General features: G+C 72.8%; 83 protein-coding genes and 5 pseudogenes (1 of these 88 only partly in view). 50 read left to right on the plus strand and 38 right to left on the minus strand.

Annotation, left to right across the window (positions count from 1 at the left end; translation table 11 throughout):
- The 5 genes and pseudogenes from IG62_RS41445 to kdpF form a co-directional block, all read right to left on the minus strand.
- Window positions 1-533: pseudogene (locus IG62_RS41445) on the minus strand (response regulator) (it extends 158 nt beyond the left edge of the window).
- 82 nt (window positions 534-615) lie between these two features.
- On the minus strand, window positions 616-1227 hold the full coding sequence (kdpC, locus tag IG62_RS0106625; protein ID WP_030798625.1) for a potassium-transporting ATPase subunit KdpC: 612 nt from the start codon (window positions 1225-1227) through the stop codon (window positions 616-618).
- Between the two features lie 5 nt (window positions 1228-1232).
- On the minus strand, window positions 1233-3335 hold the full coding sequence (kdpB, locus tag IG62_RS0106630; protein ID WP_420711051.1) for a potassium-transporting ATPase subunit KdpB: 2103 nt from the start codon (window positions 3333-3335) through the stop codon (window positions 1233-1235).
- 29 nt (window positions 3336-3364) lie between these two features.
- A complete protein-coding gene (gene kdpA / locus IG62_RS0106635) occupies window positions 3365-5029 on the minus strand; it encodes a potassium-transporting ATPase subunit KdpA (protein ID WP_030798631.1) in 1665 nt (554 codons plus the stop codon).
- Between the two features lie 9 nt (window positions 5030-5038).
- Window positions 5039-5128, minus strand: a complete 90-nt coding sequence (kdpF, locus tag IG62_RS43690; RefSeq protein WP_037837882.1) for a K(+)-transporting ATPase subunit F — start codon at window positions 5126-5128, stop codon at window positions 5039-5041.
- A 275-nt stretch (window positions 5129-5403) separates the two neighbouring features.
- On the opposite strand from kdpF, the pseudogene IG62_RS46135 reads away from it, so the two are divergent.
- Together IG62_RS46135 and IG62_RS44310 are read left to right on the plus strand one after the other, a co-directional pair.
- A pseudogene (locus IG62_RS46135) lies at window positions 5404-5688 on the plus strand (serine hydrolase domain-containing protein); the annotation flags it as partial.
- Window positions 5689-6239, plus strand: a pseudogene (locus IG62_RS44310) (sensor histidine kinase); the annotation flags it as partial.
- Here IG62_RS44310 and IG62_RS47050 read toward each other — a convergent pair.
- Window positions 6226-6477: a hypothetical protein gene (locus tag IG62_RS47050; protein WP_158794991.1), complete on the minus strand. Its 252-nt coding sequence runs from the start codon at window positions 6475-6477 to the stop codon at window positions 6226-6228. The pseudogene IG62_RS44310 and the gene IG62_RS47050 overlap by 14 nt on opposite strands.
- A 510-nt stretch (window positions 6478-6987) precedes the next feature.
- On the opposite strand from IG62_RS47050, the gene IG62_RS0106670 reads away from it, so the two are divergent.
- The 4 genes from IG62_RS0106670 to IG62_RS47055 all read left to right on the plus strand — a co-directional run bounded on the left by IG62_RS0106670 (window position 6988) and on the right by IG62_RS47055 (window position 11546).
- Window positions 6988-9270 carry an ATP-binding protein gene (locus IG62_RS0106670; protein WP_078871854.1) on the plus strand — a complete coding sequence of 761 codons (2283 nt, stop codon included), beginning with the start codon at window positions 6988-6990 and terminating at the stop codon, window positions 9268-9270.
- 169 nt (window positions 9271-9439) lie between these two features.
- Window positions 9440-9922 carry a hypothetical protein gene (locus IG62_RS0106675; RefSeq protein WP_030798640.1) on the plus strand — a complete coding sequence of 161 codons (483 nt, stop codon included), beginning with the start codon at window positions 9440-9442 and terminating at the stop codon, window positions 9920-9922.
- A gap of 60 nt (window positions 9923-9982) precedes the next feature.
- A complete protein-coding gene (locus tag IG62_RS0106680; RefSeq protein WP_030798642.1) occupies window positions 9983-11224 on the plus strand; it encodes a serine hydrolase domain-containing protein in 1242 nt (413 codons plus the stop codon).
- A 154-nt stretch (window positions 11225-11378) separates the two neighbouring features.
- The gene (locus IG62_RS47055) at window positions 11379-11546 is read left to right on the plus strand and encodes a hypothetical protein (protein WP_158794992.1); all 168 of its coding nucleotides are present in this window, start codon (window positions 11379-11381) and stop codon (window positions 11544-11546) included.
- Between the two features lie 46 nt (window positions 11547-11592).
- Here the strand turns inward: IG62_RS47055 and IG62_RS0106690 are convergent, their stop codons facing one another.
- Complete coding sequence (locus IG62_RS0106690) at window positions 11593-11835, minus strand: hypothetical protein (RefSeq protein WP_030798646.1); 243 nt, start codon at window positions 11833-11835, stop codon at window positions 11593-11595.
- 265 nt (window positions 11836-12100) lie between these two features.
- Here IG62_RS0106690 and IG62_RS48350 point away from each other — a divergent pair.
- Window positions 12101-12193, plus strand: a pseudogene (locus tag IG62_RS48350) (alpha/beta hydrolase); the annotation flags it as partial.
- A 93-nt stretch (window positions 12194-12286) separates the two neighbouring features.
- On the opposite strand, the gene IG62_RS0106700 reads toward IG62_RS48350, so the two are convergent.
- Window positions 12287-13039 carry an SDR family oxidoreductase gene (locus IG62_RS0106700; RefSeq protein WP_030798648.1) on the minus strand — a complete coding sequence of 251 codons (753 nt, stop codon included), beginning with the start codon at window positions 13037-13039 and terminating at the stop codon, window positions 12287-12289.
- A 70-nt stretch (window positions 13040-13109) separates the two neighbouring features.
- Between IG62_RS0106700 and IG62_RS0106705 the strand changes: the two genes are divergently transcribed.
- The 4 genes from IG62_RS0106705 to rpsN all read left to right on the plus strand — a co-directional run bounded on the left by IG62_RS0106705 (window position 13110) and on the right by rpsN (window position 16475).
- Window positions 13110-14012: a LysR family transcriptional regulator gene (locus IG62_RS0106705; RefSeq protein WP_051797696.1), complete on the plus strand. Its 903-nt coding sequence runs from the start codon at window positions 13110-13112 to the stop codon at window positions 14010-14012.
- A gap of 772 nt (window positions 14013-14784) precedes the next feature.
- A complete protein-coding gene (locus IG62_RS0106715) occupies window positions 14785-15807 on the plus strand; it encodes an alcohol dehydrogenase catalytic domain-containing protein (protein ID WP_030798652.1) in 1023 nt (340 codons plus the stop codon).
- A gap of 126 nt (window positions 15808-15933) precedes the next feature.
- Window positions 15934-16170 carry a 50S ribosomal protein L28 gene (gene rpmB / locus IG62_RS0106720; RefSeq protein ID WP_030798654.1) on the plus strand — a complete coding sequence of 79 codons (237 nt, stop codon included), beginning with the start codon at window positions 15934-15936 and terminating at the stop codon, window positions 16168-16170.
- Window positions 16170-16475 carry a 30S ribosomal protein S14 gene (gene rpsN, locus IG62_RS0106725; RefSeq protein WP_030798656.1) on the plus strand — a complete coding sequence of 102 codons (306 nt, stop codon included), beginning with the start codon at window positions 16170-16172 and terminating at the stop codon, window positions 16473-16475. Before rpmB ends, rpsN begins: the two co-directional genes overlap by 1 nt.
- Window positions 16476-16573: 98 nt before the next feature.
- Here the strand turns inward: rpsN and IG62_RS0106730 are convergent, their stop codons facing one another.
- Both IG62_RS0106730 and IG62_RS0106735 read right to left on the minus strand, forming a co-directional pair.
- The gene (locus tag IG62_RS0106730) at window positions 16574-17734 is read right to left on the minus strand and encodes an adenosine deaminase (protein ID WP_037837886.1); all 1161 of its coding nucleotides are present in this window, start codon (window positions 17732-17734) and stop codon (window positions 16574-16576) included.
- Window positions 17735-17860: 126 nt separating this feature from the next.
- Window positions 17861-18607 carry a GntR family transcriptional regulator gene (locus tag IG62_RS0106735; RefSeq protein WP_030798662.1) on the minus strand — a complete coding sequence of 249 codons (747 nt, stop codon included), beginning with the start codon at window positions 18605-18607 and terminating at the stop codon, window positions 17861-17863.
- Window positions 18608-18736: 129 nt separating this feature from the next.
- Here IG62_RS0106735 and IG62_RS0106740 point away from each other — a divergent pair, with 129 nt between their 5' ends.
- A complete protein-coding gene (locus IG62_RS0106740; protein ID WP_030798665.1) occupies window positions 18737-20701 on the plus strand; it encodes an aconitate hydratase in 1965 nt (654 codons plus the stop codon).
- A 9-nt stretch (window positions 20702-20710) separates the two neighbouring features.
- Here the strand turns inward: IG62_RS0106740 and IG62_RS0106745 are convergent, their stop codons facing one another.
- Complete coding sequence (locus tag IG62_RS0106745) at window positions 20711-21028, minus strand: DUF6343 family protein (RefSeq protein WP_030798667.1); 318 nt, start codon at window positions 21026-21028, stop codon at window positions 20711-20713.
- A 312-nt stretch (window positions 21029-21340) separates the two neighbouring features.
- Here IG62_RS0106745 and IG62_RS0106750 point away from each other — a divergent pair, with 312 nt between their 5' ends.
- The 3 genes from IG62_RS0106750 to IG62_RS0106760 all read left to right on the plus strand — a co-directional run bounded on the left by IG62_RS0106750 (window position 21341) and on the right by IG62_RS0106760 (window position 24368).
- Window positions 21341-22132 (plus strand): SigB/SigF/SigG family RNA polymerase sigma factor, encoded by a 792-nt coding sequence (locus IG62_RS0106750; RefSeq protein WP_030798669.1) that lies wholly within the window; start codon window positions 21341-21343, stop codon window positions 22130-22132.
- A gap of 104 nt (window positions 22133-22236) precedes the next feature.
- A complete protein-coding gene (locus IG62_RS0106755) occupies window positions 22237-22665 on the plus strand; it encodes an SRPBCC family protein (protein ID WP_030798672.1) in 429 nt (142 codons plus the stop codon).
- Between the two features lie 74 nt (window positions 22666-22739).
- Window positions 22740-24368 (plus strand): phytoene desaturase family protein, encoded by a 1629-nt coding sequence (locus IG62_RS0106760; protein WP_037837887.1) that lies wholly within the window; start codon window positions 22740-22742, stop codon window positions 24366-24368.
- A gap of 21 nt (window positions 24369-24389) precedes the next feature.
- Here IG62_RS0106760 and IG62_RS0106765 read toward each other — a convergent pair whose 3' ends face one another.
- Complete coding sequence (locus IG62_RS0106765) at window positions 24390-25298, minus strand: universal stress protein (RefSeq protein WP_030798679.1); 909 nt, start codon at window positions 25296-25298, stop codon at window positions 24390-24392.
- Window positions 25299-25377: 79 nt separating this feature from the next.
- Entirely contained in the window at window positions 25378-27522 is a 2145-nt protein-coding gene (locus IG62_RS0106770; protein ID WP_030798682.1) for a SpoIIE family protein phosphatase, read from the minus strand.
- Window positions 27523-27787: 265 nt separating this feature from the next.
- Here IG62_RS0106770 and IG62_RS44320 point away from each other — a divergent pair, with 265 nt between their 5' ends.
- From IG62_RS44320 to IG62_RS0106815, 9 genes and pseudogenes are all read left to right on the plus strand, one after another.
- Complete coding sequence (locus tag IG62_RS44320) at window positions 27788-28198, plus strand: gas vesicle protein (RefSeq protein WP_030798685.1); 411 nt, start codon at window positions 27788-27790, stop codon at window positions 28196-28198.
- Between the two features lie 90 nt (window positions 28199-28288).
- Window positions 28289-28723, plus strand: a complete 435-nt coding sequence (locus IG62_RS0106780) for a gas vesicle structural protein GvpA (RefSeq protein ID WP_030411251.1) — start codon at window positions 28289-28291, stop codon at window positions 28721-28723.
- Window positions 28724-28726: 3 nt separating this feature from the next.
- Window positions 28727-29440, plus strand: coding sequence for a GvpL/GvpF family gas vesicle protein (locus IG62_RS0106785; RefSeq protein ID WP_030798688.1), 714 nt, complete (start codon window positions 28727-28729; stop codon window positions 29438-29440).
- A 69-nt stretch (window positions 29441-29509) separates the two neighbouring features.
- Window positions 29510-29761 (plus strand): gas vesicle protein GvpG, encoded by a 252-nt coding sequence (locus IG62_RS0106790; protein WP_030798691.1) that lies wholly within the window; start codon window positions 29510-29512, stop codon window positions 29759-29761.
- A 72-nt stretch (window positions 29762-29833) separates the two neighbouring features.
- Window positions 29834-30176: pseudogene (locus IG62_RS0106795) on the plus strand (gas vesicle protein); the annotation flags it as partial.
- Window positions 30177-30513: 337 nt separating this feature from the next.
- Entirely contained in the window at window positions 30514-31320 is an 807-nt protein-coding gene (locus IG62_RS0106800) for a GvpL/GvpF family gas vesicle protein (protein ID WP_030798694.1), read from the plus strand.
- On the plus strand, window positions 31317-31601 hold the full coding sequence (locus IG62_RS41455) for a gas vesicle protein (protein WP_051797697.1): 285 nt from the start codon (window positions 31317-31319) through the stop codon (window positions 31599-31601). The genes IG62_RS0106800 and IG62_RS41455 overlap by 4 nt, the downstream gene beginning before the upstream one ends.
- Window positions 31598-32014: a gas vesicle protein K gene (locus IG62_RS0106810; RefSeq protein WP_030798698.1), complete on the plus strand. Its 417-nt coding sequence runs from the start codon at window positions 31598-31600 to the stop codon at window positions 32012-32014. Before IG62_RS41455 ends, IG62_RS0106810 begins: the two co-directional genes overlap by 4 nt.
- Window positions 32015-32155: 141 nt before the next feature.
- Window positions 32156-32350 carry a CsbD family protein gene (locus IG62_RS0106815; protein ID WP_030798701.1) on the plus strand — a complete coding sequence of 65 codons (195 nt, stop codon included), beginning with the start codon at window positions 32156-32158 and terminating at the stop codon, window positions 32348-32350.
- 122 nt (window positions 32351-32472) lie between these two features.
- Here the strand turns inward: IG62_RS0106815 and IG62_RS0106820 are convergent, their stop codons facing one another.
- From IG62_RS0106820 to IG62_RS47065, 3 genes are read right to left on the minus strand one after another with little or no spacing between them, the layout of a single operon-like run.
- On the minus strand, window positions 32473-33459 hold the full coding sequence (locus tag IG62_RS0106820) for a Rieske (2Fe-2S) protein (protein ID WP_078871856.1): 987 nt from the start codon (window positions 33457-33459) through the stop codon (window positions 32473-32475).
- Between the two features lie 5 nt (window positions 33460-33464).
- Window positions 33465-34445 carry an SRPBCC family protein gene (locus tag IG62_RS0106825; protein WP_030798705.1) on the minus strand — a complete coding sequence of 327 codons (981 nt, stop codon included), beginning with the start codon at window positions 34443-34445 and terminating at the stop codon, window positions 33465-33467.
- Window positions 34446-34451: 6 nt separating this feature from the next.
- Window positions 34452-35156, minus strand: coding sequence for a hypothetical protein (locus IG62_RS47065; protein WP_037837892.1), 705 nt, complete (start codon window positions 35154-35156; stop codon window positions 34452-34454).
- Between the two features lie 363 nt (window positions 35157-35519).
- On the opposite strand from IG62_RS47065, the gene IG62_RS0106835 reads away from it, so the two are divergent.
- A complete protein-coding gene (locus IG62_RS0106835; RefSeq protein ID WP_037837893.1) occupies window positions 35520-37163 on the plus strand; it encodes an alpha/beta hydrolase in 1644 nt (547 codons plus the stop codon).
- 28 nt (window positions 37164-37191) lie between these two features.
- Here the strand turns inward: IG62_RS0106835 and IG62_RS0106840 are convergent, their stop codons facing one another.
- From IG62_RS0106840 to IG62_RS0106850, 3 genes are all read right to left on the minus strand, one after another.
- Window positions 37192-37422, minus strand: a complete 231-nt coding sequence (locus tag IG62_RS0106840) for a DUF6458 family protein (protein ID WP_030798711.1) — start codon at window positions 37420-37422, stop codon at window positions 37192-37194.
- 144 nt (window positions 37423-37566) lie between these two features.
- Window positions 37567-38547, minus strand: a complete 981-nt coding sequence (locus IG62_RS0106845) for a Ku protein (RefSeq protein WP_030798713.1) — start codon at window positions 38545-38547, stop codon at window positions 37567-37569.
- Window positions 38548-38695: 148 nt separating this feature from the next.
- Window positions 38696-39094 carry a DUF7144 family membrane protein gene (locus tag IG62_RS0106850; protein WP_030798715.1) on the minus strand — a complete coding sequence of 133 codons (399 nt, stop codon included), beginning with the start codon at window positions 39092-39094 and terminating at the stop codon, window positions 38696-38698.
- 609 nt (window positions 39095-39703) lie between these two features.
- Between IG62_RS0106850 and ligD the strand changes: the two genes are divergently transcribed.
- The gene (ligD, locus tag IG62_RS0106855) at window positions 39704-40702 is read left to right on the plus strand and encodes a non-homologous end-joining DNA ligase (protein ID WP_078871858.1); all 999 of its coding nucleotides are present in this window, start codon (window positions 39704-39706) and stop codon (window positions 40700-40702) included.
- 16 nt (window positions 40703-40718) lie between these two features.
- Here ligD and IG62_RS0106860 read toward each other — a convergent pair whose 3' ends face one another.
- Window positions 40719-41882 (minus strand): cation diffusion facilitator family transporter, encoded by a 1164-nt coding sequence (locus IG62_RS0106860; protein WP_078871859.1) that lies wholly within the window; start codon window positions 41880-41882, stop codon window positions 40719-40721.
- Between the two features lie 150 nt (window positions 41883-42032).
- On the opposite strand from IG62_RS0106860, the gene IG62_RS0106865 reads away from it, so the two are divergent.
- Complete coding sequence (locus IG62_RS0106865; protein ID WP_030798721.1) at window positions 42033-42689, plus strand: endonuclease; 657 nt, start codon at window positions 42033-42035, stop codon at window positions 42687-42689.
- 42 nt (window positions 42690-42731) lie between these two features.
- On the opposite strand, the gene IG62_RS0106870 is transcribed toward IG62_RS0106865, so the two are convergent.
- The 10 genes from IG62_RS0106870 to IG62_RS0106915 form a co-directional block, all read right to left on the minus strand.
- On the minus strand, window positions 42732-44549 hold the full coding sequence (locus IG62_RS0106870; RefSeq protein ID WP_030798723.1) for a complex I subunit 5 family protein: 1818 nt from the start codon (window positions 44547-44549) through the stop codon (window positions 42732-42734).
- Window positions 44546-44893: a sodium:proton antiporter gene (locus tag IG62_RS0106875; RefSeq protein WP_030798725.1), complete on the minus strand. Its 348-nt coding sequence runs from the start codon at window positions 44891-44893 to the stop codon at window positions 44546-44548. Before IG62_RS0106875 ends, IG62_RS0106870 begins: the two co-directional genes overlap by 4 nt.
- Window positions 44890-45642 (minus strand): MnhB domain-containing protein, encoded by a 753-nt coding sequence (locus IG62_RS0106880; RefSeq protein ID WP_030798727.1) that lies wholly within the window; start codon window positions 45640-45642, stop codon window positions 44890-44892. The genes IG62_RS0106875 and IG62_RS0106880 overlap by 4 nt, the downstream gene beginning before the upstream one ends.
- Window positions 45639-45908 (minus strand): DUF4040 domain-containing protein, encoded by a 270-nt coding sequence (locus IG62_RS0106885; protein ID WP_030798729.1) that lies wholly within the window; start codon window positions 45906-45908, stop codon window positions 45639-45641. Before IG62_RS0106885 ends, IG62_RS0106880 begins: the two co-directional genes overlap by 4 nt.
- Entirely contained in the window at window positions 45898-46392 is a 495-nt protein-coding gene (locus IG62_RS0106890) for a monovalent cation/H+ antiporter complex subunit F (RefSeq protein ID WP_030798730.1), read from the minus strand. Before IG62_RS0106890 ends, IG62_RS0106885 begins: the two co-directional genes overlap by 11 nt.
- Window positions 46389-46565, minus strand: a complete 177-nt coding sequence (locus IG62_RS47705; protein ID WP_199812426.1) for a hypothetical protein — start codon at window positions 46563-46565, stop codon at window positions 46389-46391. Before IG62_RS47705 ends, IG62_RS0106890 begins: the two co-directional genes overlap by 4 nt.
- A 181-nt stretch (window positions 46566-46746) precedes the next feature.
- Window positions 46747-49158 (minus strand): phosphoketolase, encoded by a 2412-nt coding sequence (locus tag IG62_RS0106900; protein WP_030798732.1) that lies wholly within the window; start codon window positions 49156-49158, stop codon window positions 46747-46749.
- A 42-nt stretch (window positions 49159-49200) separates the two neighbouring features.
- Window positions 49201-50166 (minus strand): LLM class F420-dependent oxidoreductase, encoded by a 966-nt coding sequence (locus IG62_RS0106905; protein ID WP_030798734.1) that lies wholly within the window; start codon window positions 50164-50166, stop codon window positions 49201-49203.
- 61 nt (window positions 50167-50227) lie between these two features.
- Window positions 50228-50413, minus strand: coding sequence for a hypothetical protein (locus IG62_RS0106910; protein WP_030798736.1), 186 nt, complete (start codon window positions 50411-50413; stop codon window positions 50228-50230).
- Between the two features lie 144 nt (window positions 50414-50557).
- A complete protein-coding gene (locus IG62_RS0106915; RefSeq protein ID WP_030798737.1) occupies window positions 50558-54790 on the minus strand; it encodes a bifunctional nitrate reductase/sulfite reductase flavoprotein subunit alpha in 4233 nt (1410 codons plus the stop codon).
- A 211-nt stretch (window positions 54791-55001) separates the two neighbouring features.
- On the opposite strand from IG62_RS0106915, the gene IG62_RS0106920 reads away from it, so the two are divergent.
- From IG62_RS0106920 to IG62_RS0106945, 6 genes are all read left to right on the plus strand, one after another.
- Window positions 55002-56156, plus strand: a complete 1155-nt coding sequence (locus IG62_RS0106920; protein WP_030798739.1) for an FAD-dependent oxidoreductase — start codon at window positions 55002-55004, stop codon at window positions 56154-56156.
- 107 nt (window positions 56157-56263) lie between these two features.
- Window positions 56264-57028, plus strand: coding sequence for a VOC family protein (locus tag IG62_RS0106925; RefSeq protein ID WP_030798741.1), 765 nt, complete (start codon window positions 56264-56266; stop codon window positions 57026-57028).
- A gap of 114 nt (window positions 57029-57142) precedes the next feature.
- Window positions 57143-57568 carry a hypothetical protein gene (locus IG62_RS0106930; RefSeq protein WP_030798743.1) on the plus strand — a complete coding sequence of 142 codons (426 nt, stop codon included), beginning with the start codon at window positions 57143-57145 and terminating at the stop codon, window positions 57566-57568.
- A gap of 235 nt (window positions 57569-57803) precedes the next feature.
- Window positions 57804-58991 carry an acyl-CoA dehydrogenase family protein gene (locus IG62_RS0106935; RefSeq protein WP_030798745.1) on the plus strand — a complete coding sequence of 396 codons (1188 nt, stop codon included), beginning with the start codon at window positions 57804-57806 and terminating at the stop codon, window positions 58989-58991.
- Window positions 58992-59060: 69 nt separating this feature from the next.
- Window positions 59061-59903: an oxygenase MpaB family protein gene (locus IG62_RS0106940; RefSeq protein ID WP_078871868.1), complete on the plus strand. Its 843-nt coding sequence runs from the start codon at window positions 59061-59063 to the stop codon at window positions 59901-59903.
- Between the two features lie 27 nt (window positions 59904-59930).
- Window positions 59931-61874, plus strand: coding sequence for a serine/threonine-protein kinase (locus IG62_RS0106945; RefSeq protein ID WP_030798750.1), 1944 nt, complete (start codon window positions 59931-59933; stop codon window positions 61872-61874).
- 8 nt (window positions 61875-61882) lie between these two features.
- On the opposite strand, the gene IG62_RS0106950 is transcribed toward IG62_RS0106945, so the two are convergent.
- The gene (locus IG62_RS0106950; RefSeq protein ID WP_030798751.1) at window positions 61883-63193 is read right to left on the minus strand and encodes a glycoside hydrolase family 27 protein; all 1311 of its coding nucleotides are present in this window, start codon (window positions 63191-63193) and stop codon (window positions 61883-61885) included.
- A gap of 180 nt (window positions 63194-63373) precedes the next feature.
- Between IG62_RS0106950 and IG62_RS0106955 the strand changes: the two genes are divergently transcribed.
- The 5 genes from IG62_RS0106955 (at window position 63374) to IG62_RS0106975 (ending at window position 70249) form a co-directional block, all read left to right on the plus strand.
- Window positions 63374-64960: a phytoene desaturase family protein gene (locus IG62_RS0106955; protein ID WP_030798753.1), complete on the plus strand. Its 1587-nt coding sequence runs from the start codon at window positions 63374-63376 to the stop codon at window positions 64958-64960.
- A gap of 110 nt (window positions 64961-65070) precedes the next feature.
- Window positions 65071-66174, plus strand: coding sequence for an NAD(P)H-dependent flavin oxidoreductase (locus IG62_RS0106960; RefSeq protein WP_030798755.1), 1104 nt, complete (start codon window positions 65071-65073; stop codon window positions 66172-66174).
- Between the two features lie 19 nt (window positions 66175-66193).
- Window positions 66194-67750, plus strand: a complete 1557-nt coding sequence (locus tag IG62_RS0106965) for an acyl-CoA synthetase (RefSeq protein ID WP_030798757.1) — start codon at window positions 66194-66196, stop codon at window positions 67748-67750.
- 41 nt (window positions 67751-67791) lie between these two features.
- A complete protein-coding gene (locus tag IG62_RS0106970) occupies window positions 67792-69303 on the plus strand; it encodes an acyl-CoA synthetase (protein WP_030798759.1) in 1512 nt (503 codons plus the stop codon).
- A 145-nt stretch (window positions 69304-69448) separates the two neighbouring features.
- Entirely contained in the window at window positions 69449-70249 is an 801-nt protein-coding gene (locus IG62_RS0106975; RefSeq protein WP_030798761.1) for a VOC family protein, read from the plus strand.
- A 4-nt stretch (window positions 70250-70253) separates the two neighbouring features.
- On the opposite strand, the gene paaK is transcribed toward IG62_RS0106975, so the two are convergent.
- Window positions 70254-71582: a phenylacetate--CoA ligase PaaK gene (paaK, locus tag IG62_RS0106980; protein WP_030798763.1), complete on the minus strand. Its 1329-nt coding sequence runs from the start codon at window positions 71580-71582 to the stop codon at window positions 70254-70256.
- A gap of 122 nt (window positions 71583-71704) precedes the next feature.
- Between paaK and IG62_RS0106985 the strand changes: the two genes are divergently transcribed.
- Both IG62_RS0106985 and IG62_RS0106990 read left to right on the plus strand, forming a co-directional pair.
- Complete coding sequence (locus IG62_RS0106985; RefSeq protein WP_030798764.1) at window positions 71705-72403, plus strand: alpha/beta fold hydrolase; 699 nt, start codon at window positions 71705-71707, stop codon at window positions 72401-72403.
- Window positions 72404-72528: 125 nt separating this feature from the next.
- Window positions 72529-73173: a chorismate mutase gene (locus IG62_RS0106990; RefSeq protein ID WP_030798766.1), complete on the plus strand. Its 645-nt coding sequence runs from the start codon at window positions 72529-72531 to the stop codon at window positions 73171-73173.
- Window positions 73174-73229: 56 nt separating this feature from the next.
- Here the strand turns inward: IG62_RS0106990 and IG62_RS0106995 are convergent, their stop codons facing one another.
- Window positions 73230-74858, minus strand: coding sequence for an acyl-CoA synthetase (locus IG62_RS0106995; RefSeq protein WP_030798768.1), 1629 nt, complete (start codon window positions 74856-74858; stop codon window positions 73230-73232).
- A gap of 190 nt (window positions 74859-75048) precedes the next feature.
- Here IG62_RS0106995 and IG62_RS0107000 point away from each other — a divergent pair, with 190 nt between their 5' ends.
- The 5 genes from IG62_RS0107000 (at window position 75049) to IG62_RS0107020 (ending at window position 79367) form a co-directional block, all read left to right on the plus strand.
- Window positions 75049-75849, plus strand: a complete 801-nt coding sequence (locus IG62_RS0107000) for a crotonase/enoyl-CoA hydratase family protein (protein WP_030798770.1) — start codon at window positions 75049-75051, stop codon at window positions 75847-75849.
- Between the two features lie 16 nt (window positions 75850-75865).
- Window positions 75866-76825 (plus strand): Zn-ribbon domain-containing OB-fold protein, encoded by a 960-nt coding sequence (locus tag IG62_RS0107005; RefSeq protein WP_030798772.1) that lies wholly within the window; start codon window positions 75866-75868, stop codon window positions 76823-76825.
- Window positions 76822-77871 (plus strand): thiolase domain-containing protein, encoded by a 1050-nt coding sequence (locus tag IG62_RS0107010; protein WP_030798774.1) that lies wholly within the window; start codon window positions 76822-76824, stop codon window positions 77869-77871. The genes IG62_RS0107005 and IG62_RS0107010 overlap by 4 nt, the downstream gene beginning before the upstream one ends.
- On the plus strand, window positions 77868-79034 hold the full coding sequence (locus IG62_RS0107015; RefSeq protein WP_030798776.1) for a thiolase domain-containing protein: 1167 nt from the start codon (window positions 77868-77870) through the stop codon (window positions 79032-79034). Before IG62_RS0107010 ends, IG62_RS0107015 begins: the two co-directional genes overlap by 4 nt.
- 93 nt (window positions 79035-79127) lie before the next feature.
- Window positions 79128-79367 carry a DUF397 domain-containing protein gene (locus IG62_RS0107020; RefSeq protein WP_030798778.1) on the plus strand — a complete coding sequence of 80 codons (240 nt, stop codon included), beginning with the start codon at window positions 79128-79130 and terminating at the stop codon, window positions 79365-79367.
- Between the two features lie 22 nt (window positions 79368-79389).
- On the opposite strand, the gene IG62_RS0107025 is transcribed toward IG62_RS0107020, so the two are convergent.
- Together IG62_RS0107025 and IG62_RS0107030 are read right to left on the minus strand one after the other, a co-directional pair.
- On the minus strand, window positions 79390-80118 hold the full coding sequence (locus IG62_RS0107025) for a leucine-rich repeat domain-containing protein (RefSeq protein ID WP_030798780.1): 729 nt from the start codon (window positions 80116-80118) through the stop codon (window positions 79390-79392).
- A gap of 66 nt (window positions 80119-80184) precedes the next feature.
- Window positions 80185-80913 (minus strand): maleylpyruvate isomerase family mycothiol-dependent enzyme, encoded by a 729-nt coding sequence (locus IG62_RS0107030; protein ID WP_051797703.1) that lies wholly within the window; start codon window positions 80911-80913, stop codon window positions 80185-80187.
- A 222-nt stretch (window positions 80914-81135) separates the two neighbouring features.
- Between IG62_RS0107030 and IG62_RS0107035 the strand changes: the two genes are divergently transcribed.
- The 3 genes from IG62_RS0107035 (at window position 81136) to IG62_RS0107045 (ending at window position 82752) form a co-directional block, all read left to right on the plus strand.
- A complete protein-coding gene (locus IG62_RS0107035; RefSeq protein WP_030798784.1) occupies window positions 81136-81744 on the plus strand; it encodes a CGNR zinc finger domain-containing protein in 609 nt (202 codons plus the stop codon).
- 10 nt (window positions 81745-81754) lie between these two features.
- The gene (locus IG62_RS0107040) at window positions 81755-82150 is read left to right on the plus strand and encodes an ACT domain-containing protein (protein WP_030798786.1); all 396 of its coding nucleotides are present in this window, start codon (window positions 81755-81757) and stop codon (window positions 82148-82150) included.
- 101 nt (window positions 82151-82251) lie between these two features.
- The gene (locus tag IG62_RS0107045) at window positions 82252-82752 is read left to right on the plus strand and encodes a hypothetical protein (protein WP_030798788.1); all 501 of its coding nucleotides are present in this window, start codon (window positions 82252-82254) and stop codon (window positions 82750-82752) included.
- Window positions 82753-82839: 87 nt separating this feature from the next.
- Here IG62_RS0107045 and IG62_RS0107050 read toward each other — a convergent pair whose 3' ends face one another.
- Both IG62_RS0107050 and IG62_RS0107055 read right to left on the minus strand, forming a co-directional pair.
- Window positions 82840-84840 (minus strand): N-acetylmuramoyl-L-alanine amidase, encoded by a 2001-nt coding sequence (locus IG62_RS0107050; RefSeq protein ID WP_030798790.1) that lies wholly within the window; start codon window positions 84838-84840, stop codon window positions 82840-82842.
- 330 nt (window positions 84841-85170) lie between these two features.
- Entirely contained in the window at window positions 85171-86304 is a 1134-nt protein-coding gene (locus IG62_RS0107055) for an aminoglycoside phosphotransferase family protein (RefSeq protein WP_078871862.1), read from the minus strand.
- Window positions 86305-86589: 285 nt separating this feature from the next.
- Between IG62_RS0107055 and IG62_RS0107060 the strand changes: the two genes are divergently transcribed.
- A complete protein-coding gene (locus IG62_RS0107060; RefSeq protein WP_030798794.1) occupies window positions 86590-88119 on the plus strand; it encodes a hypothetical protein in 1530 nt (509 codons plus the stop codon).
- 191 nt (window positions 88120-88310) lie between these two features.
- On the opposite strand, the gene IG62_RS0107065 is transcribed toward IG62_RS0107060, so the two are convergent.
- Window positions 88311-89777, minus strand: coding sequence for a PP2C family protein-serine/threonine phosphatase (locus IG62_RS0107065; protein ID WP_030798796.1), 1467 nt, complete (start codon window positions 89775-89777; stop codon window positions 88311-88313).
- Window positions 89778-90087: 310 nt separating this feature from the next.
- Between IG62_RS0107065 and IG62_RS0107070 the strand changes: the two genes are divergently transcribed.
- Window positions 90088-91512 carry a hypothetical protein gene (locus IG62_RS0107070; RefSeq protein ID WP_030798798.1) on the plus strand — a complete coding sequence of 475 codons (1425 nt, stop codon included), beginning with the start codon at window positions 90088-90090 and terminating at the stop codon, window positions 91510-91512.
- Window positions 91513-91727 lie beyond the last annotated feature (215 nt).

Genomic DNA, 91727 nt, shown 5'->3' on the forward strand with positions numbered 1-91727 from the left:
GCTGACTGACGAGCCGCCCGCTGTTGCGGACGAGCACCTCCAGCAGATGCCATTCGGTCGGTGTGAGCCGGACGTCCCGATCGCCGCGTCGAACCTACTTGGCCGCAAGGTCGAGCGTGAAGGTCTCCGTCACGATCACGGACGGTTGGCCGGACGGCTTCGCCGTATCGATTCTGCGCGCCGCCGCCCGCAAGCGGGCCAGCAGCTCGTCCATGCTGAACGGCTTGGTGATGTAGTCGTCCGCGCCCGCGTCCAGGGCTGCGACCTTCTCGTCGGACGTCGGACGTCCGGCGGGCGGACACCACGAGGATCGAGGCCCGGCTCGACCCGCGCAGCTCCGTGATCACGTCGATGCCGTCCATGTCCGGCAGGCCGAGGTCGAGCAGGACGACGTCCGGTGGGCTCGCAGCGGCGAGGGACAGGGCCTGTGCTCCGTCGGGCGCGGTGTCCACGTCGTAGCCGCGCGCTTTGAGATTGATCTCAAGAGCCCGCACGAGTGGTGGTTCGTCCTCGACCACCAGCACCCGGGTCATCGTTCGTCTCCCCCTTCTGAACGTCGCGTGGGGTGGTCGCGAGTGGCCGGCCCCCCGTGCCGGCCACCCGCGACACGGCCACTCACTTCCGCGTCAGTTCCCTGACCGCGATGTTGAGCTTCAGGACGTTCACCGCGGGCTCCCCGAGGAACCCAGCGGTACGGCCTTCGGCGTGGGCCTTCACCAGCTTCTCGACCTGCGCCACGCTCAGCCCGTTGTGCTGGGCCACGCGCTTGACCTGGATCTCGGCGTAGTCGGGCGAGATGCCGGGGTCGAGGGCGGAGGCCGAACCGGTGACCGCATCCTCGGGGACCTCGGACTGCGGTACGCCGTTGAACTCGGCGACCTGCTTCTTCGCCGCCTTCACGTTCTTGACCAGCGTGGGATCGCTGGCCCCGAGCTGGCTGGAGCCGGTGGCCATCGGGTCGTACGTGCTGTGGGACGGGCGGCCCTGGAACCACTTGGGGTCGGGCTTGTCCGTGCCCTTGATGTTCCAGCTCTGGCCGATCAGTTCGGAGCCCACGACCTTGCCGTCGACCTTCACCTCGGAGCCGTTGGCCTTGTCGTGGAAGAGCACCTGTCCGATGCCCGTGACGACCAGCGGGTAGATGATGCCGCACAGGACCGTGAGGACCAGCAGGATGCGCAGCGACGCCCACGCCAGGCGGAGGGTGCTTGCTACGGAGTTGTTCATGGCGATCAACCGATTCCGGGGATCAGGGAGATGAGCAGGTCGATGATCTTGATGCCGATGAACGGGGCGATCAGCCCGCCCAGGCCGTAGATGCCGAGGTTGCGCCGCAGCATCTTGTCGGCGCTCATCGGCCGGTACTGCACGCCCTTGAGGGCGAGTGGCACCAGAGCGATGATGATCAGCGCGTTGAAGATGACCGCCGACAGGATCGCGGACTCCGGCGAGGCCAGGCCCATGATGTTGAGCTTGTCCAGGCCCGGGTAGGCCACCGAGAACATCGCCGGGATGATGGCGAAGTACTTGGCGACGTCGTTGGCGATCGAGAAGGTGGTCAGCGCGCCCCGGGTGATCAGGAGTTGCTTGCCGATCTCGACGATCTCGATGAGCTTGGTCGGGTTGGAGTCGAGGTCGACCATGTTGCCGGCCTCCTTGGCGGCCGACGTACCGGTGTTCATCGCCACGCCGACGTCCGCCTGGGCCAGTGCCGGGGCGTCGTTGGTGCCGTCGCCGGTCATGGCGACGAGCTTGCCGCCGGCCTGTTCGCGTTTGATGAGCGCCATCTTGTCCTCGGGCGTGGCCTCGGCGAGGAAGTCGTCCACGCCGGCCTCGTCGGCGATGGCCTTGGCGGTCAGCGGGTTGTCGCCCGTGATCATGACGGTCTTGATGCCCATCCGGCGCAGCTCGTCGAACCGCTCCCGCATGCCCTCCTTGACGACGTCCTTGAGGTGGATGACGCCCAGGACGCGCGCGCCCTTGTCGTCCTCGATGGCCACCAGCAGCGGGGTGCCACCGGCCTGCGAGATGGCGTTGCTCAGGGTGTCGGCGTCGTCGGCGACCGTGCCACCGCGCTCCTGGACCCAGGCGATGACCGAACCGCTCGCGCCCTTGCGGACCTTGCGGCCGTCGACGTCCACGCCGGACATCCGGGTCTGTGCGGTGAACGGGACCCACTCCGCATCCACCAGTTCTCCCTGGTGGCGCTCGCGCAGGCCGTACTTCTCCTTGGCGAGGACGACGATCGAGCGTCCCTCGGGAGTTTCGTCGGCCAGTGAGGAGAGCTGGGCCGCGTCCGCCACCTCGGCCTCCGTCGTGCCGCCTACGGGGACGAACTCGGCGGCCTGGCGGTTGCCGAGGGTGATGGTGCCGGTCTTGTCGAGCAGCAGCGTCGAGACGTCACCGGCGGCCTCGACCGCCCGGCCCGACATGGCCAGGACGTTGCGCTGGACGAGCCGGTCCATGCCGGCGATGCCGATGGCCGAGAGGAGAGCGCCGATGGTCGTCGGGATCAGGCAGACCAGCAGAGCCGTCAGCACGATCAGTGAGGTCTGCTTGTCCGCGCCCGCGTAGAGGGCGAACGGCTTCAGCGTGACGACGGCCAGCAGGAAGACGATGGTGAGCGAGGCGAGCAGGATGTTCAGCGCGATCTCGTTGGGGGTCTTCTGCCGTGCGGCGCCCTCGACGAGGTTGATCATCCGGTCGATGAACGTCTCACCGGGCTTGGTCGTGATCTTGATGACGATGCGGTCGGAGAGCACCTTCGTCCCGCCGGTGACGGCCGAACGGTCGCCGCCCGACTCGCGGATCACAGGCGCCGATTCACCGGTGATCGCCGACTCGTCGACCGACGCGACGCCTTCGACGACATCGCCGTCACCGGGGATGATGTCGCCGGCCTCGCAGACGACGAGGTCGCCGATGCGCAGCTCGGTGCCGGGGACCTGCTCCTCCGCGTCGCCGTTCAGCCGGCGGGCGACGGTGTCGGTCTTGGCCTTGCGCAGGGTGTCGGCCTGCGCCTTGCCGCGGCCCTCGGCGACCGCCTCGGCCAGGTTGGCGAAGACCACGGTCAGCCACAGCCAGACCGCGATGACCCAGCCGAACCAGACGCCCGGGTTCTTGACCGCCAGGACGGTGGTGACCACCGAGCCGATCAGGACCACGAACATGACCGGGGACCTGACCATCACCCGGGGGTCGAGCTTGCGTACCGCGTCCGGCAGGGACTTGACCAGCTGCTTGGGGTCGAACAGGCCGGCGCCCACGCGCCCGCCGTCCTTGTGCCCGGTCGGGACGTCGCTGTGCGGCGCCCGGGTCGGCGTAACGGTGGACATGTCGTCCTCTTGCTTCGTGGATTCGAGGGTCATGACGCCAGCCCTTCGGCGAGCGGACCCAGCGCGAGCGCCGGGAAGAAGGTCAGACCGGTGACGATCAGGAGCGTGCCGACCAGCAGGCCCGTGAAGAGCGGCTTCTCGGTGCGCAAGGTGCCGGCGGTCTCCGGGACCGGCTTCTGCTCGGCGAGCGAGCCGGCCAGTGCCAGGACGAACACCATCGGCAGGAACCGGCCGAGCAGCATGCACAGACCGAGGGTGGTGTTGAAGAACGGCGTGTTGGCGCCGAAGCCGGCGAAGGCGGAGCCGTTGTTGTTGGAGGCCGACGTGTACGCGTACAGCACCTCGGAGAAGCCGTGCGCCCCGATGTTGGTCATGGCTTCCTTGCCGTCCGGCAGGGCGATGGCCACAGCGGTGCCGATCAGCACCAGCGCCGGGGTGATCAGGATGTAGCAGGCGGCGAGCTTGATCTCGCGGGTGCCGATCTTCTTGCCCAGGTACTCGGGCGTGCGGCCGACCATCAGGCCCGCGAGGAACACCGCGATGATCGCCATGATCAGCATGCCGTACAGGCCCGAACCGACACCGCCGGGAGTGAGCTCGCCGAGCATCATGCCGAGCAGCAGGACACCGCCGGACAGGCCGCTGAACGAGTCGTGGAAGGAGTTGACCGATCCCGTGGAGGTCATGGTGGTGGAGACGGCGAAGAGCGAGGAGGGCCCCTCACCGATCCGCTGTTCCTTGCCCTCCATCGCACCGCCGGCGAGGTGCGAGGCGGTGCCCGGGTGGGCGTATTCGAGCCAGGTCACCGCGAGGACGGCGCCGAACCAGACGATGCCCATGGCCGCGACGATGGCGTAGCCCTGCTTGAGCGAACCCACCATCTTGCCGAAGGTGCGCGGCATCGAGAACGGGATCACCAGCAGCAGGAAGATCTCCAGCAGGTTCGAGAGGCCGTTGGGGTTCTCGAAGGGGTGCGCGGAGTTGGCGTTGAAGTACCCACCGCCGTTGGTGCCCAGGTCCTTGATGGCTTCCTGGGAGGCCACCGCGCCGGGGCTGAGGGCCTGCTTGTCACCGGTGAGGGTGGTGATGTGGTGGATGTCGCCGAAGTTCTGGATCGCGCCGCACGCCACCAGGATGACCGCGGCGATCACCGAGAGCGGCACCAGTACGCGGATCGTGCCGCGCACCAGATCGGACCAGAAGTTGCCCAGGTCGCCGGTGCGGGAGCGGGCGAAACCGCGCACGAGCGCCACGGCGACGGCCATGCCGACGGCGGCCGAGACGAAGTTCTGCACGGCCAGACCGGCGGTCTGGGTGACGTGGCTCATGGCCACCTCACCCGAGTACGACTGCCAGTTGGTGTTCGAGATGAACGACGCGGCCGTGTTGAACGCCTGGTCCGGGGTGATCGGCTTGAAGCCGAGCGACAGCGGCAGCTTGTCCTGTACGCGCTGCAGCACGTACAGGAACAGCACGCCCACCGCGGAGAAGATGAGAACGCCGCGCAGGTAGGCGGGCCAGCGCATCTCCGCATCGGGGTTCGCGCCGACGCTGCGGTAGATCCACTTCTCTATTCGCAGGTGTTTCTTCGAGGAGTAGACGGCGGCCATGTAGTCGCCGAGCGGGCGGTGGACCAGGGCGAGCGCGCCGATGAGCGCGGTGACCTGGAGCACATCAGCAAGAACGGGGCTCATCACTGTGGCTCAGAACCTCTCCGGGAACACAAGGGCGAGGACGAGATAGCCCAGCAGGGCGACGGCCACGATCAGGCCGATGAGGTTGTCGGCGGTCACAGCTTCGTCACCCCTTTGGCGACAAGGGCCACCAGCGCGAAGACCGCGATCGTGGTGACGACGAAGGCCAGATCGGCCATCGTGAACTCCTCAGGAGAGGTCTGATGGAACGGACCAGAAGAGGGAATCGCGCGGTGGCTGGTTTTCGCCCGTCCTTGACGGGGCCCATACGGCCGTGAGCGCGACGTTGACGCGTCTCTTACGCCTGTGCGGCAACCTGCATGCCAACTGCTCGGTGTCCCGTCGGTCAGCTGCTGAACTGAGCGCCTGCGGCCCACGTCGAAGCGATCGGGACGATGCGCCATGACGGCGGCGCGCCGATGCGCCGGGACACCATCTTCCGGATGGCCTCGACGACCAAGCCGGTCGCGGTCGCGGCGGCGATGGTCCTGCTCGACGAGTGCCGGCTGCGGCTGGACGACCCGATAGATCAGTGGCTGCCCGAACTCGCCGACCGGCAGGTGCTGAAGCGGCCAGACGGCCCGCTGGACGACACCGTACCGGCGCGGCGTCCGATCACCGTGCGGGACCTGCTCACCTCCACGTTCGGGCTCGGACTGGCCGGTGCGCTGACCCTGCGCCTGGAGCCGGTCGCGCTCACCGACGTGCTCCCCGCAGCACTGGACACCCTGCCCGGCTCACCCCCACAGGTGCTCGCCCACGTGGCGACCCAGGGGCTGGCCACCACCCCGGATGTGCTCGCGGACCCACCGTTGCTGGAGCGCGTCCTGGCCAACCTGGTGTCCAACGCGGTACGTCATTCGCCCGCCGGGTGCCCGGTGACGATCGGCGCCAGTGCGCTGGCCGGACGGGTCGAGCTCAGAATCACCGACCGGGGCCCGGGCATCCAACTCCCCGACCAGACGCGGGAGTTCGACCCGTTCCAGCGGCTCGGTGATACCGACAACACCACCGGTATCGGGCTCGGCCTCGCCCTCTCCCGCGGTCTCACGGAGGCGATGGGCGGCACCCTCACGCCAGAGGAGACCCCGGCGGCGGTCTGACGATGGTCGTCTCGCTCCCCGCGGCGCCGGTCCCGGCGGTACCGGACGAGTTCAGCCAGGGTGAGGACGAGTGCCATCCGATCCGGAACGAGCTCAGTCCGAGATGAGCGAAGCGGACGGCCGGCCGGTTCCCTCCGCTTCGATGACGAGCACCCGCCGCACCGACTCACCGGGTGTGCGCAGAGCCATGGTCATGCCCCACGCGGCCCGCGTCCCCGGCACGTCGAAGGCCGCGACGTCCTCCCGTGCACCCAGCGCGCACGCCACCCGGGCGGACTGCCAGCGGAGCGGGACCTGCCGCCGCTGGACGACGTAGATGATGGCGTCGAGGTCCGCGGGGTCCACGTCGGCGTCGGACAGGGCGCGCCGCGCTGCGTGTATCGCGCGATACAGGGGAGCGGACGGCAGGGGCTGGGGATCTGCATCATCCGCGGCGCTCGCTACGGGAGGTATGCAGACCGAGTGCGCGTCGTGGACCGTCATGTCGTCCCGTCCCTCCCCATGGAGCCTGCCTTGTTTGTCACCGCATCGCGTGGTGACCGAGCCGCGTACCTGGCCACGGTCTGCGTACGGGGGCCCGCGGCCGGGGCCTGCGGCCCCTGATGCCTCCGGCTTCCCCTGCCTGGCTTGTTTCAGTGGGAGACCTCCGTGTTCTTGATGTGTTCCAGACGGCCCTCGGCCAGGAACGGGCCGGATGCGGCGACGGCCTTGGCCCCCCGCCGCGGCGTCGCCTCGCGGATGACGAAGCCAAGGGACTGTCCACGTCCGCGCTCTACGCGGGGACGGCCCGGGGCCAACTTTGGCCGACTTCGCTCCCTCTAGGATCAGCGCGTAAAACTGAACCAAGGGGGGAACGTGCACGAGGAGTTGGCAGGATCGCTACGGGAGCTGCGCGACGTGACCGGGCGGAGTCTGCGCGAGCTCGCTCGCGAGGTCCACGTCAGCAGCTCTTCGCTGTCGCGCTATGTCTCCGGGCAGGCCGTTCCGCCGTGGCCGACGGTGGTGGCGCTGTGCAAGGCGGCCGGTCGTGATCCGCGGCCGATGCGTGAGGTGTGGGAACGGGCCAAGGACGGCCCCCGGGCCAGCACACCAGCCACTCCGCCGGTGCGCAATGACCTGCCGCACGACATCACTGCCTTCACCGGGCGCCGGGCGGAGTTGGACGCTCTTCTCGGCGCCGCGCGGAAGACGTCGGTGGTGGCGATCGACGGCATGGGCGGGGTGGGCAAGTCCGCGTTGGCCGTGCACGCCGCGCATCTGCTGACCGCCGACTTCCCCGGTGGCCAGCTCTATGTGGACCTGCACGGGTTCACTCCGGGCCGGGAGCGGGTCGAGCCCACGGAGGCGCTGCGGGTGCTGCTGGCCGCGCTCGGATTGCCGCCCGGCAGGATTCCCGACGACGTTGCCGAACGTGCCGCGCTGTGGCGGTCGGAGCTGGCGACTCGGCGCGCGATCGTGCTGCTGGACAACGCAGCTGGGGCGGATCATGTGCGCGATCTGCTGCCCGGCGCCGGCCGCAGCTTCGTCGTGATCACCAGCCGCCGACGGATGGTGGATCTGGACGGGGCCTGGCCGATATCGCTGGACGTCCTGCCGGCCGAAGAGGCGGCGGAGCTGTTCGTCACCTCCGCGGGCGGGGACCGGCCCGGTGACGTCGGCGAGGTGCTGCGACGATGCGGGAACCTGCCGTTGGCCATCCGGGTGGCCGCCGCGCGGCTGCGGCACCGGCCCGCCTGGACGCTCGACACCCTGGTGGAACGGCTGCGCGAGGGCGAGTTGGCGGTGTCGGACGTGTTCGGGATGTCGCTGCGGCAGCTCGACGCCGCCCAGCGGCGGATGTTCGGGCTGCTGGGGCTGGTGCCGGGTGAGGACATCGACGCGTACGGCGCGGCCGCCCTGGCGGGGATCCCACTGGCCAACGCCCGTTCCCTGCTGGAGGACTTGGTGGATGTCCATCTGGTCCAGGAGCCGGCGGCGGGTCGCTACCGGATGCACGACTTGCTGCGCCAGGCGGCCCGCGCCGAGGATGCCGCGGCCGACCCCGTTCCGGCGATCGCCCGGCTGGGCGACTACTACCTGAGCGGCATGCTGGCCGTGAGAAAACTGGTCGAGATAGTGACCCCCCTGCCGGTCATCGTGTCGCAGCCGCCTCCCGCACTTCCCGACCTCTCCCACCACGACATGGCCGTGGACTGGATGGACGCCGAATGGGGCAACCTCACCGCCACGTTCTCGCTCGCCGTCCAGCTGGGCATCGACGGGTCGGCCGTCGGGCTCGGACAGCTCGCCATGATCGCCCACGCCCGGCGCGGTGGCATGGCGCAGCTGCGCCGCGGGCTCGAAATCAGCATGCCCGCCGCCGAACGGCTCGGCGAGCGCCGCATGCTCGCCTCGCACCGGTACTTGCTGGGCGCCGCGCTGATGCGCGAAGGCCGGCTGGCGGAGGCGGTGGCGGAGCTTGAGGTGGCCCGTGTGTTGATGGCCGAGGAGGGCGACATCGTCGGCGAGGCCATCACCCTCGAACAGCTGGCGGAGGTCCGGCTGTACGCCGCGGACGCCGAAGGCGCCGTCGAGCTCATGCGCCAGGCGACCGCGATGCTGTCGCCCCGTGAGACCGCCGCCCGCGTGCGTGTGCGCGCCGTTCTGGGCCAGGCGCTGGTGCAGTTGGGGAAGTACGGCGAGGCCCGCGAGGTCGTCTCGGAGGTGATCGAGACCGCGCGCGGTCTGGACCGGCAGAAGGAGCGCGTGTGCCTGGACGTGCTCGGCCGGGCGGCACTGGGCCTGGGCGACGCCCGGACCGCCCTCGATCACGCTGAGCGGGCCGTCGCGCTCAGTCGGGCGACCCGCCATCCGATCTTCGAGGCGGCCAGCCTCACGGACACCGCCGTCGCCCTGCGCCACCTCGGTCGCGCCGAGGAGGCAACGGCCAGGCACGCCGAGGCCATGCGGATCCTCGAACGGGCCGGTGAGCCGCACCGGATGGCGCGCGGCCTCCTCCCGTACGCGCAGGCATGCCTGGCCACGGGCGACCGGGACGCCGCGGCGCAGCACTTCACGGCAGCACTGGAGATCGCCACCGCGCACGGCCTTACCTATCTGGTGTCGGCGGCGGATACGGGCCTGGCTCGGATGTCCTGAGCCTGTCCCAGGGGGTGCGTGGGTGTCCCGTCCCGTCCCGGGACACCCGCCCACCGGCCGTCCGCCGACGTGACAGCGCAGGTCAGCCGGGTACCGGTGTGATGTCACGTGTCCCGGAAGGTGCGGCACGGGTGGCCCCGGAACGGCCGCTGCGGCGAGGCTCTTGGTCATGCACACGACGCCTTCCCTTCTCGCAGAACTGGACGCCCTGCCTGCCCGGTGGGAAGTCCAAGGGACGCTCGCCGCGCCCGTCGCAGAGGTCGCCGCGCTCCTGCTCGCCGTCGCCGAGGGGCGGGTCGGCGATGACAACCTGCTGGTGCTGGCCAGGTCTTCGGCGGCACGACAGGGGGCGATGACCGTGGTGGCCGGGTCCGGCGCCGGCGCCTACCGCGCCGAGCTGGCGGGGCCGTTGGAGCCGGTGGAGATGCAGGTGGACCGGGCCCGGTCCAGGGTGGCGGTGCAGAGCTGGTACGCCGGGGTGCACACCGTCACCGCCTGCCCCGCAGGCACCCGGGTGGCCCATCGCGTCCACCGGGTCCTGCCCGACCATCCGGGGTTCGCGGCCGGGATCGCCGAGCTCGGCCTGCGTGCCCGCATGTCCCGCGATCTGCGGCAAGTGCTGGGTGTGATTGCCGACCGCCTCGGCTGCTGACGATCCGCTCTCCCCATCCATGCCAACCCTCCCTCTTTCCCATCAAAGGAGCACACCACCATGTCCACCACTCTTTCCGACCAGCAGAGCGGCTTCTCCACAGCAGGGCTGCGCAGGATGCGCGACGTGCTGGCACGGCATGTCGAGTCCGGGAAGATTCCCGGGCTTGTCGCCCTGGTCAGCCGGGGCGGTGAGACGCACGTCGAAGAGGTCGGAACGATGCGCCATGACGGTGGCGGGCCGATGCGGCGGGACACGATCTTCCGGATGGCCTCGACGTCCAAGCCGGTCTCGATCGCGGCGGCGATGGTCCTGCTGGACGAGTGCCGGCTGCGCCTCGACGACCTGGTGGAGACGTGGCTGCCGGAGCTCGCCGACCGGCAGGTGCTGAAGCGGATCGACGGCCCTCTCGACGACACCGTGCCGGCGCGGCGGCCGATCACCGTACGGGACGTACTGACCTCCACGTTCGGCCTCGGCATGGATATGACGGTGCTGGGCACCCCGATCATGGGCGCGGTCTTCGAGCAGGGGCTCACGCCCAATCTGCCGACGCCGATGCCCGAGCCGGACGAGTGGATGCGCCGCCTGGGCACGCTGCCGCTGATGCACCAGCCCGGCGAGCGCTGGCAGTACCAGATCAGCAGCGACCTGGTCGGCGTGCTCGTCGCCAGGGTCACGGGCCAGTCGTTCGAGACGTTCCTGCGCGAGCGCATCTTCGAGCCGCTGGGGATGAAGGACACCGGTTTCCACGTGCCCGCCGACAAGATCGACCGGATGCCGACCCTCTACGCCCCCGACCCGCAGACCGGAGAGTTCACCGTCTGGGACGAGGCCGAGGGAGGACGGTGGAGCTCGCCTCCGTCGTTTCCGGGCGGCGGTGGCGGACTGGTCTCCACCGCCGACGACTACCACGCCTACTTCCGGATGCTGCTGAACGGCGGGATGCACCGGGGCGAACGGATCCTGTCCCGGGCCGCCGTCGAGCTGATGACCACCAACCGCCTCACGCCCGAGCAGAACGCCGCCCGGACCGCCCTGGCCCGCGACAACGTCCACATCTCCTTCGGCCAAGGCCAGCACGGCGGCTGGGGGTTGGGGATGGCGGTGCGCACCTACCGCGGTGACTACGCGCCCATCGGCCAGTTCGGCTGGGACGGCGGCAGCGGCACCTCGACCTACGCCGACCCCGCCAACCAGCTCACCGGCATCCTGCTCACCCAGGTCGGGGCGTCCGTCCCGCATTCGGTGCACCTGATGCACGACTTCTGGACCACGCTCTACCAGGCAATCGACGACTGACATTGCCCCGGCGGCGTCCCGGTAGGCCCGTCTCGATCCGCGGCGGCCAACTCAGGTCGGCCGTGGGCGAAGATCCCCCGGGCCGACCCCGGCCGTTCGGATCCCGTTAGGGAACCGGCCGTGGTGCTCGACTGCTCCTCGCGCCGCCGACACCGTGGAGCCGGTCGTTCGTGGGCAGAGAATCGAGGAGGTTCCTGGTGCGCGGAGATTCGGTGACGGCGGCGGTGGTGTCGTAAGCGTGGAGCGGGTGGTGGGGTTGCTGGTGGCGGCAGCGCTGGTCGGGCTGCTGGTGCTCGTCGTCAAGTTTCCGGACCGCTTCTGAGTCGCCCGTGGTTGCCCTCCGGGCCTCCGGAGGGCAACCACGGCGTTCACTCGTCGCCGAGTCCGGCGTCTTCGAGGTCCAGTTGGCGTTGTAGCCGCCGCCGGGTGAGGTCGCTGATGTGGTTGTCCGCGTACAGATGCTGGAGCTTCGCCGTTTCGGCGGCTATCACCGTGCGGCGGAGTTCCCGGTAGCCGGCCGCGGAGACCCACGAGGACGGTGTGACGTCGTCGGCCCGGTCGGCGTCGGCCTGGTCCAGGCGGGCCAGCAGGCCCCTGCGCAGCTGGTCCATGAGCGGGGCGGGCGCGGCCTCGACGGCTTCGAGTTCGTCCAGGCAGTCCAGTCCGGCGCGGGCCAGTCCGGCGCGGGAGCGCCCAACGCGGGCTCACGGAGCGCATGTTGGCCCACCTTCACTGGTTCCGCCGGCTGCGGTTCGGCCGGGAGATGCACGACCACATTCGCGAAGCCTTCCTCACCACCGGATGCGCACGCCGGGGTCAGCCGGGGACGATCAGGTCGATCCCGTAGGCCGCGCCCGTGAGGCAGGAGACGAAGGGAAAGCCCTGCGGGCCGATATGGGCGGGCACACCGGCGTCCCGCAGTTCGCGGGGGAGGCCGCGGCCCAGTCCTTCACCCGGCACCTGAAGTGAAGCCGGGCCGTCAGGCCACCGGCAGAGGACAACGAGTCGGGGAGCGGTAGTGCCTGGCCGGGGAACGCGTGGGATGGAGAATCTCTGGTCAGCTCACCAGGGCGCCGGGCCCTCGTCGTCGGTGAAGGTGCCGGTCGGTCCGTCGGCGCCGATGGTGGCCATCCGGACGGCGGCCACGGCGCCTTCGGCCGGCGTGCGGTGGCCGCGGTGGCCGTTCAGGTCGGTGGCGACGTAGCCGGGGCAGACGGCGTTGACCTTGATGTCCTCGGCCAGCAGGTCCCAAGCGTATTGCAGGGTGAGCGCCGTCAGCGCCGTCTTCGACGTGACGTACCCGGCGGAGACCGGCATCAGCGGCGGTCCGTCGGTGCCTTTCAGGTCTGCGTTGATGTTGAGCGAGCCCACCGAACTGGACACGTTGACAATCCGCGGCGAGGCTGATCGGCGCAGCAGCGGCAGCATCGCGTTGGTGACGGCGATGACCCCGAAGTAGTTGGTCTCGAAGACGGCGCGCAGGACGTCCATGTCCGCCGTGCTCGGGCGCTGGTCGCCCAAGTCGCTGCCCGGAGGGACGCTGATACCGGCGTTGTTGACCAGGGCGTCGAGCCTGCCGTAGCGGGCTTCGATCTCGGCGGCGGCTGCGGCGGCCGAGTCCGGGTCTGTCACGTCGAGCATGACCGAAGTCGCATCAGCACCGCTTTCCCGCAGTTCGGTGGCGGCCTTCTGGCCGAGTTCGGTATTGCGGGCGCCGACGACGACGCTGTGGCCCAGGGCTCCGAGCTGGGCGGCGATCTGGCGGCCGATGCCCTTGTTCGCGCCCGTCACCAGGGTGATCATGGTTTCGTTCATGGGTCCAGCACACCACCGCGCCGAGCGCGCCGGCCAACACTTGTAGCGTCTCGAACGATACCCTGCGGGTATGGATGTGCCGGAGACGCGTGAGCTCGCCTACTTCGTCGCCGTCGCCGAGGAACTGCACTTCGGCCGCGCCGCACAGCGCCTGGGCATGGCACAGCCGCCGCTGTCCCGCGCCATCGCCCGGCTGGAGCGACGCATGGGCGTGCAGCTGCTGGAACGCACCAGCCGATCGGTGAACCTCACCGGCGCCGGCCAGGTCTTCCTGACCGAAAGCCGCAAGGCACTGGACGCGGTCACGGCGTCGGTCCGGCGCGCGCAACGGGCGGGACGGACCGATCCGAAGCTCACGCTGGCGATGAAGCCCAACGGGGATGCGGGACTGCTGGAGTCGATCCTGCAGCACTACCGCCGCGATCCGGACGCCGTCGACATCGAGGTGATCGTCTGCGGCATCGGGGAGCAGGCTCCGATGCTGCGCGACGGCAGGGCCGACGTCGCGTTCCTGACCGCGCCCTACGACGACCTCGCGGGCTTCGACACCGAACTGCTGCTGACCCAGGACCAGATGGCCGTGCTCCCCCGGGCCCACCGTCTCGCCGGCCGCGCCGCCTTGACGCTCGCCGACCTGACCGGCGAACAGCTGCCCCGATGGCCTGGTGACGATGGGGGCGCCACTGATGGCCGTCGGCCCGAGGTGCGTGACATCTCGCAGGTGATGCAGCTGGTCGCTCTGGGCCAGCTGGTCGCGGTCCTGCCCGAGTCGGTGCGTCAGCGCGCCTGGCCCGACGTGGCGTGCGTGCCGCTGCTCGACGCGCCGCCCACCGCGGTCGTCGTCGCCTGGCCGGAGCGGACGACATCACGGGCGGTGGCCGCGCTGATCCGCGCCAGTGCGGAGGCGGCGGAGGTGGCAGGAGCGGGCGCGGTGCGTCGAGGTGAGATCAGGTATCAGGACACGCTGACGTGAACTGGGCACGCTGCTCACGAGTCGGGGAGCAGCAGTGCGCGCAGCGCACCGTGACATGAGAGCGGCCGCGCGGGTTGGGTGTGTGTGACGACAACCTGGGCCCGCACGGCCTTCTCCCCTCCTGCCTTGTCCGGGATATCACGTCAGCATCTTGGCGAACTCATCGCCGAGCTCGCCCCGGTGTGGCAGGCCGCGCAGGAGTCGGCGTGGCGGGAGCGTCGCCGGGGCGAGCGTCGGCGGCAGCAGGACGCGGGCCCGAAGCACCGGTGGGTGTTCGTCGACCGGGTGCTGGTCACTTTGAGCTGCGCCACGACCTGCCCGATGCCGCGCCGGCCGAGCTGTACGGGTCGAGGCCGAAGGGGTCGAGCTGCACATCGACGGCACCGACGTGCAGGTCCGGCGCCCCAAGGCGCGGCGCGCGTCGAGGAGAATCCTTGCCGCGCGCAGTTGCAGCTCTTGTACGAGCTGCCCACCCCACGTATGAGTTTGGTCGCCAACGTGCACGTCTCCTGACCCATGCCGGGAGTTTGCCGACGTGTGACCCCTCAGCATGGTCCTGACCTGCGGCCACACCAAACCACGTCACGTTGATCAGCAGCTTCACGGGTACCTCCTGGTGGGCGGGCCGGTCCGGCGCTGCACGTATCGGCCCGCGGCGGCGCCGAGGGCACCGGCACGCGCCGGGCGACTCCGCGCGCGTGATCGGCCCGGAGGTGGTCTGCTGGAACGGGGGCCGTCCGTACATCACCGTCGCACGTCCCTGGAGAGCCGTATGAGGAGTTATCGCGCCGCCCAGGTCGCCGCCGCCCAAGGCCCGTTCGAGATCGTCGAGCGCGAGGTGCCGGAGCCCGGCCCCGGGCAGGTGAGGGTGGCCGTGGACGCCTGCGGGATCTGCCACAGCGATTCCGTCTTCGTGGACGCCCAGGTCCCGGGCGTCCGGTTTCCGCTGGTCCCCGGGCATGAGATCGCCGGGCGCATCGAGGCGCTGGGCGCGGACGTGGACGGCGGCTGGCACGTGGGCGACCGGGTGGCCGTCGGCTGGTTCGGCGGCAGCTGCCACCACTGCCCGCCGTGCCGGCAGGGCGACTTCGTGGTGTGCCAGAACCTCAAGGTCCCGGGCTGGGCGTACGACGGCGGCTACGCGGACCTGGTGGTCGCGCCGACCGACGCCCTGGCCCGCATCCCGGAGGCGCTCCCGGCGGCCGAGGCGGCGCCGATGGCCTGCGCGGGGGTGACCACGTTCAACGGGCTGCGGCGCAGCCCCGCCCGGCCGGGCGACCTGGTCGCCGTCCTCGGCATCGGTGGTCTCGGCCACCTCGGCGTGCAGTACGCGGCCGCGATGGGCTTCGAGACCGTGGCCATCGCCCGTGGCGCGGCCAAGGCCGACTTCGCCAAGCAGCTCGGCGCGCACCACTACGTCGACAGCACGGCGGCCACCCCCGTCGCGGACGCCCTGCAGTCCCTCGGCGGCGCCAAGGTCGTCCTGGCCACCGCGGCCAACTCCGACGCCATCGCCGCGACCGTGGACGGGCTGTCCCACCGCGGCGAGTTGGTGGTCATCGGGGTGTCCCCCGACCCGCTGGGGATCGGTCCGGTGCAGTTGATCATGAGTGGCAAGGCCGTCCGCGGTCATCCGTCCGGCACCGCGCAGGACGTGCAGGACACCATGGCCTTCAGCACGCTGCACGGCATCCGCCCGATGATCGAGACCGCGCCGCTGGACCGGACCGACGAGGCCTACCGGAAGATGCTCTCCGGAACGGCCCGCTTCCGGATGGTGCTCACCCCTCGCTGACGCGCACCCCTCGCTGACGCGCACCCCACGTTCTGCCGCGGCACTCCTGCGGGCACCATTTGATAATGGTTTCCATTATCGATAGGTTCCGCTGTGAGACCGCGACCGACGAGAGGTAGTCCGTACATGTCCGCCCACTGTCAACTGACCGGTGCCCGGCCGGGCTTCGGCAAGACCATCTCCCACTCGCACCGCCGGACGTCCCGCCGGTTCGACCCGAACATCCAGCGCAAGCGCTACTGGCTGGCGAGCGAGGGCCGCCACGTCCGGCTCACCCTCAGCGTCAAGGGGATCAGGACGGTCGACGCCATCGGGGTCGAGGCCGCGGTGGCACGCATCCGGGCGCGAGGGGTGAAGGTCTGATGGCCAAGCAGAGCAAGATCGCGAAGAACGAGCGGCGCAAGGTGATCGTCGAGCGGTACGCGGCCCGGCGCGCCGAGCTGAAGGAGATCATCCGGCGGCCTTCGTCGACCGAGGACGAACGCGCGGCCGCCCAGGCCGAGTTGCGCCGGCAGCCGCGCGATGCGAGCGCGACCCGGGTGCGGAACCGGGACGGCGTGGACGGCCGGCCGCGCGGGCACCTGCGGAAGTTCGGCCTCTCCCGGGTGCGGGTGCGGCAGCAGGCGCACGCCGGGTTCCTCCCCGGCGTCACCAAGTCCTCCTGGTAGGCGGTGGCGGCGGCGCGCCCGCAGACGAGGCAGCGGCCCGGGCGGGTGCCCGGGCCGCTGGGCCGTGGGGGAGTCCGGCCCCTGCCGACGGCTAGCTGTCAGACAAGGCTGCCGGCGCCGGCCGGGACCCGGCCGAGTTCCTCGGCGCGCAGCCGTGCGTAGCCGGGGAGGACGACCTCGTTCAGCAGCGCGGTGCGCTCGTCGAAGGGGAGGAAGGCGGCCTTGACCGCGTTGACCGTGAACTCCTCCAGTTCGGCCGCGCCGTAGCCGAAGGTGGTCGCCAGGTGCTGGAACTCCTGCGTCATCGTCGTACCGCTGACCAGGCGGTTGTCGGTGTTGAGGCACACCCGGAAGCCGAGCCGGCGGAGCAGGTCGATCGGGTGCTCGGGGTAGCTGGCGGCGGCGCCCGTCTGGAGGTTGGAGGTGGGGCACACCTCCAGGGCGATCCGCATGTCGCGGACGTACGACGCGAGCCGGCCCAGCGTGACCCGGCCGTCGGGGCCGGTCGAGAGGTCGTCGGTGATCCGCACCCCGTGGCCGATGCGGTGGGCGCCGCAGCGCAGCACCGCCTCATGGATGGAGTCCATGCCGACCGCCTCACCGGCGTGGATGGTCACCCGGGCGCCCTGGGCGCGGAGGTAGTCGAACGCCTCGGCGTGGTTGCCCGCCGGGTTGCCGATCTCGCCCCCGGCGATGTCGAAGCCGGCCACCCCGCGGTCGCGGTGCGCGACCGCGAGCCGGGCGATCTCCAGGGAGCGGTCCGCGTGGCGCATGGCGCACAGCAGGGTGCCGACCCGGATGCGGTGGCCGGCGGCCGCGGCCCGCCGCTCGCCCTCCCGGAAGCCGGCGTTCACCGCGTCCACGACCTCGTCCAGGGACAGCCCGCCGGTCAGGTGCTGCTCGGGGGCGTAGCGCACCTCGGCGTAGACCACGCCGTCGGCCGCGAGGTCCTCGGCGCACTCCGCGGCGATCCGGAAGAGCGCCTCCGGGGTCTGCATGACCGCGCAGGTGTGCGCGAAGGTCTCCAGGTAGCGCTCCAGCGAACCCGAATCGGCGGCGTCGCGGAACCAGCGGCCCAGTGCGGCGGGGTCGGTGGTGGGCAGGTTCCGGTACCCGATGTGCCCGGCCAGCTCGATGATCGTCGCGGGGCGCAGGCCGCCGTCGAGGTGGTCGTGCAGCAGCACCTTGGGGGCGCGCCGGATCTGCCGCTCATCGAGGACGTGGGGAGCCGCCAGCGGCAGCTTGTCAGACAAGGTCATGGGGCGGGAGTATGACACGACTTCCCGGGGACGGCGAACGCGTCCCCGGAGCGGGTGCCGGCCGGGCCAGGGCGGGGCGTCCCGGCAAGTGCCCGTCGGCCGTCCCGGCAGGTGCCCGCCGGCCGGCTACCGGGCCTGCCAGACCGGCAGGGCGGGCGCGCCCGGCGGCAGCATGTGCTTGGCCGCCAGCAGCGGCGTGCGGTCCAGCCGGACGACCTGGGTGATCAGCACCGCCGGGGTGTCCGCCGGGCGGCCCAGCTGCGCCCCGCGCTGCCGGCCGAGGGTGGTGGCCACCACCGTGCTGCCGCCGGTCAGCGGCAGCCCCCGCCCGGCCGCGAGCAGCAGCCGGAGCATCGACGACGAGCCCGCCGCCGGCCCGTCGAACGCCTCCACCGCCGCCGGCAGCAGCTCGGCCAGCAGCTCGTCCCGCGCCGCCCACTCCTGCGTCAGGCACGAGGGCAGACCGGCCACCTCGACCAGGCTCTCCCAGAAGCGCACCCGGCAGGTGCCCGGCAGCAGCAGGTGCTGGGTGGAGAAGTCGGTCGGCTCCTCGTACGTACGGGCCAGGGCGGAGGTTGCCACCTGGCGGCCCTCGCCCAGCAGCTCCTCGACCGGCTTGAGGTACTCGAAGCCGCGCGGCGGCAGATGGTGGCTGACCGTGCGGCCCACCCCGCGCCGCACGTTGATCACGCCGTCCTCCTGGAGCAGGATCAGCGCCTCGCGCAGCGCCGGCCGGCTCACGCCCAGCTCGGAGGCGAGCCGGGGCTCGGTCGGCAGGGTGGAGCCCGGCGGGTAGGTGCCGTCCCGGACCGCCTCGACCATGCGCTCGTAGAGCGCGACGACCGGTCGCCGCTGCGGTTGCCTGCCGGCCATGTCGGTCTCCCTCTCCCACGGCATCCCACCCTGTCCGACAAGTCTGCCCCACCTGCGCCGGATCATGGGCCGGTGGCCGGCCGACGGTACGGCAGGGTCGGCACGGCAGAGGAGGACTAACATGAATGAATGGGGCGTTCGCAGGGGACCGTGACGCAGCGCTTGATCGGCGACCACCTGGTGTCCGGCCGTATGGAACCGGGCGCGGAGATCGCCCTGCGGGTGGACCAGACGCTCACTCAGGACGCCACCGGCACGCTGGTGATGCAGGAGCTGGAGGCGCTGGCGCTGGAACGGGTCCGCACCGAGGTCAGCGTGCAGTACGTCGACCACAACATCCTGCAGGCCGACGAGCGCAATGCGGAGGACCACCTCTTCCTCCGCTCGGCCGCGCGCCGTTTCGGGCTGTGGTTCTCCAAACCCGGCAACGGCGTCTCCCATCCGACGCATATGCAGCACTTCGGAATTCCCGGGAAAACCCTGGCCGGTTCGGATTCCCACACCTGCGCCGCCGGATCCCTGGGAATGCTGGCGATCGGAACCGGCGGGCTGGAAGTGGCCCTCGCCATGGCCGGACGGCCGCTGCACCTCACCATGCCGGAGATCTGGGGAATCCGGCTGACCGGCGAACTCCCGCCGTGGGTGAGCGCCAAGGACGTCATCCTGGAAATGCTGCGCCGCCACGGCGTCCAGGGCGGTGTCCACCGCATCCTGGAATACCACGGGCCCGGACTGGCCTCCCTCACCGCGATGGACCGGCACGTCATCGCCAACATGGGCGCGGAACTCGGCGCCACCACCACCGTTTTCCCCGCCGACGACGCCGTACGGGTATTCCTCGAAGCCGTCGGGCGGGGCGCAGACTTCACCGAAATCGTCGCCGAACGGGACGCCGCCTACGACCTGACGGAGGAGATCGACCTGGCGTCGCTGGAACCGCTGATCGCCCGGCCGACCTCGCCGGGAAACGTCATCGGCGTACGGGAGGTCGCCGGGGAGCCGGTCGGCCAGGTCGTCATCGGATCGTCGGCCAACCCCGGATTCCGCGACTTCGCGGTGCCCGCCGCCATGGTGCGGGGACGGCAGACCGCCCCGGGAGTGAGTTTCGACATCAATCCCACCTCCCGGGAGATCCTCCAGGACCTGACCCGGTGCGGGGCCACCTTCGAACTGATCGCGGCCGGCGCCAGAATTCACCAGTCGGGCTGTCTCGGCTGCATCGGCATGGGCCAGGCCCCGGCCGCGGGCCGCAATTCGCTGCGCACCTTCCCGCGGAACTTCCCCGGCCGCTCCGGCACCGACGACGACGCGGTCTGGCTGTGCTCGCCGGAGACCGCCACCGCCTCCGCGCTCACCGGCACCATCACCGATCCCCGCGAATGGGCCGCCCGCTCCGCCATGGACCACCCGGCTCCCGCTGCCCCGGACCCGGTATCGGTCAACGACGCCATGCTGGAACCCCCGTTGCCGCCGGACGAGGCGCTGCGGGTGGAGCTGGAACGCGGCCCCAACATTTCCGCACTGCCCGAACTCGACCCGCTGCCGGACGAGATGGAACTCCCCGTTCTCCTCAAGGCCGGTGACGACGTCTCGACCGACGAAATCTCCCCGGCGGGCGCCAAGGCACTGCCCTACCGTTCCAACATCCCTAAACTCGCGGAATTCACCCTGACCCGGCTCGACCCGGACTATCCGCGGCGCGCGAAAGCGGCCCAGGAGGACGGCGGACACCTCATCGTCGCCGGGGAGAATTACGGGCAGGGCTCCTCGCGGGAACACGCCGCCATCACTCCGCGCTATCTCGGCCTACGTGCCGTCATCGCGAAGTCGTACGCCCGGATCCACTGGCAGAACCTCGCCAACTTCGGCGTGCTGGCCCTGGAATTCGACGACCCGGACGACTACGGGCGCATCGAGCCCGGGGACCGGCTGCGGCTCACCGGCCTGCACGAGGCGCTCGCGGAGCACGGCCCGCCGGCTCTCCGGGTCCGCAACACCACCCGCGACGAGGAGTATCCGGTCCATCACCGGCTCTCGCCCGGCCGGCGCCGGGCGGTCCTGGCGGGCGGCGTCATCCCGGCCCTGGCGCGGTGAGACCGGGGCTCAGCGCGGGCCAGACCCGGCGGCCGGGCGCCGCTCGCGGCGGATGCGGCGCAGCAGGACGACCAGGTCCAGCGCGGCGAGGAGCGCCAGCACCCCGCAGACCACGGCCAGCACCAGCAGCGCTGTCGGGCCGGGGGAGTCCTGCGTGCCGGATGCCCCCGACCACACCGCGAAACACGCCGTTGCGGCGCCGAAGACCACTACCGCGGCGGCCGACAGGACCAGCCTGAGCCGCAGCGGACTGCGGGCCGTGACCGGCTCGGTGCCGCTGCGCCCGCGGCCCGGCGGCCGGGGCCCGTCCGGACGGTCCTCGGACACGGTCGCGTCCCCTTCCGATCGGCCGACCCCGTGCCGGGAAATCCCCGGCACGGGGGCCGCTGAGCCGAGCCGTTCGCCTCCGGGGGCACCGCGGCGGTTCCCTCACCCACCGCCTGCGGACCCGGGGCGCGGTTCGCCCTCCCTTCCATTCTCCCACCCGGTGCCACGGCACGGGCGGCGCGGCAGGGCGGCCCCCCGGTCGTCTCGCGCGCATCCGCCCCTGGCCGCACAGTGGAAACGATGAGCTGGACGAGCAGCGGGCGGGCAGCCCGCGGGCAGGGCGAAAAGGCTGATCGGGAGGCGTGAGGCGCGATGACCAGCGGTGCCGGTTCCGGCCGGTACGCGCACCTGGACCCGGACACCGGGGCGGCCTTCGAGGAACTGGCCACGCTGGCCGACGGTGACCGCAAGGAGAGGCTGCGCGAGGAGATCGTGCGGGCCTGGCTGCCGATGGCCCACCGGCTGGCCCGTCGCTACACCGGCCGCGGGGAGAGCGACGAGGACCTGCGGCAGGTGGCCGCGCTCGGCCTGCTCAAGGCGATCGACGCGTTCGACCCGCGGGCGGACACCCCGTTCGGCGCGTTCGCGGTGCCCACCATCGTCGGCGAGCTCAAGCGGCACTTCCGCGACGCGATGTGGGCGGTGCACGTCCCACGCAGCGTCAAGGACCTGCGGACCAAGGTCTTCCACGCCCGGGAGGAGCTGGCCGCGCGCGCCGGTCAGCAGGAGGTCACCGTACGCGACCTGGCCGCCCACACCGGCCTGACCCAGGAAGAGGTCCTGCTCGGCCTCGACGCCGAGAACACCTTCACCGCGCTGTCCCTGGAACGGCCCCTGGGCGGCGACGGCTCCGACACGCTCGGCGAGCTCGTCGGGCAGGAGGACCCGGCCCTGGCCCTGGTCGACGACCGGGCGGCGGCCACCGCGGGCCTGCGCATGCTCCCGGAGCGTGAGCGGCGCATCCTCTACCTGCGCTACTTCATGGGCCTCACCCAGAAGGAAATAGGCGACCGGGTCGGCCTCTCCCAGATGCACATCTCCCGCCTCCTGCGCCGCTCCTGCGATTTCGTCCGCGAACAGACCTTCGCCGCGCCGCGGACGTAGGAAATCCGGAGCGCGCGGCACCCCTCGGCCGGGTCGCCGCCCCGCTCCGGGCGGGGCACTCTGGAAGCGTAATCGCGTGCCAGAGCCAAGCTGTGAGGTGCCCGATGAGCACTCTCGAAGAACACATAGACATCAGCGTTCCGCTCGATACGGCATGGCAATGCCTGCATCGGGCGGAGGCGTATCCGCAGTTCCTGGACGGGGTGCGCGCCGCCCGTTCGGAGGGCGAACGGACCCGTCTCGACGTCGAGGCGGGCGGCCGCACCCGGGAGTTCGAGGTCAGGATCACCGACCGGGGCGGGGAGAACGTGATGACGTGGCGGACCACGAGCGGACCCAGCCTCGGGGGCGCCTTCTCGCTGCTGTCCCTCGACGACGACCACACCCGCCTGCAGGCCCGCTTCGAGTACGAGCCGGGGACCATCACCGACACCTTCGGCGGGCCCAAGGGCTTCGCCCAGGCCGCCGCCATCGAGCGGGGCCTGCGCAGCGACCTGCAGCAGTTCAAGGAGCTGGTGGAGCAGGGCGGATGAGCCGCGCCGGTTCTTCCTGACGCGGAGGGGGCGGTGTCCTGACGCGAGGGGCGGTTTCCTGACGGGAGACGGCGATGCCGGACGCAGTGGTGATCGGTGCCGGGCCCAACGGCCTGGTCGCGGCGAACCTGCTGGCCGACGCCGGGTGGACGGTCGAGGTGCTGGAGGAGCAGGAGGAGCCGGGCGGCGCGGTCCGCAGCGACCGTGGTGTGCACGCCGACTACGTCAGCGACCTGTGCAGCTCCTTCTACCCGCTGGCCGCCGCCTCGCCGGTCCTCGCGCGCCTGGACCTGTACGAGCAGGGGCTGGTGTGGAGCCATGCGCCCCGGGTGCTGGCCCACCCGCTGACGGACGGCCGCTGCGCGGTGCTGGACCGCTCCGCCGGAGACACCGCGGCCGCACTGGAAGCCTTCGGCGCCGGCGACGGGGTCGCCTGGCAGGGGCTGTGCGGCATCTGGGACCGGATCGGCCCGGACCTGCTCCGGGCCCTGTTCACCCCGTTCCCCCCGGTCCGGGCGACGGCCCGGCTGGCCGCCCGGCTCCGCGCCGCGGGCGGGCTGCGGTTGGCCCGGCAGCTGCTGCTGCCCGTACGGCGCCTGGGCGACGAGGAGTTCCAGGGCGAGGCCGGACGGCTGCTGCTGGCGGGCAACGCGCTGCACGCCGACCTCGCCCCGGAAGCGGCGGGCAGCGGCGGGTTCGGCTGGCTGATGTCGATGCTGGCGCAGTCCTACGGCTTCCCCGTGCCGGCCGGCGGGGCGCAGGAGCTGACCTGGGCGCTGGTCCGGCGGCTGCAGCGGCGCGGCGGGGTGCTGCGCTGCGGGGAGCGGGTGGTCGGGATCGTGGTACGCGCCGGGCGCGCGGTGGCGGTGCGCACCGCGATCGGCGAGACCGTGCCGGCGCGCCGGGCGGTGCTGGCCGACGTGTCCGTCCCGGCGCTGTACGGCCGGCTGATCGACCCCCATGAGCTGCCCGGTCGTCTGCTGGCGGACCTGCGGCGCTTCCAGTGGGACTTCGCCACGTTCAAGGTGGACTGGGCGCTGGGCGGGCCGGTGCCGTGGGCGGCCGAGGCCGCCCACACCGCCGGCACCGTGCACCTCGCCGACGGGATGGACGAACTCACGCGGTTCGCCGCCCAGATCGCCATGGGACAGGTGCCGGACCGGCCGTTCGCGCTGTTCGGGCAGATGACCACCGCGGACCCCACACGCTCGCCGCCGGGCACCGAGTCGGCCTGGGCCTACACCCACGTACCGCACCGGGTCCGCGGGGACGCGGCGGAGCGGGGCGGGATCACCGGCGCGTGGGACCGCGGGGAGCAGGAGGCGATGGCGGACCGGGTGGAGGCGCAGGTCGAGCGGTTCGCCCCCGGTTTCCGGGCGCGGATCAAGGCCCGGCGCATCCTCGCCCCGCCCACCCTGGAGGCGCTGGACGCCAATCTGCACGGCGGCGCGGTCAACGGCGGCACCACCGCCGTCCACCAGCAGCTGTTCTTCCGGCCGCTGCCGGGGCTGGGACGCCCCGAAACCCCCGTCGAGGGGCTCTACCTCGCCTCGGCCGGCGCGCATCCGGGCGGCGGGGTGCACGGCGCACCGGGGGCCAACGCGGCCCGGGCGGCCCTGCGCCGCGCACCGGGCAGCCTGCTCCACCGCACCCAGCGCGCCCTGGGGCGGGGCGCCCCGCTCCGCGCCGGCACCTGGCCGTGACCTCCGGCCGTGCGCTGCGCCCTAGGACGCCTGGTGGTCGCCGTCCCGCCCCGGCACCACCACGACGGGTGCAGCCGCGCGGTGCAGCACCTCGCCGCTCACCGAACCGAGCATCAGCCGGCGCAGGCCCCGGCGGCCGTGGGTGCCGACGACCAGCAGGGCCGCGCCGCGGGACGCCTCGGTCAGCATCGCCGCCGGGCGGATGCGTTCGACGCGGGCCTGCACCGTGACCTCGGGGAAGCGGTCCAGGCGCTTGGCGGCCTCGGTACGGAGGATCTCCAGCGCGGCCGCGTCGAGCGCCTCGAAGTCCGGCGCCACCAGGCTGGGACCGGTCGGCACCTCGCCGGGGTGGAAGGTGGCGTGCAGCAGCTGCAGGCTCGCCCCGCGCGCCGCCGCCTCCTCGTACGCCACGTCCAGAGCCCGCGCGCGGAGGTCGCCGAGGTCCACCCCGACCACCACCCGGTTGTCGGGGTCCGCGGAGGTCTCCCCGGGCCGTACGACGATGACCGGGCAGTCGGCGTGGGTGGCCACCTGCTGGCTCACCGACCCCAGCGACAGCCGCGGGAAGCCGCCGCTGCCGCGGTGGCCGAGGACGAGGAAGGCGGCCTCCGCGGAGCGCTCCAGGAGGACCGGCGCGGGCCGGCCGGGCACCGTCTCGGTGGTCACCGTGATGCCGGGGAACTCCGTGCGGGCCAGCTCGGCGAGCCGTTCGGTGACGGCGGCCGCGGACGCCGGCGGCCCCTGCCCGTTCCCCTCCCCGTCGCCGTCCCTCGTGGCACCGGCGGAAACCGGGTGGCCGGTGACGTGGAGCAGATGCAGCGGGGTGTGGTGCAGCCCGGCCTGCCGGGCGGCGTGCCGGACCACCGTCCGTTGGTCGCTTCCTTCGTCAACACCGGCCAGGACCGGGCGTATCGGCGAGGCACCGGACATCGGAGTCACTCCTGTTCGGGTCGGGCACGCCGGGGCCGGGCGACCCCGGGGGAAGAGCGGCTACCCCGCCGTGGAGCGGTCAAGCGGGCCGGTCCGGTCCGATCGTGGCCGGGGCCAGCAGCATGAGAGCCACGTCGTCCTGGCGGTCCGCCCCGGAGTAGCGGTTCTCCAGCAGGATGTCCGCGAGGGCGTCGGGCTGCCGGGGCGGTGCCGCGCTCAGCCGGCCGGCCAGCTCGGCGACCGCGCGGTCCAGGTCGACCCCCGGCTGCTCGATCAGGCCGTCGGTGTAGAGCGCCAGTACGGAGTCCGGCGGCAGGTCGATCTCGGTGGCCTCGTACCGGGCGTCGGGGTCGATGCCCAGCAGCAGCCCGTGCGGCACGTCCAGCACCCGGGTGTGCCGGTCGGGGTGGCGGAGCAGCGGCGGCGGGTGGCCGGCGCTGGCCAGACAGGCCCGGCCGGAGCGCAGGTTGATGTGGACGTACAGGCAGCTGGTGAACAGGTCCGGGTCCAGGTCGGTCAGCAGCCGGTTCGTCCGGGCCAGCACCTCGCCCGGGGAGGCGCCCGCCGTCGCATGGGCGTGCACGGCGGTGCGGGCCTGCCCCATCAGGGCGGCCGCCGCCGCGTTGTGGCCCTGTACGTCACCGATGACCGCGGCCACGCTGTCCTCGTCCAGGCGGATCAGGTCGTAGAAGTCGCCGCCGATGTCCATCCCGCGGGTCGACGGCAGATAGCGGGCGGCGACCGCGAGACCGGGCACCGACGGCAGACCGTGCGGCAGCAGCCCGGCCTGCAGGTCGTGGGCCAGCTGCTGTTTGGCGTCGTACAGCCGGGCCCGGTCCAGCGCCTGGGCGATCAGTCCGGCCAGTGAGGTGAGGACCTGGTGCTCGTCCGTGCTGAAGGTGCGGGGGCGGTCGTAGGAGAGGATGCAGCAGCCGACCGGGCGGCCGGAGACGATCAGCGGCAGCACGGCCCGGGCCGCCTTGCCGGTCAGCTGCGGCAGCCCCGGATAGTCGCGTTCCATCTGCTCGGGGGTGGTGTAGAAGCTGGGCTCCCCGGTGGACAGGGCGTGCACGGCCGGGCTCTTCGCGGCGCCCAGCGCGAGCCCCTCGAAGGCGGCGATGGCCTCGGCGGGATAACCACGGTGGCCGATGGTCCGCAGCCGGCCGGCTTCCGCCGCGTACATCAGCATGCCCTGGGCCCCGAAGGCCGGCACGATCTGGTCGGCGACGAGGTCGACGACGTCCTGGACGCCCACCGCCTCGGTGAGCGCGGCCGCCAGGTGCAGCACGTGGTAGATCTGCCCGGCCCGGGGCGGCACCGTCTCTCCCGGTGCCGGCACCGGCAACGGGCCGTACTCCTTGCCGGCCGGGACCTCCGAGGGCGCGATCCACACGCTCAGGCCGCGGCCGTCCGGGAACAGCCGGAAGGTGAGCCACCGGTCCGGCGGGCGGAAGGCGACGAAGGACATCGGCTGACGGCTGATCACCGCGGCGCGGTACCGGTCCTCGAACACCGGGTCGCGCAGCCAGGGCAGCGCCTCCCAGGGACGCGCCCCGAGCAGCCGGTCCGGCTCCGCGCCCAGCAGTTCCGCGGCGCCTGTCGTGACCAGGGTGAGGGAGCCGTCCAGGTCGAGCGCGCAGGCGCCGCCCGGCAGGCGTTCGGCGAAATCGACCGCGGCCAGCGCCTCCTCGGGGCCGACGGTCCGGGCCGGCGGCGGGGTCAGCACCCGCGGCTCGACCGGCCGCGGCGGGTGTCCGTCGGATCGCCGGGGGTGCCCCGCCAGCACCGCCGCGAGCTGCCGGCAGCCGTTCTCGACGCGCTCCCGCTCGTCCGCCGACAGGCGCGGCGGATGATCTGCCGGCCACAGCAGCAGCAGCGCGCCCCGGCTCCCGTCCGCGTCCCGGTCGCCGATCGGCGCCGCGGCCAGCGCGAAGTCGTACGGCACGGCCACCGCCGTACGGGGGAAGTCACGGACCAGCTGCTGGTGGCTGCCCGCCCACACCAGGTGCCGCCGGCGGACGGCGACCGCGACCGGGATGGGGGCGGCCAGCGCCACCCGGCTCCACGGCTCCAGGAACGGCGCGGGCACGCCGCTCATGACGGTCAGTTGCAGCACCGGCTCGTCGTCCGCCAGCACGTACACACCGCCGGCGGACGCCCCGGCGTCCAGCATCGTCCGGAGCAGTGCCCGGTCCAGCGGGTCGGTCCCGGTCCCGCCGCTCATCTCGCACCTTCGCACCGCTGTCGTCGTGACATCTGCGACCCGCTCCGGCCCGCCGTCGGTCCGGAACAGTGCTGACGTTACGCCGACGGCCGGACCACGGCATGCGAGCGGCCGCCTGCGTCCTGCCGCCGGCGGGGCGTGTGCGAGGGCCGTGCGGCTGTGGGCCGTCTGGCTCGCGATATAGGACAAACCGCCGTATATCATGTAATGGCGCCTCTTGAACCTGGCGCGGGCAGCATGTCACCTCCGAATCCTGAGAGGAAACATGGCCGCAGACGAAGAGGACGACGAAGCACCGGACCGGCGCCCGAGTCGCGGAAAGGCGGCCGGGAAAGGCAGCGATGCCCCTTCCGGCAGCAGCGATGCAGCTTCCGGCAGCCGGGAAACGGAGGAGAGTGGAACGGAGCGCGCCGCCCGCCGCGTTTCCGCGCCGCGGGCGATGCGCTACGCGGCCGAGCAGCTCCAGGAGCTCCTGGGCCGGGCCCCCGAGTCCGTCTCCGCGGTCCAACCGACGGAGGACGGCTGGATGGCCGACGTGGAAGTCCTGGAACTCGAACGCGTCCCCACAACGAGCAGCGTGATGGCGAGCTACCGAGTGACGCTCGACGAAGAGGGCGAGCTGATGTCCTACGAGCGCACCCGCCGCTACACCAAAGGTCAGATCGGCCAGAGCTAGGCCGGGCGACGCCGACATCACAGTTCGCCAAGTGAACGACACGGCCACTTTTTGGTGACATCCGGAGTGCGCCGGTGAAAGGGAGGCACCGTGAGTGTAGTGCCGCAAGGAGGAGGAGCCGTTGCGACGGGTGGCGGACAGGCCACCGGCAACCTCTACGACGTCGTGGAACTGCTCCTGGACCGTGGTCTGGTCATCGACGTCTTCGCACGGGTCTCGCTGGTGGGTCTGGAGATCCTCAAGGTCGACGCCCGCATCGTCGTGGCCAGCGTGGACACCTACCTGCGCTTCGCCGAAGCCTGCAACCGCCTCGACCTGGAGTCCGGCCGCAAGGCCCCCTCCAAGCTGACCGACGTCGTCGGCGAGGTCACCGAGGGCGGCGCGCGCGGCAAGACCAAGGGGGCCCTGAGCGGGGTCGCGGAGTCCGTGGCCGACGCCCTCAAGGCCGGCGTCCAGGAGTCCGAGGAACGGCACAAGGAGCCCGCGGCCAAGCGCGAGCGACCGGTGAGGCACCGAAAGGACTGAGCCATGCCCGTCTACGTCTACGCGATCGTCTCCCGCAGCCATCCGCAGAAGCTGGACGGTTTGAACGGAGTGGGCGACCCGCCGTCAGAATTGCGCACGGTGGTCGGCGAGGAGCTGACCGCGGTGGTCAGTGATGCCCCCGAAGAGCTACGGCCCAAGCGCCGCGACCTCGCCGCCCATCAGGCCGTTCAGGAGCGGCTGATGGCCGACGGCACGGCCCTGCCGCTGCAGTTCGGCTTCACGGCCGACGACGAGGACGCGGTGCGGACCGTGCTGGAGGAACGCGCGGAGGAGTTCGCCGAGCGGCTGCAGGCGCTGGAGGGCTGTGTCGAGTACCACCTCAAGGCCGCCCAGAACGAGGAGGCGATGCTGCGCCAGATCCTCACCGAGTCGGACCAGGCGCGCCGGATGAACGAGGAGGTCAGAAGCGGCCGGGCCGGCCCGGACCTGCCGCTCGCGCTCGGTGAACTGGTCTCGAAGGAGGTCGAGGCACGCAAGGAACGGCTGGCCGCCGCGGTCTCCGAGGCGCTGAGCGGGTTCGCCCGAGAGGAAAGCACCTACAAGGCGGCCGGGGACGACTTCCTGAGCGTGTCCTTCCTCGTCGACCGGGACCAGGAGGAACGCCTGCGCACCGCGGTGCAGAAGATCGCCGACGAACTGGGCGAGGACTTCGACCTGCGGCTGCGCGGTCCGCTCCCCGTCTACAGTTTCGTCTGATCCGCCAGGCCCGGCCGGTCGTCCGGCTCTTCCGGGCGTCCGGTCCGTGGCCTTGTCCAGGGAGTTCCCATGGGTCTGCTGGGACAGATCGCCACCCTTCCGATCGCTCCGGTGCGCGGCATCGTCTGGGTCATGGAGAAGGTGGTCGAGGCCGCCGAGAACGAGTACTACGACCCCGCCCCCGTGGAAAAGCAACTCGCCGCCCTGGAACGGCAGTTGCTGGCCGGGGAGATCGACGAGGAGACGTTCGACCAGCGGGAGGACGAACTGCTGGACCGGCTGGAGGAGATCCGGGCCCATATCCGGGGCGCCGGCGGCTGAGCCGGGGCGCCCGGCCGCCGGAACGGCAGGGAATCGAGGTGCAGGTCCGTGAGTGAACCCGTCGCCAGGAGGCTGGGTGACCATCCGTCCAGGGCCGCCCCGTCCGGCGGCCAGGGCACCTCGGCCAACCTCGCCGACATCCTGGAACGCGTCCTGGAAAAGGGCCTCGTCATCGCCGGCGACATCCAGATCAACCTGCTCGACATCGAGCTGCTCACCATCAAGCTGCGGCTGCTGATCGCGTCGGTGGACAAGGCGAAGGAGATGGGCATCGACTGGTGGGAGCACGACCCCGCACTGTCCTCCCGGGCCTCCGACGGCTACCGCTCGCTCGCCGAGGAGAACCGGCGGCTGCGGGCCGAACTCGCCGCGGCGCGCGACCGGCCCGCGGGCGACGAACTGCCGCCGGGCGACACGGCGGAGCGGCCCGACGACGCCGGGGCGGGCGAGGAAGCCGAGAACGTCCGGGCGAACGAGCGGGCCGCGGTGACCAAGCAGGCCGGGCAGGCCCAGGCCAAGCGGGCCAGGCAGGCCAAGCGCGCCGAGCGGGCCACGGCGGCCGAGCGGGCCACGGAGGCCGAGCCGGCCGAGCCGGCCCAGCCCGCGGACCGTCCGGCCGCCCGCGGACGGCGCAGTGTGAGCGGCAACCCCGGCACCTCGGGCACGTCGGGCACCTCCGGCCGGGCCCGCACCTCCGGCACCGCCCGCAAGCGGGCCGAGCCGCGCCCCCGGGGCAAGAAGCGGGACGAGCCATGACCGAGCTCATCACCTATGCCTACGCAGTCGCCCGGGACGCCGACGGATCGCTGGAAGCGGAGCTGTCCGGGCTCCCGGGGGTGGCCGACGCACCGGTGCGCCTGGTGCGTACTGGCGACGACGGCGATGTGGTCGTCGCCGTCAGCGCGGTGCCCGCGGCGGACTTCGACGAGCGCGCACTCCGTTCCCACCTCGAAGACCTGGACTGGCTGGAGGTGGTCGCCCGCGCCCACCACCGGGTGATCGAGGCGCTGGCCGCCCGGAGCACCGTACTGCCGCTGCGGCTGGCCACCGTCTACGTCGACGACGAAAGCGTCCGGCTGATGCTGGCGGACCGCCGGCGGGCGTTCGCCGAACGGCTCGCCGAGCTGGCCGCACAGACCGAGTGGGGGGTCAAGATCTACGTCGAGGCCGCCGAGGCCCCCGAGGAGCCGTCCGCCGACCAGGACATGAGCCCCGGGCGGGCCTACCTCAGCCGGCGCAGGGCGCAGCGGCACGCCCGCCAGGACGCCTACCGGCACGCCGAAGAGGCGGCCCGGCGGGTCGAGGAGACCGCCCGCACCTACGCCGTCGACCAGGTCAGGCACCGGGCACAACAGGGCGAACTGGCCCAGGGCCCGGGCGAGAACGTCGTCAATGACGCCTACCTCGTGCCGCAGCAGGACGCCGAGGACTTCCGCGCCGACGTCCTCCGGGCCGGGGACGGCTTCCCCGGCGTCCGCGTGGAGGTCACCGGGCCCTGGGCGCCCTACTCCTTCGCCGTCCCCGCCGAGGCCGAACCCGTGCGGAGAGCCGCGCCGTGAGGCCCGTGGGCGGGCCGCCGGCCAGGTCGGACGAGCCGCTGCCGAACCAGCAGGTCGCGCTGATCGACCTGCTGGACCGGCTGCTCAGCGGCGGTGTGGTGCTCACCGGCGACGTGGTGCTCTCCATCGCCGACATCGACCTCGTCCGCATCACGCTGCGCGCGCTGGTCGTCTCCATCAGTGCCGCGAACCCCTCCCCCTGGCCGTCGCGCGAGGAACTGGCGCAGCGGGGCGAATTGCCGTACCTGGAGCAGCCGACGCTCCCGGAGGGCGGACCATGACACAGGACGCCCGGTGGCCGGCCGGCGCCCGCTTCGACGAGGTCGCGGACGCTGCGGCGCGCGCCTTCCGCCTGCTGCCCGCGGCACCGGAGGACGACGTCCTGCGCACGCCGGGCGGTCCGTCGCACCGGCCCGCCCACCGGATCGCGACCGATCCCGACACGGTGGAACGCGACCTGATGAAGCTCGTCCTCACCCTCGTCGAGCTGCTGCGGCAACTCATGGAGCGCCAGGCCCTGCACCGGGTCGACGCCGGGGACCTGACCGAGGAGCAGGAGGAACGGCTGGGCGAGACGCTGATGATTCTGCACAGCCGGATGGTGGACCTCTGCGCCCGGTACGACCTGTCACTGGAAGACCTCAATCTGGACCTCGGACCCCTCGGGACCTTGCTGCCACCGGCACCGTCCTGACCGGCGCCGTCCCGCGACAGGGGCCCGGACCGACCACCTCCCGAGAAGCACGACCAGAAGCACGACCAGGAGCACCACAAACAACACCACCAACAACACAACCAACAACACAACCAACAAGGAGCACGACAGGAGCGCGACATGGACATCAGGAAGAAGACCCGGGAGCTCAGCGGCACCGCCGCGGGCAAGGCCAGGGAAGCGATCGGCAAGACCAAGGAAACGACCGGCAGGGCCCGCGGTGACGCGGGGCTCGAACACCGGGGCAGGGCCGAGAAGGCCATGGGCAAGGTCAAGCAGGCCGTGGAGAAGGGCCGGCACACACTGAAGCACTGAGCCTGCTGCCCGGCCGGAACGGTCGACGAAACGGTCGACGAAAAAACCGGTCCCCGCCGCCCGTGTCTCCGTGCGGGCGGCGGGGACCGGTGGCGTATGTGCGCGACTCCGGCCGGTCCGGTTCAGCCGTCGGCGTCTGGCAGTCGTACCCGCACGGTGCCGTCGGATTCCACGCTCACCTGGAACGCGGGCTGCGGCGCGGTGGCCGGCCCCCGTACGTTGGCGCCGTCCGCCAGCCGGAAGACGCTGCCGTGCCAGGGGCACTCCACACAGCCGTCCGCGACCTTCCCGTCCGACAGCGGCCCCGCCAGGTGGCTGCACCGGTCGGCGAGGACGTGGATGTGGCCGCCCGGCTGCCGTACCACCACGAGGGGCACCTCACCCAGCTCCCGGCGCACCGCCTCCCCGACCGGGAAGTCCTCCACCCGGCCCACGGTGTGCCAGCCCGCCACCACGAGGTGCGGCACCGGCTGGGCCTTGTTGCCGCCCGCGGCCTGCCGGTAGGCGAGGTGCCCGCCCAGCAGCCCGCCGGTACCGGCCGCGCACAGCCCCGCGAGTCCGAGCGCCTTGCCCAGCGCGGTACGGCCGCGGCCGCGCTGCACCCAGGAGTTCGCGTACAGGCCGATGGCCGCGGCGATCGACGCGGCGTGCACCAGCCCGGTGCGCATCTGGTCCTGGTGCTGCTCGGCCCAGTCCACCCAGCCGGCCAGCGCGGCCGGTACCGCGGACAGCACGCCCACACCCACCAGCACCCGGGCCCCGCGCTGGGCGCCGGGCACCAGGTCGAGCACCGCGGCGGACAGCCACGAGCCCAGCGGGAGCTGTACCAGGGCCGGGTGCAGCGGATGACCGATCGGCAGCCCGTGCAGCACATCGCGCCAGCGCCCCAGCGGCAGCCCACGGACCACCCGCTGGAGCGGGCCGATCACCGGGTCCAGCTTCTCCAGGCGGCCCAGCTCGTCGAGGGAGCGCAGGAACGTGGCCTCGGTGCGGGCCGCGGCGCCTTGCAGCGTGCCGGTGTCGCCGCCGGAACCGGTGACCGTCTGCAGGACGCCACCCGCACCCGGGGAGAGGACGGCGAATTTCGTGTACCGCGCGGAGAGCCGCATCAGCCTCACTCCTCTTCGGTCTCTTCCTCGTCCTCTTCGGCGGGCGCTTCCTCTTCTTCTTCCTCGTCCGTTTCTGCTTCCGCTTCCGCGGACTCTTCGCCTTCCTCCCCCTCTTCGCCCTCCTCTTCCGGTTCCTCTTCCTCTTCTTCCTCTTCTTCCTCGGCCGCTTCGCGCTCCTCTTCCTCGACGGCCTCTTCATGGGTCCGGACGACCTCGCCGTCGCGGATCTCACCGCGCCAGCCCTCCGCTTCCTGGTCGGTGAGGGTCACGTAACGCTGGAAGTGCTTGAAGTCCAGCCGCAGCCGTCGTCCCTGCACCCGCCAGATGTTTCCGGTCTTCTCGAAGAAGCCCGAGGCGTAGTACTCGACGACCAGCACGATGCGGGTCAGATTCGGCGCCAGCTCGTGGAAACTCACCGCGCCCCGGGTCGATCCCTTGGCCCCCTCCGAGGTCCAGACGATCCGGTCGTCCGGTATCTGTTCCTGGACGGTCGCCTTCCAGCCCCGGGTCGACGGTCCGACCTTGGCCTTCCAGTCGCTGGACGTCTCGTCGTGCGGCGACACATTGCGCACGCCTTTGGTGAAGCGGCTGAATTTCTCGTACTGCGTCCAGTGGTCATAGGCGGTACGCACCGGCACACCGACGTCGAGGACCTCGATGATGTTGGTGACCTTCTGGTCGCCCGAGCTGCGCTTCTTTCCGCCGCCGAAGGCCTCCTTGGCCTTCCCGAGCAGGCTGTCCTTGACGCTTTTCGCCGTTCCGGAGAGCACGGCCTTGGCGGGGGACTTGCCGCCCAGCAGGCCCATGCCGATCTCCTTGCCCAGGGAGCCGCCGTGCTCGGCGACATCCGTGAGCCGGTCCGTCACGTCCGTCAGCTTGTCGCCGGCGCGTTCGGCGAGGCTCCCCACCCACGCCGTCATGAGGTTTCCGAGCTCGTCCCGCACCCGGTCCAGCCCCGAGTCCAGACCCGTTCCCGTTCGTGCCATGACCGGTCACCTCCCGCCTCTGCCGCGTGACGCGGTCTTCTTGGCGGCGCTCTTCTTCGCCGGAGCCTTCTTGGCCGCCTTGGCCGTCTTCTTCGCCGCCGGTGCCTTCTTGGCGGCGGCCTTTCGTGCCGGGGCCTTCTTGGCGGCCTTCTTGGCCGGGGCCTGCTTTCCGGCGATCTTCTTCTCCGGGGCCCGTTCCCCGCGGGCTCCGCCGCCGCGGCGGGGCGGCTCCTCGTCCTCCTCTTCCTCGTCCGGCTCTTCCTCGTCCGGCTCTTCCTCGTCCTCGCGGTCGTGCGCGCCTTCTTCTTCCTCTTCTTCCTCCTCCTCGGGCTCCTCGTCCTCCTCCTCAGGCTCCTCCTCGTACTCCTCCTCTTCCTCGTCCTCGTACTCTTCGGGGCCGAGTTGGAGGCGACGGGTCCGGTCCTGGAGGGTCTCGGCGAGCGAGGCCAGCTGGCGGGTGGCGGCGGACGTCAGGGCCTTGCGGCCGGCGTCCATCACCTCACCGCGGAGCTGGTCGCCCAGATCCGCGACCTGGGGGATGTCCCCGAGCTTGCGGACGCCGTCGGACACCAGCTGACGGGGGTCGAGGCCGGATTGGCGCCCGGCCAGATAGGACGCCGCAGTGAGCGCGAGCCGACCCTTCTTGGTACGGCCCAGCACATAGCCGCCGGCCATGGCGGCGGCGAGCATGATCTTCGTTCTCTCGTTCATGGACGTGTCACCTTTTCCTGGGCAGCCTGCCGATCGGCGCCATATCTCCAGAGTGATCCCTGTGGTGACCTGCGCATCTCGGGCGCCTCTCGCGGGTGCGGGGCGCGGCCGCGCCCCATGGGCAGGCCGGAACAGCGGGTTCTGCCCGCCGTTCCGGGCAGCCCGCTCTACGGGTTACCGGCGGTCCGGAAGAAAAACACGCGGGTCCGGCAAAGTGGCGTCGATGCGGTCAAAAAGCGGTCAAAAAACCGCAGGATGTCCGTCCTGCCGCCGGGCCGTAGGTGTGCGGACGGAAGGCGACGGTCCTACGCTCGGAATATGCCGGGATCACGCCGTGCCCCGCCTCGTACGGGGGCAGATCGTGTGGGAGCCGGGGGAACGCGGCGTGCCCGCCGGTGTGCGGCCGCGGCCCGGCTGCCGGCCGTGGCGGCGGTGGTGGCGCTGCTCGGCGTGCCGGCCGGCGCCCTCGCCGCCCCGGCGGCCGCCGGTGAACCGTCCCCCGGCCCCGGGCCGGCGCGCTTCTACCAGCAGCGGCTCTCCTGGGAGCGGTGCGGACCGGATGTACAAAAGAGCGCCCGCAGCCAGGGCGACACCGCGCCGCCGGGCTTCTACGACCGGCTGGAATGCGCCCGGCTGACCGTACCGCGGGACTACGGCCACCCCGACCGGACCGCGCTGCAGATCCAGCTGGTCCGGCTGCCGGCCACCGGGCCCGGCAAACGGATCGGCTCCCTCGTGCTCAACCCCGGCGGCCCGGGCGCTTCCGGCGTCGACTACCTGATCGGCAGCGGCAGCGCCTTCGCGCGCCCGAACCAGCGCTACGACCTCATCAGCTTCGATCCGCGTGGCACCGGGCGCACCGAACCCGTCTCCTGCGGCAGCCGGCTCGCCCCGCCGCCCGGCAACGCCGCCGACGACACCCTCGCGGCGAAGGAGAAGCGCATCAACGAGGCGTGCGGGCGGTACTCCGGCGGACTGCTTCCCTGGGTCGGCACCACGGACGTCGCCCGGGACATGGACGTGCTGCGCGCCGCGGTCCACGACGACAAGCTCAACTACCTGGGCTTCTCCTACGGCACCAAGCTCGGCGCGGTCTACGCCCATGAGTTCCCGGACAAGGTCGGCCGGATGGTGCTGGACGGCGTCGAGGACCCCACCAAGAACACCTGGCAGACCGCGCTCGCCCAGGCCCGGGGCTTCCAGCGGGCGCTGGACGACTTCACCGCCGACTGCGTCCGTGCCGCCGACTGCCCGCTCGGCACGGACGGCGGCCGGGCGCAGGACCAACTGCTCAGCTGGTACCGGCAGTTGAACGATACGCCGCTGACGGTGCAGGGGCGTACGGTGGACGAGACCACCTATGTCTACGCGCTGCGCGAGGCCCTCTACAGCCGGGGCGACTGGCCGGCCCTGCGGCAGGCCCTGGCGCAGCTGCGGCGCGGTGACGGCGCGGGCATCCTCCGGCTCAGCGACAGCGGCGGCAGCCTGGCCCCCACGAACGGCAAGGCCCGCGGCGGCACGGCTGTCGCCGTACCGCCGCGGGCCGGAATCCCGCCGCGGCGGACCGGGCAGGACGACCAACTGCCGCCGCAGGACCAGCTGGCCCTGCGCGCGATCTCCTGCCGGGACACCTCGGAGCGCTACGGCGCCGCCGACTATCCCCGGGCGGAGCGCGAACTCACCCGGGCCTCACCGCTGTTCGGCCCGGACATCGCCCCGACCCTGCTGGACTGCTACGCCTGGCCGGTCGCGGGCGACGACTCCTCCCGCGACGTCGCGGCGCCGGACGCGCCGCCGATGCTGCTCGTCGCCACCACCAACGATCCGGCGACCCCGTACCAGGGCGCCTTCAACATGGTCCGGGCGCTGGACAACTCCAGTGTCGTGCTGACCTTCCGCGGGGAAGGACACGCCGCCTACACCACCGGCGACGCCTGTATCCAACGTCATGTCGACCGGTTCCTGATGGACGGCGTGCTGCCCGGGCCGGGCACCAGCTGCGGCTGAGCGGCCCGGTGGCCGGCAGCCCGGTGGACTACCCCCGGTAGTAACGGTTGTCCTCGACGTCGACCACCGGAGCGCCGGGGGAGGGCGGCTGGGTGCGCCGCCGTTTGAGGATGCTCACGTACGTCGCGAGTCCGATGATGCCGACGATCATCATGATGATCCCGACCAGGTCGAGATTGATCCCGGCCATGTGCCAGTCGGTCGCGAACGTGAGGATCGCCCCCACCGCCAGCAGACCGATGCACCCGCCGATACCCATGGTGTATGCCTCCATAACTGGTGTGACGGTCAGGTCTGTTGACAGTGCGGTTACCCCGCGGCGGGGGCCTTATGTCCGTGCGCGGCGGGCCGTCCGGCGCGGGGGGCGGGGGAGGGGTTCCGGAGCCGGGCCCGGGCGGGCGGCTCAGCCGGCGCGCCGGCCGCCGCGGCCCGCGGTCTTCTTCGCCGCGGCCGGTTTCTTCGCGGCGGTCTTCTTCGCGCCTGCCGTCTTCTCGGCGGCCTTCTTGGCGCCCGTCGTCCTGGTGGCCGTCTTCTTCTCCGCGGTCTTCCGCCCCGGGGCCTTCTTCCCGGTCGCGGCCGGGCCGGACTCCTCGTCCTCGCCGCGCGACCGCTTCGCCGCCCGGACGCTGTCCTGCAGCGCCGCCATCAGGTCCATCACCTGGCCGGCCGGGGGCTCCTCGCCGGTCTCGAACTCCGGCTCGCGGTCGGCCAGCTTCGCCGCCACCAGCTCTTCGAGCGCCTCGCGGTAGTGGTCGTGCACGTCCTCCTCGGACAGCCCGCCGAAGGAGTCCATCAGCGCCTCGGCGGCCGCCACCTCATTGGCGTGCACCGGCGCCTCGCGCTCGGGCAGCACCCCCTGCAACGGGCGGATCTGGTGCGGCCAGAGCAATTGCTGCATCACGAGGACCTCGCCCATCGGCCGGATCATCGCCAGCGTCTCCCGGCCGTGCAGGGCGATCTTCCCCAGGCCGACCCGCTGGTGCCGTTCCATCGCCTCGCGCAGCAGGACGTACGGTTTGGCCGCGGCCGGGCCGTCGATGCCCAGGTAGTAGCCCTTGCCCAGCTGCAGCGGGTCGATGTCACCGCCGGCGACGAAGGCGAGGATGGTCAGTGTCTTGGCCGTCGGCAGCGGGAGGGCCTCCAGGTCCTCGTCGCTGAGTGGGACGACCGTGTCGCCGTCGCCGGGCCGGTAGCCGCGGCCGATCTCGTCGGGGGAGACCTCGGCGTCCTCCAGGGAGCACACCGGCTGGTTGCGCACCCGCCCGCCGTCCTTGGTGTGGATGCGGACGAAGCTGACCGACGCGGAGGTCTCCGTGGCGTTGTACGCGGCGACCGGGATCGTGACCAGGCCGAAGCTGATGGCGAACTTCGCCGTGGGACGCATGGGGGCCGCCTTCATCGGTGCGTTCGGCTCCATGCTAAGCGGGCCTGGCGAACCGTACATCCCGTGTCATCTCGGGCATGGACCGATCGGGTTCGGGCGGCGGCCGCCCGAGGTGCCCGCACCCCGGGCGGCCCCGTGGGCGGTCAGGTCACGCCACGGCGTGCCGGCGGTCTCCCGCGCAGAGCGCCCAGATGATGAAGATGTCGATGGCGACCAGCGTCAGGGCCCAGAACGGGTAGTACGGAATCCACAGGAAGTTCGCGAGCGCGCTGAGACCGACGAGGACGACGCCGAGGATGCGCGCCCACATCGCTCCGCTGGCGATCAGGGCGACGCCCGCCGCCAGGATCACGATGCCCAGGATGAGGTGGATCCATCCCCAGCCCGCGAGGCTGAACGAGAACACGTAGTTCCGCGTCGTGAGAATGACGGTGTCCTTCGCGATGGCGGAGATGCCCTCCAGCAGGGTCATCGCCCCACCGAAGATCATCAGGACGCCCGCGAAGGCCGTCCATCCCCCGACGATGGTGGGTTTCTGCGTGGCCATGGCTCACTCCTCACCTGGGAAACCCGGCCGGCCGCCGGCGCGATCCCGGCGGTGGTCATGTGGTCAAGCACTGTTTCCACGTTTCCACAGGGACCGGCCGGCCGCATGTCAGGGGTGAGGGGCCCGCATTGAGGGGGGATCAGCGCCGGCCGGCCCCGGGGCGCGGCGCCGCGGCCGCCTCCGAGGTGCCCGGTGCGGGCAGCGGATCGGGCGCTGGGCCCGGCTCGGGCCCCGGCGTGGGCGGCGCCGGGTGCGGCGGAATCGGATCCGGCTCGGGGGCCGGTACCGGCGGCGGCACCGGATCCGGTCCGGGGGCGGGTACCGGGCCGGGGCGCGGGCCCGGCGTGGGTCCGGGCGGCCCGGGCCCCGGGCCCGGCGTGGGGGGTACGGGGTCGCGGGCTCCGCGCCCCCACTGACGGCACGTCGCGTCCGGTACGAGATCCGGCACAAGACCCTCCTTCGCTACGGCCTCACGGGCGGTACGCACCCGTGAGGCCCCTTCGGGACACCACCCTTGTTGCCGTTTTCGGGCCCGGCATGCGGCGTGGCGGGCGGCCGCCACCCGGACGCCGGAGCGTACGGCGGCCCGCAGCGGGTACCCCCGCCCGCATGGAGGACACGGACAGAGGCACGGAAACCGGCCGGAAGAAGACCGGCAAGGGCGGCACCACCGGCACGTCCCGCAAGGCCGGCAGGGGCGGTACGAAGACCGTGCGGGCGGGCGACCGGACGGTGGAGGTGCACCGCCCGGACAAGGTGCTGTTCCCGGACGACGGCCTGACCAAGGCCGATGTCGTCGACTACTACCGCCAGGTGGCCGCGGTCGCGGTCCCGCACCTGCGGGACCGCCCGCTGATGCTGGAACGGCTCCCGGAAGGGCTGGACGGGCCGCACTTCATGCAGAAGGAGACCCCGGACCACTACCCCGACTGGATCCGCCGCGAAGAGGTCGCCAAGGAGGGCGGCACCGTCACCCATCCCGTCTGCGACGACAAGGCCACCCTGCTCTACCTCGCCGACCAGGCCTGTCTCACGCTGCACCGCTGGCTGTCCCGGGCCGGCCGGCCCGACCACCCGGACCGGCTGGTGTTCGACCTCGACCCGCCCGGCTCCGGCTTCGAGCCGGTACGACAGGCCGCGCGGCAACTCGTCGGGCTGCTGGACGAACTCGGGCTGCCGACGATGCTGATGACCACCGGCTCGCGCGGGCTGCACGTCATCGTCCCGCTGGACGGCCGCGGCGACTTCGACACCGTGCGCGGCTTCGCCCAGGACGTGGCGGAGGTGCTGGCCGGGCGCCACCCGGACCGGCTCACCACGGCCGTGCGCAAGAAGGCCCGCGGCGACCGGCTCTACCTGGACGTCCAGCGCAACGCCTACGCACAGACGGCCGTCGCCCCCTGGTCGCTACGGGCCAAACCGGGCGCACCGGTCGCCGCGCCGATCCGCCATGAGCAGCTCGACGACCCCGAACTGACCGCGCGGAGCTGGTCGTTGACGGATCTGGCGGGAGTCCTGGAGCAGGTGCGGACCCGGCCGTGGTCGGCGGTGCCGGCCCGCGGGCGGTCCCTGCGCACGGCCCGCAAGCGGCTCGACGCACTGCGCTGAGGGGCCGTCGGCCCGGTCAGTCCGCCGACGGCCCGGTGTCCGGCGCGTGCGGCCCGGCGGGCCGTCGTCCGGCGTGCGGTGCCGGTGCGTGCCGTTCGCGGTCGGCGAGCACCGCCTCGTCGAGCAGGGCGCGCTCCCGGCGGGCCCGTTCCCGGTCCTCGGCCGAGGCGTCCGTGACGTCCAGGAAGATCTGGTCGGCGACCGGCCAGTGGCGCCGGAGCTCCGTCTTCACCCGGACCAGCACCTCCTCGACCTCCTCGCTGTCCAGCCCGGCGACGAGGTCGATCCGGGCCGCGACCAGCGTCGACCGGGTGCCCAGCCGCATGGTCAGCAGCGTCGTCACCGCGTCGATCTCCGGCTGCCGGTCCAGGAAGCGCGCGAGCGCCTGGCGCAGCGCCGGGTCGGCGGCCTCACCGATGATCCGGCCGCGGGACTCCTTGGCGAGCTGGTAGGCGACGTACATCAGCAGCGCCCCGATGACCACCGACGCCCAGCCCTCCCACGCCACCTCGCCGGTCAGCAGGTGCAGCCCCACCCCGGCCATCGCGACCACCACGCCGAAGCAGGCGGTGGCGTCCTCGGCCAGCACCGTCCGCAACGCCGGATCGTCGCCCGCGCGGATCGCGGCCGGGATGCTCCGGCCGGTCGCCCGCGCCTGACCGCGGACCTGCGCCAGCGCGCGCAGCAGCGACGAGCCCTCGGCGAGCAGCGCGACCCCCAGGACGACCAGCCCGACCGTGTAGCCCGTGCGGCTCTCCGAACCGCCCGAGCGCAGCGCCTCGACGCCCTGGAAGAACGAGAAGCAGCCGCCCATCACGAAGATCCCGACGGCGGCGAGCAGGGACCAGAAGTACCGCTCCTTGCCGTAGCCGAACGGGTGCCGGGAGTCCGGTGCGCGGGCGCTGCGCTTGACGGAGGCGAGCAGGAAGAGCTCGTTGAGGCTGTCGGCGACCGAGTGCGCGGCCTCGGAGAGCAGCGCGGGCGAGCCGGCGATCAGCCCGCCGGCCACCTTGGCCAGGGCGATCACCAGATTGGCGCCGAGCGCCACGAACACGGTGACCGCGGTCCTGGCGTCCGCCCCGTCCTGCGACGGCCCGTCGTGCGTCGCGTCCCGCGCCCCGGGCTGCGACTCGTGCTGTCTGTCGTCCTGCGTCTCGTCCTGAGTCCCGTTCGACACCACGTGCCTCCGGTGGTCGGTCGGCCGGCCGACGCGAAGCGTAGCGGCCCGCGGCCCGGTGCGCACCCGGGCCGACCGGTTGGTTCCGGCCCGGCGAAGGGGGCAGCCTGGAAGCGGAGGAGACCCGCAGCCCGACGACGTCAGGAGCCGGCCATGGGCGGTACATCCGACCGGGCCCTTGCCCGTACGCTGCTGGAACGGCACGGCACGACCTACGCCCAGGAGAGCGGCATCCGGCTGCGCAACACCCCGCAGCCGCTCTACCAGGTGCTGGTGCTGGCCCATCTGCTCAGCGCCCGGATCCGGGCCTCCGTGGCGGTGGCGTCGGCGCGTGCGCTGTTCGAGGCCGGTCTGCGCACACCGCGGCGGATGGCCGACGCGACCTGGCAGCAGCGGGTCGACGCGCTGGGGGAGGGCGGCTACCGGCGCTACGACGAGCGGACCGCCACCCAGCTCGGGGACGCGGCGGAGCTGCTGCTGGACGAGTACGGCGGGGATCTGCGGCGGATGCGGGACGCGGCGGGCGGCGACGTCACCGAGTTGCGCGGCGCGCTGCGCAAGGTGCCCGGCCTCGGGCCCGCGGGCTGCGACATCTTCCTGCGCGAGGTGCAGGGCGTCTGGCCCGAACTCGCCCCCTGCCTGGATGGCAAGGCCGTCCAGGGCGCCGGGCGGCTGGGCCTGCCGGAGGACGGCCGCAGGCTGGCCCGGCTGGTGGGCGAGGACGAGTTGCCGGCGTTCGCCTCGGCGCTGGTGCGGGCCGCGCTGGACAGGTCCGTGGTGGACGATGTGCGCGAGGCGGCGGACGGCTGAGGCGGCGGGGAGCCTCCGGCGACCGGTGACCGCCGGCGGCCGTCAGGCGATCAGGGCTCCCAGCAGGGTGACGCCCGCGAGGAACCAGGCGATGTAGTCGCCGACATGACCGGAGTGCACCCGGCGCAACGGAACGGTCCAGCGGGCCGGTTCGTCGCCCACCGGCCGCCGTACGGTCGCCAGCGCGAGACCCGCGGCCAGTGCGGTGGCCACCAGACCCCACAGCACCCCGGAGGCGGTCCAGTGCGGCGGGGGAGTGGGCACCGGCTCCGCCGCCCGGCCGTGCAGCACCGCCGCGAGGTAGCCGGTGTGGTCGGTGAAGGCGTCCGCGGCCTGCCCGATGCCGGTCCGCAGACCGGGGATCAGCCCCACCGCCAGGGCCGCGGCGAGCAGCACCGCCGGCACGGTGAGCATGGTGTCCGGGATCCGGGAGAGCGGACCGCCCCGGGTCTCCGGCTCCTCCTCGCCGGTCGTCTCGTCGGCCGGGTGCTCACCGGCGTCGGCCGGCCGGGCGCCCAGACCGAGGAACACCCGGGCCCCGGCCCGCAGCACCGCGCCCCCGGTGACCGCCGACACCAGGACGAACAGCGCGGTCGCCCAGCCGCCCACGGCCTCCTCGGTGGCCGCCTTGCCCAGCGCGGTGCCGAACGGCGGCAGCCCGGCCAGCGCCAGCCCGCCGGCCCCGAACAGCGCGCCCACCCACGGCAGTTCGCGCCCCCGGCCGTGCAGCTGGTGCTCGTCGACGCTGGCGAACCGGTCCAGCAGGATGCCCACGCACGCGAACAGCGCCGCCTTCACCCCGGCGTGCGCCAGGACGTACACGGCGACGCCGCCGACCCCTTCCGGGCTGAGTACCGCGATACCCACCAGGAACAGTCCGGCGTGCGCCACCGTGGAGTAGGCGAGCAGCCGCTTGAGGTGGCGCTGCTGCCAGCACATCAGCGCGCCCAGGACGGCGGTCAGCACGCCCAGGGCCAGCAGCGCCCGGTGGGCGTCCGGCGCCGGCAGCCCGCCCGGGCCGGCGAACACCGTCCAGTAGACCCGGGCCGTGCCGTACAGTCCCAGCTCGACCATCACCCCCGACATCAGCATGCACACCGGTGTCGGGGCCACCGCATGGGCGTCGGCCAGCCAGAAGTGGAACGGCACCGCCGCCGCCTTGACCAGCAGTCCGGTCACGACCAGGGTGAAGGCGGCGATCAGCAGTGCGTCCGGCGTGCCGCCGGGCGCACCGGCCAGGGCGTCGCCGATCTGCGCGAAGCCCAGCTCGCCCGTGTGCGCGTAGAGCAGGCCGATGCCCAGCAACGTGGCGTATCCGCCGAGGGAGTTGACCACGCCGAAGACCAGGGCGCCCTGCACGGCCCGGGCCTCCTCCACCCGGTAGCCGGTCAGCGCGTACGCGACCACGCCCATCAGCTCGAAGAACACGAAGGCGTTGAAGAGGTCGCCGGTGAGCGTGAATCCGCACATGCCGGCCTGGAAGAGCAGCACCAGCGCCGGGAACGAACCGGCGTGCCGGCGCGGCGGCTCGTCGAAGTACCGCCAGGCGTACGCGAGCGCCGCCAGCACCAGCAGGGAGACCAGGGTGGCCAGCCCGAGGCCGGTCCGGTCGCCGACCAGCACGATGCCCACGCTCACCCCGCCGTGCGGCCGCCAGCCGCCCACCCACTCGGCGGGCCGCCCGGCCGACGACCCGGTGGCCGCCAGCGCGAGCAGGGCGAGCACCGCGGCACCGGCCGCGAACAGGCAGCCCAGCGTCTCGGCGGCGTACCGGGGCAGCCGCCGGCCCGCCCCCACCAGCAGCGCCGCACCGAACATCGGGGTGACCACGATCAGCGGCAGGGTCTGTGCGACGCTCACCCCCGCAGCTCCGACAGCTCGTCCGGGTCCACCGTGCGGTGGCGCTTGGCGACCTGGACGACCAGGGAGAGCAGCAGCGCGGTCACGGTCGCGCCGATGACGATGTCGGTCAGCGTGAGCGCCTGGACGACCGGATCGACGACCGGACGCGAGCCCGGGGCGATGTCGGAGAACACCGGCGCGGTGGCGCCGGAGCGGTAGCCGACGGCCAGCAGCAGGACGTAGGTCGACGACTGGCAGACCGCCAGACAGCCCACGGCGTGGATGAGGTTGCGGCTGGTCGCGAGCCCGTGACACCCCATCAGGAACAGCCAGCCCGCGACCACGTACGGCGCTGCGCTCATGCCGGGTCCTCCGCCTCTTCGTCCGTACTCGCGATCTCCACCGCCTGGTCCAGGAACCGGGCCAGCAGCACCACCACCCCGGCGGTGACCTCCACGCCGATGGCGGCGTTGAGCAGCGGGACGGTGCCTCCCGAGGAGAGGGTGTTGAAGGTGCCGTAGGGCAGGAAGTTGCCCAGAAACGCCCAGCCCGTCAGCAGCGCCGCCGCGCCCACCAGGACGTACGCCGCCTCGCCCGCGGCGTCCGCGACCTCGTACATCCCCAGCGGCCGGATCCGCTCCAGTGCCCGGTAGTCCACCGCGATGTAGAGCAGGTGCAGCGAGGTCGCGACCACCACCCCGCCCTGGAAACCGCCGCCGGGGCTGAGCTGGCCGTGCGTGACGATGTACAGCCCGATCAGCAGGGTGACCGGCAGGGCGAACAGCGCGTAGCGGCGCACCGACGGCGCGACCCGGGCCGGCTCCGGCTGCTGCCGGTCCTCGTCCCGGGTCTGCCGCAGCAGGACGACGGTGCCCAGCACCGAACCGAAGAGGATGGACTCCTCGCCGAGGGTGTCCAGGGCCCGCTGGTCGAAGTTGACCGAGGAGACGGTGTTGGCGGTGTGCCGGGCGAGCGCGGCCCGCACCGCGCGGTCGCCGTAGGGGTGCCGGTCGCCGCCGAACGACGGCAGGTTCAGGCAGGCCAGGACGTACAGCACCGCCACGCCGAGCCCGCCCAGGGCCAGCACCCACATCCGCAGCCGCATGGTCATTCCCGCTCCTCCCGGCGCTCGCTGCGGGCCTTGCGGCGCACCTTGCGCACGGAGAGCAGCACCATCAGCGGCGTCAGCGCGGAGCCGACCGCGAGCTGGGAGAGCGCGACGTCGGGCGCCTGCAGCAGCAGGAAGAGGGTGGCCAGCGACAACCCGAGCAGGGACAGCACGAAGGACTGGCGGACGGGATCGCGCACCAGGACCGCCCCGGTCCCGGCGGCGGCCACCAGCAGCAGGCCCAGCAGCACCGGCAGTTCACCGGTCATCGGACATCCCTTCCGCGGGTGCGCCCCGCCCGTGCCCCATGGCCGCCGCGGCTTGCACCGCCCGGGTCGCCACCCGGCACCCCAGCGCCAGCAGCACCCCGATGACCAGGAGCTTCACCATCGCCCGGCCGGGCCCGGTGGCGACGCAGAGCGGCAGCACCACGGCGGCCACCGCGACGTAGTTCACCGCCGTCAGCACGCGCAGCCACCGCTGCCCGGGCGGATGGTCCGCCAGCTGGTCGGCGAGCAGCCGCACGAAGAGCAGCGTCCCGGCCGGCCCCAGCACCGAGAGCATCAGCGCGGTGTCGACGTAGGCCGGCCGGGCGAAGCCCTGCGACAGCAGCAGGAAGACCAGGCTGAGGAACGTGGTCGCCACGTTCTGTGCGGGCACCCGCCGCCGGGCCCGCCCGGTGGCCACACCGCAGGCGGCCGGGGCGAAGCCGCACAGCAGCAGCGCGGTGCCCGCGGCGGTCCAGCCGTTCACCGGTCGCCGACCGCACGCCGGGCCCCGCGGGCCGCGGCGGCGGCGACCAGTCCGGCGCCCGCACCGACCACCCATTCCAAGGTGTCGACGGGACCGATCAGCATGATCCACAACAGGGTCAACGCCGCCCACCAGACCAGGAGTTCACCCCCTGCCGCCAGCGCTCGCGTCATCCGCCACACACCTCCCTGCCGACCGGGTACCCGCGCCACAGGCTCACATGCGGCGCCCCGGCCGCCCCGTCACCGCGCCGCGCATTACTCCGTCGGGGCGCGAGGCGCGGGTGTGGGCGCGAGGCGCAGGTGCGGGGCGCGGGCGCCGGACGGCCCGCGCGCCGGCCGGCCGGTCAGCCGGTCAGCCGGACCAGGTCCAGTCGGCGACCTCGGGCAGATCGGTGCCGTACTCCCGGATCCAGGAGTGGTGACGGGTGCGGACGTCCGCCATCGCCTGGCGCAGCGTGACGGCGCGTACGCCGAGGCCGGGCACCCGGTCGATGACGTCCATCACCAGCCGGTAGCGGTCGAGGTCGTTGCGGACGACCATGTCGAAGGGCGTGGTGGTGGTGCCCTCCTCCTTGTAGCCGCGGACGTGCAGGTTCGGGTGGCCGGCCCGCCGGTAGCCAAGCCGGTGGATCAGCCACGGGTAGCCGTGGTACGCGAAGATCACCGGCTTGTCGCGGGTGAACAGCGCGTCGTACTCGGCGTCCGTCATGCCGTGCGGGTGATCCCCCGCCGGCAGCAGCCGGGCCATGTCGACGACGTTGACCACCCGCACGGCCAGCTCCGGCAGATGACGGCGCAGCAGATCGGCGGCGGCCAGCGTCTCCTGGGTGGGGACGTCGCCCGCGCAGCCCAGCACCACGTCGGGCTCACGGCTGCCGTCCTCGGTGCCGGCCCACTCCCAGGCGCCGGCGCCGCGGGCGCAGTGCGCCCGGGCCTCGTCCAGGGACAGCCAGTCGAAGCTGGGCTGCTTGCCGGCCACGATCACATTGACGTAGTCCCGGCTGCGCAGCGCGTGGTCGGCCACCGACAGCAGGGTGTTGGCGTCCGGCGGCAGGTAGACCCGGACCACCTCGGGGCTCTTGTTGAGGATGTGGTCGACGAACCCGGGGTCCTGGTGCGAGAAGCCGTTGTGGTCCTGGCGCCAGACGTGCGAGGTGAGCAGGTAGTTCAGCGAGGCGATGGGACGCCGCCAGGGCAGCCGGCGGGCCGTGCGCAGCCACTTGATGTGCTGGTTGACCATCGAGTCGACGATGTGCGCGAACGCCTCGTAGCTGGAGAACAGGCCGTGCCGCCCGGTGAGCAGATAGCCCTCCAGCCAGCCCTGGCACAGGTGCTCGGAGAGCACCTCCATGACCCGCCCGTCGTGCGCGAGGTGCTCGTCGGTCTCCAGCGTCTCGGCCTGCCACGCCTTGCCGGTGACGTCGTAGAGCGCCTCCAGCCGGTTGGAGGCGGTCTCGTCCGGGCCCACCACGCGGAAGTCCCGGCGCCCGGCGGTGGCCGCCATGATCCCGGACAGCAGACCGCCCAGCACCCGGGTCGGCTCGTGCAGCACGGTGCCGCGCTTGTCGACCTCGACGGCGTACCGCTCCAGCGGCGGCACCGGCAGGTCCCGCAGCAGCAGTCCGCCGTTGGCGTGCGGTGTGGCGCCCAGCCGGCGCGGCCCCTCGGGGACGCAGGCCAGCACTTCCGGGGTGGGCCGGCCCTGCGCGTCGAAGAGCTCCTCGGGCCGGTACGAGCGCAACCACTCCTCCAGCTGCCGCAGGTGCCCGGGGTTGTCGCGGACGCCGGCCAGCGGGACCTGGTGGGAGCGCCAGGTGTTCTCGACGGGCTTCCCGTCGACCTCGTGCGGGCCGGTCCAGCCCTTGGGCGTGCGCAGCACGATCATCGGCCAGCGCGGTCGGTCGGTGAGGCCGTCGCGGCGGGCCCGGCCGTGGATGTCGGAGATCCGGTCCACGCAGCGGTCCATGGCGGCGGCCAGCGCCTGGTGCACCGCCGTCGGATCGTCACCGGTGACATGCACCGGCTCGTGTCCGTAGCCGCGCAGCAGCGCGTCCAGCTCCTCCTCGGGGAGCCGGGCGAGCACCGCGGGGTTGGCGATCTTGTAGCCGTTGAGGTGCAGGATCGGCAGGACGGCGCCGTCGTGCACCGGGTCGAGGAACTTGGTGGCGTGCCAGGACGCGGCGAGCGGGCCGGTCTCCGCCTCGCCGTCGCCGACGACGCAGGCGACCAGCAGGCCGGGGTTGTCGAAGGCCGCGCCGTAGGCATGGGTGAGGGAGTAGCCCAGCTCACCGCCCTCGTGGATCGACCCCGGTGTCTCCGGGGCGACATGGCTGGGGATCCCGCCGGGGAACGAGAACTGCCGGAACAGCCGGGCCATGCCCTCCCCGTCCCGGGTGACGTCGGGATAGGTCTCCGCGTACGTGCCGTCCAGCCAGGAGTTGGCCACCACCGCGGGGCCGCCGTGCCCCGGCCCCCAGATGCACAGCGCGTCCAGCTCGCGGGCCTTGACGACCCGGTTCAGATGGGTGTGCACCAGGTTCAGCCCGGGGGAGGTGCCCCAGTGGCCCAGCAGCCGGGGCTTGATGTGCTCGGGGCGCAGCGGCGCTTCCAGCAGGGGGTTCGCCATCAGGTAGATCTGCCCGACGGACAGGTAGTTGGCGGCCCGCCAGTGCGCGTCCAGGGTGCGCAGCTCGGCGGCGTCCAGCGGCCCCGGCGCCGCCGACTCCCCCCTTCCGGGCGCTGCCGGGGCGTGCGCGTCGGACATGCTCAGCTCCTCACGACGGTGGCGTGCAACGGACGGTCCCGGTCACAGGTTGCGCAGCGCGGGCAGCAGCTTGGTCTCCGCCCAGTCCAGGAACGGCTCCTGGTGGCCGCCGCCGATCTGCACCAGCGCGACCTCGGTGAAGCCCGCGTCCACGTACGGGCGCACCGCCTCGACGAACCGGCCCACGTCGTCGCCGCACGGAACGGCCTCGGCGACGTCCTCGGGCCTGACGTACTCGGTGGCCCCGGCGAAGCCCTTCGGCCCCGGCAGTTCGGAGTTGACCTGCCAGCCGCCGAGCATCCAGCGGAACTGGTCGTGCGCCCGGGCGACGGCCGCGTCGCGGTCGGGGTCGTAGCAGACCGGCAGCTGGCCGACCCGGGGTTTGCCGGTGCCGCCGTGCCGGTCGAAGGACGTCAGCAGCTCGGCCTTGGGCTCGGTGGCGATGACCAGGTCGCCCAGCCGGCCGGCGATCTCACAGGAGCGTTCGCCCGAGACGGCCACCCCGATCGGCGGCGGTTCGTCGGGCAGGTCCCACAGCCGGGCGTGCGCCACGTCGAAGTGGGTGCCGTGGTGGGTGACCTCGCCGCCGCCGAAGAGCTTGCGGATGATCTCGATCGCCTCGGCCAGCTTGTCCAGCCGTACGGGTGAGGCCGGCCAGCCGGCGCCCACCACGTGCTCGTTGAGGTTCTCGCCGGAGCCCAGCCCCAGCCGGAACCGGCCGCCGGAGAGCAGCTGCATGGTCGCGGCCTTCTGGGCGACGACCGCGGGGTGGTAGCGGGTCGTCGGGCAGGTCACGTAGGTCATCAGCGGGATGCGGCTGGTGGCCTGCGCCGCGGCGCCCAGCACGCTCCAGGCGTACGGGGCGTGGCCCTGCGACTCCAGCCACGGGAAGTAGTGGTCGGAGGTCACCGAGAAGTCGAAGCCGGCGCGTTCGGCACCGACGACATGACCGACCAGGGCCCGCGGGCCCGCCTGTTCGGTCATCATTGTGTATCCGATCTGCACCATTCAACACACCTTGCTGTCGCGAGACGGGGTCTGCAACCGGGGCCTGACCAGGGCGGCCGCGTCAGTCGGGCGGTTCGGGCGCGGGATGCTCCCCCGGCTCGGCCCCGGGCGGCTCGGCGGGGGCGGTGCCCGGCTCCTCCGGTTCCGGTTCCGGCTCGGCCGGCACCGGGTCCCGCGGCAGCGGCTCCGGCTCGCTCGGTACGGGGCCCGGCCCCTTGGGCGCGGGTTCAGTGCTCAAAAGGGTCATAGCGCTCTCCTTCCTCTCCATCCTGCGTCCCATGCGGGTACTCGGCCCGTTCGGGCCGGAAACCTCATCGCAGGGGGAAAGACAGCGGGAGGGGGAACGCGGAGCCGTTCGGGGCTCAGCCTTCGGGGTGGAGCGGCACGGCCGTCAGTACACGTCCCGGACGTACCGCTTCTCGGCCGCGAGCTGTTTGACGTACCCGGTGGCGGCGTCCTCCGTCAGGCCGCCGTGGGCCACCGCGATCTCGCGGAGCGCGCGGTCGACGTCCTTGGCCATCCGCGAGGCATCGCCGCACACGTAGAAGTGCGCGCCGTCCTGAAGCCAGGACCACAGCTGGGCGCCGTGTTCCCGCATCCGGTCCTGGACGTAGACCTTGGCGCGCTGATCGCGGGAGAAGGCGGTGTCCAGCCGGGTGAGCAGCCCCTCGTCGTGCAGCCGGCCGAGCTCCTCCTCGTAGTAGAAGTCCGTGGCGCGGCGCTGCTCGCCGAAGAACAGCCAGTTGGGGGCGCGGTGGCCGCGGGCCCGCCGCTCGTCGAGGAAGCCGACGAAGGGCGCGACGCCGGTGCCGGGCCCGACCATCACCATCGGCGTGGCCGGGTCGGCCGGTGGCCGGAAGTGCGCGCTGCGCCGCACGAAGATCTCCACCGGGCTGCCGGGCTCGGCATCCGCCAGGAAGGCGGAGGCCACGCCCTTGCGCGGGCGGCCCTGCCGGTTCTCGTAGCGGACCACGGAGACCGTCAGCCTGAGGAGCGCGGGATCGGTCAGCGGGCTCGACGATATGGAGTACAGCCGCGGCCGCAGGCGGGGGAGGAGCGCGGCCCATTCCCGGGCGTCCGCCCGCACCCGGTGCTCGGCCACCACGTCGACGGCCTGCCGGCTCCAGGTCCACCGGTCCAGCTCGCCCTTGTTGCCGGGCCGCAGCAGCTTCCGCAGCGTCCGGTCCCCGGTCTGTTCGGCGGCCAGCCGGAGCAGCGCGGGGGTGATCCGGGTGATGTCGAGATGGCGGTGCAGCGCCTCGCCGAACGGCACCGTGCCCACCCCGTCGACGTCGACCGCGGCCGCCGGGTCCAGACCGGTCAGATCCAGCCACTCCGACACCAGCTCCGGGCAGTTCAGCGGCTGCACCCCGAGCGCGTCACCGGCCTCGTACGCCAGCGGCACCCCCTCGGCGTCCCGGGTGTCGAAGGTGAACCTGCGCACCTCCTTGGTGGCGCCGGCCCGGCTGAGCAGATCGTTGCCGACGAGCCGGGCGGTGACGGTGGGGTCCTTGGCGGGGGCGGGCGGGGCCGGTGGCGTCCCGGTGTGCCCGTCGGTCGCCGGTTCCGCCGTTCCGCCCTCCAGTGCCCGCAGCACCTGGTCGAGCCACTGCCCGGCCGGCTGCGCGTAGTCCGGCTCGCAGTCCGTGCGCGGCGCCAGCCGGACCGCGCCCAGCTCCGCCAGCCGGGCGTCCAGCCGCCGCCCGTGGCCGCAGAAGTCGTCGTACGAGGAGTCGCCCAGCGCCAGGACCGAGTAGCGCAGGCCCTCCAGTCGCGGGGTGTCCGGCGCGTTGAGCGTGTCCCAGAAGCCGGAGCCGTTGTCGGGGGCCTCGCCGTCACCGAAGGTGCTGGTCACGATGAGCAGGTCGGCGGTGCGCGGCAGGGCGGCCGGGGTGCTGTCGGCCATGCTCACCAGCGTCGCCTCCCGCCCGCTGCCCTTCAGCCGGCGGGCGGTGTCCGCCGCGACCTCCTCCGCGTTGCCGGTCTGCGAGGCCCACAGCACGATCACCGTACGGGCAGCGGAATCTGACGAATCGTCATCCGCATCCGACGGGTCGTGCTGCGCCGCCGTCCCGGTCCGCTGGTCCGCGGTCCGCGAGAACATCCCGGCCAGCACGCCGTTCACCCACAGCGCGGTGTCCGCGCCGAACGGCGCCTGGGCGGGCAGCACCGGCGTACCGCCGGCCGGACGGGACGCCAGCCCGGTGAGGAACCCGGACAGGTAGCGGCGCTCGTGCTCGGCCAGGGCCGGCGGGGCGGGGTCGGTCAGCCGGAAGAGGTCGGTCAGGACCGCCACCGCGCCCCCCGCGGCGCCCCCGTCCTGGCCGCCCGCCGGACCGCCCCCCGCCCGGTCCGCCGGGCCGCCGGGTTCCGCGTCCGGGCCCGCCGCCGCGCCCGGGAGCGCCGCGCTCTCGGCGTGGCCGGCGCCTCCCGGCACCCTGGTCAGCGCGACCGCACACGCCTTGAACTCGGGCTGGAAGGAGACCGGATCGACCGCGTCATGGGTCACCGCGTTGACGCTCAGGTACTCACCGAAGAGGTCGTTCCAGTGGAACGGCGCGAAGCAGTTCCCGGGCCGTACCCGGTCGGTCACCACGGCCGGCAGCACCGCCCGCCCGCGCCGCGAGGCGACCTCCACCGCATCGCCCTCCACCACGCCCAGCCGCTCGGCGTCCTGCGGATGCAGCTCCACGAACGGCCCCGGGTTCAGCTTGCCCAGCTTGGCGACCTTGCCGGTCTTGGTCAGGGTGTGCCACTGGTGCGGCAGCCGGCCGGTGTTGAGCAGGTACGGGAAGTCGTCGTCGGGCAGCTCGGCCGCCGGCAGGTGCGGACGGGCGAAGAACACGGCCCGCCCGCTGGCGGTGGGGAAGACCAGCCGGGGGCGGCTGCCGTCCGGCCGTACGACCGGCTCCCGGCCGGCCCCGTCGTTGAGATAGCGCACCGGATTGCGGTCCGGCCCGTCGGCGGCCGCGCTCGGCCACTGCACGGGCGTCTCGCGCAGCCGCGGATAGCTCACTCCGCCCAGGTCGTACCCGGTCCGCGGGTTGCCCGCGCGCTTGAGCTCCTCGAATATCTCCTCCGCGCTGTCGTAGGAGAAGGCGTCCGCATAGCCCATCTCGCAGGCGATCCGCGCGATGATCCGCCAGTCCGGCCAGGCCTCGCCGGGCGGATCGGCGGCCTGTCCCACCAGCGTCAGATTGCGCTCCGAATTGACCATCACGCCCTCGGACTCGGACCACATGGCGGCCGGCAGCACCACATCGGCGTACGCGGTGGTCTCGGTCTCCGCGAACACGTCCTGCGCCACGACGAACTCCGCCGCCTCCAGGCCCTCGATGACGGTGCGGCGGTTGGCGACCGAGGCGACCGGGTTGGTGCAGATGATCCAGCAGGCCTTGATGTCGCCGTCCGCCATCCGCCGGAACATCTCGACGGTGCCCTGTCCGCCGTCGTCCGCCCGCAGCGTCCCCGGGGCCAGGCCCCACAACTCCTCGGTGAACGCGCGGTCCTCGGCGACCAGCGCCGACCGCTGGCCGGGCAGGCCCGGGCCCATGTAGCCCATCTCCCGGCCGCCCATCGCGTTGGGCTGGCCGGTCAGCGAGAACGGGCCGCTGCCCGGGCGGCAGATCGCGCCGGTCGCCAGGTGCAGGTTGATCAGCGCGTTGGTGTTCCAGGTGCCGTGGGTGCTCTGGTTCAGCCCCATCGTCCAGCAGCTCGTCCAGTCGCCCGCGGCACCGATCCACTCGGCCGCCCGGCGCAGCTCCGCCTCCGGGATCCCGGTGATCTCGGCGACCTTCGCGGGCGGATAGTCCGCCAGGAACGCGGGCATCTCCGCCCACCCCTCGGTGTGCCCGTCGATGAACTCCTGGTCGATGTCGCCGTTCTCCACCAGCAGGTGCAGCAGCCCGTTCAGCAGCGCCAGATCCGTCCCGGGCGCGATCTGCAGGAAGAGGTCCGCCTTGGCCGCGGTGGCGGTGCGCCGGGGATCGACCACGATCAGCTTGGCGCCGGCCTTGACCCGTTCCAGCAGCCGCAGGAAGAGGACCGGATGGCAGTCGGCCATGTTGGAGCCGATGACGAGGAACACGTCGGCGCGGTCGAAGTCCTCGTAGGAGCCGGGCGGGCCGTCCGCGCCCAGCGACAGCTTGTAGCCGCTGCCCGCACTCGCCATGCACAAACGGGAGTTGGACTCGATGTGGGTGGTGCGCAGGAACCCCTTGGCGAGCTTGTTCGCCAGGTACTGCGCCTCCAGCGTCATCTGCCCCGAGACATAGAGCGCGACGGCGTCCGGGCCGTGCGCATCGACGATCTCGCGCAGCCGGGCGGCGGTCTGCTTGACGGCGGTGTCCATGGCGGTGGGCACCGGCTCGTCGCCCCGGTCGCCGCGGACCAGGGCGCCGGTCAGCCGGCCGGGCGCGCTGAGCAGTTCGGCGCTGGTCGCGCCCTTGGTGCAGAGCCGGCCGTGGTTCGCCGGATGGGCCTTGTCCCCGGCGGCCCGGCGCACGGTCCGCCGGCCGTCCCCGTCCGTCGCGACCTCCAGCACGATCCCGCAGCCGACACCGCAGTACTGGCACGCCGTGCGCACCTGCGTGAGGTGCTCTGCCGGTGTTTCCGCTGCGGTCACGGACGGTCCCCTTCGTGGTCGGAAGCTGGGCTCCGACCCTACGAAGGGCCCGTTAACCACGTGTCACACGAGGCGATCATCCGTCGTTACGGCGACCACACACCCGGGCCCGGGGTCCCGTGAGGCCCGTCCAGGAGACCCGCACCGAAGATGCAGCAACACGAAAAGTACAGTCGTTGTACTTTCACAGCTGATGTGCTTTTCTGTGTTCATGCATCCCACCACCTCTCCCCGCATCGCGATCATCGGAGCCGGCCCCGGCGGGCTGACCTGCGCCCGGGTGCTCCAGCGGCACGGCCTGCCGGTCACCGTCCTCGACCGGGACGCCTCCGCCGGGGCCCGGCCGCAGGGCGGCACCCTGGACCTGCACGCGGCCACCGGCCAGACGGCGTTGCGCACGGCCGGTCTGTACGAGGAGTTCGCCGCCCTCGCCCGCCCCGAAGGGCAGGAGATGCGGCTCTACGGCCGCGACGCCACCCTGCTCTTCCGGCACGCCCCGGCCGCGGACGTGACCGAGCGCCCCGAGATCGACCGGGGGGAGTTGCGCCGGCTGCTGCTGGACTCCCTGACGCCCGGCACCGTCCGCTGGGGCCACTACCTGCGCGCGCTGCACCCGCTGGGCGACGGCCGCCACAAGGCGGAATTCGACGACGGCCACACCGAGGAGTTCGACCTGGTCATCGGCGCCGACGGCGCCTGGTCGCGGGTCCGCCCGCTGCTCTCCGACGCCACCCCGCACTACTCCGGCGTCACCTTCGTCGAGTTCTGCTTCGACGACGCCGACGCCCGCCACCCCGCGATCGCCCACCTGGTCGGCGGCGGCAGCATGATGGCGTCCGCCGCCGACCGGGCGCTGATCGTCCAGCGCAACAGCCGCGGCCACCTCCGCGGTTACGCCGCCTTCCGGGGCTCGGAGGACTGGGCCCTGGAGGCCGGGGTGGCGATGACGGACACCGGGGCGGTACGGGCCGCGCTGCTCGGCCGGTTCGCCGGCTGGGACGACCGGCTGCTGGCGCTGCTGACGGACAACGACGGCGGATTCGTCAACCGGCCGCTGTTCGCCCTGCCGGTGCCGCACACCTGGGCGCACACCCCGGGCGTGACGCTGCTCGGCGACGCGGCCCACCTCATGACGCCGTTCTCCGGCATGGGTGCCAACCTCGCCATGCTCGACGGCAGCGAACTCGCCCTGGCCCTCGTCCGGCACCCCGACCGGGACGCGGCACTGCGCGCCTACGAGGCCGTGATGCTGCCCCGCTCGGCCGATGCCGCCGAGGGGGCGGCCCGCGGCCTGGCCAACGCCCTCGCCCCGGACGCCCCGCAGGGCTCGCTGCGCCACCTGCGGACGATGGCCGGCGACGCCTAGCGGTTCGACGCCCGGTGTGCGGAGCTCCGGTTGCGGCCCCCGCCCGCCCGTCGGACGATCGGCAGCGTACGGACAGCGACCGGCACCGCACGGAGACGGAACCCACCGTGAAGATCACCGAGCCCACCCCCGGCGCGCCCTGCTGGGTGGAGCTGGGCACCTCGGACGTCGACGCCGCCAAGGTCTACTACCGCGAGGTCTTCGGCTGGCGCGCGGAAACCGACCTGCGCCCGGAGGCCGGCGGGTACACCGTCTTCCTGCTGGGCGCCGCCCCGGTCGCCGCGGTGACCGCGCTCTACGCCCCCGGCCAGCCGACCGCCTGGACCGTCTCGTTCGCGACCCGGGACGCCGATGCGCTGGCCGTGGCGGTCACCGAGGCCGGCGGGCGGCAGCTGGTGGCACCGATGGACGTCTTCCAGCAGGGCCGCTTCGCGGTGCTGGCGGACCCGGAGGGCGCGCTGTTCTCGGTGTGGCAGGCCCGGGACTTCCCCGGCGCGGCGCTGCTCAACGCGCCCGGTTCGCTGGGCTGGGTGGAGCTGGCCACCCGCGACGAGGAGGCCGCCAAGCACTTCTACACCCGGGTCTTCGGCTGGACCGTGGGCACCCACGAGGACTATCCGCAGTGGGGGATCGACGGCGCCGACTTCGGCGGGCTGAGCGCGCTGGACGAGTTCTACCCGGACGACGTGCGGGCGCACTGGCTGCCGTACTTCGCCGTCGCCGACGTCGACGACACCGCGGCCCGGGCCGCGGAGTCCGGCGGGATGCTGCTGGTGCCTCCCACGGACGTGCCCGAGGGCCCGCGGATCGCGGTGGTCCGGGACCCGCAGGGGGCCTCCTTCGGCATCCACCGCGCGGGCACCGAAGGCTGACCGTCACACGATCGGCGGCCTGTTCGTCGTTTCACCACATTTCTGGGGCAGTTTGCGCGTAATGTCCACTTCGCACCAATGGGTGGCATCGCGCGTCAAGAACAGGAGACCCCCATGTCCACGACCGAATTCCTCGCGGTCCGCGGCAGAAAGCTCGCAGCCGGCGCGGGCACACTGACCACGGCGCTCGCCCTCGGAGCGACGCTGTCCGCCATGGCTCCGGCCCAGGCGGCGCCCGGCCCGACCGCCAAACCGTACGGCGTCGTCACGACCAAGAAGGGCCTGAGCGAGCGTCAGTACCCCAGCACCGACGCGTCGGTGAAGGGCTACCTCCGGCACCGTGCCCAGGTCAACCTGGTGTGCAAGGTCCGCACCCAGCCCGTCGCCGGCAACAGTGTCTGGTACCTGACCGGCGAGGGGCGCGGAACCTGGGTCGCGGCGAAGTACGTGACCAACAACGGCTCCGTCAAGTACTGCAAGGAAGTGCAGCGCGGCCGGATCGCGCCCCACAACAACGCGGCCAAGCACGCCGTGGGCTGATGGCGCCCGGCACCCAGGCCCGGTCCGGTACCCGCAGGTGCCGCACCGGGCCTTCGTGCGCCGGTGGCGGGCGCGCCTGCCCGGCAGAACGTGCGGCAGGCCCGTACCGCGGTCACGCTCTTCCGAATTTCTGCAACAAGTTCTACTGTGCCCCCGATCCGTGAACCGACGGCCCGTCAGAAACGCGGCGGTCCGCCGGCCGGACGACCGGACTGCCGGACGATCTGGAGGGGCCGTGCACCTCGAATACACCCCCGAGCAACAGCAGTTGCGCGCCGAGCTGCGCACCTACTTCGCCGAACTGGTGCCGGACCACGCCTACGCCATGGGTGCCCCCCTCGCCGACCCCGCCGAGCAGAAGCGCTTCTACCGCGCGACCATCCGCCGCCTCGGCGCCGACGGCTGGCTCGGCGTCGGCTGGCCCCGGGAGTTCGGCGGGCGCGGGATGACCCCGATGGAACAGTTCATCTTCTTCGACGAGGCCGCCCAGGCCGGCGTCCCGCTGCCGCTGATGGCGCTCAACACCGTCGGACCGACGCTGATGCAGTTCGGCACCGAGGAGCAGAAGGCGTACTTCCTGCCGCGCGTCCTCTCCGGGGAGCTCGACTTCGCCATCGGCTACAGCGAGCCCGAAGCCGGCACGGACCTGGCCGCGCTGAAGACCAGGGCCGTACGCGACGGTGACACCTACGTCGTCAACGGCCAGAAGATCTGGACCACCAACGGCGACACCGCCGACTGGGTGTGGCTGGCCGTCCGTACCGATCCCGACGCGCCACCGCACAAGGGCATCACCATCCTCCTCGTGCCGACCTCCGACCCCGGCTACTCCTGCACCCTGATCAACACCCTCGCCTCGCACGACACCACGGCGAGCTACTACGAGAACATCCGCGTCCCCCTCTCGCGCCGCGTCGGCGAGGAGAACAAGGGCTGGCGGCTGATCACCAACCAGCTCAACCACGAACGCGTCACGCTCGCCGCCCACGGCACCATGGCCATCCGCGCCCTGCACGACGTGCAGCGCTGGGCCATGAAGACCAAGCTCGCCGACGGCCGCCGCGTCGTGGACCTGCCCTGGGTCCGCCGCCGCCTCGCGCAGACCCACACCAGGCTGGACGCCATGAAGCTCCTCAACTGGCGCATGGTGAACGCCCTCCAGGAAGGCACGCTCACCCCGCAGGACGCCTCCGCGGTCAAGGTCTACGGCTCCGAGGCGCGGCGGGACGCCTACGCCTGGCTCATGGAGGTCGTCGCCGCTGCGGGCGCCCTCAAGAAGGGCTCGGCGGGCGCCGTGCTCCACGGCGAACTGGAACGCGGCTACCGCTCCGCGGTGATCTTCACCTTCGGCGGCGGCAACAACGAGATCCAGCGCGAGATCATCGCCTGGATCGGCCTGGGGATGCCACGGGTACGGCGTTAGCCTGACGCCGTGGACACCCCTCCCGCAGGTGACCCCGGACTCTTCGGACCCTCGTCGGTGACCTGGCAGATGCACGGTGACCCGCTGATGTGGATCGCCGGGATCCGCGCGCTCTACCTTCAGGCGCTGTACCCCCGCGCGGTGCGGGGCGTCCTGCAGAACTCGGACTTCCGGCGCGACGCCTGGGGCCGGCTCATGCGCACCGCGAACTTCGTCGGCACGACGACGTACGGCACCACCGACGCCGCCGAACGTGCCGGTGCCGCGGTCCGCGGACTGCACCGGAGGCTGACCGCCACCGACCCGGCCACCGGCGGGCGGTACCGCATCGACGAGCCGGAGCTGCTGCTGTGGGTGCACTGCGCCGAGGTCGACTCCTACCTCCAGGTGCTGCGCCGCTCCGGCTGTCCGCTCACCGACGCCCAGGCCGACGCCTACCTGCGCGAACAGCGGGAGAGCGGCCGGCTGGTCGGGCTGGATCCGGCGCGGGTCCCCGCGGGCCGCGCCGCGCTCGCCGCGTACTTCGCACGGGTCCGGCCCCTGCTCGCGGCGACCCCCGAGGCCCGCGAGGTGGAGGCGTTCCTGCGCCGTCCGCCGGTGCCCGCCGTGTTCGTCCCGGCCCGCGCGGTGCTCTGGCCGTGGGTCGCCCACCTCGCCTACGGCGCCCTCCCGGCGTACGCCCACCGGCTCTACGGGCGCCCGGCGCCGCCGCCCGCCACCGTCACCCGCCGTCTGCGCGCCACCGGCCGCCTGCTTCGCGCCATTCCGCCCACCGTCCGCTGGCAGCTGCCGCCCCGGCACATCCTGCGTGCCGTCGCACGACTCGGGCCCGACACCCGCCCGTCGGCCTACAAGCTCCGCCGCGCCGCCGCCATACTGGACGGGCAGGGGGAGCGGCGCGATTGGCCGTGAGGGCGGGGACGGGGGCGGCGACAGACGATGGCGGAGAACCGGCTGATCCAGGGGCGGTACCGGCTGCTCGGCACCATCGGGCGCGGCGGCATGGGCGAGGTCTGGCGGGCCCGCGACGAAGCACTGGGCCGGCAGATCGCCGTCAAGTGCCTCAAGCCGCTGGGGCCCCGGCACGAGCCGGAGTTCCTCGACGTCCTGCGCGAGCGCTTCCGCCGCGAGGCCCGGGTCGCGGCCGCCCTCCAGCACCGCGGCATCACCGTCGTCCACGACTTCGGCGAGGACCAGGGCACCCTCTTCCTCGTCATGGAGCTGCTGACCGGCCGCAACCTCAGCCAGCTGCTCGACGACAACCGGCGCCAGCCGCTGCCCGTCCCGGACGTCATCGACATCGCCGAACAGGTCACCGCCGCCCTCGCCTACACCCACGGGCAGGCCGTGGTGCACCGCGACCTGAAGCCGGCGAACATCGTCCGCACCGCCGACGGCACGGTCAAGATCTGTGACTTCGGCATCGCCCGGCTGGGCCACGACATCGGTTTCACCGCCCGGCTCACCGGCACCGGCGTCGCGATGGGCAGCCCGCACTACATGTCGCCCGAGCAGATCGGCGCGCATCCCGTCGACCACCGCAGCGATCTGTACTCCCTCGGCTGCGTGCTGTACGAACTCGCCACCGGCGTCCCGCCGTTCGACCTCGGTGACGCCTGGGCGGTGCTCGTCGGACACCGGGACACCGCGCCGACCCCGCCGCGCTCCCTCCGCCCCGACCTGCCCGCGGCCTACGAGCGGATCATGCTCCAGCTGCTCGCCAAGGACCCCGACGAGCGGCCCCGCGACGCCGACGACCTGGCCAAACGCCTCGCCGACGCGCGCCAGGACCCCGGCGCCACCGCCCCGGCCCTGCCGCCCTGGACCGCCGGCATCACCCCCGGTTCACCGGCCGGCCCCGCCCACCGCCCGCCCCGCTCGGTACCGAGCCGCGCCGGCACGGTCCTCACCGACGCCTGGACCGGCGGCGGCGACCCCCGGTCCGGCGACGCCGCCGTGGCCGCCGGGATCGCCAGCCCGGCACCCCCGGACGACCGCCGCACCGCCCTCGCCGCCCGTCTGGCGGCCGGCCGGGCCCTGGGCGAGGACGGCCGGTACTTCGAGGCCCACCAGATCTACGCCGAGGTGCTGGCCGCCCAGGAACGCACCCTGGGACCCGACCACCCCGACACCCTCGACTGCCGTCACCACCTCGCCCGCAACCTCGGCCGGCTGGGCCGGCTGGAGGACTGCCGGGCCATGACGTGGGACGTGGCCGCAGCGCGCGCCCGGGTCCTCGGAGCCCGCCACCCCGACACCCTCACCACCTGCTACGAACTCGGCCATGTCCTCGGCCGGCTGGGCAAGTGGCCCGAGGCGCTGCGTACCTACCAGGAGGTGGCGGCGGCCCGTACGGCCGCGCTCGGCCCCGACCACCCCGAGACCCTCGACGCCCGCTCCGAGGTCGCCATCGGCCTCGGCAGGCTCGGCCGCAGCGCCGAGGCGCTGATGCTCTACCACGACCTGGTCGCCGCCCGCACCCGCACCCAGGGCGACGACGACCCGGACACCCTGCGCGCCCGGCACGGCCTCGGCGTCAACCTCGGGCGGCTGGGCCGCTGGCCGGAGGCGCTCGCCGAGGCCAAGGAGGTGGCCGCGGCCCGCGAGCGGGTGCTCGGCCCCGACCACCCCGACACGCTGGTCAGCCTCCGGGAGACCGCCGTGGCCCTCGGCTGGCTGGGCCGCTGGGACGACGCGCTGGACCGCTACCGCCGGGTCGCCGACGCCCGCACCCGGGCGCTGGGCGCCGCCCACCCCGACACCCTGGCCAGCCAGAGCGACCTCGCCCAGTGCCTGGAACAACTCGGCCGCCAGGACGAGGCGGCCGCCCTGCACCGCCGGATCGCCGCCCTCCGACGGGAGCGCGCGGCGCACCGCCCCTAGCGGGCCGCTCAGTCGTCCGGCGTCACCCGGTAGAGCACCGTGCCGTGCGCCGGCACGTCGTGCGCCACGATGTCCCCGTCGCTGTGCCCGCGGTGACCGGTGACCAGATCGTGCAGCCGGTACGAGGACGCCTCCGGCAGCCCGGCCGCGCCCGCGGTGATCGCCAGCGTGCGCGGCGCGTCAGCGGAGTTGAACAGCGCCACCGCCCGGTCGCCGTTCTTCAGCGGCTTGGCCAGGACGGCCGAGTGGTCGTCCTGCGCGACGATGCGGCCCTGGACCCCCAGCGGATCCTGGTCGACGGCGATGACGTGCGCGTTCCCCAGCACCGCGCGGGCCTGCGGGGAGAGCTTTCCGAGGTCCGTACTGGAGATCAGCGGCGCCGCCATCATCGCCCACAGCGACATCTGGCTCTGCATCTCGTCCCGGCTGAGCCCCGAGTCCCCGGCCAGCAGGAAGTCCGGGTCGTTCCACCGTCCGGGGCGCTGCAGATCGGCGAGGTTCGCGTTGTAGTGGAAGTTGTAGACGATGGAGGACCACTTGGCGTCCGGGGTGCTCTGCTGCAACGCCACGTCCCTGCCGCCCCGCCACAGGTTCCCCAGTTCGGACGACCAGCCGATGACCCGGTGCCAGACGCCGTCGCCGTCGAACTGGAAGTAGGCCGGCGCGGACACGGAGAAGGTGATCGGCCGGCCGCTGGCCCGCAGCGCGCGGCTCATCTGCCCGTACAGGTCCCGGTAGGTCTCCTCCTTGCTGTGTCCCGGCGTGGTGGGCACGTTGCAGCCGTCCGCCTTGACGTAGTCCACCTGCCAGCTCGCGAACAGCTTCGCGTCCTCGGCGAAGTGGCCGAGACTGCCCGGGTACTTCTCACAGGTGAGCGTGCCGACGTCCTCGTAGATCCCGAACTTCAGTCCCAGGGCGTGCAGTTGCTGCCCCAGGTAGGCCATGCCGTGCGGGAACTTCACCGGGTCCGGCAGCAGCTCGCCCTGGGGGCCGCGCTGCTTGGCCATCCAGCAGTCGTCGACGGTGACCGTTCGGTAGCCCTTGTGCGCCAGCCCCGAACGGACCAGTGCCCGCGCGTTGTCGAGCACCACCTTCTCGTCGACGTGGCAGGTGTAGTACGACCAGTTGTTCCAGCCCATCGGGGGAGTGGGGGCCAGGTTCGGGTACGGGCCGGCGGCGTGCGCCGAGTCGGACGCGCGGCCGGGGCCGGGGGCGGCGGAGGCGGGCGCCGGGGAGGCCAGCAGCCCGGCCGAACAGGCGGCGACGGCGGTGAGTCCGGCGACGGTGCGGCCGATGCGGGGTACCGAAGGACGGGACACGGGGTCACCTCACGGGTGTGCGGGACGGCCTGACGGGGGGACAGCCGGGGCGGTGCCGAGGTGGAGCACGGCCGGACGCTAGGAGCAGCCCCGGACCCGGTCAAGAAGCCGCACCGGCCTGAGTGGAGGTTTCAGCCGCGTGCACCTGGCCCCCGCGATCACCGCGTGCTACCAAGGGGCATGCCGGAACGGACTTCGTACGACGCGGTCATCGTCGGTGGCGGGCACAACGGACTGGTGGCCGCCGCCTATCTCGCACGCGCCGGTCTGAGCGTGCTGGTGCTGGAACGGCTGGACCACACCGGTGGTGCCGCCGTGTCGACCCGGGCCTTCACCGGTGTCGACGCCCGGCTGTCCCGCTACTCCTACCTCGTCAGCCTGCTGCCGCCGAAGATCGTGCGGGACCTCGGGCTGCGCTTCGCGGTCCGCAAACGCACCGTTTCCTCCTACACCCCCACCGTGCGCCACGGCCGCCCCACCGGCCTCCTGGTCGGCGGCGGCGAGGCCCGCACCCGCCGCTCGTTCGCCGAACTCACCGGTTCCGACCGGGAGTTCGCCGCCTGGGAGCGCTTCTACGGCACCACCCGCCGGCTCGCTGAGCGGGTCTTCCCCACCCTCACGGAACCGCTGCCCACCCGCGCCGCGCTGCGTGCCCGGGTCGACGACGACGCCACCTGGCGCGCCGTCTTCGAGCGGCCCCTGGGCGAGCTGGTCGAGGAGACCTTCACCGACGACCTGGTCCGCGGGGTGGTCCTCACCGACGCCCTCATCGGCACCTTCGCCACCGCCCACGAACCGTCACTGCGCCAGAACCGCTGCTTCCTTTACCACGTCATCGGCGGCGGCACCGGCGACTGGGACGTCCCCCTGGGCGGCATGGGCGCCCTCACCGATGCCCTGGCCGACGCCGCCCGCCGGGCCGGTGCGGAGATCGTCACCAGCTGCCCGGTGACCGCGCTCGCCACCGACGGCCGCACCGCCGAGGTCACCTGCGAGCAGGGCACGATCGGCGCCCGCCGGGTCCTGGTGGGCGCCTCGCCGCGGGAACTCGCCCGCCTCCTCGGCGAGGCGCCGCCGCCGCCCGCCGAGGGCGCCCAGCTCAAGGTGAACATGCTGCTCACCCGGCTCCCCCGGCTCCGCGACACCGGGGTGGACCCGCGGGAGGCGTTCTCCGGCACTTTCCACATCGCCGAGGGCTACGACCAGCTGGAAGGGGCCTACCGGCAGGCCGCCGCCGGGAGCCTGCCGGCCGCCCCGCCCTCCGAGATCTACTGCCACTCGCTGACCGACCCCTCCATCCTCGGCGCCGACCTGGTCCGCCGCGGCTACCAGACGCTCACCCTCTTCGGCCTGCACACCCCCGCGCGGCTGTTCGCCGACGACACCGCCGACAACCCTGCCACCCGCGACCGCCTCCTGGCGGCCACCCTCGCCGAACTGGAGAAACACCTCGCCGAGCCCCTCGCCGACTGCCTCGCCCAGGACGCCGACGGCCGCCCCTGCGTCGAGGCCAGGTCCCCGCTCGACCTGGACCGCGAACTCGGCCTGCCGGGCGGCAACATCTTCCACCGCGAGCTGGCGTTCCCGTACGCGGATCCGGAGGCGGAGGCTCCGGCCGGCGCGGCGGCGCGCTGGGGCGTGGCCACCGGCCACGACGCCGTCCTCCTGTGCGGCGCGGGCGCGGTGCGGGGCGGCGGGGTGAGCGGCATCCCCGGCCACAACGCCGCGATGGCGGTGCTGGAGGAACGGTGCTCAAGCAGGGCGTGACGGCCCGGGAAGGCGCGGCGACCCCGGGCCGGCCCGGCCGCGGGACAGTTTTCTGACGCTGCATCAGAAAATCTCTTCCCTCGTACGGCGCCCTGCGGCATCCTGCGCGCATGCAGACGGAGCTGAGCAACAGGCTGGGCGCGGAGCACGCCGTCTTCGGGTTCACCCCCTTCCCCGCGGTCGCCGCGGCGATCACCCGGGCCGGCGGGTTCGGGGTGCTCGGCGCGGTCCGCTACACCGCGCCGGACGCCCTCGCCCGCGACCTCGACTGGATGCAGGAGCACACCGACGGGCTGCCGTACGGGCTCGACGTGGTGATGCCCGCCAAGAAGGTGGCGGGCGTCAGCGAGGCCGACGTCGAAGCGATGATCCCGGACGGGCACCGCCGGTTCGTCGACGGACTCCTCGACACCTACGGCGTACCGCCGCTCGCCGAGGGCGAGGAGTCCGGCTGGCGGATCACCGGCTGGATGGAACAGGTCGCCCGCACCCAGCTCGACGTGGCCTTCGACTACCCGATCACCCTGCTCGCCAACGCCCTCGGCCCCCCGCCCCCGGACGTCGTCCAACGCGCCCACGAGCACGGTGTCCTGGTCGCCGCACTGGCCGGCAGCCCCCGGCACGCCCGGCACCACAAGGCCGCCGGCATCGACATCGTCGTCGCCCAGGGCTACGAGGCCGGCGGACACACCGGCGAGATCGCCACCATGGTCCTCACCCCCGAGGTGGTGGCCGCCGTCGACCCGCTGCCCGTCCTCGCGGCCGGCGGGATCGGCAGCGGCGAGCAGATCGCCGCCGGACTCGCCCTGGGCGCCCAGGGCGTCTGGCTCGGCTCGATCTGGCTGACCACCCGGGAGGCCGAACTCCACTCCCGGCGGCTGACCGCCAAACTGCTCGCCGCAGGACCCGGCGACACCGTGCGCTCCCGCGCCCTGACCGGCAAACCCGCCCGCCAGCTGCGCACCGAGTGGACCGACGCCTGGGACGACCCGGCCGGCCCCGGCCCACTGCCGATGCCGCTGCAAGGACTGCTGGTCGCCGAGGCGAACTCGCGCATCCAGCGGCACGAGGTCGAGCCGCTGCTGGGCACCCCGGTCGGCCAGATCGTCGGCCGGATGACCAGCGAACGCAGCGTCCAGGCCGTCTTCGACGACCTGACCCGCGGCTTCGAGCGGGCCATCGACCGCATCAACCGCATCGCCGGACGCGCATGAACCCGAGGAGGACAGCGGAATGACCAACTCCCCACCGCCCAACGGCTTCTGGGCGCAGGCCGCCGCCGACCCGGACCGCACGGTGCTGATCGCCCCGGACGGCGAGGAGTGGACCGCGGGCCGGCTGCACGCCGTGAGCAACCGGCTGGTCCACGGGCTGCGCGCGGCCGGCCTGGAACGCGGCGACGCCTTCGCCGTGGTCCTGCCCAACGGCGTGGAGTTCTTCACCGCCTACCTCGCCGCGTCCCAGGCCGGTTTCTACCTCGTCCCGGTCAACCACCACCTGGTCGGCCCGGAGATCGCCTGGATCGTCGCCGACTCCGGGGCGAAGGTGCTGATCGCGCACGAGCGGTTCGCCGACGCGGCCCGGCAGGCGGCGGACGAGGCGGAGCTGCCGGCCGCCCGGCGCTATCTGGTCGGCACCGCGGACGGCTTCCGGCCGTACCGCGAACTCCTCGACGAACAGCCCGACTCCGCACCCGACGGCCGGACGCTGGGCTGGGTGATGAACTACACCTCCGGCACCACCGGACGGCCGCGCGGCATCCGCCGCCCGCTGCCCGGCACCCCGCCCGAGCAGGCCCATCTCGGCGGATTCCTCGGCATCTTCGGCATCAGGCCGTTCGACGGCAACGTCCACCTGGTCTGCTCGCCGCTCTACCACACGGCCGTCCTGCAGTTCGCCGGCGCCTCGCTGCACCTCGGCCACCGCGTCGTCCTGATGGACAAGTGGACCCCCCAGGGCATGCTGGCCCTGATCGACCGGCACCGCTGCACCCACACCCACATGGTGCCCACCCAGTTCCACCGCCTGCTCGCGCTCCCCGCGGCGACCCGGGCGGCCTACGACGTCAGCTCGCTGCGGCACGCCATCCACGGCGCCGCGCCCTGCCCCGACCACGTCAAACGCGCCATGATCGACTGGTGGGGCGGCTGCGTCGAGGAGTACTACGCGGCGAGCGAGGGCGGTGGCGCCTTCGCGACCGCCGAGGACTGGCTGAAGAAACCCGGAACGGTCGGCCGGGCCTGGCCGATCAGCGAACTGGCCGTCTTCGACGACGACGGCAACCGCCTGCCGCCCGGCGAACTCGGCACCGTCTACATGAAGATGACCACCGGCGGCTTCCGCTACCACAAGGACGAGGGGAAGACCCGGAAGAACCGGATCGGGGACTTCTTCACCGTCGGCGACCTCGGGTACCTCGACGAGGACGGCTACCTCTTCCTCCGCGACCGCAAGATCGACATGATCATCTCGGGCGGGGTGAACATCTACCCCGCCGAGATCGAATCCGCCCTGCTCGGCCACCCCGCCGTCGCCGACGCCGCGGCCTTCGGCATCCCGCACGACGACTGGGGCGAGGAGGTCAAGGCCGTCGTCGAGCCCGCCGAGGGCCATGTGCCCGGGCCCGGTCTGGCCGCCGACATCCTGGCGCACTGCGAGCGCCAACTCGCCGGCTACAAACGGCCCAAGACGGTCGACTTCATCGCCGTCATGCCGCGCGACCCCAACGGCAAGCTGTACAAGCGCAGGCTCCGCGACCCCTACTGGGAGGGCCGGGAGCGCGCCGTGTAGCGGTACTTGACCTCGCACCGGGCCGCCCGCAGGATCCCGCCATGACTGATGTGCGCAGCAGCACGGTGGACGGGATCCTGCGGCGGAGCGCCCGGCGGGTGCCGCACCGCACCGCGGTCCGGTACGGCGACCGGATGTGGACCTACCGGGAGCTCGACGAGGCCGTGTCGGCCGCGGCCGCGGTGCTCCGCGGGGCCGGACTGCGCCCCGGCGACCGGGTCGGCTCCTACGGCCACAACTCCGACGCCTACCTCATCGGCTTCCTCGGCTGCGCCCGCGCCGGGCTGATCCACGTACCCATGAACCACCACCTCACCGGCGACGAGCTGCGCTACCTCGTGGAGCAGTCCGGCAGCTCCCTCGTCCTCGCCGATCCGCGGCTCGCCGGGCGGCTGCCGGACTCCACGCGGGTCCTGCCGCTGCGCGACACCGACGACTCGCTGCTGGTCCGGCTGCGCACCGCGCCCGCGGACCCGGACCCCGCGGCGCCGGAGTCCGACGACCTGGTCCAGCTGCTGTACACCTCCGGCACCACCGCACTGCCCAAGGGCGCGATGATGACCCACCGCGCCCTGGTGCACGAGTACGTCAGCGCGATCACCGCCCTGGACCTCGCGGAGACCGACCGCCCGGTTCACTCCCTGCCGCTGTACCACTCCGCGCAGATGCACGTCTTCCTGCTGCCGTATCTGGCGGTCGGCGCGGAGAACACCCTCCTCGACGCGCCCGACCCGGAGCGGATCCTCGACCTGGTCGCGGCGGGCCGGGCGGACAGCCTGTTCGCACCGCCCACGGTGTGGATCGGCCTGTCGCAGCACCCGGGGTTCGCCGACCGCGACCTGAGCGCGCTGCGCAAGGCGTACTACGGCGCCTCGATCATGCCGGTGCCGGTCCTTGAACGGCTCCGCGCCCGGCTGCCCGGGCTGGCCTTCTACAACTGCTTCGGGCAGAGCGAGATCGGCCCGCTGGCCACCGTGCTGGGACCGGACGAGCACGAGGGGCGGATGGATTCCTGCGGGCGCCCGGTGCTCTTCGTCGAGGCGCGGGTGGTCGACGAGTCGGGCCGGGAGGTGCCCGACGGCACCCCGGGCGAGGTCGTCTACCGCTCCCCGCAGCTGTGCACCGGCTACTGGGACAAGCCCGAGGAGACCGCCGAGGCGTTCCGCGACGGCTGGTTCCACTCCGGGGACCTGGCCGTCCGGGACCCGGAGGGCTACTTCACCGTGGTGGACCGGGTCAAGGACGTCATCAACTCCGGTGGCGTGCTGGTCGCCTCGCGCCAGGTGGAGGACGCGCTCTACGCCCACCCCCAGGTGGCCGAGGTCGCGGTCATCGGGCTGCCGGACGAGCGGTGGATCGAGGCGGTGACCGCCGTGGTCGTGCGGCGCCCGGAGGGTGAACCGGTCGGGGAGCAGGAGCTGATCGAGGCGGCCCGGGCCCGGCTCGCGCCGTTCAAGGCCCCCAAACGGGTGGTGTTCGTGGACGCGTTGCCGCGCAACGCCAGCGGCAAGGTCCTCAAGCGGGAGCTCCGGGAACGGTTCGCGGCGTCCTGAGCCGTCGGGCGCGCGGCGCGCCGTGCGGCGCGCGCGACGCGTGCGGAGGGCGACTGTCGGTGCCCCCTGCCATGCTGAAAACGCGTGGCCGGAGAACAGCCGGCCGACGGCCCTGTACGTCTCGTTCCGTACGACGGAGGACACCATGCTGACCACCCGTTACGTCCCCGGCGCCCCCAACTGGCTCGACCTGGGGACGCCCGATATCGACGCCGCCGTCGCCTTCTACTCCGCCGTGTTCGGCTGGAGCTTCGCGTCCGCCGGCCCGGAGGCCGGCGGCTACGGCTTCTTCCAGCTCGACGGGAAGACCGTCGGCGCCGTCGGCCCGCTCACCGAGGAGGGCGCGCGGTCCGCGTGGACGACGTACTTCCACACCACCGACGCGGACGCCACGACCAAGGCGGTGGAGCAGGCCGGCGGCCGGGTGCGGGTCGCGCCGTCGGACGTCTTCACGGCCGGCCGGCTGGCCGCCTACACCGACCCCACCGGCGCCGATTTCGCGGTCTGGCAGCCCCGTGACGTCCAGGGCCTGGAGCGGGTCATGGAGCCGAACACCCTGTGCTGGACGGAGCTGTACACCACCGACGTGGCCATGGCCAAGGGCTTCTACCGCTCGGTGTTCTCCTGGAGCTTCCAGGACATGCCGATGGGCGGCGACCGGTTCTACTCGATCGTCTCCTCGCCGGGCGGCGGCGAGGGCGAGGACACCGGCCAGGGCGGCGTGATGCAGCTGGCGGAGGAGAATCTGGCGGCCGGTTCGGCCTCGGAGTGGCACCCGTACTTCGGCGTGACCGACTGTGACGCGACCTACGCCGCCGCCCTCGACCACGGCGCCACGGTCCTCATCCCGCCGACCACCGCCCCCGGCGTCGGCCGGCTGGCGATGGTCACGGACCCGGCCGGCGCCCCGTTCGCCCTGATCAAGGGGGACCCGGAGATGACCTGAGCGGTCAGGCGGGGTCCCGCGGCCGGGCGTCCACGATCCGCTTGATCTTGCCGACCGAGCGCTCCAGCGTCTCCGGATCGACGATCTCCACGGCGACCGAGACCCCGATGCCCTCCTTGACCCCGCGTGCGATCAGCCCCACGGCTGCCGCACGTGCTTCGGGGCCGGCATCGGGGCGGGCCTCGGCGCGTACGGTCAGATGGTCCATCCGGCCCTCGCGGGTGAGCCTCAGCTGGAAGTGCGGGGCGACGCCGGGCGTGCGCAGCACGATCTCCTCGATCTGCGCCGGGAAGAGGTTGACCCCGCGCAGAATGATCATGTCGTCGCAGCGCCCGGTGATCTTCTCCATCCGGCGGAAGGCCGGCCGGGCGGTGCCCGGCAGCAGCCGGGTCAGATCGCGGGTGCGGTAGCGGACGACCGGCATCGCCTCCTTGGTGAGCGAGGTGAAGACCAGCTCGCCGTGCTCACCGTCCGGCAGCACCTCACCGGTGACCGGGTCGACCACCTCCGGATAGAAGTGGTCCTCCCAGATGTGCAGCCCGTCCTTGGTCTCCACGCACTCCTGGGCGACCCCCGGGCCCATCACCTCCGACAGCCCGTAGATGTCCACGGCGTCGATCGCGAACCGCTCCTCGATCTCCCGGCGCATCTGCTCGGTCCACGGCTCGGCACCGAAGATGCCGACCTTCAGCGAGGTCGACCGCGGATCGATGCCCCGCCGCTCGAACTCGTCCAGCAGGGTGAGCATGTAGGACGGCGTGACCATGATGATCTCGGGCCGGAAGTCCTGGATGATCTGCACCTGCCGGCCGGTCATCCCGCCGGACGCCGGGACGACCGTGCAGCCCAGCCGCTCCGCGCCGTAGTGCGCGCCCAGTCCGCCGGTGAACAGCCCGTAGCCGTAGGCGATGTGGATGGTGTGGCCGGGCCGGCCGCCGGCCGCGCTGATCGAGCGGGCGACCACGTCCGCCCAGTGGGCGAGGTCGCGTTCGGTGTAGCCGACCACGGTCGGGCGGCCGGTGGTGCCGCTGGAGGCGTGCAGGCGCCGCACCTCCTCCTTGGGGACCGCGAACATCCCGAAGGGATACTGCGCACGCAGGTCGTCCTTGACGGTGAACGGGAAACGGGCCAGGTCACCGAGCGTCCGGCAGTCCTCGGGGCGGACCCCGGCCCGGTCGAAGGCCGCACGGTAGAAGGGCACGTGGTCATAGGCATGGCGCAACGAGGCGCGCAGCCGGGTCAGCTGGAGGTCCCGCAGGGCCTCCGGCGAGAGCACTTCCGCGTCGTCGAACGCCGTGCTGTCCGTCGCCCTGCCCGTGGCCGCTTCCGGCATGGAGTGTCACCGCCTCGTCTCCCTACCGATCATTCGGTAGCTGCATGCTGACCCAAGTAATCAGCGCGCGGCGAACACGTCAAGGGGCGTGCCGCAGCCGGCCCCCGGGTAGCGTCCAGCGCATGAGTGACGTCCGGAAAGTGCAGGTAGGTGACGTTCGGCTGGCGTACCGGGTGTGGGGGGAGGAGGACGCGCCCCCGGTCGTGCTGCTGCATTGCCTCGGCGAGGACGGCGAGGACTGGCGCGGCGTGGTCGGCCGGCTCGCCGGCACCCACCGGGTCTTCGCCCTCGACCAGCGCGGCCACGGGCACAGCGACTGGCCGGGGGAGTACGGCTTCGCCCGGTGGCGGGACGATGCGATCGGCTTCCTCCAGGCGCTCGGGCTGAAGCGGGTGACCCTCGTCGGCCACTCGGCCGGCGCGCTGACCGCGCTGCTGGTGGCCGCGGACCGGCCCGAGCTGGTGGACCGGCTGGTCCTGGAGGAGGCCGCCCCGCCGCTGCCCGCCGACCCGCCGCAGGAGGCACCGGAGCAGCCGGCCGGCCCGCAGGCGTTCGACTGGGGCGCCAAGACGGCGGTGGTGGGCGAACGCAACGCCCCCGACCCGCAGTGGTGGGAGTGCCTGCCGCGGATCACCGCCCCCACCCTCGTCATCGCCGGCGGCCCCACCAGCCACATCCCGCAGGAACACCTCGTGCGGATGGCCTCCCTGATCCCCGATGCCCGCCTGGTGACCGTCGAGGGCGCCGGCCACCTCGTCCACGAGGAGCGCCCGGGCGAATTCCTCGCCGCGGTCACCTCGTTCCTGCCGCCCCCGCGGTAGCCGGCCGCGCGGACCCGGGGCCGGCGGGCGCGCACGTCCCTTAGGCTCGCGGCCGTACGCCTCCCCGCGTACGGCCGGCCGGGGGAACTGCCCCCGGCCGCCCCGAGGTTCGAGAAAGGCCGACCGTGCAGCTGACCCTCTCGACGCGTCGTGCGCTGATCGCCGGCGCCGCCGCGGCCCTGCTGTTCACCGGGGCCGGTGGCGCGGTCGCGGCGCCCGCCGGCCCCGCAGCCGCCGCCCCCTCACCCGCGGTCCCGGCCGCCGCCCGCGCGCACTCCCCGTACGCCGCACTCCGGCCGCTCGCCGCACTGTCCGCGGAGCGGCTGGCCACCGGCGACCTGGTGGCCGCGGCGAAGTGGGGCACCGGCAGCCCGATCGACGATCCGGCCCGCGAGCAGCAGGTGCTGGACTCGGTGGCCGAGCAGGCCCGGCAGCTCGGCGCCGACCCGGCCGCGACGGTGCAGATCTTCCGGGACCAGATCGAGGCCAACAAGATCGTGCAGCGCGGCCTGCACCGCCGCTGGGACGCCGACCCCTCCCAGGCCCCGGCCGAGCGCCCCGACCTGGGCGAGGTCCGCAAGGAGATCAACCGCATCAACACGGAACTGGTACGCGCCATCGCCGCCTCCGCGCCGGCCCGCTCCGCACCGTCCTGCCACCCGCTGCTGGCCCTGGCCGGCGCCGGGGTACGCCACGCGCGCCACCTGGACCCGCTGCACACTGTGGCCCTGGCCCGCTCCCTTTCGTCGGTGTGCGGGGAAGCCGGCTGAACGGCGGCCCTCCGTCCGGCGACCGGGGCGGTCCGGGCGGCGCGCCGCCGCGGCCCTCATGCCCCCCGTTCGCCCGCCGCCACCGCCTTCGCCCAGCGGTAGTCGGCCTTGCCGCTCGGGGAGCGCTGGATGCGGTCGGTGAAGACCACCGCGCGCGGGACCTTGTAGCCGGCCAGCCGGGTGCGGCAGTGGGCCTGAAGGGCCGCCAGGTCCAACGGCCCGCTGCCGGCGCGGAGTTGCACCACAGCCGAGACCCGGTTGCCCCACCGCTCGTCCGGGACGCCCGCCACCAGCGCGTCGTAGACGTCCGGATGGGCCTTCAGTGCCTGTTCGACCTCCTCCGGATAGACCTTCTCACCACCGGAGTTGATGCACTGCGAGCCCCGTCCGAGGACGGTGACGATGCCCTCCTCGTCGACGGTGGCCATGTCGCCCAGCAGCACCCACCGGTCCCCGCGCGCCTCGAAGAAGGTCTCGGCGGTCTTCGCCGGGTCGTTGTAGTAGCCCAGCGGGACGTGACCGCGCAGCGCCAGCCGCCCCACCTCGCCGGCCGGGACCGGTTCGCGCGTCGCGGGATCGACCACGGCCGTACGGGAGTTGACCCGCAGCCGGAACCCCTTGGCGGGACCCGAGTCGTCGGTGGCGGTGCCGTTGAAGCCGGACTCCGAGGAGCCGAAGTTGTTGAGCAGCATCGCGTTCGGCACCAGCGCGGTGAACTGGGCGCGTACGGTCTCGGAGAGGATCGCGCCGGAGCTGCTGACGCTGAACAGCGAGGAGCAGTCGGTGCCCTTGAGCGGCCCGGCGAGCGCGTCGACGAGCGGCCGCAGCATCGCGTCGCCCACCAGCGACACACTGGTGACCCGCTCCCGCTCGACGGTCCGCAGCACCTCCTCGGGCACGTACTTGCGGTGCAGGACGACCTTCTGGCCGAAGTGGAAGGCGATGAACGCGGTCAGGGTCGAGGTGCCGTGCATCAGCGGGGGAGTGGGGAAGAAGACGATCCCCTCACCGCCCGCCGCGACCCGTTCGGCGAGCTCCTGCGGCCGGGTGACCGGGTCGCCGGTCGGGGCCCCGCCGCCCATGCCGGAGAAGAAGAGGTCCTCGTGCCGCCACATCACGCCCTTGGGCATCCCGGTGGTGCCGCCGGTGTAGATGACGATCTGGTCATCGGCGGAGCGCGGCGCGAAGCCGCGGGCCGGTGAGCCGGACGCCTCGGCGTCCGTGAGCGCGACCGGTGCGAGGGCCGGTTCGGGGGCGCCGTCCGGCGGGGTACCGACCCGGACCAGGTGCCGCAGGCGCGGCGCCCGCGGCAGGGCGGCGGCCACCCGGCCGGTGAACTCCGCGTCGAAGACCAGCCCCACCAGGTCCGCATCCCGGTAGAGGTACACCAACTCCTCCTCGACATAGCGGTAGTTGACGTTCACCGGCACGGCGCGGATCTTCAGGCAGGCGTACACCGCCTGGAGGTAGGGGACGCCGTTGTAGAGGTGCAGCCCGACGTGGTCCCCGGGGCCGATGCCCCGGCCGGCGAGGTGGTGGGCCAGCCGGTTGGCGGCGCGGTCGAGCTCCGCGTACGTCAGCCGCCGCTCCGCGCCGGTCCCCGGGTGGTCGAGGTACACCAGGGCCTCGCGATCGGGCACGGTCTCCACGATCGACTCGAAGAGGTCGGCAAGGTTGTACTCCACGTCTCCTCCAGACCGGGCGGCGTCGGCGCAGGGGAGGCCCGCGGGTCCGGACCCCGGCGGTCATTAGAGCGCCGCGGGCAGGAGCAGGGAAGGGGCCCGGCGCAAGTAATCTGACTACCTGTCAGAAAAGCCTTGAACTCACCGTGCGGCTACTGCAACCTGTTCTCGTTCCTGCAGACGGGAGACCGCAATGGGTGGGACGGAACACCTCACCGTGCAGCGCGAAGGCGCCACACTGGTGCTCACGCTCAACAGGCCCGACACCAAGAACGCACTCTCGCTCCCCATGCTCGTCGGGCTGTACGACGGCTGGGTGGCGGCCGACGAGGACGACGCGATCCGCTCGATCGTGCTCACCGGCGCCGGCGGCGCGTTCTGCGCCGGGATGGACCTCAAGGCCCTGGCCGGCAAGGGCATGGCGGGGCAGCAGTACCGCGACCGCCTCACCGCCGACCCCGACCTGCACTGGAAGGCGATGCTGCGGCACCACCGCCCCCGCAAGCCGGTGATCGCCGCCGTCGAGGGAGCATGCGTGGCGGGCGGCACGGAGATCCTCCAGGGCACCGACATCCGCGTCGCGGGCGAGTCCGCCACCTTCGGGCTCTTCGAGGTCAGGCGCGGACTGTTCCCCATCGGCGGATCGACGGTCCGCCTGCAGCGCCAGATCCCGCGCACCCACGCCCTGGAGATGCTGCTCACCGGCCGCCCGTACACCGCCCGCGAGGCCGCCGGCATCGGCTTGATCGGCCAGGTCGTCCCCGACGGCACGGCACTCGCCAAGGCCCTGGAGATCGCCGAGCAGATCAACGCCTGCGGCCCGCTCGCCGTCGAGGCCGTCAAGGCGTCGGTGTACGAGACCGCCGAACTGACCGAGACCGACGGACTCGCCGCCGAACTCGCCCGCGGCTGGCCGGTCTTCGACACCGCCGACGCCAAGGAGGGCGCCCGCGCCTTCGCGGAGAAGCGACCGCCCGTGTACAAGCGCGCCTGACCCGGAGGAGCCCGTGATGCCAGCAGTCCTCAAAGCCCCGCTCGTCGTCGAATTCCCCTTCACCCGCTCCCTCGGACCCGTCCAGAGCGCGTTCCTGACCGGGCTGCGCGAACGCGTCGTCCTCGGCGTGCGGACCCGCGACGGCCGCACCCTGGTCCCGCCCGTCGAGTACGACCCCGTCACCGCCGAGGAGATCGGTGACCGCGGCGGCCTTGTCGAAGTCGCCCCCACGGGCACGGTCACCACCTGGGCCTGGAACCCCGAGCCCCGCCGCGGCCAGCCCCTTCGCACCCCGTTCGCCTGGGTCCTGGTCCGTCTCGACGGCGCCGACACCGCCCTGCTGCACGCCCTCGACGCCCCCGGCCCCGAGGCGGTGCACACCGGCATGCGGGTCCGCGTCCGCTGGGCCGAGGAACGCACCGGCGCCATCACCGACCTCGCCTGCTTCGAGCCGTACGACGGAGACCCGGCCGAACCCGCCGGTCACACCGGTGAGTTCGCGGACCCGGTCACCGGCATCGTCGCCCCCGCCCGCCTCGACTACGTCTACTCGCCCGGCCGCGCCCAGTCCGCCTACATCCACGCCCTCTCCGGCCGGCGGACCGTGGGCGAACGCTGCCCCTCCTGCCACAAGGTCTACGTCCCGCCCAGGGGCGCCTGCCCCACCTGCGGCATCGCCACCTCCGAACAGGTCGAGGTGGGCCCGCGCGGCACCGTCACCACCTACTGCATCGTCAACATCAAGGCCGCGCACACGGCGAATCTGGACATCGAGGTCCCCTACGTCTACGCCCACATCGCCCTCGACGGCGCCGGCCTCGCGCTGCACGGCCGGATCGGCGGCATCCCCTACGACCAGGTGCGGATGGGCCTGCGCGTCGAGCCGGTGTGGACGGAAGGGGGCCGCTACCCCGACCACTACCGGCCGACCGGAGAACCCGACGCGGAGTACGACACCTACAAGGAGCTGCTGTGACGCGTGAGATCGCGGTCGTCGCCTTCGCCCAGACCGACCACCGGCGCACCACCGACGAGCTCTCCGAGGTGGAGATGCTCCTCCCGGTGCTGCACGAGGTCCTCGACCGGACCGGCCTGAGGACCAGCGACATCGGCTTCACCTGCTCCGGCTCCTCCGACTACCTCGCCGGCCGCGCCTTCTCCTTCACCATGGCCCTCGACGGCGTGGGCGCCTGGCCGCCGATCTCCGAGTCGCACGTCGAGATGGACGGCGCCTGGGCCCTGTACGAGGCGTGGACGAAGCTGCTCACCGGCGACGCCGACACCGCCCTGGTCTACGCGTACGGCAAGTCCTCACCCGGCTCCGTGCGCGACGTCCTGACCCGCCAGCTCGACCCGTACTACGTCGCGCCCCTGTGGCCGGACTCCGTGGCGCTCGCCGCGCTCCAGGCGCAGGCGCTCATCGACGCGGGCGAGACGGACGAACCCGCCCTCGCCGCGATCGGGGCCCGCAGCCGCACGGACGCCGCCGCCAACACCCACGCCCAGCTGAGCGGTCCGGTGCCGCACGGCGACTACGTCGTACGGCCGCTGCGCACCGGCGACTGCCCGCCCATCGGCGACGGCGCCGCCGCCGTCATCCTCGCCGCGGGCGACCGGGCCAGGGAGCTGTGCGCCCGGCCCGCCTGGATCCGCGGCATCGACCACCGCATCGAGGCGCACGGCCTCGGCGTCCGCGATCTGACCGACTCGCCGTCCACCCGGCTGGCCGCCGAGAAGGCCGGCGCCTTCCGACGGGCCGTCGACACCGCCGAGTTGCACGCACCCTTCACCGCGCAGGAGGTCGTCCTGCGCAAGGCACTGCGGCTCGGCGACGACGTGTGCGTCAACCCGTCCGGCGGGGCGCTCGCCGCCAACCCGGTGATGGCCGCCGGCCTCCTGCGCATCGGCGAGGCCGCCGCCCGCATCCACCGCGGCGCGTCCGACCGCGCCCTCGCCCACGCCACGTCCGGCCCCTGTCTGCAGCAGAACCTGGTCGCCGTCCTCGAAGGGGATCCCCGATGAGCAAGGAGCCCGTGGCCGTCGTAGGCATCGGCCAGACCAAGCACGTGGCCGCGCGGCGGGACGTGTCGATCGCCGGCCTCGTCCGGGAGGCCGCCCAACGTGCCCTGGCGGACGCCGAATTGACGTGGGCCGACGTCGACGCGGTCGTCATCGGCAAGGCGCCCGACTTCTTCGAGGGCGTCATGATGCCCGAGCTCTACCTCGCCGACGCACTCGGCGCCGTCGGCAAGCCGATGCTGCGGGTACACACCGCCGGTTCGGTCGGCGGCTCCACCGCGCTCGTCGCCGCCAACCTCGTCGCGGCCCGCGTCCACGGCACGGTCCTCACCCTCGCCTTCGAGAAGCAGTCGGAATCCAACGCGATGTGGGGCCTCTCGCTCCCCGTCCCCTTCCAGCAGCCGCTCCTCGCCGGCGCCGGCGGCTTCTTCGCCCCGCACGTCCGCGCCTACCTGCGCCGCACCGGCGCCCCGGACCACGTCGGCTCGCTCGTCGCCTACAAGGACCGCCGCAACGCCCTCAAGAACCCCTACGCCCACCTCCACGAACACGACCTCACCCTGGAGAAGGTCCAGGCCTCGCCCATGCTGTGGGACCCGATCCGCTACTCCGAGACCTGCCCCTCCTCCGACGGCGCCTGCGCGATGATCCTCACCGACCGGGCCGGTGCCGCGCGCGCCCCGCACCCGCCGGCCTGGATGCACGGCGGGGCGATGCGCAGCGAGCCCACCCTCTTCGCCGGCAAGGACTTCGTCTCCCCGCAGGCCGGCAAGGACTGCGCCGCCGACGTCTACCGCCAGGCCGGCATCACCGACCCGCGCCGGCAGATCGACGCGGTGGAGATGTACGTCCCCTTCAGCTGGTACGAACCCATGTGGCTGGAGAACCTCGGCTTCGCCGACGAAGGCGAGGGCTGGAAGCTCACCGAGTCCGGCGTCACCGAGCTCGACGGCGACCTCCCCGTCAACCCCTCCGGCGGCGTCCTGTCCACCAACCCGATCGGCGCCTCCGGCATGATCCGCTTCGCCGAGGCGGCGCTGCAGGTGCGCGGCCGGGCCGGCGAACACCAGGTCGACGGTGCGCGCCGAGCACTCGGACACGCCTACGGCGGCGGCTCGCAGTTCTTCTCCATGTGGCTGGTCGGCGCCGAACCACCCGCCACCTGACGGTTCCGCCGGCCCGCCCCGCCACGTCCCCTGTCCGTCCCTGGGCACAGTGGCTAGGCTGACCGCGGACGACGAACCGGGAGGAGCGGCGACGTGGCCGACAGCATCACCGAGCAGCGGCTCGCGGGCGGGCCCAGGCCCGATCTCGACCTGACCCAGGCCGAGTGGCAGTCCAGCAGCCAGGGCGTGGGCGACGTCCAGATCGCCTTCGTCGAGGGCTACATCGCGATGCGCAACCGCCGCAGCCCGGAGATCCCGGCGCTGATCTTCAGCCCCGCCGAGTGGCGCGCCTTCGTCCTCGACGCCCGCGACGGGGAGTTCGACCTCACCTAGCCCCGGGCGGCGGCGGCCGCCGTCAGGTGAGCACCACGCACCCGTTCGCGCGCAGCGCCCGGACCGGTTCCGCACCGTCGTCCACGGCGTTCCAGCGCAGATCCAGTTTCTCCAGCGACGGGAGCCCGGTGATCCACCGCGGCAGTTCCGCGATCCGGTTGCCGCGCAGATCGAGCCGGGCCAGCCGGGGGAGTCCACGCAGCGCCCCCGGCAGCCCGGGCAGGGCGTTGTCGCGCAGTTCCAGCACCCGCAGCTCGTGCAGCGCGGCGACGCCCGCCGGCAGCCCGGTCAGCGCATTGCCGCCCAGCCACACTTCCCGCAGCCGCCCGAGCCGCCCCACCGCCGGCGGGAGTTCGGCCAACCCGGCCCGCTGCGCCCGGAGTTCGACCAGCGAGGCCATCCCGTCCAGCGTGTCCGGCAGCCGGCCCAGCGGATTGTCGCCGACGTTGAGGTAGCCCAGCCGGTCCAGCCGGCCGAGCGCCTCCGGCAGGGCGGTGAGGCGGTTGTCGTGCAGATAGAGGTAGCGGGTCAGCCCGGTCAGCTCGCCGATCTCCTCGGGGATCGCGGTCAGCGCGTTGTGGCCGAGGTCCAGGGTGTGCAGCGCCCGCAGCCCGCCCAGCGCCGCCGGAACCGAGGTCAGGGCGTTGTCGGCGAGGATCAGCACCTCCCAGTCGGCGCGCCGCCACACCTCCGGCGGCACCGAACTCAGCCCGGCCTTCCAGAAGTTGAGCGTGCGGGGCGGGGTGAGCATGACGGAGTCCCTTCAGAAGGAGAGGGTGAGGCGGTCGGGAGCCGACCGGGCGGACCGGGCGCGTCCCTACGGCCAGTCGAGCAGCTCCGGCAGTGCGGCGGGACGGCCCGACCGGCGGCAGTCCAGCGGCCGGTGCGGATCGCGGCCGGCCAGCCAGGCCGCCAGGTCGGTGAGATGACCGCGGACCGTCACCTCCGGCGCGCCGGCGGCACCGTACTCCCGCCGGAACGCCTCGTCGGTGGCCTCCAGCACGAGGTGGACGTCCTTCGGGGCGCGCGGCGCCAGATGACTCAGCAGGTGATGGCACAGCCCGTGCGGCCAGTCCTCGGGGCCGTGGCCGAGCCGGGCGTCCGCCGTGTGGATCTCCAGCTCCCGCCACCAGGCCCACAGCACCGTGCGCAGATCACCGTCCCGGTAGCGCACCGGGCGCGACCAGTCGGCCGGGCCGACCGCCGCCCAGGCCGCCGAGGACTCGTCCAGCGCGGCCCCCACCGCGTCCCGCAGCTGTGCTGCGTCCCGCACCGCACCGGCCTCGATCCCGGCCGCCCGCTCCGGGCGCCCGCCGTCGTACAGCTCGACCAGCTCACCGCGCAGCGCGTAACGGGCCTGCCGGGCGGTGGCCCGGGCGATGCCCTCCAGGTGCGCGAGGACATGGGCGCGGGACCAGCCGGGCAGCGCGCTCGGCTCGCGCACCGCGGTCTCCGTCAGCCCGCCCAGCAGCGCCCGCAACCGCTCCTGGCCCGCCTCGATCGCCTCGCGGACCACCTCGGCCGACAGGGCGGATTCCTTCGTCACGGCCACAGCAGCTCCTTCATCCGGTTCTCGCCGAGCCGGCGGTGCGCCGGTCCGGGTGTGCTCGCGTTCCACCGGGTCGCCGGGCGGGTCCACCGGATCGGAGAGCGGCGGTGCGCCCGCGAACCCCGGGCGCACGCACGGCAGTTGACGGAGTTCGACCATGTTCCCCCCTCGGGCTCCCCGACGAATCTAATGGCTGGCGGTGACGTTACCATTAGCTCTATGACCGCAACACGGCTCGCACTGGAACTCGCCGTCACCATCCGCCACGACGGCCACGGCGGTGTCACCGACGACCTGGCCGACCCGGACGGACTCACCGCATGGATCGCCGAGCGGGCCACCCTGCTCGACTGCGCCGCCGACCCGCTCACCGCCGACCCGGCACTCCACACCGCCGTACGCGAACTGCGCGCCGCGGTCCGTGCGCTCTTCGCCCGTGCGGTCCGCCCCGGACCGCCCAGCTCCGCCGACGCCCAGCGGCTCCTCCCCGAGGACACCGCACTGCACCGGCTGAACACCGCCGCCGCCCTCGTCCCCACCTCCCCCCGGCTCAGCTGGGAGCCCGACGCCCCGCCCACGCTGCGGTTGCACCCGCGCGGCACCCCGCCCGCCGCCGACCGGATCGTGGCCGCACTGGCCCGCGCCGCCCTCACCTTCCTCGCCGGCCCCGACCGCGCCCGGCTGCGCGCCTGCCCCGCCCCCCGCTGCGTCCGCTACTTCGTCAAGGACCACGCCCGCCAGGAATGGTGCAGCCCCTCCTGCGGCAACCGCGCCCGGGTCGCCCGCCACCACGAGCGGCACAAGGAAGGACGGCGCGACCCCTCGTAAGGTGGGCGGCATGACCGGTGAACGCGATCTTCCGACCCTGCTGAGCGGGATGCGCCCCGAACTGAACGAGGGCCGGTACGTCTTCACGACCGTGCGCGGCGCGATCCCCGCCGGACTCGCCCCGGTCGTCACCGTCGCCGAACCCGAGGGACTCACCCTCGTCCTGCGCCAGGAGGAAGCCGACCGCACCGGCCTGCCGTACGACTACGTCGCCGGCTGGATCACCCTGCGGGTGCACTCCGCCCTGGACGCGGTCGGGCTCACCGCCGCCGTTGCCACCGCCCTCGCCGACGCCGGACTCAGCTGCAACGTCGTCGCCGGCTTCCACCACGACCACCTCTTCGTGCCCCACGAGGCGGCCGACGAGGCACTGCGCCGCCTCGGTGAACTGGCCGGACGGGCCTGAACCCCGGCACCCCGCACACCACCCGCCCGACCTGCCCGCACGCCGCCCACGACCCCGACGTCCGGCGCGGCGGGCCCGGCCGGGCCACGTACGATGGCGGCATGTCCTTCCTCCGCCGCCGCAGCGCAGCCACGCCCGCCGGTCCCGACTTCGACGTTCTCGCCATGGACCCGGGGGACTGGCCGGGCAATCTGGGCGCCGGGCTGCTGCCCGCACCCGACGGAAGCTGCCAGGGCGTCTTCCTCCGCTACGACCTCTTCGGCGGCCGCGGCCCCGCGATGATCATCGGCAACCTCCCGGAGGGCTCCCCGGCCCGCGCGCTGGAGGGCGACCAGGTGCCCTTCGAGGTCGCCCAGCTGCTCGCCGCGCTCGGCAACGACGACCCGGTCACGGTCGTCGAGAGCGAGGACACCCCCGTGATGCACGACGACAACCTGCTCATCGTCAAGCGCATCAAGTGCTCCGAGAGCCGCATCTCCTGCGCCCAGTTCGACCGCAGCGACGGCGTCCTGGTCACCATCGCCAGCTGGGACCGGCCGATCACCGACGACCTCTACGCCCTGCTCAAGCCGCTGCCGGCGGAGCTCTTCCAGCAGGGCTGACACCCCGGACAGGGCAGCACAGCGCGCCCGGTGGACGCCATCCCGTCCACCGGGCGCGCGCCGCTCGTCCTCACCTGGGCAGCCGGGTCACGACGCCGACCGCCGCACGTCCACGTCGGCCGCCCGCACATAGCCCACCCGGTGCCCCAGCTGGATCTCGTAGTAGACGTCCTCCCCGCGCACGATCGTGTGCTTCGAGACGTCGAACGTCGGCGCGTAGAAATACTCGCCGGTCACCCGGCCGCCGACCGCGTACCGCTGCCCCGCGCCGATCGTGTACGGCAGCGGGGAAACCGACTGGTACGGCACCCCGGCCGGATAGGCGGCCTTCTCGGGGTACGCCCGGCCGTAGACCGGGATCTCCTCCCGGCCGGACTTCGGCGTCGCGATCAGCCCCTTGGCGTTCACCGCCGTCGGCGCACCGTGCGGATTGCGGAACCACGCGACCTGCCCGAGGTACCAGATCGCGGTCCAGTCACCGTCCCGGCCCGCCAGCGCGAACCGCTGCCCCGTCGTGGCCCGGGCCCCGGTGTCGTTCACGCCCTCCGTCGAGTCGCTGCCGTCCTGGTGCAGCCCGACGTCCTTGACCAGCGGAGCGCTCTCGCTCGGCGCGGTGTGCAGCCGGACCGCCGCGGACCCGTGCGGCGCGCAGCTGTCCCCCGGCTTCTCGCAGCCGGTGTAGCGCGGCCGGTTGCGGTCGTAGTCGGGGAGGATGGTGACCAGCCCGCCGTGCTTGCCCGCCGTGGCGTGGAACGGCTTGCCCAGCAGCTCGAAGTAGTGCGCCCAGTCCCAGTACGGCCCGGGGTCGGTGTGCATCCCCGGGATCGTGGACGTCGTCGTGCCGGGCACGTTGTCGTGGCCCAGGATGTGCTGCCGGTTCAGCGGTACGTCGTACTTGCGGCTCAGGTACTTCACCAGCCGGGCCGAGGACCGGTACATCGCCTCCGTGTACCAGGCGTCCGGGGCGGCCAGGAAACCCTCGTGCTCGATCCCGATGGAGTGCGAGTTCACGTACCAGTTGCCGGCGTGCCAGGCGACGTCCTTGCCCGGGACGTGCTGGGCGATCAGGCCGTCCGAGGAACGCACGGTGTAGTTCCAGGACACGTACTTCGGGTCCTTGATCAGCTTCAGCGTGACGTCCCACGACCCCTCGGTGTCATGGATGACGATGGTGTCGACCTTCTGGTCCGCGGGCCGGTCCGCCTTGTCGTGGTTGCCGTAGTCGTGGTCGCCGAACTCCTCGTACGGCGCCGGGACCGACTCGCACGCCACGTTCCACGGGCACTCCAGCCCGCGGTCGCCACCCGACGCGGAGGCCCTGGTGGCGGCGCCGAGACGTTTCTGCTGCCCGGCGTCGGGGATCAGCCCGGGGGCCGCGGGAAGCCTGACCCGCTGCCCGGCGTCGGTCGTCCGCGCCTGGCCCTGGCGGATCACCGAGAACACCTCGTCCGCGAACGCCTTGCCGCCGCGCGGATCGTCCTGACCGCCGTAGCGCGCCACCGCCGCGTACCACCGGGCGGGATCGTCCTCGGCGGCCAGCCCGAGCCCGCGCTGCGCCGCGGCGAGCAGCGCCGCGCCGCCCAGCACGTTCGCCGCCGGGTCCGTGCGCAGCCGCTCGGCCGGCAACCCGGTCAGCCGGGCCGCGGCCGGCAACGTACGCAGGCGGGCCGGGAGTTCGGCGGGCAGCGCGGGCTGCTGTGCCAGCCCCTCCGGGACACGCTTGCGGGCGCGCGAGGCGTCGCCCCGGGCGTCCGCGTCGCCCTCACTGAACTCCGGCGCCCGCGCCAGCGCCGTCCGGGCGTCGGTCAGATGCATCGGGCCGTAGCCCCCGGACACACTCGGCGCGCCGCCGTGGCCGTCCCACCGCGACTCCAGGTACGAGACACCGAGCAGCACACTGCGCGGTACGTGGAAGCGGGCGGCGGCCTTGGTGAAGGCCCGCTGCAGGGCGTCCGTCCGGGGCTGCCCGGCGCTCGCGGACGGGGCTCCGGTGAGCGGGAGCAGCAGCACCGCCGCCGCCACCGCGGTGGTGGACCTGCGCAGGGCGGGGCGATGGGTTCTCTGGTCTTCCGGGGCGGATCCTCGCACAACAGCCTCCTCGAGCCGGCCCGAGCCGGGCGGTGTGACGGATGGTGCACCAACGGCCGTACGGGGTGGACCCGAGAGTAGAGCCCCAGGGGGCCCAGAGCCATAGGTGGGCCGACGGCCCGTCATATACCGCACCGGATCGGGATTTCCCATGTCAGGGCATCTCCAGAGGAGCCTTCCCGGACCACCGCCCGGCCTGCGGGGCGTCAGTGGAATGGACCAATGACCGCGCCGCGCACATGGGTGAGCGGCGCCTCCCGCACAACGGGTGCGCCGCTCACAATCCCCCGCGGGGAAGTGCCGGTGGAGAAAGGCACTCCCCCTGGGCAGTCAGCGGGTGCCGACCGCCGCCCGTACCGCACGACGGGCCATCTGGCAGTCGTCGTGCAACCGGCGCAGGAGCAGCCGCTGCTCCTCACCCGCCGTGGGGACGCCGGGCTGTCCCGGGCCCTGCGTCCCCGTCGGCGTGGGTTCGCGCATGGTCCGCTGAACAGCGGTTTCGTAGCGCCGGATCTCCCGGGTGAGGATCAGCATCAGATTCACCAGGAAGGAGTCCCGCGAGGCGGGGCCGGCGTTCTGGGCGAGCTGGCTGATCTGACGGCGCGCCACCGGGGCGTCGCCGAGAACCGACCACAGCGTCGCCAGGTCGTAGCCCGGGAGGTACCAGCCGGCGTGGTCCCAGTCCAGCAGCACCGGGCCGGCCGGCGACAGCAGGACGTTGTTCAGCAGCGCGTCGCCGTGGTTGAACTGGCCCTGGACGTGCGACAGACCGTGCATCAGCTTCTGCAGGTCACCCAGGTCGCGGTCGGTGAGCAGCCCCAGGTCGTGGTAGCGGCCGATCCGGCCGGCGTAGTCCAGCGGGGCGTCGAACAGCCCGGCCGGCGGACGCCAGTGGTTGAGCTGGCAGACCGCGCCGATCGCGGCGCGGATGTCCGCCCGGGGCGGCGCCTCGGCGGGGTGGCGCGTCATGGCCGCGACCCGGCCGGGCATCCGCTCCACGATCAGCGTGCAGTTGTCGGGATCCGCCGCCACCAGCCGCGGCACCCGTACCGGCGGACGATGCCGGACGAATGCGCGGTATGCGCTTATTTCCTGCCGGAAGCTTTCCGCCCACGCGGGGGACTGGTCCAGTAAACACTTGGCGACCGCGGTCATACGGCCTGTCGTGCCGACGAGGAGGACGGATTTCCCGCTCCGGCGCAGCACCTGGACCGGGTTGAACTCGGGACAGATGCGGTGCACCGAGGCGACCGCGGCGCGCAGCTGTGCGCCCTGGGGCCCGGACAAGTCGAGTCTCCCGCTGAGCGGTTGGGTGCCCGTCCCCTGTGCCCGCCGGGTCCGGCCGCCGGTGAGACCGGGAACCGCCCCCGCGGAGGGAGCGGGCGCGAGATACGGCCCGCTTCCTGTCGGGTGCGGGCGGTGCGGCCGGGCGGGGGCGGTCACGGCGGACGATGCTGCATACATGGGTGAGACAGATCCCTTCGTGCGCCGACGAGTTGCGTGCGCTCCCCGGCCCGGTGGAGGGAACCCGTGAACGGGCCCCGTGCAGGAGGCCGATCCAGGGTCCCTGTGAAGGGCGCGCACCCTGGGGAATGCGGTCCCGCCACCGGGCCGGGGGCGGCACGTCTACAGAACACTCGGCTGCGGGTGGCAGACCATCTGGCGCACCCTGGCGAACCCTGGCGAATGGTCCCAGCGCATGTCACCGGCCGTTACTGTCAACTCAGTCGAGGAACCTGGGGGCTTGACGTGGACAGGCAGCCGAACACCCGTCTCGCGGACCTTTTCGGCCTGGCCGGCTGGTCCAAGGGAGAGCTGGCGAGGCTCGTCAACCGGCAGGCGGCGGCCATGGGCCATCCGCAGCTGGCGACCGACACCTCGCGAGTGCGGCGCTGGATCGACATGGGGGAGACCCCCCGTGATCCCGTGCCCAAGGTCCTGGCTTCGCTGTTCACCGAGCGCCTCGGCCGTGTCGTAACCATCGAGGACCTCGGGTTCGCCAGAACCGGTCGCTCGGGGAAGCGGCAGGCCATGGACGGTCTGCCGTGGGCTCCCGAACGGACCGCTGCGGTCCTCACGGAATTCACGGGAATGGACCTCATGCTCAACCGACGCGGCTTGGTGGGTGCGGGCGCGGCGCTCGCCGCGGGCTCCGCACTCACCGGCGCCATGCACGACTGGCTGCACACCGATCCGGCCCCCATCGGCGCCTCCCGCCACGACGACCCGTTCGCTTCCGACTCCCTCGACGAATTCGACCAGATCGGCCTCGACCGCTACGAGGCGGCCCCCGTGGGATCGCAGGAAATCGACGCGCTGGAGCGCTCGGTGGAGGTCTTCCGCGCCTGGGACGCGGCCCGCGGCGGCGGCCTGCAGCGCAAGGCGGTGGTCGGCCAGCTCAACGAGGTGGGCGGCATGCTCGCCTACCGCCACCCCGACCACCTCCAGCGCCGCCTGTGGGGCGTGGCCGCCAACCTCGCCGTGCTGGCCGGCTGGATGTCGCACGACGTCGGCCTGGAGCCCACCGCCCAGAAGTACTTCATCATCGCCGCCCATGCGGCCCGTGAGGGCGGCGACCGCCCGCGCGCCGGTGAGGCCCTCTCCCGCGCCGCCCGCCAGATGGTCCATCTGGGCCGCCCGGACGATGCGCTGGACCTGATGAAACTCGCCAAGTCCGGCTCCGGCGAGGAGACCCTGCCCCGCACCCGCGCCATGCTGCACACCATCGAAGCGTGGGCCCAGGCGTCCAAGGGCCAGAGCCAGGCCATGCGGCGTACCCTGGGCGAGGCCGAGGAACTGTTCGTCTCGGACAAGGGCGACGTCCCGCCCCCGTGCTGGATGCAGATGTTCGACGAGGCGGACCTGCACGGCATGCAGGCCCTGGCGTTCCGCACCCTCGCTGAACACGACCCCGCTGCCGCCAAGATCGCCCAGCACCACGCCAAGCAGGCACTCGCCCTCCGGGAGGGCGGCCGCCAGCGGTCGCAGATCTTCGACTACATCTCCATGGCCTCGGCCTGCTTCATCGGCGACGACCCCGAACAGGCCGACCGTTACGCCCGGTTGGCCCTGGTGTCCATCGGTGAGAACTCCTCCCACCGCACCTGGGACCGGCTCCGCGAAATGTTCCGGCTCACGGGCCAGTACGCGAACTACGCCAAGATCCAGGACTTGCGCGAGGAGATCCAGCATGTCCTGCCGAAGCCCCGGCCCAAGTCCAAGGAATCACGGCTGGGCCCGGGCATCGGCACGGGCCTGGGGCCGAACCTCTCGGTCTGACGCCCGCCGACCGCCGCTGACCCCGCTCCGTCAACCGAGGGCCCCTTGCGATACAGGTCGGACGGCCCCATGGCTCACGGGCCCGACGACCTCATGCCTCACGGGCCCGTCCACCGTCGGCTGCTCGCCTCATGCGGGCGGGGCGGCCGGTTCACACGATGCCGGTCCGCCCTCAGCTGCCGCGGTGTGTGTCAGTCGCCGACCCTGGCGATCAGCACGCACGCGTCGTCCTCGCGCTCGGCGCTGCCGAACTCCTCGACGACGATGCGGACGCTGTCCTGCGCACTGCGGGCCGCGGCGAGCCGCGGTGCCAGTGCCAGGAGCCGCTCGGCACTCTCCAGGCCCGTTCCGGTGCCGTACGCCCGGCTGGGCGTCAGCCCGTCGGTGTGCAGTACGAGCACGTCACCGGGCACCAGTTGCTCGGAGCGCTGGGTGTACGCCGCCCCCGACGTCGCCCCCAGCAGAACGCCCTCGGGCGGCTCCAGCGCGCGCCCCGTGCCGCCGCGGAAGAGCAGCGGTGCGGGGTGCCCGGCCTGGGCCCACTCCAGCGTCCGGGTCCGCGGATCGAAGGTGCCGCACACCGCACTGCCGAGCGCCGGCTGGGCGGCGGTGTCCAGCAGTTGGTTGAGCAGCCCCATCAACTGCTCGGGCCGGTGGCCGGCGACCGCCATCCCGCGCAGCGCGCCGAGCACCATCGCCATCCCCGACGTGGCCGCGACCCCGTGCCCGGTGAGGTCGCCGACGCTCAACAGCGTCCGGCCGTCCGGGAGTTGCATCGCGTCGTACCAGTCCCCGCCGATCAGCGTGTGGGTGCCGGAGGGCAGATAGCGCCCGGCGAGGTCGAGGGTGACCCGACCGTCCTGCGGGAACCGCAGGGAGCCCCGCCACGGGGGCAGCACGGCCTCCTGCAGCTCGACCGCGAGCCGGTGCTCGGTCTCCGCGATCTGCCGTTCGCGGTGCAGGGAGTCACGGGTCTCGCGCACCGCCTGCTGGCTGCGGCGCAGCTCGCTGACGTCCCGCAGTACGGCCCACATGCAGGCCGTACTGCCGTCGGTCTCCAGCACGGGCTCGCCCACCATGTGCACCGTGCGCAGGCTCGCGTCCGGACGCACGATGCGGAACTCGCCGTCGATCGGCCGGCCGTCCACCAGGCAGTCGGTGACCATCGTGGCCAGCCCCTCCTGGTCGTCCGCGTGCACCAGGGACGGCAGTTCGTCAAGGGTCAGCGGGCCGTCGGCGGGAGACCGGCCGAAGATCGCGAACAGCTCGTCGGACCAGCTGACCTCGTCCGTGAGCAGATTCCACTCGGCGCTGCCCACCCGGCGCAGCAGCGCACCGCGCTCGGGGGGCTCGGGCCCGGCCGGGAACGCCGGTACCTCGGCCGCCGGCTCCGGGGCATCGTCACTCTCGGTAGGCAGGCCCTCTCTCAGCTGATCGAGATGGCCCCCGAGATCGTCGAGGTGATGCACGGCGAGATCGCACAGCGCCCGCTGCCAGCGCAGCTGCGGGTCGGGGGCGAGGCCGGTGTCCACCGTGGACTCCCGGCGCACCGCGTCGAGGCCGCCGCGCAGGCGGCGCGCCTGCGTGATCAGGGCCTCGACCGTGTCGCGCTCGGGGGGCCGGTCGGCTGGATGGTCCGCGAAGAGAGGGGACGGCATGACGTACTCCGTGATCAGGCGGCGCCGGGCTGAAGGGCCGGTAACGACTGTTGCACAGGCGGCGACCGTGCGTAAGGGATTTGGCACTACCCGATACGGTGGTGCAGCTGACATATGCCCCCGGCCTCCCTTGGCAGGCCGGGGGGAATCGGCGGAATGACAGGTTCCAGGCTAGGCTTCGGCCGCCGTACTGCAGGCGTTGCTGCCTATCCATGGTGGGAACGAGGCATACGGCCCGTGGTCACCGGCAAGAATGCCGGTCAGCGGAAATCCCGTTGCCAGCCCGCCCCCCGCACCGGATGCTGACCTCATGTTCGATCCAGACATAGCGCCCAGTGGCACCCTGCTCGGCCTCCTGCAGCGAGGCCGCGGCGACGGGACCCTGCACGCCCTCGCGGCGCCGAGGGCCGAGGCGCTCGGCGCGCTCAACGACAGCGTGCTGCGCGACCCCCGGCGCGACTGGCAGGTGGAGAACCGCTCGCTGTACTACGCGCGCCTCTACATGCAGCTCGACGGCGGGCTCGAGGAGATCGAACGCCACCTCTTCCACCCCGACGACCGCACCGACACCGGCGAGGAGCGCACCGGCCTGGCCCTCGCGGTCCTCGGCCACCTCGCCGCGTACGGCAGGGACGCCGCGCGGCTGCTGCTGCGCAGCTACGCCGCGGTCGGCAGCAACTGGCGCTGGGCGCTGGACGAGCTCGCGCTGCGTGACGACGACGCCGGGCTGATGTCGCTCGCCCCCGCCGTCCTCGCCCGCTTCCCCGAAACCGAGCAGGGCCGGGCCGACCTGGCCGCCGCGGTCCGGGACGCCTTCGAGCCCCGCCCCTGGCGGCTGTGGGCCGAGGACCCCCGGTACGGCCCGCGGCTGGCCGCCGCCGGCGAACAGGGCTCCTTCGAGCGCTGGCAGCGCCAGCTGCGGCCGCGCGGACCGCGCCCCGGCTGGAGTGTCGCGGAGGTCCTCCGGTGGGCCGAGCAGGGGCTGGAGCTGGAGCCCGAGGAGCACCGCTACCTCGCCGCCGCCCGCTGCCTGGCCGCCGTCGTCGGCCCGGAGGACCGCCCCGAGCTGCTCCGGGCGGCCCGCAGCGGCCCCGACGCGGCGCGCGCCGCGGTGCTGCACCACCTCGCCGAACGCGGCGACCCCGACGTCCTCGACCTGATCGAGACCGCCGTCACCTGCCCCTTCTCCTCCGAGCCGCTGGTCGCCGCCGGGCTCTCCGCCTTCGAGCGGATGCGCAGTGCGGCCGCCGTCGAGCGGGCCCGCGGCTGGGCTCCGCGTACGGACCGGCTGGGCGCGTCGGCCGCCGCCGTGCTCGCCCGTCGTGGCGCGCAGCGCGACGCCGACCTGGTGCTGGCCGCGCTGCGCCGGACCGTCCGCGAGGAGGGCCCGGACGCCGCCTGCCTGTGGGAGCTGGTCGACGGCACCGGCCGCCTCGGCGTCGTCTGCGCCGCCCCCGTACTGCGGCACATCTACCGCGAGACGTCCTCCTCCCACCTGCGCGGCCGGGCCGCGGCCGCGCTCGCCGTCACCGACCCCGGTTTCGCGGCGGGTTTCGCCGTCGAGTGCCTCTGGGACTGCGAGGAGACCACCCGCGAACTGGCCGCCCGCCATGCCGCCACCGGCGACGACCGGGTCGTCGAACAACTCCGCCGACTCGCCGCCGACCCGGCCGAGGAGGCCGAGGTCCAAACAGCCGTCCGCAGCAGATTCGGCCCCGACGCGTCGGCGGTTTGAGCCCCACGTACTTGGCTGTCCCGCCGTGGGGGTTGCTCGCCGTTGCGCTTTGCGGCGCCACCGCACGTACCCGTCTCTCCCGCCGTGGGGGTTGCTCGCCGTTGCGCTTTGCGGCTCCCCGCACGTGGCTGTCTGTCCCGCCGCGGGGCTTGTTCGTCGTTGCGCCTGCGGCGGGCTGGGTGGGTGTTGGGTGCGGTGACGGGCCTGCGGGGCCG

The organism is Streptomyces sp. NRRL S-337 (genome assembly GCF_000720175.1).
GTDB lineage: Bacteria > Actinomycetota > Actinomycetes > Streptomycetales > Streptomycetaceae > Streptomyces > Streptomyces siderophoricus.

What these genes read in the sequence shown, in the direction of transcription:
- IG62_RS0107065 (WP_030798796.1), bottom strand. Translation starts at nt 89,777, where the DNA reads ATGCCGTCCCCTCTCTTCGCGGACCATCCAGCCGACCGGCCCCCCGAG.
- IG62_RS0106930 (WP_030798743.1), top strand. Translation starts at nt 57,143, where the DNA reads ATGTCCACGACCGAATTCCTCGCGGTCCGCGGCAGAAAGCTCGCAGCC.
- IG62_RS0106900 (WP_030798732.1), bottom strand. Translation starts at nt 49,158, where the DNA reads ATGTCCGACGCGCACGCCCCGGCAGCGCCCGGAAGGGGGGAGTCGGCG.
- kdpB (WP_420711051.1), bottom strand. Translation starts at nt 3,335, where the DNA reads ATGTCCACCGTTACGCCGACCCGGGCGCCGCACAGCGACGTCCCGACC.
- ligD (WP_078871858.1), top strand. Translation starts at nt 39,704, where the DNA reads ATGGAGGACACGGACAGAGGCACGGAAACCGGCCGGAAGAAGACCGGC.
- IG62_RS0106730 (WP_037837886.1), bottom strand. Translation starts at nt 17,734, where the DNA reads ATGACCTTGTCTGACAAGCTGCCGCTGGCGGCTCCCCACGTCCTCGAT.
- IG62_RS0106945 (WP_030798750.1), top strand. Translation starts at nt 59,931, where the DNA reads ATGGCGGAGAACCGGCTGATCCAGGGGCGGTACCGGCTGCTCGGCACC.
- IG62_RS0107000 (WP_030798770.1), top strand. Translation starts at nt 75,049, where the DNA reads ATGGGTGGGACGGAACACCTCACCGTGCAGCGCGAAGGCGCCACACTG.
- IG62_RS0106755 (WP_030798672.1), top strand. Translation starts at nt 22,237, where the DNA reads ATGAGCACTCTCGAAGAACACATAGACATCAGCGTTCCGCTCGATACG.
- IG62_RS0106905 (WP_030798734.1), bottom strand. Translation starts at nt 50,166, where the DNA reads ATGGTGCAGATCGGATACACAATGATGACCGAACAGGCGGGCCCGCGG.
- IG62_RS0106970 (WP_030798759.1), top strand. Translation starts at nt 67,792, where the DNA reads ATGACTGATGTGCGCAGCAGCACGGTGGACGGGATCCTGCGGCGGAGC.
- IG62_RS0106885 (WP_030798729.1), bottom strand. Translation starts at nt 45,908, where the DNA reads ATGACCGGTGAACTGCCGGTGCTGCTGGGCCTGCTGCTGGTGGCCGCC.
- IG62_RS0107040 (WP_030798786.1), top strand. Translation starts at nt 81,755, where the DNA reads ATGACCGGTGAACGCGATCTTCCGACCCTGCTGAGCGGGATGCGCCCC.
- paaK (WP_030798763.1), bottom strand. Translation starts at nt 71,582, where the DNA reads ATGCCGGAAGCGGCCACGGGCAGGGCGACGGACAGCACGGCGTTCGAC.
- IG62_RS0106825 (WP_030798705.1), bottom strand. Translation starts at nt 34,445, where the DNA reads ATGGCACGAACGGGAACGGGTCTGGACTCGGGGCTGGACCGGGTGCGG.
- IG62_RS47065 (WP_037837892.1), bottom strand. Translation starts at nt 35,156, where the DNA reads ATGAACGAGAGAACGAAGATCATGCTCGCCGCCGCCATGGCCGGCGGC.
- IG62_RS0106880 (WP_030798727.1), bottom strand. Translation starts at nt 45,642, where the DNA reads ATGACCATGCGGCTGCGGATGTGGGTGCTGGCCCTGGGCGGGCTCGGC.
- IG62_RS0106750 (WP_030798669.1), top strand. Translation starts at nt 21,341, where the DNA reads ATGACCAGCGGTGCCGGTTCCGGCCGGTACGCGCACCTGGACCCGGAC.
- IG62_RS0106765 (WP_030798679.1), bottom strand. Translation starts at nt 25,298, where the DNA reads ATGTCCGGTGCCTCGCCGATACGCCCGGTCCTGGCCGGTGTTGACGAA.
- IG62_RS0107005 (WP_030798772.1), top strand. Translation starts at nt 75,866, where the DNA reads ATGCCAGCAGTCCTCAAAGCCCCGCTCGTCGTCGAATTCCCCTTCACC.
- IG62_RS0107035 (WP_030798784.1), top strand. Translation starts at nt 81,136, where the DNA reads ATGACCGCAACACGGCTCGCACTGGAACTCGCCGTCACCATCCGCCAC.
- IG62_RS0106680 (WP_030798642.1), top strand. Translation starts at nt 9,983, where the DNA reads ATGTCCACCACTCTTTCCGACCAGCAGAGCGGCTTCTCCACAGCAGGG.
- IG62_RS0106965 (WP_030798757.1), top strand. Translation starts at nt 66,194, where the DNA reads ATGACCAACTCCCCACCGCCCAACGGCTTCTGGGCGCAGGCCGCCGCC.
- IG62_RS0106975 (WP_030798761.1), top strand. Translation starts at nt 69,449, where the DNA reads ATGCTGACCACCCGTTACGTCCCCGGCGCCCCCAACTGGCTCGACCTG.
- kdpC (WP_030798625.1), bottom strand. Translation starts at nt 1,227, where the DNA reads ATGAACAACTCCGTAGCAAGCACCCTCCGCCTGGCGTGGGCGTCGCTG.
- IG62_RS0106800 (WP_030798694.1), top strand. Translation starts at nt 30,514, where the DNA reads ATGACCGAGCTCATCACCTATGCCTACGCAGTCGCCCGGGACGCCGAC.
- IG62_RS0106715 (WP_030798652.1), top strand. Translation starts at nt 14,785, where the DNA reads ATGAGGAGTTATCGCGCCGCCCAGGTCGCCGCCGCCCAAGGCCCGTTC.
- IG62_RS0106845 (WP_030798713.1), bottom strand. Translation starts at nt 38,547, where the DNA reads ATGCGTCCCACGGCGAAGTTCGCCATCAGCTTCGGCCTGGTCACGATC.
- IG62_RS0106910 (WP_030798736.1), bottom strand. Translation starts at nt 50,413, where the DNA reads ATGACCCTTTTGAGCACTGAACCCGCGCCCAAGGGGCCGGGCCCCGTA.
- rpsN (WP_030798656.1), top strand. Translation starts at nt 16,170, where the DNA reads ATGGCCAAGCAGAGCAAGATCGCGAAGAACGAGCGGCGCAAGGTGATC.
- IG62_RS0107025 (WP_030798780.1), bottom strand. Translation starts at nt 80,118, where the DNA reads ATGCTCACCCCGCCCCGCACGCTCAACTTCTGGAAGGCCGGGCTGAGT.
- IG62_RS0106920 (WP_030798739.1), top strand. Translation starts at nt 55,002, where the DNA reads ATGCATCCCACCACCTCTCCCCGCATCGCGATCATCGGAGCCGGCCCC.
- IG62_RS0106840 (WP_030798711.1), bottom strand. Translation starts at nt 37,422, where the DNA reads ATGGGTATCGGCGGGTGCATCGGTCTGCTGGCGGTGGGGGCGATCCTC.
- IG62_RS0106700 (WP_030798648.1), bottom strand. Translation starts at nt 13,039, where the DNA reads ATGAACGAAACCATGATCACCCTGGTGACGGGCGCGAACAAGGGCATC.
- IG62_RS0106850 (WP_030798715.1), bottom strand. Translation starts at nt 39,094, where the DNA reads ATGGCCACGCAGAAACCCACCATCGTCGGGGGATGGACGGCCTTCGCG.
- IG62_RS0107045 (WP_030798788.1), top strand. Translation starts at nt 82,252, where the DNA reads ATGTCCTTCCTCCGCCGCCGCAGCGCAGCCACGCCCGCCGGTCCCGAC.
- IG62_RS0106760 (WP_037837887.1), top strand. Translation starts at nt 22,740, where the DNA reads ATGCCGGACGCAGTGGTGATCGGTGCCGGGCCCAACGGCCTGGTCGCG.
- IG62_RS0106960 (WP_030798755.1), top strand. Translation starts at nt 65,071, where the DNA reads ATGCAGACGGAGCTGAGCAACAGGCTGGGCGCGGAGCACGCCGTCTTC.
- IG62_RS0106740 (WP_030798665.1), top strand. Translation starts at nt 18,737, where the DNA reads ATGGGGCGTTCGCAGGGGACCGTGACGCAGCGCTTGATCGGCGACCAC.
- IG62_RS0107070 (WP_030798798.1), top strand. Translation starts at nt 90,088, where the DNA reads ATGTTCGATCCAGACATAGCGCCCAGTGGCACCCTGCTCGGCCTCCTG.
- IG62_RS0106815 (WP_030798701.1), top strand. Translation starts at nt 32,156, where the DNA reads ATGGACATCAGGAAGAAGACCCGGGAGCTCAGCGGCACCGCCGCGGGC.
- IG62_RS0106820 (WP_078871856.1), bottom strand. Translation starts at nt 33,459, where the DNA reads ATGCGGCTCTCCGCGCGGTACACGAAATTCGCCGTCCTCTCCCCGGGT.
- IG62_RS0106940 (WP_078871868.1), top strand. Translation starts at nt 59,061, where the DNA reads ATGCACGGTGACCCGCTGATGTGGATCGCCGGGATCCGCGCGCTCTAC.
- IG62_RS0106705 (WP_051797696.1), top strand. Translation starts at nt 13,110, where the DNA reads ATGGATGTGCCGGAGACGCGTGAGCTCGCCTACTTCGTCGCCGTCGCC.
- IG62_RS0106865 (WP_030798721.1), top strand. Translation starts at nt 42,033, where the DNA reads ATGGGCGGTACATCCGACCGGGCCCTTGCCCGTACGCTGCTGGAACGG.
- IG62_RS0106690 (WP_030798646.1), bottom strand. Translation starts at nt 11,835, where the DNA reads ATGGACCAGCTGCGCAGGGGCCTGCTGGCCCGCCTGGACCAGGCCGAC.
- IG62_RS0107015 (WP_030798776.1), top strand. Translation starts at nt 77,868, where the DNA reads ATGAGCAAGGAGCCCGTGGCCGTCGTAGGCATCGGCCAGACCAAGCAC.
- IG62_RS0106735 (WP_030798662.1), bottom strand. Translation starts at nt 18,607, where the DNA reads ATGGCCGGCAGGCAACCGCAGCGGCGACCGGTCGTCGCGCTCTACGAG.
- IG62_RS0106875 (WP_030798725.1), bottom strand. Translation starts at nt 44,893, where the DNA reads ATGAGCGCAGCGCCGTACGTGGTCGCGGGCTGGCTGTTCCTGATGGGG.
- kdpA (WP_030798631.1), bottom strand. Translation starts at nt 5,029, where the DNA reads ATGAGCCCCGTTCTTGCTGATGTGCTCCAGGTCACCGCGCTCATCGGC.
- IG62_RS0106675 (WP_030798640.1), top strand. Translation starts at nt 9,440, where the DNA reads ATGCACACGACGCCTTCCCTTCTCGCAGAACTGGACGCCCTGCCTGCC.
- IG62_RS44320 (WP_030798685.1), top strand. Translation starts at nt 27,788, where the DNA reads ATGGCCGCAGACGAAGAGGACGACGAAGCACCGGACCGGCGCCCGAGT.
- IG62_RS0106985 (WP_030798764.1), top strand. Translation starts at nt 71,705, where the DNA reads ATGAGTGACGTCCGGAAAGTGCAGGTAGGTGACGTTCGGCTGGCGTAC.
- IG62_RS0106785 (WP_030798688.1), top strand. Translation starts at nt 28,727, where the DNA reads ATGCCCGTCTACGTCTACGCGATCGTCTCCCGCAGCCATCCGCAGAAG.
- IG62_RS0106955 (WP_030798753.1), top strand. Translation starts at nt 63,374, where the DNA reads ATGCCGGAACGGACTTCGTACGACGCGGTCATCGTCGGTGGCGGGCAC.
- IG62_RS0106790 (WP_030798691.1), top strand. Translation starts at nt 29,510, where the DNA reads ATGGGTCTGCTGGGACAGATCGCCACCCTTCCGATCGCTCCGGTGCGC.
- rpmB (WP_030798654.1), top strand. Translation starts at nt 15,934, where the DNA reads ATGTCCGCCCACTGTCAACTGACCGGTGCCCGGCCGGGCTTCGGCAAG.
- IG62_RS0107055 (WP_078871862.1), bottom strand. Translation starts at nt 86,304, where the DNA reads ATGTATGCAGCATCGTCCGCCGTGACCGCCCCCGCCCGGCCGCACCGC.
- IG62_RS0106770 (WP_030798682.1), bottom strand. Translation starts at nt 27,522, where the DNA reads ATGAGCGGCGGGACCGGGACCGACCCGCTGGACCGGGCACTGCTCCGG.
- IG62_RS47705 (WP_199812426.1), bottom strand. Translation starts at nt 46,565, where the DNA reads ATGACGCGAGCGCTGGCGGCAGGGGGTGAACTCCTGGTCTGGTGGGCG.
- IG62_RS0106810 (WP_030798698.1), top strand. Translation starts at nt 31,598, where the DNA reads ATGACACAGGACGCCCGGTGGCCGGCCGGCGCCCGCTTCGACGAGGTC.